The 115343-nt window shown below is 48.1% G+C and carries 108 protein-coding genes, 3 tRNA genes and 2 pseudogenes (1 of these 113 running past the window's edge); 56 read left to right on the plus strand and 57 right to left on the minus strand.

Going from position 1 to position 115343, the window contains the following annotated elements; all coding sequences use genetic code 11:
* Window positions 1-74 precede the first annotated feature (74 nt).
* Window positions 75-557: a hypothetical protein gene (locus KME11_12425; protein ID MBW4516015.1), complete on the minus strand. Its 483-nt coding sequence runs from the start codon at window positions 555-557 to the stop codon at window positions 75-77.
* A 131-nt stretch (window positions 558-688) separates the two neighbouring features.
* On the opposite strand from KME11_12425, the gene KME11_12430 reads away from it, so the two are divergent.
* From KME11_12430 to KME11_12450, 5 genes are read left to right on the plus strand one after another with little or no spacing between them, the layout of a single operon-like run.
* Window positions 689-871 (plus strand): hypothetical protein, encoded by a 183-nt coding sequence (locus KME11_12430; protein ID MBW4516016.1) that lies wholly within the window; start codon window positions 689-691, stop codon window positions 869-871.
* 45 nt (window positions 872-916) lie between these two features.
* Window positions 917-3118 (plus strand): M23 family metallopeptidase, encoded by a 2202-nt coding sequence (locus KME11_12435; protein MBW4516017.1) that lies wholly within the window; start codon window positions 917-919, stop codon window positions 3116-3118.
* Window positions 3119-3178: 60 nt separating this feature from the next.
* Window positions 3179-3352: a hypothetical protein gene (locus KME11_12440; protein ID MBW4516018.1), complete on the plus strand. Its 174-nt coding sequence runs from the start codon at window positions 3179-3181 to the stop codon at window positions 3350-3352.
* Window positions 3349-3738 (plus strand): RusA family crossover junction endodeoxyribonuclease, encoded by a 390-nt coding sequence (locus KME11_12445; GenBank protein MBW4516019.1) that lies wholly within the window; start codon window positions 3349-3351, stop codon window positions 3736-3738. The genes KME11_12440 and KME11_12445 overlap by 4 nt, the downstream gene beginning before the upstream one ends.
* Before the next feature lie 53 nt (window positions 3739-3791).
* The gene (locus tag KME11_12450; GenBank protein MBW4516020.1) at window positions 3792-4250 is read left to right on the plus strand and encodes a hypothetical protein; all 459 of its coding nucleotides are present in this window, start codon (window positions 3792-3794) and stop codon (window positions 4248-4250) included.
* Window positions 4251-4398: 148 nt separating this feature from the next.
* Here KME11_12450 and KME11_12455 read toward each other — a convergent pair whose 3' ends face one another.
* Window positions 4399-4797 carry a hypothetical protein gene (locus KME11_12455; GenBank protein ID MBW4516021.1) on the minus strand — a complete coding sequence of 133 codons (399 nt, stop codon included), beginning with the start codon at window positions 4795-4797 and terminating at the stop codon, window positions 4399-4401.
* Window positions 4798-5044: 247 nt separating this feature from the next.
* On the opposite strand from KME11_12455, the gene KME11_12460 reads away from it, so the two are divergent.
* Window positions 5045-5641: a site-specific integrase gene (locus KME11_12460; protein ID MBW4516022.1), complete on the plus strand. Its 597-nt coding sequence runs from the start codon at window positions 5045-5047 to the stop codon at window positions 5639-5641.
* A 152-nt stretch (window positions 5642-5793) separates the two neighbouring features.
* Here the strand turns inward: KME11_12460 and KME11_12465 are convergent, their stop codons facing one another.
* The 14 genes from KME11_12465 to KME11_12530 form a co-directional block, all read right to left on the minus strand.
* Complete coding sequence (locus tag KME11_12465) at window positions 5794-6075, minus strand: hypothetical protein (protein MBW4516023.1); 282 nt, start codon at window positions 6073-6075, stop codon at window positions 5794-5796.
* A 65-nt stretch (window positions 6076-6140) separates the two neighbouring features.
* A complete protein-coding gene (locus KME11_12470; GenBank protein MBW4516024.1) occupies window positions 6141-6443 on the minus strand; it encodes a hypothetical protein in 303 nt (100 codons plus the stop codon).
* Between the two features lie 11 nt (window positions 6444-6454).
* Window positions 6455-7174: a hypothetical protein gene (locus KME11_12475; protein ID MBW4516025.1), complete on the minus strand. Its 720-nt coding sequence runs from the start codon at window positions 7172-7174 to the stop codon at window positions 6455-6457.
* 68 nt (window positions 7175-7242) lie between these two features.
* Complete coding sequence (locus tag KME11_12480; protein MBW4516026.1) at window positions 7243-7428, minus strand: hypothetical protein; 186 nt, start codon at window positions 7426-7428, stop codon at window positions 7243-7245.
* 3 nt (window positions 7429-7431) lie between these two features.
* Window positions 7432-7704 (minus strand): hypothetical protein, encoded by a 273-nt coding sequence (locus KME11_12485; GenBank protein ID MBW4516027.1) that lies wholly within the window; start codon window positions 7702-7704, stop codon window positions 7432-7434.
* Window positions 7705-7981: 277 nt separating this feature from the next.
* Window positions 7982-9940 carry a hypothetical protein gene (locus KME11_12490; GenBank protein MBW4516028.1) on the minus strand — a complete coding sequence of 653 codons (1959 nt, stop codon included), beginning with the start codon at window positions 9938-9940 and terminating at the stop codon, window positions 7982-7984.
* Window positions 9919-10260 (minus strand): hypothetical protein, encoded by a 342-nt coding sequence (locus KME11_12495; GenBank protein ID MBW4516029.1) that lies wholly within the window; start codon window positions 10258-10260, stop codon window positions 9919-9921. Before KME11_12495 ends, KME11_12490 begins: the two co-directional genes overlap by 22 nt.
* Window positions 10261-10272: 12 nt before the next feature.
* Window positions 10273-10746, minus strand: coding sequence for a hypothetical protein (locus tag KME11_12500; GenBank protein MBW4516030.1), 474 nt, complete (start codon window positions 10744-10746; stop codon window positions 10273-10275).
* Between the two features lie 27 nt (window positions 10747-10773).
* Complete coding sequence (locus KME11_12505) at window positions 10774-11007, minus strand: hypothetical protein (protein MBW4516031.1); 234 nt, start codon at window positions 11005-11007, stop codon at window positions 10774-10776.
* Between the two features lie 96 nt (window positions 11008-11103).
* Complete coding sequence (locus KME11_12510; GenBank protein MBW4516032.1) at window positions 11104-11340, minus strand: hypothetical protein; 237 nt, start codon at window positions 11338-11340, stop codon at window positions 11104-11106.
* A gap of 91 nt (window positions 11341-11431) precedes the next feature.
* The gene (locus KME11_12515) at window positions 11432-11896 is read right to left on the minus strand and encodes a hypothetical protein (GenBank protein ID MBW4516033.1); all 465 of its coding nucleotides are present in this window, start codon (window positions 11894-11896) and stop codon (window positions 11432-11434) included.
* 7 nt (window positions 11897-11903) lie between these two features.
* A complete protein-coding gene (locus KME11_12520; protein MBW4516034.1) occupies window positions 11904-12107 on the minus strand; it encodes a hypothetical protein in 204 nt (67 codons plus the stop codon).
* Between the two features lie 233 nt (window positions 12108-12340).
* Complete coding sequence (locus KME11_12525; GenBank protein MBW4516035.1) at window positions 12341-12802, minus strand: hypothetical protein; 462 nt, start codon at window positions 12800-12802, stop codon at window positions 12341-12343.
* On the minus strand, window positions 12792-13127 hold the full coding sequence (locus KME11_12530; protein ID MBW4516036.1) for a hypothetical protein: 336 nt from the start codon (window positions 13125-13127) through the stop codon (window positions 12792-12794). The genes KME11_12525 and KME11_12530 overlap by 11 nt, the downstream gene beginning before the upstream one ends.
* A gap of 142 nt (window positions 13128-13269) precedes the next feature.
* Here KME11_12530 and KME11_12535 point away from each other — a divergent pair, with 142 nt between their 5' ends.
* From KME11_12535 to KME11_12570, 8 genes are all read left to right on the plus strand, one after another.
* The gene (locus KME11_12535) at window positions 13270-13659 is read left to right on the plus strand and encodes a hypothetical protein (GenBank protein MBW4516037.1); all 390 of its coding nucleotides are present in this window, start codon (window positions 13270-13272) and stop codon (window positions 13657-13659) included.
* A gap of 200 nt (window positions 13660-13859) precedes the next feature.
* Entirely contained in the window at window positions 13860-14015 is a 156-nt protein-coding gene (locus KME11_12540) for a ribbon-helix-helix domain-containing protein (GenBank protein MBW4516038.1), read from the plus strand.
* A 65-nt stretch (window positions 14016-14080) separates the two neighbouring features.
* On the plus strand, window positions 14081-14278 hold the full coding sequence (locus KME11_12545; protein MBW4516039.1) for a hypothetical protein: 198 nt from the start codon (window positions 14081-14083) through the stop codon (window positions 14276-14278).
* A 67-nt stretch (window positions 14279-14345) separates the two neighbouring features.
* Window positions 14346-15113 (plus strand): hypothetical protein, encoded by a 768-nt coding sequence (locus KME11_12550; GenBank protein ID MBW4516040.1) that lies wholly within the window; start codon window positions 14346-14348, stop codon window positions 15111-15113.
* Window positions 15114-15477: 364 nt separating this feature from the next.
* Window positions 15478-18195: a hypothetical protein gene (locus tag KME11_12555; GenBank protein MBW4516041.1), complete on the plus strand. Its 2718-nt coding sequence runs from the start codon at window positions 15478-15480 to the stop codon at window positions 18193-18195.
* Window positions 18192-18458, plus strand: a complete 267-nt coding sequence (locus KME11_12560; protein ID MBW4516042.1) for a DNA-binding protein — start codon at window positions 18192-18194, stop codon at window positions 18456-18458. The genes KME11_12555 and KME11_12560 overlap by 4 nt, the downstream gene beginning before the upstream one ends.
* 2 nt (window positions 18459-18460) lie before the next feature.
* A complete protein-coding gene (locus KME11_12565) occupies window positions 18461-19561 on the plus strand; it encodes a site-specific integrase (GenBank protein MBW4516043.1) in 1101 nt (366 codons plus the stop codon).
* Window positions 19562-20014: 453 nt separating this feature from the next.
* On the plus strand, window positions 20015-20578 hold the full coding sequence (locus KME11_12570) for a hypothetical protein (GenBank protein MBW4516044.1): 564 nt from the start codon (window positions 20015-20017) through the stop codon (window positions 20576-20578).
* 25 nt (window positions 20579-20603) lie between these two features.
* Here KME11_12570 and KME11_12575 read toward each other — a convergent pair whose 3' ends face one another.
* Entirely contained in the window at window positions 20604-21587 is a 984-nt protein-coding gene (locus tag KME11_12575) for a methyltransferase domain-containing protein (GenBank protein ID MBW4516045.1), read from the minus strand.
* Window positions 21588-21893: 306 nt separating this feature from the next.
* Between KME11_12575 and xrtO the strand changes: the two genes are divergently transcribed.
* Window positions 21894-23423, plus strand: a complete 1530-nt coding sequence (gene xrtO / locus KME11_12580; protein MBW4516046.1) for an exosortase O — start codon at window positions 21894-21896, stop codon at window positions 23421-23423.
* The gene (locus tag KME11_12585; GenBank protein ID MBW4516047.1) at window positions 23420-26101 is read left to right on the plus strand and encodes a TIGR02921 family PEP-CTERM protein; all 2682 of its coding nucleotides are present in this window, start codon (window positions 23420-23422) and stop codon (window positions 26099-26101) included. Before xrtO ends, KME11_12585 begins: the two co-directional genes overlap by 4 nt.
* Window positions 26102-26253: 152 nt before the next feature.
* Here the strand turns inward: KME11_12585 and KME11_12590 are convergent, their stop codons facing one another.
* From KME11_12590 to acnB, 4 genes are all read right to left on the minus strand, one after another.
* On the minus strand, window positions 26254-26463 hold the full coding sequence (locus KME11_12590; protein MBW4516048.1) for a hypothetical protein: 210 nt from the start codon (window positions 26461-26463) through the stop codon (window positions 26254-26256).
* The gene (locus tag KME11_12595) at window positions 26460-26651 is read right to left on the minus strand and encodes a hypothetical protein (GenBank protein MBW4516049.1); all 192 of its coding nucleotides are present in this window, start codon (window positions 26649-26651) and stop codon (window positions 26460-26462) included. Before KME11_12595 ends, KME11_12590 begins: the two co-directional genes overlap by 4 nt.
* Before the next feature lie 286 nt (window positions 26652-26937).
* On the minus strand, window positions 26938-29427 hold the full coding sequence (locus KME11_12600) for a TIR domain-containing protein (GenBank protein ID MBW4516050.1): 2490 nt from the start codon (window positions 29425-29427) through the stop codon (window positions 26938-26940).
* Window positions 29428-29609: 182 nt separating this feature from the next.
* The gene (gene acnB / locus KME11_12605) at window positions 29610-32210 is read right to left on the minus strand and encodes a bifunctional aconitate hydratase 2/2-methylisocitrate dehydratase (protein ID MBW4516051.1); all 2601 of its coding nucleotides are present in this window, start codon (window positions 32208-32210) and stop codon (window positions 29610-29612) included.
* A 353-nt stretch (window positions 32211-32563) separates the two neighbouring features.
* Here acnB and dxs point away from each other — a divergent pair, with 353 nt between their 5' ends.
* On the plus strand, window positions 32564-34468 hold the full coding sequence (dxs, locus tag KME11_12610) for a 1-deoxy-D-xylulose-5-phosphate synthase (GenBank protein ID MBW4516052.1): 1905 nt from the start codon (window positions 32564-32566) through the stop codon (window positions 34466-34468).
* Window positions 34469-34586: 118 nt separating this feature from the next.
* Window positions 34587-35300: a Uma2 family endonuclease gene (locus KME11_12615; GenBank protein MBW4516053.1), complete on the plus strand. Its 714-nt coding sequence runs from the start codon at window positions 34587-34589 to the stop codon at window positions 35298-35300.
* 24 nt (window positions 35301-35324) lie between these two features.
* Here the strand turns inward: KME11_12615 and KME11_12620 are convergent, their stop codons facing one another.
* From KME11_12620 to KME11_12635, 4 genes are all read right to left on the minus strand, one after another.
* Window positions 35325-36059: an ABC transporter permease gene (locus tag KME11_12620; GenBank protein MBW4516054.1), complete on the minus strand. Its 735-nt coding sequence runs from the start codon at window positions 36057-36059 to the stop codon at window positions 35325-35327.
* A gap of 65 nt (window positions 36060-36124) precedes the next feature.
* The gene (locus KME11_12625) at window positions 36125-37033 is read right to left on the minus strand and encodes an ABC transporter permease (protein ID MBW4516055.1); all 909 of its coding nucleotides are present in this window, start codon (window positions 37031-37033) and stop codon (window positions 36125-36127) included.
* An 18-nt stretch (window positions 37034-37051) separates the two neighbouring features.
* Entirely contained in the window at window positions 37052-38215 is a 1164-nt protein-coding gene (locus KME11_12630) for a spermidine/putrescine ABC transporter substrate-binding protein (protein MBW4516056.1), read from the minus strand.
* A gap of 111 nt (window positions 38216-38326) precedes the next feature.
* On the minus strand, window positions 38327-39466 hold the full coding sequence (locus KME11_12635) for an ABC transporter ATP-binding protein (GenBank protein MBW4516057.1): 1140 nt from the start codon (window positions 39464-39466) through the stop codon (window positions 38327-38329).
* Between the two features lie 366 nt (window positions 39467-39832).
* On the opposite strand from KME11_12635, the gene mrdA reads away from it, so the two are divergent.
* The 6 genes from mrdA to KME11_12665 all read left to right on the plus strand — a co-directional run bounded on the left by mrdA (window position 39833) and on the right by KME11_12665 (window position 46135).
* Window positions 39833-41659 carry a penicillin-binding protein 2 gene (gene mrdA / locus KME11_12640; GenBank protein ID MBW4516058.1) on the plus strand — a complete coding sequence of 609 codons (1827 nt, stop codon included), beginning with the start codon at window positions 39833-39835 and terminating at the stop codon, window positions 41657-41659.
* 223 nt (window positions 41660-41882) lie between these two features.
* Complete coding sequence (locus KME11_12645; GenBank protein ID MBW4516059.1) at window positions 41883-42335, plus strand: ferredoxin; 453 nt, start codon at window positions 41883-41885, stop codon at window positions 42333-42335.
* Window positions 42336-42640: 305 nt separating this feature from the next.
* A complete protein-coding gene (locus KME11_12650) occupies window positions 42641-43291 on the plus strand; it encodes a response regulator transcription factor (protein MBW4516060.1) in 651 nt (216 codons plus the stop codon).
* A 122-nt stretch (window positions 43292-43413) separates the two neighbouring features.
* Window positions 43414-44013: a DUF4129 domain-containing protein gene (locus KME11_12655; GenBank protein MBW4516061.1), complete on the plus strand. Its 600-nt coding sequence runs from the start codon at window positions 43414-43416 to the stop codon at window positions 44011-44013.
* Window positions 44010-45191 (plus strand): DUF4350 domain-containing protein, encoded by a 1182-nt coding sequence (locus tag KME11_12660; protein ID MBW4516062.1) that lies wholly within the window; start codon window positions 44010-44012, stop codon window positions 45189-45191. The genes KME11_12655 and KME11_12660 overlap by 4 nt, the downstream gene beginning before the upstream one ends.
* An 80-nt stretch (window positions 45192-45271) precedes the next feature.
* Window positions 45272-46135 (plus strand): MoxR family ATPase, encoded by an 864-nt coding sequence (locus KME11_12665; GenBank protein ID MBW4516063.1) that lies wholly within the window; start codon window positions 45272-45274, stop codon window positions 46133-46135.
* A gap of 17 nt (window positions 46136-46152) precedes the next feature.
* Here KME11_12665 and KME11_12670 read toward each other — a convergent pair whose 3' ends face one another.
* Together KME11_12670 and KME11_12675 are read right to left on the minus strand one after the other, a co-directional pair.
* On the minus strand, window positions 46153-46767 hold the full coding sequence (locus tag KME11_12670; protein MBW4516064.1) for a chorismate lyase: 615 nt from the start codon (window positions 46765-46767) through the stop codon (window positions 46153-46155).
* Window positions 46768-46890: 123 nt separating this feature from the next.
* Window positions 46891-46972 (minus strand) — tRNA-Leu (locus KME11_12675).
* Between the two features lie 267 nt (window positions 46973-47239).
* On the opposite strand from KME11_12675, the gene fbp reads away from it, so the two are divergent.
* The 3 genes from fbp (at window position 47240) to opcA (ending at window position 51314) form a co-directional block, all read left to right on the plus strand.
* Entirely contained in the window at window positions 47240-48283 is a 1044-nt protein-coding gene (gene fbp / locus KME11_12680; GenBank protein ID MBW4516065.1) for a class 1 fructose-bisphosphatase, read from the plus strand.
* A gap of 131 nt (window positions 48284-48414) precedes the next feature.
* Window positions 48415-49944 carry a glucose-6-phosphate dehydrogenase gene (locus KME11_12685; GenBank protein MBW4516066.1) on the plus strand — a complete coding sequence of 510 codons (1530 nt, stop codon included), beginning with the start codon at window positions 48415-48417 and terminating at the stop codon, window positions 49942-49944.
* A gap of 32 nt (window positions 49945-49976) precedes the next feature.
* On the plus strand, window positions 49977-51314 hold the full coding sequence (opcA, locus tag KME11_12690; GenBank protein MBW4516067.1) for a glucose-6-phosphate dehydrogenase assembly protein OpcA: 1338 nt from the start codon (window positions 49977-49979) through the stop codon (window positions 51312-51314).
* A 187-nt stretch (window positions 51315-51501) separates the two neighbouring features.
* On the opposite strand, the gene KME11_12695 is transcribed toward opcA, so the two are convergent.
* The 3 genes from KME11_12695 to KME11_12705 form a co-directional block, all read right to left on the minus strand.
* Window positions 51502-54678 (minus strand): alpha-mannosidase, encoded by a 3177-nt coding sequence (locus KME11_12695; protein MBW4516068.1) that lies wholly within the window; start codon window positions 54676-54678, stop codon window positions 51502-51504.
* Window positions 54679-54747: 69 nt separating this feature from the next.
* Window positions 54748-55737, minus strand: a complete 990-nt coding sequence (locus KME11_12700; GenBank protein ID MBW4516069.1) for an SDR family oxidoreductase — start codon at window positions 55735-55737, stop codon at window positions 54748-54750.
* Between the two features lie 83 nt (window positions 55738-55820).
* Complete coding sequence (locus KME11_12705) at window positions 55821-55925, minus strand: PetM family cytochrome b6-f complex subunit 7 (GenBank protein ID MBW4516070.1); 105 nt, start codon at window positions 55923-55925, stop codon at window positions 55821-55823.
* 74 nt (window positions 55926-55999) lie between these two features.
* On the opposite strand from KME11_12705, the gene pdxA reads away from it, so the two are divergent.
* Both pdxA and KME11_12715 read left to right on the plus strand, forming a co-directional pair.
* Entirely contained in the window at window positions 56000-57058 is a 1059-nt protein-coding gene (pdxA, locus tag KME11_12710) for a 4-hydroxythreonine-4-phosphate dehydrogenase PdxA (GenBank protein ID MBW4516071.1), read from the plus strand.
* Between the two features lie 369 nt (window positions 57059-57427).
* Window positions 57428-57649 (plus strand): DUF4327 family protein, encoded by a 222-nt coding sequence (locus KME11_12715; GenBank protein MBW4516072.1) that lies wholly within the window; start codon window positions 57428-57430, stop codon window positions 57647-57649.
* Window positions 57650-57732: 83 nt separating this feature from the next.
* Here the strand turns inward: KME11_12715 and KME11_12720 are convergent, their stop codons facing one another.
* The 3 genes from KME11_12720 to KME11_12730 are packed head-to-tail and all read right to left on the minus strand — an operon-like array spanning window position 57733 to window position 59520.
* Window positions 57733-58089, minus strand: coding sequence for a hypothetical protein (locus KME11_12720; GenBank protein MBW4516073.1), 357 nt, complete (start codon window positions 58087-58089; stop codon window positions 57733-57735).
* Window positions 58090-58124: 35 nt separating this feature from the next.
* Complete coding sequence (locus KME11_12725; GenBank protein ID MBW4516074.1) at window positions 58125-58469, minus strand: hypothetical protein; 345 nt, start codon at window positions 58467-58469, stop codon at window positions 58125-58127.
* 43 nt (window positions 58470-58512) lie between these two features.
* The gene (locus KME11_12730; GenBank protein MBW4516075.1) at window positions 58513-59520 is read right to left on the minus strand and encodes a DUF882 domain-containing protein; all 1008 of its coding nucleotides are present in this window, start codon (window positions 59518-59520) and stop codon (window positions 58513-58515) included.
* 216 nt (window positions 59521-59736) lie between these two features.
* Between KME11_12730 and KME11_12735 the strand changes: the two genes are divergently transcribed.
* A complete protein-coding gene (locus KME11_12735; GenBank protein MBW4516076.1) occupies window positions 59737-60663 on the plus strand; it encodes a cation diffusion facilitator family transporter in 927 nt (308 codons plus the stop codon).
* A 190-nt stretch (window positions 60664-60853) separates the two neighbouring features.
* Window positions 60854-63067: pseudogene (locus tag KME11_12740) on the plus strand (GUN4 domain-containing protein).
* Window positions 63068-63131: 64 nt separating this feature from the next.
* Here the strand turns inward: KME11_12740 and KME11_12745 are convergent.
* From KME11_12745 to KME11_12795, 11 genes are all read right to left on the minus strand, one after another.
* Complete coding sequence (locus KME11_12745; protein ID MBW4516077.1) at window positions 63132-63344, minus strand: hypothetical protein; 213 nt, start codon at window positions 63342-63344, stop codon at window positions 63132-63134.
* A gap of 2 nt (window positions 63345-63346) precedes the next feature.
* The gene (locus tag KME11_12750; protein ID MBW4516078.1) at window positions 63347-63721 is read right to left on the minus strand and encodes a GIY-YIG nuclease family protein; all 375 of its coding nucleotides are present in this window, start codon (window positions 63719-63721) and stop codon (window positions 63347-63349) included.
* A 21-nt stretch (window positions 63722-63742) separates the two neighbouring features.
* Entirely contained in the window at window positions 63743-64672 is a 930-nt protein-coding gene (argF, locus tag KME11_12755) for an ornithine carbamoyltransferase (protein ID MBW4516079.1), read from the minus strand.
* Window positions 64673-64770: 98 nt separating this feature from the next.
* A complete protein-coding gene (locus KME11_12760) occupies window positions 64771-66006 on the minus strand; it encodes an ATP phosphoribosyltransferase regulatory subunit (GenBank protein MBW4516080.1) in 1236 nt (411 codons plus the stop codon).
* Window positions 66006-66965, minus strand: a complete 960-nt coding sequence (locus KME11_12765) for a J domain-containing protein (GenBank protein ID MBW4516081.1) — start codon at window positions 66963-66965, stop codon at window positions 66006-66008. The genes KME11_12760 and KME11_12765 overlap by 1 nt, the downstream gene beginning before the upstream one ends.
* A gap of 92 nt (window positions 66966-67057) precedes the next feature.
* Window positions 67058-67873, minus strand: coding sequence for an inositol monophosphatase (locus tag KME11_12770; GenBank protein MBW4516082.1), 816 nt, complete (start codon window positions 67871-67873; stop codon window positions 67058-67060).
* An 18-nt stretch (window positions 67874-67891) separates the two neighbouring features.
* Window positions 67892-68260 (minus strand): 2Fe-2S iron-sulfur cluster binding domain-containing protein, encoded by a 369-nt coding sequence (locus tag KME11_12775; protein ID MBW4516083.1) that lies wholly within the window; start codon window positions 68258-68260, stop codon window positions 67892-67894.
* Between the two features lie 297 nt (window positions 68261-68557).
* A complete protein-coding gene (locus KME11_12780) occupies window positions 68558-68947 on the minus strand; it encodes a hypothetical protein (GenBank protein ID MBW4516084.1) in 390 nt (129 codons plus the stop codon).
* A 122-nt stretch (window positions 68948-69069) separates the two neighbouring features.
* Window positions 69070-69321 (minus strand): HigA family addiction module antidote protein, encoded by a 252-nt coding sequence (locus KME11_12785; protein MBW4516085.1) that lies wholly within the window; start codon window positions 69319-69321, stop codon window positions 69070-69072.
* Window positions 69318-71465 carry an NACHT domain-containing protein gene (locus KME11_12790; GenBank protein MBW4516086.1) on the minus strand — a complete coding sequence of 716 codons (2148 nt, stop codon included), beginning with the start codon at window positions 71463-71465 and terminating at the stop codon, window positions 69318-69320. The genes KME11_12785 and KME11_12790 overlap by 4 nt, the downstream gene beginning before the upstream one ends.
* 28 nt (window positions 71466-71493) lie before the next feature.
* Window positions 71494-71943, minus strand: a complete 450-nt coding sequence (locus KME11_12795; GenBank protein MBW4516087.1) for a hypothetical protein — start codon at window positions 71941-71943, stop codon at window positions 71494-71496.
* Between the two features lie 173 nt (window positions 71944-72116).
* Here KME11_12795 and KME11_12800 point away from each other — a divergent pair.
* Window positions 72117-72201, plus strand: a tRNA-Ser gene (locus KME11_12800).
* A gap of 332 nt (window positions 72202-72533) precedes the next feature.
* Here the strand turns inward: KME11_12800 and KME11_12805 are convergent.
* Window positions 72534-72818, minus strand: coding sequence for a hypothetical protein (locus tag KME11_12805; protein ID MBW4516088.1), 285 nt, complete (start codon window positions 72816-72818; stop codon window positions 72534-72536).
* Window positions 72819-73103: 285 nt separating this feature from the next.
* On the opposite strand from KME11_12805, the pseudogene KME11_12810 reads away from it, so the two are divergent.
* A pseudogene (locus KME11_12810) lies at window positions 73104-73985 on the plus strand (LysR family transcriptional regulator).
* On the opposite strand, the gene KME11_12815 reads toward KME11_12810, so the two are convergent.
* Window positions 73910-74611 (minus strand): phosphoribosylanthranilate isomerase, encoded by a 702-nt coding sequence (locus KME11_12815; GenBank protein ID MBW4516089.1) that lies wholly within the window; start codon window positions 74609-74611, stop codon window positions 73910-73912. The pseudogene KME11_12810 and the gene KME11_12815 overlap by 76 nt on opposite strands.
* A gap of 200 nt (window positions 74612-74811) precedes the next feature.
* On the opposite strand from KME11_12815, the gene psaK reads away from it, so the two are divergent.
* The 4 genes from psaK (at window position 74812) to KME11_12835 (ending at window position 79224) form a co-directional block, all read left to right on the plus strand.
* The gene (gene psaK, locus KME11_12820; GenBank protein MBW4516090.1) at window positions 74812-75078 is read left to right on the plus strand and encodes a photosystem I reaction center subunit PsaK; all 267 of its coding nucleotides are present in this window, start codon (window positions 74812-74814) and stop codon (window positions 75076-75078) included.
* A gap of 128 nt (window positions 75079-75206) precedes the next feature.
* A complete protein-coding gene (locus KME11_12825; GenBank protein MBW4516091.1) occupies window positions 75207-76238 on the plus strand; it encodes an isochorismatase in 1032 nt (343 codons plus the stop codon).
* 150 nt (window positions 76239-76388) lie between these two features.
* Window positions 76389-78449, plus strand: coding sequence for an acyl-CoA dehydrogenase family protein (locus tag KME11_12830; GenBank protein ID MBW4516092.1), 2061 nt, complete (start codon window positions 76389-76391; stop codon window positions 78447-78449).
* Between the two features lie 274 nt (window positions 78450-78723).
* Complete coding sequence (locus KME11_12835) at window positions 78724-79224, plus strand: hypothetical protein (protein MBW4516093.1); 501 nt, start codon at window positions 78724-78726, stop codon at window positions 79222-79224.
* Between the two features lie 126 nt (window positions 79225-79350).
* On the opposite strand, the gene KME11_12840 is transcribed toward KME11_12835, so the two are convergent.
* Window positions 79351-79833: a hypothetical protein gene (locus KME11_12840; protein MBW4516094.1), complete on the minus strand. Its 483-nt coding sequence runs from the start codon at window positions 79831-79833 to the stop codon at window positions 79351-79353.
* Between the two features lie 69 nt (window positions 79834-79902).
* Here KME11_12840 and KME11_12845 point away from each other — a divergent pair, with 69 nt between their 5' ends.
* The 3 genes from KME11_12845 to KME11_12855 all read left to right on the plus strand — a co-directional run bounded on the left by KME11_12845 (window position 79903) and on the right by KME11_12855 (window position 84050).
* Complete coding sequence (locus tag KME11_12845; protein ID MBW4516095.1) at window positions 79903-81117, plus strand: glycosyltransferase; 1215 nt, start codon at window positions 79903-79905, stop codon at window positions 81115-81117.
* Between the two features lie 12 nt (window positions 81118-81129).
* Window positions 81130-83343 carry an AAA family ATPase gene (locus KME11_12850; protein MBW4516096.1) on the plus strand — a complete coding sequence of 738 codons (2214 nt, stop codon included), beginning with the start codon at window positions 81130-81132 and terminating at the stop codon, window positions 83341-83343.
* Window positions 83344-83450: 107 nt separating this feature from the next.
* Window positions 83451-84050: a transglutaminase family protein gene (locus tag KME11_12855; GenBank protein ID MBW4516097.1), complete on the plus strand. Its 600-nt coding sequence runs from the start codon at window positions 83451-83453 to the stop codon at window positions 84048-84050.
* 126 nt (window positions 84051-84176) lie between these two features.
* On the opposite strand, the gene KME11_12860 is transcribed toward KME11_12855, so the two are convergent.
* From KME11_12860 to KME11_12875, 4 genes are all read right to left on the minus strand, one after another.
* A complete protein-coding gene (locus tag KME11_12860; protein ID MBW4516098.1) occupies window positions 84177-84830 on the minus strand; it encodes a pentapeptide repeat-containing protein in 654 nt (217 codons plus the stop codon).
* A 35-nt stretch (window positions 84831-84865) separates the two neighbouring features.
* Entirely contained in the window at window positions 84866-86299 is a 1434-nt protein-coding gene (locus KME11_12865; protein MBW4516099.1) for a metal-dependent phosphohydrolase, read from the minus strand.
* Between the two features lie 65 nt (window positions 86300-86364).
* Window positions 86365-87459, minus strand: coding sequence for an aminotransferase class I/II-fold pyridoxal phosphate-dependent enzyme (locus tag KME11_12870; protein MBW4516100.1), 1095 nt, complete (start codon window positions 87457-87459; stop codon window positions 86365-86367).
* A gap of 11 nt (window positions 87460-87470) precedes the next feature.
* Window positions 87471-89051 carry a B12-binding domain-containing radical SAM protein gene (locus tag KME11_12875; GenBank protein MBW4516101.1) on the minus strand — a complete coding sequence of 527 codons (1581 nt, stop codon included), beginning with the start codon at window positions 89049-89051 and terminating at the stop codon, window positions 87471-87473.
* Between the two features lie 248 nt (window positions 89052-89299).
* Here KME11_12875 and KME11_12880 point away from each other — a divergent pair, with 248 nt between their 5' ends.
* The 4 genes from KME11_12880 (at window position 89300) to KME11_12895 (ending at window position 93663) form a co-directional block, all read left to right on the plus strand.
* On the plus strand, window positions 89300-89617 hold the full coding sequence (locus KME11_12880) for a DUF1830 domain-containing protein (protein MBW4516102.1): 318 nt from the start codon (window positions 89300-89302) through the stop codon (window positions 89615-89617).
* Between the two features lie 293 nt (window positions 89618-89910).
* Window positions 89911-90384, plus strand: a complete 474-nt coding sequence (gene trmL / locus KME11_12885) for a tRNA (uridine(34)/cytosine(34)/5-carboxymethylaminomethyluridine(34)-2'-O)-methyltransferase TrmL (GenBank protein ID MBW4516103.1) — start codon at window positions 89911-89913, stop codon at window positions 90382-90384.
* A 932-nt stretch (window positions 90385-91316) separates the two neighbouring features.
* Window positions 91317-93461, plus strand: coding sequence for a peptidoglycan DD-metalloendopeptidase family protein (locus KME11_12890; GenBank protein MBW4516104.1), 2145 nt, complete (start codon window positions 91317-91319; stop codon window positions 93459-93461).
* 128 nt (window positions 93462-93589) lie between these two features.
* Window positions 93590-93663 (plus strand) — tRNA-Met (locus KME11_12895).
* A 160-nt stretch (window positions 93664-93823) separates the two neighbouring features.
* Here KME11_12895 and KME11_12900 read toward each other — a convergent pair.
* The 3 genes from KME11_12900 to KME11_12910 form a co-directional block, all read right to left on the minus strand.
* Entirely contained in the window at window positions 93824-94078 is a 255-nt protein-coding gene (locus tag KME11_12900; protein ID MBW4516105.1) for a hypothetical protein, read from the minus strand.
* 60 nt (window positions 94079-94138) lie between these two features.
* On the minus strand, window positions 94139-95791 hold the full coding sequence (locus tag KME11_12905; protein ID MBW4516106.1) for a DNA photolyase family protein: 1653 nt from the start codon (window positions 95789-95791) through the stop codon (window positions 94139-94141).
* A 182-nt stretch (window positions 95792-95973) separates the two neighbouring features.
* Complete coding sequence (locus tag KME11_12910) at window positions 95974-97728, minus strand: hypothetical protein (protein ID MBW4516107.1); 1755 nt, start codon at window positions 97726-97728, stop codon at window positions 95974-95976.
* Between the two features lie 646 nt (window positions 97729-98374).
* On the opposite strand from KME11_12910, the gene KME11_12915 reads away from it, so the two are divergent.
* The 7 genes from KME11_12915 to KME11_12945 all read left to right on the plus strand — a co-directional run bounded on the left by KME11_12915 (window position 98375) and on the right by KME11_12945 (window position 105505).
* Window positions 98375-98686, plus strand: a complete 312-nt coding sequence (locus KME11_12915; GenBank protein ID MBW4516108.1) for a lasso peptide biosynthesis PqqD family chaperone — start codon at window positions 98375-98377, stop codon at window positions 98684-98686.
* Window positions 98687-98705: 19 nt separating this feature from the next.
* A complete protein-coding gene (locus KME11_12920) occupies window positions 98706-99140 on the plus strand; it encodes a lasso peptide biosynthesis B2 protein (protein MBW4516109.1) in 435 nt (144 codons plus the stop codon).
* A complete protein-coding gene (locus KME11_12925) occupies window positions 99137-101089 on the plus strand; it encodes a lasso peptide isopeptide bond-forming cyclase (protein MBW4516110.1) in 1953 nt (650 codons plus the stop codon). Before KME11_12920 ends, KME11_12925 begins: the two co-directional genes overlap by 4 nt.
* A 180-nt stretch (window positions 101090-101269) precedes the next feature.
* Complete coding sequence (locus KME11_12930; protein MBW4516111.1) at window positions 101270-101416, plus strand: lasso RiPP family leader peptide-containing protein; 147 nt, start codon at window positions 101270-101272, stop codon at window positions 101414-101416.
* Window positions 101417-101495: 79 nt separating this feature from the next.
* Window positions 101496-102458 carry a hypothetical protein gene (locus KME11_12935; protein MBW4516112.1) on the plus strand — a complete coding sequence of 321 codons (963 nt, stop codon included), beginning with the start codon at window positions 101496-101498 and terminating at the stop codon, window positions 102456-102458.
* A 54-nt stretch (window positions 102459-102512) separates the two neighbouring features.
* Entirely contained in the window at window positions 102513-104360 is a 1848-nt protein-coding gene (locus KME11_12940; GenBank protein MBW4516113.1) for an ABC transporter ATP-binding protein/permease, read from the plus strand.
* Between the two features lie 20 nt (window positions 104361-104380).
* On the plus strand, window positions 104381-105505 hold the full coding sequence (locus KME11_12945) for a nucleotidyltransferase family protein (GenBank protein MBW4516114.1): 1125 nt from the start codon (window positions 104381-104383) through the stop codon (window positions 105503-105505).
* On the opposite strand, the gene KME11_12950 is transcribed toward KME11_12945, so the two are convergent.
* Together KME11_12950 and fusA are read right to left on the minus strand one after the other, a co-directional pair.
* On the minus strand, window positions 105502-105864 hold the full coding sequence (locus KME11_12950) for a hypothetical protein (GenBank protein ID MBW4516115.1): 363 nt from the start codon (window positions 105862-105864) through the stop codon (window positions 105502-105504). The two genes, KME11_12945 and KME11_12950, sit on opposite strands and share 4 nt — an antisense overlap.
* Window positions 105865-106033: 169 nt before the next feature.
* Window positions 106034-108127: an elongation factor G gene (fusA, locus tag KME11_12955; GenBank protein ID MBW4516116.1), complete on the minus strand. Its 2094-nt coding sequence runs from the start codon at window positions 108125-108127 to the stop codon at window positions 106034-106036.
* Window positions 108128-108498: 371 nt separating this feature from the next.
* On the opposite strand from fusA, the gene KME11_12960 reads away from it, so the two are divergent.
* Together KME11_12960 and pheT are read left to right on the plus strand one after the other, a co-directional pair.
* Window positions 108499-109932 carry a phenylalanine--tRNA ligase subunit alpha gene (locus tag KME11_12960; protein MBW4516117.1) on the plus strand — a complete coding sequence of 478 codons (1434 nt, stop codon included), beginning with the start codon at window positions 108499-108501 and terminating at the stop codon, window positions 109930-109932.
* A gap of 10 nt (window positions 109933-109942) precedes the next feature.
* On the plus strand, window positions 109943-111589 hold the full coding sequence (gene pheT / locus KME11_12965; protein ID MBW4516118.1) for a phenylalanine--tRNA ligase subunit beta: 1647 nt from the start codon (window positions 109943-109945) through the stop codon (window positions 111587-111589).
* Here pheT and KME11_12970 read toward each other — a convergent pair.
* Entirely contained in the window at window positions 111586-111882 is a 297-nt protein-coding gene (locus KME11_12970; protein ID MBW4516119.1) for a hypothetical protein, read from the minus strand. The two genes, pheT and KME11_12970, sit on opposite strands and share 4 nt — an antisense overlap.
* A gap of 244 nt (window positions 111883-112126) precedes the next feature.
* Here KME11_12970 and KME11_12975 point away from each other — a divergent pair, with 244 nt between their 5' ends.
* The 3 genes from KME11_12975 to KME11_12985 form a co-directional block, all read left to right on the plus strand.
* On the plus strand, window positions 112127-113407 hold the full coding sequence (locus tag KME11_12975; protein MBW4516120.1) for a Glu/Leu/Phe/Val dehydrogenase: 1281 nt from the start codon (window positions 112127-112129) through the stop codon (window positions 113405-113407).
* A 107-nt stretch (window positions 113408-113514) separates the two neighbouring features.
* Window positions 113515-113823, plus strand: a complete 309-nt coding sequence (locus KME11_12980; GenBank protein ID MBW4516121.1) for a hypothetical protein — start codon at window positions 113515-113517, stop codon at window positions 113821-113823.
* A protein-coding gene (locus tag KME11_12985) for a PAS domain S-box protein (protein MBW4516122.1) crosses the window boundary here: on the plus strand, window positions 113816-115343 show its 5' end (the start). The gene runs 2231 nt beyond the window's last position; the window shows 1528 of its 3759 coding nt (coding positions 1-1528); it begins with the start codon at window positions 113816-113818; its stop codon lies off the right edge, out of view. Before KME11_12980 ends, KME11_12985 begins: the two co-directional genes overlap by 8 nt.

The following is a 115343-nucleotide window of genomic DNA, read 5'->3' on the forward strand; positions in this document are numbered from 1 at the left end:
GTCCAGTAGTCAGATTGCTGGGATATGCTTTACTCATATTGCTTTCTCGGTGCTGCGTGCTTTCTATTCGCAGCTTACACTGAGAGAGCTTTTTTACCGACTAGCTGACTTTTCAAACATCCTCTAAGATCCCGGTTCAAGCTGGTGATTGCTCCAAGATAGCCTCGACTCCTTGCAATCTCGTAGGCTTCCCCCCTAGACAACCGCCGATCGCCCAATTCCTCCCCTTCAGATTGCTCTGCAACAGGCTTATTTTTGCTGTGGCGTTTGTTTCCTTGGGCTTTTGGCTGATGCTCTAGTATTGTCAGGGTTTCAAGCTTTCCCCTTAATTCCTCAACTTCCTGCCTAATGGGGGCTAATGCCTTCTCTATTTGGGAATTTATGTTGCTGGGTGTGGCGATCGGCTCTACGTCTAGACGCTCGTCTATACCACTGAGGTATTGGTCAATGAACTGTTTTAATAAGCTACTAGCGCTGGTATGCTGTTTTGCCGCTACGTCAACGAACTCTGACCAGCGATCGCCATTTATTTTGAAAGTAGCTAGTTTATGAGACATGAAAGTGGTATATACAGGGTATAGCCTAGTCTATACTCAATTTTTCGAGATCGGTTAAACTGTAGTGTAATATCGCAATTTTCTGAACACCCGCCTGCACCCCGCAAGCGGGTGTTTTACTAAACCCAACAATGCTTGACGAACTCGAACTGCAAATACTGAACACAACGCTACGGGCGATCGCGGATTCTAGCGACCCGACAGACCTAGAGTTATTCCAACTGCTCACAGCCGATCAAAAAGCTCAACTTTGGGCGGTGGTTCCAGTCGAGCTCCGCCGAAGCATTCACCAGTTGAAAGGGCGATCGGCATGAGCCTGGTGACTTTCAAGATTTTCGATTCACCTTAAAGGAGAATTTATGGTTCTAACTTTGCCAACTTACAACCCCACGATGGTCGTTAGCGACATCGCTCCTGGCGGCTTCGACCATCCAGCGGGAAAGGGTCTGATTCAATTCAATATCCGCATCCTCACCAGCAGAAATGAGGTCGTTATTGATTTCGGGGAATTCGAGGATCTGATCTCGTGGCGTAACACCATCAGCGTAGAAGGTGCATCAGGTTCATTTACCTTCAGAATGCGAGTAAGCCTGTGCAATGAAGAACTGCTTAAAAAAATCCATCCTGGCTTGGTTGTTGAGGCTTACTGCGCTCGTAACGATGATTCACTCAGGGGTGTAATTCGTGATCCGTCAGTCATCCGAAGCACGATCGCTGATGCAGTTCCAGGGAGGGTAATTAGAACCCCTGAAGATGGCGAAACATCGGTACAGGTTTACGATCCAACAACTGAACCGATATTCCCAACTAACCCAGACCCCGTAGAGGACGCTTATTTAGATAAAGCACCCTATCTGCTGCTGCGAGGGATTATCACCGATTACGGGCGATCAAGCGGTGATGGAGCTAGCTTCCTATTTGTCACAGGTGAAAGCTACGGCAAGCTGTACAAAGATGCTTTTGTCCTCACTGATCTTCATGCTCCCAGCCCGTTTACACAAGCCTTGGAAGTTCGCAAAGAAACTCAAATTGAGGACGGTGCAGCAATCATTTACTACCGATTGTTGCGTGACTGGGTAGAGCATTTCTGGGAAGAAGAAACAGGATGGGAAGCTCGAACCCGACCGATTCCCTATCCTCCTAACTACGTAGCGCGTATCAATAATGAGGGTTCTGTCTGGTCAAATCTTCAGTTCCTAAGTGTGGAAGGATTTTTTCACATGTTCGTAGACCACACTGGGGCGATCGTCTGGGAAAAGCTACCTTACTCAGGCAAAGATAGAGCGCTGATACCTGGGCGGGAATGGGAAGATTTGCCCATGTTGGCGATACCAAGCTGGAAGATCTTGAACTGGAGCGATCGCCTCTCAGAGCAGGGTGTGACCAATTACCTCCGCTGCTGCGCCACTCAACAAGCAAGCTCTGGCGGGCAGGAGCAGGCGGCAGAGGCGGGTTTTATTTACAACATGGGCAGTATTCGACAATATGGTGGGCCTAACAAGAGAGAGTTCTATTTCCCGATTGGCATTCAGGATATTGATAACTGGTACACATCCCCACCTAGAAGGGCGCAACAGGCGCAGAACAACACATTCTTAGACTACTGCGCGATCGAAGCTATCTATTGGTACGATCGCCCCATTCAACGAGTCGGTGTAACAGTGCGCGGTGAGGCAGCATGGCGGATTCATACTCGTGTCAACCTTAAAGAAGATTGGCATTGTCCTGATGCAGTTCCCGGTGAGTATTATGTGGTGTCAGTCACCCATCAGCTTGATATTGAGACTGGAGCATGGAGCTCTGACTTGGAGTTGTTGCGCGATCGCCGTCAGCGTTATCTCGGCATTGGCGTAGGTGCAACCCAGCAGATCGGGAACCTACTTCCGCCGTTGTCTGCGGGCGTGCAGGTCAACTCATTGGATTGGAGAATCGGAGACACGGTGACCAATAACGGCTTTAATTTTGTTTTTCCCGACGATCCAGATATTGAGGTAGACAACCAAGCAGAGCTATACCCTGATGAATACTGGTTTTACGATCGCACATCTAATAAAATCATCAACATCGGTGGTGATGCCCTGGCGTGGGCTAATGAAAACATCGCTCCTAAATTAGGGCAGAATGATCAAGCAATTACCATTCCTAACTCAACCTTGATCACGACTTATCCACCCGTCACAGAGGCGATCGCCCCTTATGGCGTGGTCGATTTAGGGAAAGAAGTATTTGGCGCAAATAATATTTATCAGTTCGCTATTGACCAGGCAGGCAACAGGTTTGTTAACGTTCCGGCTCCAGCATCGGGGCGGGTGGTGCGATCGGAATTCTTACAAGGCTTGGGTAACACGGTAGAGATTCAAGGCGCGGATGCCTTGAATTTTCAGTTGTCGTTACTAGATACGATTGCTGTTCGACCAGGGCAGCAGGTGAACCAAGGGCAAACGATCGGAACTCAGGGCGATAATTTGCGGTTACAGATTCTACAAAATGGCATCCCTGCTGATTCGAGCATTTCGGATACTCTAGCGGCTGACTATCTCAACTTTTTGCGCGGGAATTGATGCCCAGTCATTTGCAATAATTTTCAACGGTTTTTGATTTCTTAGGTTCTGCCCTAAAAAATGATGCTTAAGATTGGCGATCGCGTCACCACTACCAGCGGCAAAACAGGCGTGATCATTCCTTCAGAATGGCTGATGCCCGTTCATCACTTGGTGCATCTCGATGGCGGCTCAAAGCGGTGGATGCTGCGGAAAATTCTTCGACCTAAACAAATAATTAAAGCAACGGCATGACTCCCATTACTTTTAAGTTGTCTGGGGGGATTGTCCCCAAAGCGCGGGCGCGGGTAACTCGTCATGGGACGTTCATGCCGAAAAATTACCAGAATTGGAAGACAGCGGCGATCGTAGATTTTCGGCTTCAGTATGCGGCTCTGGGGCAGGTTGAGGCTTTAGAAGGGGTGAGCGTTGATATCCTTTTGTCAGGTAAGCATTCTCGCCGTGGCGACTTAGACAATATTAGTGGGGCAGTTTTGGATGCCTTGGTTCAGGGTGGCATCCTGCGTAATGACAATTTAATCTGTGTGCTGGCGCTTAGTATCCGGCTGGATTATGGCAAGGCTGAGCCAATAACTCAAATCAACATTGCTCCCATTCTCTGTACTACTGGCACTGGCTGAAACTCTCTAAAATAGAAGCATCACAAGCATTATCACGATCGCACAGGCACCCAATGGCACACAAACTTGATGAAGTCACACTTGCTAAGGTCAAAAAATCTTACGTTAATAATGAAGGCACATTGAGTCAATTAGCCCAACGGTTCGGGATAGGCGAACGGACTCTAAAGCGCTATTCATCTCAACAGAACTGGGAAGGTTTGAGGCTGGCGCGGGGAACTGTCGTTAGTGCTTCAGTGCGCGATCGCGTCTCGGCGGCTCCGGCTGAGTTCGATCCTGCTGAGCTATTGAGGACGGCGATCTTAGATTTGGCGGCATCTCTGCCAGAGTGCCAAGTCAAAAGTAAGGAAAGTGGCGCGGCTGCGATGTCGAGGTTGATAGAGTCCTGGCATCGGTTGAACCCACTAAGTATGAGCGAATTGGCTGATTTGGCGATCGCCACTCCCGGTTTTTCCCCAAAACAGTTTGCCGCTATACTCAGGCAACGATTGGAGCAGGACACCGCGGGTTAATTCGTCACTTGTAAAAACAACAAGTGAGGGTATTGAAGAACCCACCACGTAAAAACCATTCCCTACAAGCTTCTCAAGCGATTTAGAACTGTTTTCCCACCACTACCGAGATTACGTCAAATCGCTTGAATGCCCACCCTGAGCGCATTTATCCAACCGGAGAAGCAAACCGATCGCCCCCAATGTATCTCCACTGGGTTTCTTGCTCAAGCCATTTTTGAACGGGAATGTGATTCCAATCAGCCTGAAAAGCTGCGTTCGCAATGTTGAACCGCTGACAAAGTTGTGGCATGGTGAGTTCCTCGACGGCTGGGGCGATCGCTGTACCATTTCCCAATGAAATAACTAAATTCTCTAGTTGGTTCAGTCGGTCAGAAGTCAGGCGATCGCCAAACGATTCCCCACGTTCTAAAGACTGGATCAATTTTTCTAGTGACTTGACGATTGTCGGGGCATCGCCAGTCCTACAAAGTTCATTAAGCTGCCCGACAGATTCAGCAATCTCATTCCGAACTCGGATCATTTTGCTTAGTTGAGTCGTTCCCATTCTCTAAATCTCCTGCTTCATTTTCTTGGTGATAGCACTAGAGTAAATTATGAATTGCTTATCAATCGTTGTTTTGAAGGTGTTTTCACGATGTTTTTGCAGTTTGGGTGATATCACCAGCTTATGAGTTGCCCTTTTTTCGGGAACGGCGATCGCCCCTAACGAAGTGATGCGGGTTTTATGCCTCTACATGAATTATCTTCATTAATTCATGTAAAATATAGAGGTAGGCAAGCAGGTCCAACTCGTGAAGAAGTACGAAAAGAAGACAGACAGAATTACTAAGCCCGAAGGTAAGGCGGCGGTGATTGGCTCTGAGGATATGGAGAGATTGTTTAGTCATGAGGAGGGCTTTCAGTCCATCCGCGATCGGGCGCTCTTTGGAATCTGCCGTTTCACTGCTTGCCGAATCAATGAAGCTTGCCAGTTGCGCTCTGATGATGTGTTTATGCCCAGCGGCAAAGTGAAGAAGGAGATTATCTTTAGAGCCTCGACGACTAAGGGCGGGTATGGTGGCAAAGCTGTTAAGGTCTGCGATGAGTTGCGCCAACTGCTAGAAGAATATGGGCATCCCGGAAAAGTTCAGTTATTTCCTGGTCGGCATGGTTTAGGGCATATCAACCCTGTCTCTGCTTCCAATATCTTCAAGGAAGTCTGCGATCGCCTCGACTTGGATCACGTTTCCACACACAGCTTCAGACGGACATCGATCAACCGACTGAGAGAAGCTGGGTACAACCTAGAAGAAATTAAGACTGTCAGTGGGCACAAGTCCATGAGTGGGCTGGCGGCTTACCTTGAGGTCACAGACAAAGCTCGTACTGATATGGTTTCCTGCCTTTGAGTTCAGCCACAACAAAGCCCCGACCGATCGCCCAGATGTTGAGGGCTTGCGGCAGCAGTTTGAGCGCATCGAGTCAGTGTAATAAATAAGCCCGTCGATCGTGAGGTCGGCGGGCTGAACTGTTTTTAGGTAGTTCGGTGGGCTAAGGTTGATCAAGAGTCCGTGCGAAGTCTTTTAGAGGATTTAAAACTAGCATCTGAGGATTTGGCGTAAATATTTGCGTCCCCTTCCTCGTCGAGAGTCAAGATAAATACCTGCTCATAACTCTGAAGACCGTCTGGAGTTTTCAGAGTTATATTTCCATTGTTCAGAAGTTCTTCCCAGTAGGTTTGCGCGAGCGCATAAGAACTTCTCTCTTTTTCGTCATAGCAGGACACGATTAGCTGATTATCGAAAACTGCGAACAAAGGATTTTGATTTGCGGGAAGTGTCATGATTTTTTCTCTAATTTAGAAATTGTGCGGGGAAAGAGATGTTAGTTTCAGCGCGATCGCCATGCTTAAGCCGTTACTTTTTGCTCAGTCGGTTGACCCTGCCAGACCTGCAACAATGCAGTCTTACGTTTTGCCGATATGGATCTCATAGGGATTTGCACAAACTGTTCGGGGCGGCGATCGGTCATCCAGCAGTAGAGGCTGTCAGATGTGGGAATGAAGAATAGGCGGCTGTAAACCTCTTCCCCTCGAAACTTTGCATCAAACTCAATTCCCCAAACATCACTATCGGCAATGCTGTAGGATATGCGGCGCGGTGCGATTTTGGGCTGTGCCTGGCGTTTCTCGTAACGTTGTTGTTTAGTCATTGGTGAATTTTCTAACGGTTAAAAGCTTTATCAAACTGCTGCTGCTGTCCTCGATGGACTAGCTCAGTAAGTTTTAGCAATGCCCGATCGTCATATCGGCAGCGGTTCAACAGGATAGCAGTATCAACGGTTGGGGCAACCAACGAAACTGTTTCTCTAAGAAGCTCGCGGGCTTGGGGTGATTCATTTTCCCCTGCTATCCAACCCAGAGCCGCGCTGATAAACAGAGAAGCACTTGCCCAAAGATTCATATTTTCGTTGTCTGGGGAGAACTCTGACAGCGGATGCCACCAAGGCGATCGCTTTAAGCCCATCCCTTCTAATGTTTCGTTGCCTTCGCCCCACACCTCTATGTTTTCGTAGCCAGTGGCAGCGATGGCAGCGATCGCCACTTTAGACAGTCCCACGCCTTTATCTGAAACCCTCATGTGGTCTTCAATCCTTAGTCCTGTAGCGGTGAGCGTTTCAGCCATAATTTCAAAAGCTGAATCATTCATCAGGTGTTTAGTATCGGTGGGCAAGCTCTCTGAAACCTTCTCCCATATCCAGGGATGCTCCTGAAGTAATTCCCCTAACGCATCGTCAACAACTTCTTTGCTGTAACGCTCACTCATTTTGCGGATGCCTTGGGCGATCGCCCCTTCATCACGCCTGGTCACTGCTGGAGTTAGTCGTTTGATGACGACTTGAATCTGTAGCTGTTCGGCGGTCATGTCTTTAAATCCTTGCATGATTGTTTTCTCAAAATAGGGGCAATTGTTCACGGGCGATCAGTGCGATTGGTTCGGGTTTTAGTGGGTTATGTTGCCAGCGATTTAGGCGGCGCGGCTGGGTGGTGATTGTGCAAATCGGCGCGTCTTTGTGTACGTTGGGTGTCTCGTAGTTGGTAGAATTCCGCTTTGATTTGGCGCAATAGTTGGGCATGGTTTTGTCTTTGAGATGCTTCATAGTTGGCAATCCAGTTGTCTAAGGTTTGTTCGTTCATAAGTCACCAAACCAAAAATCTACAAAGCCAATGAGCTAGTTTTTGAGCAACATTTGGAAATTTCCCGAAGCGCTGAGTGCTAACTCTTTTACCGCCTCCTAAAAAGATATGGATGACCCAAATATGTAGCCAGTGCGGTAGGTTCATCCCATGCACTCGATACACCTCTTTGCCCAGCGCCTTGTAGGTGAAATGATGAAAGCTCCATCCCTTCCGAGGCTTCCATTTCTTTCGGGCACGTTGCAGCGAATTGTAGTAGGAATCTGAATGTTTCAAGGCGTTCCTCCTAATATTTTGAAGGTTTGTACTGAGTGAAAAAGATACGGTCAACAGCGGTCTGCAATAGCGGTCTGCACGTACAGCTAGGAGCAGTCAGCAGCAGTCAGCAGGTGCGGGTCTGCAAGCTTGCAGACTCTAGAGGGGCTGCAAGCAGTCAGCAGGTGCAGACCGTTTGATCCTTATGCCTTTGAGGTTGCAGACCGCTTTTGCAGACCGTCCAGAAAAATCGCACGTTTTCATGTCGAATCCTAAAAAATAGCTAGTTACTATTTTTCTAGCTGTGAAAGTAGAGGTGAAATTTCTGGGTATCGGTCAGCACCCATTCGCCAAGCCCATCCTCAACCAATTGCGACAAGTAAAACCGTGCGGCGATCGCATCTAGCTTTAGTCCTTTCGCCTTGAAGTAAGTCAATATTGACCGAACATCAATCACGCCATTCTCGAAGTATTTTGAGCCAGTTGTTTGCATCCAGTTTTGCAGCCTTGAATAAACATCAGGATCAAGCTCGATCGCCTCGTCCCCTGCCTCGTTTTCCGCCACCTTCTCGACTACTAAATCCGACAGTTTGAACCACTCAAACCCAGGCTTAATATCGACAGCTTTAAGCTGATTTAACTTGGCTAAGAACTTAGCGAAGCCCATTAGATCTGGGTAAGAAACCTTTAGCGACTCCGGCAAAGCTTCAAAGGTTTTGGCGACTGATAGCCAGCCTTCCTCATCTACTTGCAACTCGATTGCCCATTCGATAAACGGCTTCAGAGTCTCAGGTACAGACACAGGTTGCACTGTTTCAACGGCGGCGGGTTCATCGACATTTATGGAAATATCAGGCGTAGGACTGCTGTAAAGCTGAGTCATGCTCTGGTTGTGAGCCTCCCCGTTTAACCGTCCTGGATCATGTTTGTATGCCGTGGGCAGCAAAACAAACTCCCAATCGCCCTCAATGTTGGTGAGGGCGATCGCCTGTCCAGTCGGCTCAACCATCGGTCGAATCCTGACGAACTCAGCACTCAGCTTTTGCCGTTCGTCCTTGGAAAACAGCACTTGATTGTTCAGCACTTTACCGATTAAGGCGAACCCATCACCCTTTTCAACCTTGCGACCCAACACCGCGCAGACCAGGGATTGAGCCGTATCGCCATCAATGCCCAACATCCCCATCAGGTTGCCGTGAGCCGTTAGGATGCCTCTGATATTGCGCTCCCTGCCTTGAGTTGCAATGAACTTGAGGTTAGATTTAAGCGTCTCTTCAGGCTTGCGTCCGTATGCGTTGCCCTGACACTTGGCTTGCTCCAAACCGTTGTTAATTTCATCGCACAGCAGATACAGCGGGAACTCTTCATCTCGGTTTCCCAACATCTCTACGACGTTCCCGATCGCCTCAGCCGCAAACTTGTAATCCCGACCAGGCGCGGGGCTGGTGATGAATGACTGAGAACGCTCCAAGCCGCAAAAGTGACCCGTAGAACCCTTGAAGTCAACGCCGACAAAGACTTGCGCTCCATCATATTCCCGGTTAATAGCATGAATGACGTGCCGGATAAACGTTGTTTTGCCCACGCCACTAACGCCACTAACGAGCAAAGACTTATCATTCTGGGCTGCGGCTGCGGCAAGGTCAAGTTCTCTAAACTGGGTTGCAGATTTGCTAGTGGGTAGGGCGATTTTTCCCAACTCAGTGTCCTCACCTTCATCGTCTGGCAAGTCAGCAAAGGCTTCTTTCATTGCCTTCTCAGCACCCTGCATAAACTGTTGACCCGCTGACTGCTGACCTTTAGCAAACTCGGTAAGGTCATAGCGATCGGGGCGCACATGGAGCGGCAGTAGTTCGTAGTTTTGCTGTTGCAGTGCCAAGAATTGCGATTCTAATTCCATTGCCTGCGCCGAGCGGTAAGCTTCCCGGTTCAGATCTTTTCGGAACTCCCGGTCGTCCTCCGCTTCCTCGTCTTCTCCAGCCTGATTCAGCAGCCCTTGAGCCGCCAGCAGTGTTAAGGGAACCGAAGCTCCTTGCATAGCGATTTTTGCCTGATTCGGGGCTTGAATAAAGTATGGGGCAACGCCTAAGCTCATACCTGCTAGAGCCGCTAGAAGGGGATAGGGGCGTTTTCGGTGGAACGTTTGAGCGGCAAGGATTGCTAAAGCCGTTGCTAACTTTGCCGATCGTCTTGTTCGTCGTCCTAGTTCTTCGGAAATCTCCTGAACGGGAATATCTAAACCATTAACGAGTACCATGCCGCGCATCCTCCAAATAAGATTGCCGTCGCCCAAATTGCTAACCCGATCGTCTCTTGTGTCAAGTCGCCCATAGTTACCCGCTCACCACCATAAACTGCATCACTCATGCTGTTGAAGTGGTAGTGGGGGCTGTTGAGTTGAGAGCGATACAGCATCCACTTAAACGCCAAAATCACAGCTTTGATGATTAGCAGTAGGGCGATCGCCCCAATCATCCATCCCGTGATAGGAAACATTGCCGCTAGTCTTACAAGAAAACTAGCGGCAACCGAAGCGCTGAATCTTAGTAGAAACGCTGCTAGTTGCCGCTTAGTCATTGTTCTTATCTCCTATGCTTTTTGCTTAGAGCGTGAACCTTGAAGCATGGCGGCGGGTCGGCTGGCTGATTTGAGTTCAGCCTTTTGCTTCCAGTCATTAGCGCGTGTGACAAGATCCGTCTTGCGCTGTGCCTCATTGCCCATGATCTTGTCGAGGGCAATACCCAAGGCTTGAAGACTAACCCGCAACTCTGCCTCTGCCTTATTTTTGGAGATCTCGCGGCGGATGATTGCCTTTCGCAGATCAGCCAGCTTCTTGTAAAACTCTGCCTCCAGTTCTGCAACCTTTTGGGCGTAGGGCATGATCGAAAGCCCAGCGTTCAGAGATTCGATCCGCTGTTTCATTGCCTCAACTTCATCCTTTGCCGAGCCAGCATTGAAGCCTAGATAATCCCCGTGATCGAGGTTGTAGCCTTGGGGCATCTGTGCCATAGCTGCAAAACCTTGATTGCCATTACCATTAGTCTGATTCGATGTTTTAGACATTGTTCTTTGTAGTGATTGGACTGTGGATTAGATGTCGAACTCAACTGATGAAGCCGGAAGGATGCCCAGTAAGGCGTTCGTTTCGGCTTCATTGTGGGATTGCCCTTTCATGGCTTTGAGTGCCAGTTGTCGGGCTAGAGTCTGGGCTGATACTTCATCATTTCCTGCAAATACAAGCTCACTAACGTAACCATTGAAGTAGCTTTGATATTCGAGGTTGGATTCCTCTTCACCCGTGGCGTAATCGTTTTGGTATTGCATTAGTTCCTTAGTTAATGGGCGGCGGTGGAAGTGGTGGAAGTGGGGGTGGGCTGCATCCAAAAAGCCCGATCAACAGGAGCAAGGCGATCGCTCTTTTCATGGGTTCCCCCTCTTAGATTGGGCGATCGCCTCATATCCTTCCAGTGCCAGCCCTGCGAGAATTAGGCAGGGTGGAATCTTAAATAGTGCGGAGCCTCTAATTGACGGGGCAAAAAAGGAACCCAGCACCACCAAAATCGTGAGGACAGCACCAGCACCACTGACCCAGTACCCCGTCCGAGTCATAGCAGGCTCAGGTTTTGAAACGCGCTCTAGAATGCGCTGAATTAGCATTTACTTTCCTCCAAGATTTGATAGAACAAACTTGATAGCGGTGTTCTGTATAGATGGCTCTAAGCCAGTCTTAAAGCCAATTTCAAAGGCTTTAAGGTGGGTATAGCTGAGAACCGTTAGGACTCCCAAGAGGAACACCAGATTGAGAACCGTTTTGAACGGGTTGAACATAGACCTCCTTAGTTTGAAATGACGTAACTAGACCGCATAAAAACACAGTCATTAGACCGACAAAAGAAACCTTACAGACAATCCCAATCTGTTGACTAGCAAGGGCTTCACGGTATTCCTTTAAGTCACGGTCTTTAACTTTTCGCGCATAACCTGCGAGGTTGTTAATCGCTAATTGAGTCCTAGTTAAGAACTCGTGAGCATTGGGCGGCAAGTCGTTATAGATCGTCACATCCCCTACCCGATCGCTTAGATACTGGAAGTTGGCGGCAAGGGCATCCAGCTCCCCGATCGGTCGGGCGATCGGGGTGGGTTCCCGTGGCGCTGGTATCGGCGGCGGAATGCCCAACACCAGCGGCTTAGGTTTGCGTTTTGTTTTCTCCATCTCTCTCCTAGGCAACTGCCATCAGCCGCATGGTCAGCACTTCCACCAACTGCGGCTTAGTCATTCGGGAATAACTTGGAATGCGGCGCAACTTTGCAAGCTGTTTCAGTTGGCGGATCGTGTGGTCAATCAGCCGCTCATAAAGTGGCTCGGTGGGCAGTAGAGAGAAGGTCAAAGCAGGGGCAGACTTTGGGCGTTCTAGAGTTAGCATTGAAAAAGCTCCTTACTTGGTAGATTCGAGTGAAGTGGGCTGGTTGGGGGCGGTTCTTTCCAGGGAAGCCCCCATCTGATTTGAAACAAGTGAACCAATAATCAACAGGATTACGGTGTAGAAACCGTAAAACCAAACAGCATTCATCTTTTCCTCCTAATAGATTCAGTTGGCGCGATGCCAGAGACGATCAAAGGCTTGACTGTCGATGTCTCCAGCTTCATAGGCATCCATCAAGAAGCGGCGGATAGTTGGCGTTGGTTTCTGGCAGCGGCGATCTGTTTGCTCTTGGCTCCCGAAGCTTCTAGAAGAACTCGAAAGTCTCCCATTCCCTCGATCGCCCCAGAGAAGCAATGCGTCTCGGTAGGCTTTCCCGGCTCTGTTACTCCGCTCTCTTCCAAATACATCACCGTCAATTGGTCTACCAGTTGGGGATAGGCGGCGATCGCCTCGGCTTGCTGCCTTGCCTGAGTTTGGGCAGCACTGACAAGCGACTGAACCAAGTCAGATCCAGCATTAGCGGTTTCAATCACCCGTTCCCGTGCTGTGCCATGGGTGTCGGCTGTAACGATGCCCTTTTGCTCAGTGGCTTCAGTTGGCTGGTTGGGGCGATCGCCCTTTGCCTTCGGAGTGAAACCTTTGCCAGCGGTGGAGCCGTTAGCGGTTGCGTTTAATTTGTCGGTGTTAATAGCCATTAGTCGTTAGTTCCTTTTGAATGATTTGGGCAAATGTTTGAATCGTCTTGCCTCGCCTTAACCAAAAAATGAGACGGGCAAGAATGGTTAAGTCTTCTCTGGAGTAACAGCCGAACTCATCCGGTTCTATTCCAATCTGAGAGATCCACCGCCTCAAAGTGGAGGCTGGGACAATATCGCCTTTGTATTTAGCAAGGGTGATCTGAACTTCTCTGAAGGTGTACAGCGAAGTTTCTAGAACCTCCATTGAAGTCTGTAATACTTGCGCTGCTTGCACTTGGTGTCCCTCTGTGGTTCTAGTGTGGTGCTCTAGTGGTGCGCTCATGGTTGAGCCATCTCTGCACCACTGCAAAACATCTTAAGTAACTAATTTGGAACTGTCAACATTTTTAAGTAACTTAAATGGAACTAATTTTGTAAGTTATGGCATAATCGGCGTATTGAGTGCTGTCAGAGGTATCATTTGCATGAAGGAATTGAAGGATTTGGCGATCAAGGTGACAAAGCGAGTAAACATTTCGTTGAGTGACGGGCTTTATGCTGATCTGGAGGTTTGGGCAGATCAGGAGAAAAGCTCACCTACGGCATTAGCTGGGAGCATTGTCGAAGGTGCGGTTCGTTCAGCGAAACTAAATGGTGTGCTACGAACTAAGAACCCGATCGCTGATTACAGAAGTTTTGTTGGCTTGATTAAGCAGAATCTTTCCACACTTGTAGAGTCAGGAAAGTTTGAAGCAAATCGGCTTAAATATTTGATGGATGGCAACCTTCCAACAGAGGTTGAACTGCTTAGAATAGCTCTGTTGATCGGGGTGTCAGAGGACTATGTTCAAGCGCTTCCAGTGAAAGAGTCCTAGTGGCGATCGCAGCTTTGAGATTTCCTGATCTCACATCGGAATAACCTAAGTCACTTGTTGATCAACAAGTGAGAAGTTTCTGAGCGATCGCAGTGACAACACTAATTAGCACTAATTAGATACAAATTTGATTCAAATACCGCCACAGATGCTAAATTATCTCATCGTCAATAGACAAACGTACTAATGAGGTATTTCAAATGCCCAGAACAAGCCGCGCGATTAGCGTCCGAGTTCCACTGGAGACTATTGAAAAATTGAAGGAAGTTGCTCAAAAAACAGGCTCAACTCAGAATTCGATTCTCAGTAAAGCGATCGAATTGGTACTTGCATTGAGCGGGCAAGTCACGATTTAACAGGTGTGCGATCGGTATCTTGATCAGCTTCAGTTCTGAAAATTAAGTTAAGGAAGGCGATCGCCATGACAACACCAGAATCCCCGCTCGAATTGCTCATGCAGCAACCCCATGAGGTTAGGGTCAATGTGCTTTTGAACAAATATCTGATGCATCATCCCGGTGCACCTGAGAGGTTAAAGGCTTTGGTGCAGAGGGCGATCGTCTGTTCTCAACTAGAGGCAAAGACGAAAGTTTTGTGCTTTGTGATGACCTATGGCTAGAAGTCTTACTTGGCTGTGAAACAAGTAAGGGATAAGTAGAATTCAAAAAAGCAATGAGGACTAAGTGATGATTGCCACAAGTTTTATTCAAATCAGCCAAGAGTCTGCACCTAAATTAGCTGATTCCTTTGAGGAAGGACTATCGACTATCAATGATATCAATTTAGCCTTCGCAGAAGATATGACTTCTGATCAGCAAGACTGGTTTGATGCTGTAAGGCTGAATTTATCGAGGATTGTTGAAGTCCTTCGTTCGACTGGAACAGGAAATATTCCAGAGGGGGAAGAATGGAACACGGCAAGGCAATGGGCTGATATCTATCTCGCTCTTTTCTTGCTTATCGATCGTGGTTTTCAATATATCAAACCAGTTCTTAAGAAAAAATTATCGCCTGGAGCGGCTCTCAGCCCTAACCTTCTGATGGTCGAAATTATCAAAGGACATTCTCTATTCTGGGCAAATTGTTGCTGCGAGGGCAACTACACATTTTCGGTTGCTGCGACAAGGGACGCAATGCGAAAGCTCCGTAAGCTTGACTCCTTAGAAGCCCCCCAGCGGGAACGCGCGTACAAAAAAGTCAGTAAGTATGTGGGCGATCGTTTCGGCTCCGCCAACTTTGAGTTTTTTGCCCCTCATACTGTGTGCGTGATGATTTGCCGCCAGTCTGCGAAGAAGGATAAATCCTTAAAACCGTGGCTTGACCTTTATGACGGATTTATGGATGTTAAATCTAAAAAATTAATCAACGATCTCAGGGAGGGTAAAGCTCAAGGCTTTGGCTTTCGAGCAGGGATACGGCTAACTTCGGCTCCGGGCGGTAGCTATAAACCTTGAACCGAACTTAACAAAACTTCAAATCTACTTGAAAATTTGATTCTCATTTTTATCTGATTTCTAATGAGATCAGAATTCAAAAACGAAAACCGCCAACGCCGTCCCCCAAGACATAACGCTAACGGCTTTTCTTATCCACTTCATCATCAGCCCCAGTAATGGGTCTGGCTCAAATTGCTATGAAAATCATAACGCACCCAAAGCAGAAAAATCAAAGATTTGCTCTCATTAACTACCCCAAGTCTTGCTCCCAATGCCGATCGCGGCTAGTGGCTGAATACACGTTGCCGAGAAATCGATCGCACTGCGGTGGCGGTTTTTGCACCACTTGTGACAGATGGGTGGAGATCGGGGGGGTAGCACGATGACACACCCGCTAGAACCACACCTTGATAAATTTGAGCGAAGCTCCAAACCTGGAAAATTTAATTGCCCTGCTTGTGGAGGCAACAATTTGTCAGTCAACGCCACGACCTTTGCGCACGAGTGCTATGACAACGGCTGCACGGCTCGGCAAATCCTAGATGTGATTGCACCCCTCCAGCCGAACGATCGCCCGATGGTAAGTCGGCAGATCTTGAAGAAGGCAACGATTGAAGCTCCAATACCACAAGGTCTTTGCCTAGAAATTCCAAGGCTTGCTGATATTCCTAGCGATATCCCAAAGCCTTTTAAGCGCAAGGATCATAAGCATGGAGAAGTGCTAATCACGCGCTACCCTTACTCAAACTCTCAACATGCCGAAAGGAAGCAGTGGGATGACGCAACAAAACCTAAAGGTTATGACAAAGACTTCCACCCCTACCACCGAAAAGGCGATCAAGTTGTTTGTGGCAAGGGTACAGAGGCTTGGGGGGCTTACCGCCTTGAGGAAGCGATCGCAGCTTCCATAGCTTCAGGGAGCAAACTAATTCTGTCTCAAGAGGGCGAAACTTGTGTTGAGTTAGGGCGATCGCACTGCATTCCATCGTTTACCTTCCAAGGCGGCAGTTGGTCTGGGAGCGATGTCGCTGTCGTGGCGGCACGAATCAAGGCAGAGGGAATGGTCTGGGTTCATATTGAGGACAATGATGCTGCTGGGCAAACCAAGGCTCAAAAACTTAAAGAGAAATGCGCTGAAGCAAAAGTTCCTTTTATTGCGATCCCAATTACCTCTATCTGTCCCGAAGTTCCAGAGAAGGGAGATCTAAAGGAATGTCTTGAATTGGTAGATGTGGAAACGTTCGTTTCACTGCTTTCCAAAGCAATCCAAAGCGCGATCGCCATGCCTTCGCCCAATGCTAAGGCTGAGGTCGGCAGCGAACCGAGACAGGTAGGTGAGACGATCGCGCTACCTTCATTGAGTGCAGAGCCTTGTGATCCGTACCGTCTCACCGATGCGGCGGCAACTCTCGATCACCACCTGAACATTCATTTGTTTAAGCAAGGAACAGGAGCCTACATTGTCATGGAGGGAGCTTTTTTCTGGTGGAATAACAATTTGGGTGTATGGGAAAATCAGCCCGACGACATAATTAGGCGGTTGGTTGCAGATGAGTCTAAGAAGGTCTACGCTTCACGGATTGTAAAAAACGGTGATGGCTTTGAGGAGCGAAAAACGTTTAAATATGCGACACATCGGAACGTTACTAGCGCGATCGGATACAACCGAGATCAGCTAGCGATTTCTAACTCTGAACGAACTTACAATGAGTCGTTGATTAATTTTACAAACGGGGTTCTTGACGTTGGAACCGGGGAGTTTCGGGCAGAGCACCGAAGAAATGATTATCTGACTCATCAAATCCAATCCCAGTTCCAGCCTGGTTCTGAGTGCCCGGAAGCATTTTTAGAATTTGTTAAAACCTGCTATGGACTAGATCAACTCGACACTATTCAAGCAGTCGTTCGATATTACATTGACTTCACTTTGCCCTATGGCAAGTTCGTTCATTTGGCTGGAAAATCGGGGACGGGTAAAGGCGTTCTGCTGCGGTTCCTATCTGATTTGCATGGCAGCTTTGCGAAAGGGTTGGGTGAGGATTTCGAGGCTGTATCCAAAGCCGAAACTCGTCACCAATACCTGACAGGCACACGAATAGGAGCATTTCCCGATATCTCTTCAAGTATCGGCAAGCTTGGGGCATTTTACGAATTAGTAGACAATGGCTCCCTAACTGGTCGTCCACTGTTCTCGTCATCGGGTTATCAAAAAAGGTGGAACGTTCGCTTTTTGACAGCAAGTACCCAAGAAATTCAATTTGAGGATTCTAGCCGGGGATGGGAGCGGCGATGCTTCCCGCTTCAAACGCTCGATAGGCAAGGCGTTGAAAATCCCGATTTAGAGGCGGGTGTACAAGCCTGCATAGGCGAAGTAGTTTCTTGGGCGATGTCGATGGAGCGATCACGGGTTCAAGAAATTTTGTGGCAAACTACGCCACAAACCCAGGAGCTTAGAGATGCACAGGCGATCGCGTCGGATTCGGTTGCCTCGTTCATCGATTTTTGCCTTGCTCCTGATAACCAAGGCGTTCCGATTTCCAAGGCAATTCTTTATCGCCAATATGCCGCTTACTGTGCGGCTACTGGACTAAAACCGAAGGGATACATGAGGTTCTGTACAGTTATGAAAGCGTCTCTAGGCAATCGCTTTGAGACTGGCAGGAGTAGCAGAATCGTAGACGGGAGCAAAGTAAATGTTCCAGCTTGCTTCTCAGGATTTAAGCCTATCAATAGGCTTTTTACCCCTCGCAATGCTGGCAGCACGATCGAAAATTCGGAATACGATTGTAATCTGAAGCATCTATCAGAAGGAGGCTTGGGGCTGTTCCGCGAGGCGATCGCCCCCACGGTCAAGGAGGTTGAGCCAGAACAGGCGCTTGCTACCGCAGAACAGCCGGAATCAATAAAATGGCAGCCTAAGATCGGGGATAAAGCATGGATCTGGCAATCTGAAATCAATGCTTGGCAAAAAGGGGAGATAACTGCTTTACCTGATCGATCCAACAATCGCTGGATAGCCATGATCGAAAGCTCAGGAATCGAATGCAACGTTTACAATATTTCCCATTTATCTCGCTTTGAAACGGTAGCAACGGCATGATAAATTCGGATTCTATTAAAAACCCTAGGACAACTGCTGAGACTAAGACCCAGAAGCAGTGGTTTTTCACGTCTGATGCTGCAATCGAGCTTGATTTGCCTGCCGAAAAACTGAGAGAGTTGTACAGAAATGGAATGTTTCAGATGGGCTTTCATATTCGAGATGTTTCTGCTCCAAAATCGAAGCGTCCAACTCTGCAATTTCATGTGGAACGCTGTTCAAAGCAACTAGAAACCCCACCCGAAAAACGTAAGCAGTACTAGAAATGACATTAGAAGAAGTTAATGCACGTCTCAAGGCGGCAAAAATTGGCATATCCATTGAATGTAGAGGCGATCGCCTGTCGCTCCGTGGCACGCTCCCACCTAAAATTAAACTGGGAGAGACGAAAACCAAGCAAAGAACTATCCCTCTTAAGATTTACGCTAACCCCGCTGGGTTAAAACGGGCAGAGAAAGAAGCGCGGAAATTAGGGGGGCAACTAGGTTGTAAAGAGTTCAATTGGGACGATTGGGAAGATGAACCCGAACCTGATCAAGAAACGGTTTCAAGTTGGGTGGAACGCTTTGAGACAGATTATTTTAATAGGCGCTCACGCACTCCAAAATCAGAAACGACATGGCGTACAGATTACAGGCAACCGTTTAGCCAGTTGCCTTCTGATGCTTTGCTAACGGCTGAAACGTTGCGTCAGTCAATCCTTGAGACAGAACCCGACACACGCAACAGACAGCGGCGTTGTATGGCATTGGGGCTGTTAGCCAAGTTTGCGGGTCTAGAGCTAAATGCAACGGCTCTGAGAGGTGATTACTCACCGAAGCGCGTTAGTCCTCGTGACTTGCCCACCGATGCAGAGATCAGCCAGTGGCGCGATCGTATTCCTAACCTGCGCTGGCAGTATGCTTTCGGTCTGATGGCTTGCTATGGCTTACGCAACCATGAGCTATTCCACATTGACTTAGAGAAGCTGAAAACCAATCCAGTTCTAAGCCTGATTGATGATAAAGACGGCGGCGGAAAGACGGGCGCTAGGCGGGTATGGGCTTGCTATCCCGAATGGTGGGACAAGTGGCAGTTGTGGAACGTTGATCTATTGCCTCAAGTCACTGGGAAAACCAACTCAGACTTAGGCAGTCGAGTAACCATAGCGTTAAAACGATATGGGTTTTACAAGCCCTACAACTTACGCCACGCTTGGGCAGTGAGAACGCTTGAGTTTGATATCCCTGTGGAACTAGCAGCGCAACAGATGGGACATAGCCTCAAAGTCCACGACGAGTCCTACCACGCTTGGATCTCAGACGATGTGCATCAACGGGCATTTGATCGAGCTATGCAGCGTCCCGATCGCCCACTAGCGCCCTAAATTTGCACTAAATTAACCCGATTATTAAGCCTATTTCAATGCAGTTTGGTACATTTGTTCATCAGTAAAAGGCTTGTTTTATAAGGGTTTTAGCCTGTATCGCCCTGGTACAGGCGTTTTACTATGGTGGACTGAAAATCCTCGTGTCCGGAGTTCAAGTCTCCGTCCTGGCATTTAACCAAGGTAAGCAAAGACCCTAGTCGTAAGCGATTTGGGAATTTTTTCTTAACCAATCTACTCTTAAGCTTAACCAATCTACTCTTAAGGGCGATCGCTACTCTGATTTCTGCGCCATTCAAGCGTCAAAATGCAATGGTTTGATTCTAAGCTTACGGAGTATGGGATTCAATTCAAACTAGAGAAGGCAACGATCGCCCTCACCAAACTATTTATGCTGACTGCTACTGAGCTAAAGTTAATCTGAATAGCCCCCCACTCAGAAGTCTACAGAAGATGAACAACATTACTCATATCGGTTTAGCGCCTGAAAAAACGCCTTGGGCAATTCGCTGGCAGTCGATCGCCCAAAACCGCATCTGGCTCATGCTGTTGTTAGCCGCTGGTAGTGCTAGCAGTGTGGTTTATCCCCATCCGCCGCTGGTGGCATTTGGGGCGATTGCGGGAACGACTCTTACCCCTCAAAAAGCGCTGGGAGCCACAACGGTAATATGGCTAGTCAATCAAATTTTCGGCTATGGGTTACGTCAATATCCTCAAACCGTTGAATCTCTGGGTTGGGCGATCGCTATGGGCATCGGGGCGCTGCTGATTACTGGTTTTGCCTCACTCAGACCGCAGTTTAGTCAAGCCACGTTTAAAGGTCATTGTCTATGGGTGCTGGCGATCGCGGTGGCGGGATTTGTGATGTTTGAAGGAATTATCTTGTCATTGGGTTTTCTGCTCACAGGCAGCCATGTTTTCACCTGGGAGGTTTTAGGGAGTTTGTTCACCAAGGAAGTGATTTGGACTGTGGCTCTGACTGGTGTTTATGGTGCGATCGCCCGTCATAGCCGTTAGATCACCGACTGTAACGGTGAGGTTCTTACGCGAGAGTTTTGTGGCGATCGGACTCTGTTGAGGGGGCAAGTGCGTTAGCCCGGACAGCGCGGAACATGCCAAAGCGACAAAGACCTGCACCAAAAGCTAGCCGCATCAAAAGAAGAGTTGGGACTTCTCGTAAAGACTTAATAAAACCGGAAAAGCCGAACTTTACTAATCCTGTAGGTCGAATAATTCCTTGCCAAATAGAATCAATCCAAGACGGCAGGGTTTGTGGAGTCCAGTCTGCCGTCGTCACCAAACCTTCAACGAATCCCGTTTTTGCCAAAAGTTCAGAAAACCCTTCGATGCTAGAAAAAGCGGGATGCGACCACTGATCGAGCAGTTGCTGCATGACTGGGCGCTCCCAGAAATTAAGCGGAATTTGGCGATCGTCTCTCTGGTTCCAATCTGCCATGACCATAATGCCGCCGGGTTTGAGTACTCTCATCAATTCTTTAGCAAAAATGGCTTTATCTGGCATGTGAGGCCCCGCCTCAATTGACCAAACCACATCGAAGCTGGCATCTGGAAAAGAGAGCGCCATTGCGTCATCGACCTGAAACTGCGCATTGAGTTCTGGGGGCGTTAACTGCTGGGCACGACTCACCTGCTGAGGACTAATGGTCACGCCTGTGACTGCAAATCCGTAGTCCTCTGCCAAAATGCGGCTGCTCCCCCCGATGCCACAGCCCACATCCAAAACGGTGGCGTTACGGGGCAGTTGATCTAGCCCGCCCCAACGCACCATTTCATGAACAAAGTCAGCCTTTGCTGTTAAAAAATCTTTCGGTCGAGGTGGCGAACCATAGTGCCCCAAGTGGATGTGTTCACCCCAGTAAAATTCCAAAATACCGTCTTCTGTCCATTGGTCGTAGGAATTGGCAACGGAGTCAGAGGATTGATAGCGGCGGGCAGTTGCTAAGTAAAGGACAATGCCGACCGTCGGTAGGGCAAGGAGCAACCCAAGGGTGAGAAATAGATTCATTCAGAGCGATTGTTGAAAGAGGGGCTTATTCAATATATCAAACTGCATGGATGACCTCGATCGCTTTCAAAAGAACCTTAAACCTAACATGGGTTCCGAGGTCACAGAAATAGGATAAGCGAGAAAAACAGGCTGAGAAAAAGTTACCGAGTATTAAGTGACATGAGTATTGATGTGGCATTCTGGAATTTTAGAGGCTTTAATTGGAGTACCTAAGAAGGGTTCAGGGCGCATGAGTCAGAAGTGGCATAGAGCTAATTGGAATTACTTCACCGCCTGGTGAGCCTTACTAGGAGCACTTTAAACATGACAGAGAATCATTGGGTTCGCTGGAATGCCAGACCAGACTATGATCGCTGGCAAGGTATTTTAAGCACCTGCGCGATCGCTGGGAGTTGGCTGTATCTCAATCGCTCGGTGCTGGATTGGCTAGCACAGACCTTACAAGAAATTTCGGTATTTAATGGATTAATGCTAATAGCCGGAGGCTTACTCCTGCTGGGTTTAGGTATTTATTATCGCCAACAGATTCAATTTTCGGCACTGACCCTTCGGGCTTTACCATTGGCAATCATGCTGGGCTGCGGAATCGGGGCGATCGCTACTCGTTGGCTCATTGCCTTAGAACAATTGCCTGTTGTGCTATTTGTTTCAGGCACTTATGGCATGTTGGGCTTATTTCTTGCTCCTGTTACTTGGCGTAAAGGCTTACCTGTAGGCGTGGCGATCGCCTGTTTGTTTCCCTTTGGGGTGCAGTTTAGTACCGGGTTAGGTGCGCCAGCGCGGGTACTCACTGCCTATGTTGTGGAATTTGTTCTGAACCTCTGGCACGTACCCGCTATTTCTACCGAAGATATTATTTTGCTCGATACGGGCGTGGCATATGTTGATAGTCCTTGCAGCGGGCTGAAAAGTATGTGGACAGGAACGTTGTTTCTACTGGCTGCAACTTGGCTTGAGAATCGGGAAATGGGATTGCGTTGGCTTGTCGTCGGTGTGGCTAATTTAGGTTTTTTGGCGATCGCCAATACTGCTCGCATCATTACCCTCGTCGTTCTTACCCACGTTCTCCATCAGCCTGCTCTAGCTGAGATGCTCCATGTGCCTCTGGGGTTAATGGGTTTTGTGATCGCTAGTTTAACAACTTGGGGCTTGTTGCGCTGGGTTCCGCGGCAGCGAAGCATTACCGATTCCAAAAATGTTGATGCTGAGGAAAAGCAGTATCAGCAAAAGTCTCACTATTCTTCGCTTCAAGCCATGCTCATTCTCATGACCAGCCTTCTAGCACTGACGTTAATTCCTCACCCTCAACAAACCCCATCCTCCACAGTAGATTTGTCAAAACTTGAGTGGTCTACTTCAATCCAAACTCAGCCGATCGCGCTAAATCCTTACGAGCAAAAATTCTTTGCCAATTACCCAGGTGTCACCACTCAAAAACAACAGTTTAAATTCCAAAACTTAACGGGTTCTGTCGTATTGGTTGCCAGCCCCACGTGGCAAGCGCACCATGCACCGGAACTGTGCTTAACAGCGGTTGGATATCACATTGATCAAATGATAGGGAAAGCCTTAACGCCAGCCATAAGCGCACGCTGGTTAACCTTAAATGGCGGTCAGAAAACTTCAACTTACTGGTTTCAGTCTGCAACTCGAACCACTGATGATTTTTTTGTGAGGTTCTGGGGCGAGGTCTTTCGCAAAGATTCAACTTGGACACTGGTTTCTCTTGTATTTGACCAGTCTCACAGTGCCGATGAACCTTCAGTTCAGGCGTTTCTAACCCTAATACATCATGCATTGGCACAAATTCAACCCGTGGGAGAGCAATCATGAGTTCGGTATCTCTCATCCCTAGAAAGGGATTGACCATTCTATTCAACATCTTTTTCTGGATATTTAATGCTTCCCTGCTCCTTGTCATTTACATCGGCATTTTGCCCTTTTTAGGAATGGCGCTGATTAGTGACGCGGCGACCGGTCAAGTTCCCTTAAACTTCTTCATTCCTTTTTTTGGTCTGATAGGTGTTCCAACAGCCTGTACGATCGCGGGTTTTAAGTCCAACCAAAAACTTGCGTCCTTGTCTCTCTTCCAGTTATTTTATGGCGTAGAAGCACCGCTACTGTTGTGCTGTTTATTGCGGTTCTTTGTGCTGCGAGACTTAACGCCCGCCAGTTCTTTTTTGCTGGTTACAGGATTAGTCAGCACGATCGCCACAACTCATTGGCTTGTGAAAGGACGCGATCCTAAAGCGAAGGCAAGCCTTTGGCATTTAATCGGGCTAAGCTTGATACTTTTGCTATCGATTTATTTAGTAGCGATCGCTCTTTTCTTCGTCCCACCGTTCCTTCAATTTATTGCAAACTATTTACCGATTGTGCTCATTTACAGTCTGATCATGTTCCCGTTAACGCTGCTCCTAGCTGGACTAGGAAGCCTGCCGTTCGGAATGTTGTGGGTTTCTGGGCAAGGTTGGAGACAGACTTTTCGGGCTACCACTGTTAGATACGGCACCCAGAAAGTTACTGCGTTAGTGATCGGGCTAGCGATCGCCTGGATCATCATCTTAATGACTCTGCAACAACAGCCGCAAATCCAAGCTTTTGCACTCCTCGAGAACCCGCCTCAGAGTGAAGGCGATCGTCAAGCTCTGGTCCAAAAGTCAGGTGTGATTCGCAAAGGATTACTGAACGCCTACCTCAGCGCTTATCGCTATCCTCGGATCGCAGATACTTCTATTTATAATACCTACCGTCAAGACTTAAAGCTACCAGAAGAATCTGCCCAGGAAATTCAATCAGCCTATAACGTCCTAACTCATCCGTTTCAATATGGCGGCACTTACGAAGACCGGGAAAAAGCCGAAAAGCTATACGCCCAATTTTTTGACACTCCCATCATTCGGGGAGAAAGCGCCGTGATTCAACGCGCCCTAGCCTCAACCTTTAACCGAGGAGAAGCCAAGGCAGGTCTACTGGATGTCAATGAACGACGAGTGCACATTGCAGAACAGCAGGTTAACATCAAACCTCAAGGCGATTGGGCAGAAGTTGAACTTTACGAAGTGTACGAGAATCAAACCTTAGATCAAGAAGAAATTCTTTACTACTTTTCATTACCCGAAAGCGCGGTTGTCACTGGAATCTGGCTAGGCAATACAGCCAATCGTGCTGATAGTTTTCCCTTCCAAATTTCTACTAGAGGAGCAGCCCAGCAGGTCTATAACCAAGAAGTATCTCGTCGAGTCGATCCGGCACTACTCGAGCAAGTGGGATCACAAAATTATCGGTTGCGGGCATTTCCAATTCCAGCTTTTGGGAACGGCAAAATGCACCTGTGGATGACTTATAAGGTGATGAAGCAAGATACAGGCTGGATCATGCCAAAGTTGAACGAACGGCGGAACGTTTATTGGACAGATAAAACCCAGCGCAAAGTTAATGGCAACGCTGTTGCTAAGCAGGATCAGTGGCTGCCCACTGCTATCTCGGCAAACAATGCTCAACCTATAGCCCACCAATTTACGTTACCCAACGGCGGCAATGTTTTAGCGAAGCCTTTTGCTAAAGATCGCTACAGCCTTCCGCAAGGCGATCGCATTGCCGTGGTGCTAGACGGTTCGTACAGCATGAATTCCCACCGTCAGGAAGTTGAAAAAACTTTCCAATGGTTAAAAGCACAGATTCTTCCAAAAAATCAACTAGATCTATACCTGACGGCTAGCGCTCCGGCTCAACCAATTCAATGGAACGGCATGGACAGTTTTGATGCCGCCCAGGCAACTTTCTACGGCAGCTTAGAGCCTCGCCAAATGCTAGAACAGTTCCAAAAACTGCGAAACACAACGCCCTATGATGCCGTTCTGCTCATTACCGATCGCGGCAGCTACGAGTTGACAGAAAACAACAAAACCGCTTTATTGATGCCTGCTCCGCTCTGGCTCCTCCATCTAGACGGACTACAACCCGCTTACGATGATGCCACCCTGGAGGCAATTCAAAGCAGCGGCGGCAGCGTCTCTACTGATGTGCAAGAAATAATGCAGCGAATTGGGACGCAGCCTACTTTGGGCAACGGCACTTCGTTATTAAGCGTAGTAGACCACTATGCCTGGTTCCTCAGCAAAACGCCAGATTCATCTGCTGAAACCGATGAGGCGTTCGCCCCGATCGCGGCTCGTCAATGGGTCACCCAAGTCAGTCAGTCTATCAAGCCCGATCAGCTTCAAGAGCTAGACGCGGTACATACCCTGGCAAAACGCTATCAACTGGTCACACCTTACTCATCCATGATTGTGTTGGTGAATGATCAGCAGAAACAAGACTTGAAGAAGGCAGAAGCAGGGAGCGATCGCTTTAACCGAGAGGTCGAAGATCAGCAGTTGCCACAGCCCAGTACGTTTGGCGATATTTCGGCAGTGCCGGAGCCAGCAGAGTGGATGTTAATGGGAGTTGGAGCCCTACTGTTAGGGGTGGTTTATCGCCGTCAAAAGCAGCAAGCTTCAGGGTTGTAAATGATGGGTGAGGCGATTAATGTTTCTGCGCAAAATGCTCTAGCAATTCTCGGTGCAAAAATCGAGAGCGATCGCCTCTCATAACATAACAACCAAACCGATACACTTGCCGCGTAAACTTTTTAGCAGATCAGAACTCTGGATCGGTGCAGCTAATTTGCTTCAGTTTCGCCTGTCGCTTGCTGAATCTTCTGCTCTAAAACCTTTTCCCAATTGGGATCATCGGGATGAATGGTAATCATGCGTCCTGATGCTTTGGAGCGATCGATATAAACGTGAAAAGCATTGGTATCCTCTCGATGAACCAAAACATAATGACGTAATTCATCAAGATTCATGGATTCAAAATTGGCTTGTGTCATGGCTCGTACCTTCCAGTTGGCTTGATCTCGAAGTCGAGGCTGTCTCCGGCAAGCACATACAAGTTGCCAGTCCGCTCATCGATTCTAACGATTTCAATGGATCTATACTGCCATCCAGAGTAAATCACATTGGTGAGGCGGTAGCAGAGGCGATAAAGCCCCTGAGCTTGCTCATTATTGGGTTTCATTCTTGTGTAGCTTAACTGAGAGGATGTTTGAAAAGTCAAAATTGTGACCCGAACCGCCCCCTAAATCCCCCATTTTGGGGGACTTTTAAGCCACTTCTTGTTCAAAGTCCCCCAAAATGGGGGATTTAGGGGGCGAGTGTAAGAGGCTTTAATACTTTTCAAACATCCTCTGAGCTTACTGATAATAGCGGTTTGGAATCAACTTACGGCACTGATTCGATAACCTGAATTCTTGTCTTTAAAGTTCCGCGTTCCGCGTTCATCATTTCAAAACCCCATCCACTCCCTACTTCCTACTCCTTTCCGCAAAATGTTCTAGCAATTCCCGGTGCAAGAACCGATATCGCCCGCCCACCCGTTGCAGCAAACGGCGCTCGACGCAGTAGTTAAGGAAGCGCGCATAATGCCACGGGGCAGATTGGTTACTGGTAAGGATGAGGCGGAGGCAGAAGTGTTGGATAAAGGCAACGCCACCTAGGGTAAAACCTAGCACTATAGAAACCGCTAACCATTGGGGGATAAGGATAATGGACAAGTTTTGTAGAAGTGCTCCAGCAATCATGTGCCAATCTTTTCTTTTGCCAATTCCGTCAGCGATCGCTACAGGAAAAGACACAAGAATTACACCGCTTATATAGGAGAGCAGGATTATCCAAAGTGTGCTTTGGAGCGAGTTCCAAATGCCTTGGTTTGGGCGCAATCGTACCTCTAAGTCTTGCTTCATCCCGACAGTCATTCCAAAAATCAGTCCTATACTTACCCCAATCATCAACCCACTAACTAACCCAAAAAACACCTCCACAAACAGCAATGTAATGAGATGTGCAAAAGTTCGTTCTCCAGACAGTCCTATTATTAGGCTCAGAAACTGTCCAGCAAGCACCCCAAGAAGCAGCCCAAAAGGCAACCATTCTTTTAGACAGCGCACAATTTCTCGGCGTGCTTCGCGCGACATCCAAGTTCTAAAAACCCCTACGGTCTCAATCTCAGAAAACGCATTAATTAACCCAAAAGGTAGCCCAATCATCAGCCCGCCAGCTATCAGCCCACCAGTTAGCCTGTAGAGCAACCCAGCAGTTGGTGTAATAGCCAGCATAAAAGTCGGCACGCCAGTTATCCCAAAAATCAGCATAGAAGTTAAGCGATACTGCAACTTCTGATTCCTTGTATCCAACCACTCCGGCTGTATCCGCTCAAGCAACAATTCCGTCTGAAAACTCTTCTTTAACTTTCCCGCTAACCACTGCAAATAATGCTGTGTCTGCGCATACTTCGGCTCCGACTCTAGGGCTTTATACGCCCACTCCTTTCCCTTCGCCCCCCGCAGATTCCACTCTGCCTTTCGCATATCCCAACTCAACCGTCGCTCAATATATGCTTCCAATAACTCCGCCTTAGTACCAAACGATCGCCCCTCATAAGCCACCGCCGCAATGCTCAACAGCAATGGCACCCGCAAAATCCCCGGCTTCCCTGCCTCATCGTTTTCCAACATTGCCCCCATCTTCGGCTGCGTCTCTAACGCCTCCCAAAACTCCCTCTGCCCCACATTCAACAAATACCGCCGAATCTGCTCATCTCCCAACGGCTCCAAACTCACTGCTCCAGCAAGCTGCCCCAACGTTGCTCCTCCCTCGCGGTATTCCTCACCACGGCAACACACCACTAGATGCGGATAGGTAAACTGCGCCACCAATCGATTGATCGCAACAATACACTTCTGCTGACGCTCCAAGCCCAACTCATCCAGCCCATCCAGCAGCGGCAGCAACAGCTTATCTTTCAGCCACTGTTCGCTTTCTTTGGGCTGAATGTTAAACATCTCCTTAAGCTGCACCTTCAGCCAATCCCTAATTGGCTGTTTGTCATCCTTCCATGCCGAAAGCTCAAAAATAATCGGCAGCACTGTCCCTGGTGTAGCGATCGCCCCTGCCAAAAGCTCCTGCGCCAATCCCAACAGCGTCGTCGTCTTGCCCGCCCCCGGATCACCCAAAATTAAGAGTTTGCGCTGAGCTTGGCAAAACACCTTCAGCATGGGTTGAGCAGCCAAGTCGGTAATGCCATCCGGTGTTTCTAGTTTGCGGCGCGGTTTTAGGGGAGAGCGATCGACCTGTTGCGGTTGCTCCAACATTGCCAGCGGAATCAATACATCATCATTCAGAACATCGTCTAAACGCTGTTGCACTTCCGATCGCACCGCTTGCAGCAAATCCCGCTGGCGATCGCTCCATTTTTCAATTCTTTTAGGAAACGCCTCCCGAAACATCACCGCTAAATCAACGTCCTGCGTCTCTGGCTGCTCACCCGGAAACGGTACGCGCTGGACTGGCGGATCACTTCCAGGAAAATTTGGCTTTTGTTTGGGCTTTGCGCGTTCTTTCAGGGCTTCCAAAACCCTCAACTGTGCTGTTGCTTCATCTAACCCAAAAATGTCTACACGAGTGATTAAACTCAGCATCCCTCCTGGTTCACAAGGGCTAACCCGAACCGTTAATAAACTACGGTTTTCGCCTGTCGGATCTTTAGCAAACGCCGTTGTCCATTCCGATTGTGTATACGCCGCTTGCAAGTAGTGATCCGATAAAACAGCGATTGTTTTATGGCTCTGCTTTGCAGCTTTGTCCATTTCCAATACAAAGTTGCCCCCCGGTCGGAAATCCCAGGCATCAATAATAACTGAGTAGCCTGCTTCTTCTAGCGTCCAAGCCAACCATTCCGCCCAAGGGCGATCGCCCTGGTTGTAGCTAATGAAAAAATCTTTAGTCGATGGTAGCATTCAGCTTTCGGGGGTAAGGAAACACAGTCCTTAAGATCACCCTAATTTTAGGGATAGAGCAGGATTTTGCCAAGAATTCTACATCAGCCCCATTCCCAATCCTCACCCTTCAGCTTTAACGAGGTAAATGGTTATGGGCGATCGCCAAATCCAACACCACCTTTTCATACACCTGGTTCAACTTATGCCGTCCCTACAGGCATCCCCAATAAATCCTCAATCCTCGGCATCTCTTCTAGCGAAATCACCCGCCCCTCATCTTCAAATCCCGAAATTTCATTAAAGTTCAGGTAGCGATATAAATCTGCCGCAAACGGATCAATCTTCTCCGCCATCACCTCCAAATACTCCGCCACTGTGGGAATTCGTCCCAGCAGTGCACAAACTGCCGCCAGTTCAGCAGAACCCAGATAAACCTGAGCATCTTTGCCCATACGGTTGTTAAAATTGCGCGTTGACGTTGAAAAGACCGTCACGCCATCGGCGACCCGCGCCTGATTGCCCATACACAGCGAACATCCTGGCATTTCCGTTCGGGCACCCGTCGCCACAAAAATGTCATACATCCCCTCTTCGCGGAGTTGCTTTTCGTCCATTCGGGTTGGAGGCGCAATCCACAGTTTTGCCTTCGCCACGCCTGCCCCATCTAGCACCTTTGCCGCCGCCCGATAATGCCCAATGTTGGTCATGCAAGAGCCAATAAACACCTCATGAATCGGGTCGCCCGCACATTCCGACATCAGCTTAATGTTGTCAGGATCATTCGGAGCGGCAACGATCGGTTCCTTAATATCGTCCAAATTGACCTCAAGGATTGCCACATATTCCGCATCAGCATCAGCTTCTAGCAAAATTGGGTTTGCCAACCACTGCTCCATCTTGACTACGCGCCGCAGAATGGTACGGGCATCGCCATAGCCGCGCGCCGCCATATTTTTCAGCAACGCCACGTTAGAACGCAGATATTCCGCCACGGTTTCAGGACTAAGTTTGATGGTGCTGCCTGCACAAGAGCGCTCGGCAGTGGCATCGGTTAGTTCAAAGGCTTGCTCTAACTTCAGGTCGGGCAACCCTTCCATTTCCATAATTCGCCCAGAAAAGATGTTTTGCTTGTTCTGCTTTTCTACGGTTAGCAACCCTTTTTGAATAGCAACATAGGGAATGGCGTTGACCACATCTCGCAGGGTTACGCCGGGTTGCAACGATCCTGTAAATTTCACCTTTACCGATTCGGGCATATCCAAGGGCATTACGCCCAACGCCGCTGCAAACGCCACCAATCCAGAACCTGCCGGGAAGGAAATACCTAACGGAAACCGCGTATGGGAATCACCGCCTGTGCCGACGGTATCGGGGAGCAGCATTCGGTTGAGCCAAGAGTGAATAATGCCGTCACCAGGACGCAAGGAAACGCCGCCACGAGAATTGATAAAGTCGGGTAAATCCTGATGAGTCACCAGGTCTACAGGCTTGGGATATGCGGCTGTGTGGCAGAAGCTTTGCATGACTAAATCGGCGCTAAAGCCTAGACACGCTAGCTCTTTTAGCTCGTCACGGGTCATCGGGCCTGTCGTATCTTGGGAACCGACAGTCGTCATCAGCGGTTCGCAGGAAGTGCCGGGGCGTACACCGGGTAAACCGCAAGCTTTGCCTACCATTTTTTGCGCCAGGGTGAAGCCTTTGCCCGTATCGTTAGGCATGGAGGGACGACGGAATTCGGGACTGGGTTCTAAGCCGATTGCCGCGCGAATTTTGTCGGTGAGCGTCCGCCCAATCAGCAAGGGAATCCGTCCGCCTGCTTGGACTTCATCTAAAATCGTGTCGGGCTTGAGGGTAAATGTAGAAATGACCGTTCCCGCTTCGTTAGTGATTTCGCCCTTGTAAGGATAAATCGTAATCACCATACCTGTTTCCATGGTGCTGACATCGCACTCAATGGGCAAGGAGCCAGAATCTTCAGCGGTGTTGAAAAAGATCGGCGCAATATTGCCGCCGAGGATGAAGCCGCCCGATCGCTTATTCGGAACATGGGGAATATCATTGCCAATGTGCCACAGCACCGAGTTAATGGCTGATTTACGCGAAGATCCCGTTCCCACTACATCGCCCACGTAGGCTACGGGATGCCCTTTCTGTTTCAGATGGGCGATCGCCTCTAAAGATCCAGGCTGTTTCGTTTCCAACATCGCTAGAGCGTGGAGCGGAATATCAGGGCGCGTGGTTGCATGAGTTGCGGGCGAGAGATCATCAGTGTTAGTTTCTCCCGGCACTTTAAAGACAGTGACGTTAATGGCTTCTGCCAACTTAGGGCGAGTCGTAAACCATTCTGCCGCTGCCCAAGAATCGATGACCTGCTGAGCGTAGGAGTTCGTTTCTGCCAGTTCTTGCACATCATGAAAGGCATCGTAAACTAACAAAGTTTTGCTGAGGGCGGCAACGGCAGTCGGCGCGACTTCGTCAACCTGGAGCAAATCAATCAGAGCATGGACGTTATAGCCGCCCATCATAGTACCGAGAAGTTCGGTTGCGGCGGTGGGGGTGATCAGCGGGCTAGTGATTTCGCTTTTGGCGATCGCTGTCAGAAAACCAGCCTTCACATAAGCCGCTTGATCAACGCCTGGAGGAATGCGATCGGTCAACATTTCCATTAATGCCGCCTCTTCACCTGCCGGAGGATTTTTCAACAGATCACAGAGATCCGCAGCCTGTTCTGCACTAAGGGGCAACGGAGGAATTCCAAGGGCAGAGCGTTCTGCAACGTGTTGACGGTATTGTTCCAGCATAGTCTTCAGTTAATAGTCTTTGGTTAATGGATGCGGCTGTAGAGATGGAGATTGGGCGACCCTTGCGGTATCTGCGAAGCAGCACGCGCGCCACAGATCATATTTAACCGTATCGGGATACTTTTACAGTACCTCGTGAACACTTCTCTCGACAGGGCAACTGGTGGGGCGATCGGCATTTCCAGGAGTATGACAAAGGGGTATCAATCCCTAGACCCGCTCCGCTTCGATACATTTTTTCAAAAAGAATTGCAAATAATCACCGAAAACCTTAATAAAATCCGTCCCCTAGAAAGAATTACAGTGAAACAATAGAAGGTAGAACACTTTACATTTCGCAAGGTATCTTTCATATGCACCTGAGTGAAATCACCCATCCCAACCAATTGCATGGGCTATCGATGCAGCAGCTCAAGCAAATTGCGTTACAGATTCGTGAAAAACATTTAGAAACCGTAGCCGCTAGCGGCGGTCACCTGGGCCCTGGGCTGGGTGTTGTCGAACTAACCATAGCTCTCTATCAGACGCTCGACCTCGATCGCGATAAGGTGATCTGGGACGTAGGACATCAGGCGTATCCTCACAAACTCATCACTGGACGCTACGATCGCTTCTCCACACTTCGCCAAAAGGCAGGAGTAGCGGGTTATCTGAAACGCAGCGAGAGTCGGTTTGACCATTTTGGCGCGGGTCACGCCTCCACCAGCATTTCAGCCGCGCTGGGCATGGCATTGGCACGAGATGCTAAAGGCGAAAAGAACAAAGTTGTGGCGGTCATTGGCGATGGAGCATTAACTGGGGGCATGGCATTAGAAGCCATCAACCACGCGGGGCATTTACCCAAAACCAATCTGCTAGTAGTGCTCAACGATAACAATATGTCGATTTCGCCTAATGTCGGAGCAATTCCCCGCTATCTCAATAAAATGCGGCTCAGTCCGCCTGTGCAGTTCTTCAAAGATAATCTAGAGGAACAAATCAAGCATCTGCCCTTTGTAGGCGAGTCTTTAACGCCCGAACTTGCCCGTGTTAAAGAAGGCATGAAGCGGCTGGCAGTTCCTAAAGTGGGGGCAGTGTTTGAAGAATTGGGCTTCACCTACATGGGGCCTGTCGATGGGCATAACTTAGAGGAACTGATTACGACTTTCCAGCAGGCACACAAGCATCCGGGCCCTGTGCTGGTTCATGTGGCGACTGTGAAAGGAAAGGGATATGCGATCGCCGAAGCTGATCAAGTTAGCTACCACGCGCAAAATCCTTTTAACATTGCAACGGGCAAAGCTATTCCGGCTAGCAAGCCCAAACCTCCCAGCTATTCCAAAGTGTTCGCCCACACCTTAACCAAGCTGGCAGAAAACGATCCGCGCATCATCGCTATTACTGCTGCAATGGGTACGGGCACAGGCTTAGACAAGTTTCAAGCCAAGCTGCCCAATCAGTACATTGATGTGGGTATCGCTGAGCAGCACGCCATCACCATGGCAGCCGGGCTTGCCTGCGAGGGAATGCGCCCTGTTGCCACGATCTACTCTACTTTCTTGCAGCGAGCATACGACCAAATTGTTCACGATGTTTGCATTCAAAAGCTGCCTGTGTTCTTCTGCCTCGATCGCGCTGGCATTGTCGGGGCAGATGGTCCGACTCACCAGGGCGCATACGATATCGCCTATCTGCGATCGATTCCCAGCATTGTGCTGATGGCTCCTAAAGATGAGGCAGAGCTACAGAGAATGATCGTGACTGGAGTGAATTATACCGAGGGAGCGATCGCCATGCGCTATCCACGGGGCAACGGCTACGGCGTACCCCTCATGGAAGAAGGCTGGGAGCCGCTGCCCATTGGTGAAGCCGAAATCTTGCGACAAGGCGATGATGTCCTGATGTTGGGCTATGGCTCAATGGTCTATTCCACCATGCAAGCGGCAGAAATTCTGAGTGAGCATGGCATTGAAGCGACAGTGATCAATGCGCGGTTCGCCAAACCGTTGGATACTCAGCTATTTGCGCCGCTGGCTCAACAAATTGGGCGAGTCGTGACCCTAGAGGAAGGCTGTCTCATGGGTGGCTTTGGTTCAGCCGTTGCCGAAGCGCTACTAGACCTCAACGTCGTCGTGCCCATTACCCGCATTGGTATTCCCGATGTGTTGGTCGATCATGCTACGCCAGAAGAGTCGTTCATAGAGTTGGGTCTAACGCCTGCTCAAATTGCCGATCGAGTCTTGAAGTTGTTTAGCGCTCAGCCTGCATTGGTGCGCTAAGAAAAAGTTCGCCAAGAAAAAGTTGTTTGGGAGGGGTAGTTCTTGGGGCATCTCGAAGAGTGTGCCCCTCCCCAAAAAACCGCTAAGCTAGGGCTAAATCACCCCGGAGATATCAACCATGGTTTCTCAGATCCAAGACTCTACAGAGGTTATCTATTCTGATAGCGATGGGCAACCCATGGCGGACAATACCAAACAGTTCCGATGGATTGTGGTGATCAAAGAAAATTTAGAGTTGTTATTCGCCGATAACCCGGCAGTCTTTGTCGCGGGTGATCTGCTCTGGTATCCCATTGAGGGCAATAACAAAATTCGGACGGCACCCGATGCAATGGTTGTTTTTGGCAGACCCAAGGGTGACCGCGGCTCTTATCAGCAGTGGAAAGAGGATAATATCGCGCCTCAAGTTGTCTTTGAAATCCTTTCTCCTGGGAACACGCGCACCGAAATGGAGCGAAAGTTGCTGTTTTACGATCGCCATGGCGTACAAGAATATTATCTGTATGACCCTGATACCCACGAATTTCAGGGCTGGCTGCGAACAGAGGGATATTTAGATGCGATCGAGCCGATTGACCGTTGGACTAGTCCGCGCCTAAAGATTCGATTTGAGAGTTCCAGTGAGGAGCTAGAAATCTACCGTCCAGATGGGAAGCGATTTTTGGGCTATGTGGAAATTGCTCAACAATTAGAACAGGAGAAACAACGAGCCGATCGAGCAGAATCTGCCCTAGAAGACTCAGAAATAGCTCTGGAAGAGGAAAGGCGACGATCGTCCGCTCTGGCAGAGCGCCTGAGAGCCGTAGGAATTAACCCGGATGAGGCTATTTGACTAGAACAGGCGCGATCGACGGAGCTAACCTAGTTTTTTGCGATCGCCTTGGTTTCGCAAGTATTCAGCCGTAAATGCCAAAACACCCGAAAACAAGATTAATACAACGCTCAACGCATTAATATCTGGCTTAACCCCCGTCCGAACGCGGCTAAAGATTTCCATCGGTAGGGTGTTCGCTCCTGCGCCCGCCGTAAAACTAGAAATCAGCAGATCGTCCATACTCAGCACAAAGGCGAGCAGGCAGCCAGAGAGGATGGCAGGCATAAGTTCTGGTAGCAAAACCTTGATAAAAGCCTGAGTAGGAGTTGCTCCTAAATCGAGGGCAGCTTCTTCTAAAGAAGGATTTAAGCTAGATAGGCGCGTGGAAACCACTACGGCAATGTATGCCAAGCAAAACACGATATGGGCGGCAACAATTGTCCAAATACTGCGAGATAGCCCGACTGAAACCAGGAAAACTAGAGTGGCAACGGCGATCGCAATGTCAGGAATAATCAGTGGCAAATAAGACAGCCCCCGGTACAAGCTTTTGCCGGGAAACTTATATTTGAATAATCCTACCGCCATCATTGTGCCTAGCACAGCAGAAATGCTGACAGCAAAAACTCCTACAAATAAAGTGTCCCGCAATGAGGAAAGGAGGCGGCTATCTTGCAGCAAGCTGGCGTACCACCGCAGACTCAACCCTGTCCAACTGGCGCTAAAGCGAGACTCGTTAAAACTATAAATCGCCAAAATTAGTATGGGGACATACATGAAGGCAAACATCAGCAGCGTGAATAGAAACTGCCAGGAAATTTCCCGTTTGGGCGCTGTTGGGTTCACGTTAAGTTCGCTCCATCTCGATCGCCGTATTTAATTAAGAGAGCGATCGCCACACTTACGCCCAAGATTAAAATCATACTCAAGCTGGAGCCAAACCCCCAATTCAAAGTTGCCCCCAAAAACTGGTTGTAAATCAAGCGCGAAACCGTCATACTCGCCGCGCCGCCCAACAGTTCTGGCACCACAAAATCACCCAGGCTAGAAATGAATACCAGCAAGCAAGCCGCCGCAATTCCCGGCATCGTTTGAGGAACAGTGACCTTCCAAAAAGTCTGTTGGGGCGTGGCTCCTAAATCAGCAGAAGCTTCGAGCAATTGCTTATCTAATTTTTCTAAAGAGGCGTAGAGAATTAGCACCATGTAGGGCAAAAAACTGTACGTCATGCCAATGAAAACAGCGGGCGGACGATTGAGCAAATCTTGACCCGGTAGCCCGATCGCCCCCAATAGTGAATTTAACACTCCCGACGGTCTAAGAATGGCAATCCAGGCGTAGGCTCGAAGCAGCGAAGAAGTCCAAAGGGGCAAAACAAAAGCGACTAGCAACAGGTTACGCCAGCGTGCCGGAGCCATGACCGCAATCCAATACGCAACTGGAAAACCCAAAATTAGGCTAGAGAATGTGGCTCCAAAAGCAAACGAGAGCGATCGCCAAACTACTGGCAAATAAACTGCCTGAAAAATTTGCAGATAATTTCCTAGTCCATATCCGCCTGCCGCCTGCCCCAACCGAAACCCTGGAATTAGGCTGAGTTCTAAAATCAACAGCGTTGGCGCAACGAGCAACAGCAACAGCCACAAGCCAGGAGGAGCCAGTAATACCAGCGGCTCAATGAGCTTGGGAACACCATGCCGAAGTTTAGAAGGTTTAGCCAGGGGTGCAGAAGGTTGGGTAGAAGTTGCCATAGGAAAGTCATGAACAGATTAAGCGCTCGTTAGCTGAGTCCAATAGCGATCGAAGGTGTCAGAGGTTTTAGGGGCAACAGGAGCAATGCCTTCACACTGATCAATCGTGGCACTTGATGGAAAAAGATTCTGATTGCTCTTGATGGCTTTGGGCAGTTTGTCGAAAGCAATTTGGTTAGGCGTAGCAAACTTTAGACGTTCTACAACCTTGGCAGCAGTTTCAGCAGACAGCATATAGTTAATCCATTCATAGGCTCCCTCTACGTTTGGGGCAGTTTTGGGAATGGCGACGGTATCAGTCCATAGCGAAGAGCCAGTTTCGGGGATGACGTAGCGAAGGTTGGGCTGTTCGCGCATGAGCGTCAAGGCATCGGTAGAATACGCCATTGAAACCAGCACGTCACCGCTCGCGAGTTGCTCTTCCCAACCATTCGTAAGGAAAGCAGCGATCGCTGGCTTAAATTTCACCAATCTGTCGTATGCCTCCTTAATATGCTGAGGATTTTCGGTATTCAGCGAATGCCCCAAAGCTAGAAGCGTTGCCCCCATGACTTCGCGCACATCGTTAATTAACGTGACTCGGCGCGTCAAAGGATCTTGGCTATCCCACAAATCAGCCCAGCCCTTAATCGTACCTCCAAATTTCTCTGGGTCATAAGTTAACCCCGTCGTTCCCCATGCCACCGGAATACTGTGACTATTGCCCCGGTCATAGATCGGATTCTGCCACTTTTCCTGTAATCCCTCTAATCCTTTGAGCCGAGATTTATCTAAAGCAACCAGCATCTTTAGATCTGTCATCTGAGTCACCATGTAGTCAGTCGGATAAATAATGCTGTAGGCATTACCGCCCCCTGCCTGCATCTTGGCAAACATGGCTTCGTTAGAATCGTAAGTGTCGATCGTAACTTTTACTCCTGTCTTCGTCTCAAAATCTCTCAACAAACTATCATCGGTATAATTCACCCAGCCATAAATCTGTAGTGTTTTAGAGTTGCCTCCCGAAGCGCCACCACTCACCGTTGAGTCAGTTAGGTTGCGGGCACAATTAGACAGAACAACCCCCGAAACGGCTGCTGCCGAAGCTTGCAAAAACCGCCGTCGACTTGTAGAAGGTTGTCTTGCCGAAAAAGACTGAAGATCTAACGAGGGTCGGGAATTGTTAGGGTTCGTGGGAGGCATTGCACGCAGGGGTGTAAACAATAAGATGTAAGTGGCAATCAGGCAACTAAATCAAAGAGATCAATGATCCATAAGCCCAGTTTGCCCTAGTTTGGCGCTGCTGCCCGATCTCTAAACGCTAATTTCTTGTGTCGTGAGCGCCAAACAATCGGCGGCTGACCAGTAAACATGTACAGAGGTGTGCAAATCAATCCGGCTTTCGGGGCGATTTGGCTGCAACACCATTAAACTTTCGCCTGTCAATAGCTCTACGACGTAGTGGACATGGGTGCCTAGATACATAATATGTTTGAGCCGACCTTCGTAGCAATTCATTTGGTCACTCGGTTGGTTTGAGCCAACCTGAATTTTTTCAGGTCGAATGCTTACCACTACATCTCTAGAGTTAGAACCGTTCCAAGAGTCTTGGGGGCATACTGAAATTTTTAGCCCCTTGTTGGTCACAACCTGCAGCATGGCAGAGTAGGACTCATCAATTTTGCCTTGAAATAAATTGGTATCGCCAATGAAATCTGCAACAAAGGGAGTTAGGGGCGATTCATAAATTTCACTGGGCGTACCAATTTGTTCAACCCTACCGCCATTCATAACAGCGATGCGATCGGACAGACTTAATGCCTCTTCTTGATCGTGAGTCACCAGCACAAAGGTCACACCTAGCTTTTGGTGCAAGTTAGAAAGCTCAACCTGCATTTCCTTTCTAAGCTTCAGGTCGAGCGCCCCTAAAGGCTCATCGAGCAACACGACAGGAGGACGGTTGATCAATGCCCTGGCAAGCGCCACCCGCTGCTGTTGTCCGCCTGAAAGCTGGGCAGGAAAACGCCGACCGAAGGAATCCATCTTGACTAGGCTCAGTGCTTCACCCACCCGTTGTTGCACTTCTGCGTGGCTACATTTTTTGAGGCGCAGCCCAAAGGCAACGTTGTCCCAAACCGTGAGATGACCAAATAGGGCATAGCTTTGAAAGACGGTGTTGACGGGGCGCTGATGAGCAGGCACACCATTCATGGATTGTCCACAAATAAAGACTTCTCCACCAGTAGGTTCTTCAAAGCCTGCAATGAGGCGAAGAGTGGTCGTTTTGCCGCAGCCAGAAGGGCCCAGGATACTGAAGAATTCGCCTTTACGAATGTCGAGGTCGATGCCTCGAACAGCCGTCTCACCATTAAATACCTTAAAAACTTTACGAAGTTCTACATCGGGTTGAGTTTCAACTTCAAAGCTGCGGTTTTGCATCACGGTTTGAGACATTATTCACAAATTTCCTCATCTCTATAACTTTCAACCGTTCCCTTAATTTATCGGTAATTGTTGAAATGCGATCGTTGCATATAATTAGTGCAAATTGTGTTTGTTCTCAACATAGAGCCATCTTTTCTCGCTCTCATCTAATCTTCTAATGAAGAGATCTGAAAAGAGTTAATTGTCTCAGAATTTTTCTTCCTCCGGTTGAACTAGAAGAAGCCCCTAGAGTACAAAGCCTGGGAAGCAAAAAGTGTGGAGAAAGAGTTGCTTAAATTGTATCCAGCCCCTGGGACAATGTTTTAGGTAACCAACACGGTAAACTAATAGGAGAAACCTCCGCTACGCGCCCTATTGGTTCGCTCAATTGGTTTTATGGCTCTAACTCAAAATGCCCCGATCGCCCAGCAATCTAACTCACTTCGCACCGCTCGGACGGTTGGGCAGCAATACCAATCGCTATTGGTGATGATTCTGATTAGTGTGGCAATGGTGGGCGGTATTGGGAGCCGTTTGGCTTATTTACAAATTTTTCAGGGAGAGAGAAATCGACAGCTTGCCGATAATAATCGCATTCGGCTAATTCCTCGCCAGCCAGAGCGCGGCAAGATTTTAGACCGAAAGGGTAAAACGCTAGCGGGGAGCCGCTTGTCTTACTCGGTATTTCTGTGGCCTATCTCCAACTCGAAGGAAAATTGGCAAGAAATCTTGTCGAAGCTATCAGAAATTTTGAAGGTACCGATCGCCACCTTGCAAAAGCCTCTAGAGAAAGCAACCTATACCTCTCCAGAACTGGTACGGGTTGCCCGTGGCATCAGTCCAGCCCAAGTCACTGTTTTAGCTGAGCTAGGGCAAGAGCTTAAAGGCGTGCAAATTGAAGCTGAAGCAGTGCGCAACTATCCGGCTGGGGACTTAGCGGCACATGTTTTAGGCTACACCGGGGAACTGAGCGATCAAGACTTTGAGGCAAAAACAGGGCAGGGCTACCGCCTAGGCGATGTGATTGGTCAGATGGGAGTAGAGGCAGCGTTTGAATCGCAGTTGCGGGGAGAATGGGGCGGACAGCAAGTTGAGGTTGATGGTGGAGGCAGAGTTCTAGGCATTTTGGGCGAGAAAAAGGCGCGTGCTGGAAACGATGTGCAGTTGACCTTAGACTTGGACGTGCAGCGAGCCGCGGAAAGAGCGTTGGGCGATCGCACGGGTGCAATTGTTGCCCTCGACCCACGCAATGGCGCTATTCTGGCAATGGTCAGCCGTCCTGCCTTCGATCCCAACTTGTTTTCAACGAATATTAGTAACGCGCAGTGGCAGCAACTACAAAGCAAATCTTTTCCCTTTGTTAACCGGGCGCTGCAAGGCTATCCTCCGGCTAGTACCTTCAAAATTGTTACAACTACTGCCGCCATTGAATCCAAAAACTTTCCTTTGGATACCGTCCTACCTACTTTCCCCTATCTTGAAGTGGGTGGTATTCAGTTTTGGGATTGGAATCGGGCTGGGTTTGGTCCGCTCGATTTTCCAGGAGCAATGGCGCAGAGCAGCGATACTTTTTTCTATCAAACTGCTCGAAAAATGGGTGAGCTACCTTTAATTGAGTGGACAAAGAAATATGGCTTTGGGCAAAAAACAGGCATTGAGTTAGCACGAGAAGAATCTGCCGGACTAGTTCCAGACGAAGCCTGGAAGAAGGCAGAAGTAGGCGAGTCTTGGTATGCAGGTGACACAATTAATATGTCAATTGGGCAAGGCTTCATGCAGTCTTCGCCATTGCAGGTAGCGGTGATGTTTGCAGTGCCAGCCAATGGTGGGTACCGGGTTAAGCCCCATTTGCTCATGGATAACCAGGAAGCAAAGAAATGGCGATCGCCTCTCAACGTTAGCCCCGAAGTGATGCAAATCCTTCAAAAAGGATTGCGCCAAGTCATCACCGATGGCACCGGAAACGCCCTCAATCTTCCTAATTTACCGCCGATCTCTGGCAAGAGCGGCACTGCCGAAGACCCCCCCCGCGAATCTCATACCTGGTTTGGAGCCTACGCACCCTCTGACCAGCCAGAAATTGTGGTAGTGGCATTTGGCGAAAACTCTGGCGGCGGTGGCGGCTCTTTTGCGGCTCCTATGGTGCGGCAGGTCTTAGAAGCCTACTTCAATGGAACTCAGCCGACTGAGCCTGCCCAACCTGCTGCCATCAGTAGTGACTGAAACTAAGAGTACGCAACACTGTTAATTTGGCAAATAACTCTGCAAAGAAGGATATCTAGCAAAGAGAGCAAGGTGATGTATCCGAAAGCCCAGTCCTTGAAGGAGCAAATTAATAGAATCCGTACCGTTGCTTCATCATAATCACTAATTTTAGAATCAATTCTGTATAAACTAAGACACTAACTTTTTGGGATATTTATCTTTATTTAATTGTGATATTGCTGTGACTGATTCATTTCACGATTCATTAACAACTTGCTCACAGGCGTTGGGGCTACTTGAGATTCAGCGTCACGTTTTTATCTGCGCAGATCAAACCAATCCTAAGTGCTGTGATAAGGCTGATAGCATTGTGGCGTGGAATTACTTGAAGCAGCGGCTGAAGCAGCTTGGGCTTGACCAACCCACAGACGCGCGCTCCAAGACACCCGCAGGGGATCACTCCTCCTGTATTTTTCGGACTAAAGCAAACTGCCTACGCGTCTGCCAGCAGGGCCCAATTTTGGTTGTTTACCCAGATGGTGTGTGGTATCACAGTACTACGCCTGAAATCATTGAGCGAATTATTCAAGAGCATTTAATTGGCAATCAAATTGTCGAAGAGTATGCATTCTTAGTACATCCCTTGCCCGAGCCTAGTGGCTCCTTAGCAAGATTAGGTAACTCACTCACTTGAAATACAAGCAGCTTTTCAAGCAACAGCAACCTCCCAACCTGAAAATTTATTCAAGATACTGAGTGATTTGCGTTGAGGGTTTCTATTTATCATATATATTGAGTTGAAGTGCATTCTTTGATTTCAATACATGTGATTTCAAGGCACGATGATGTAAGTCATACATTTAGCCTTTTGTTGTTAGATAAATCATTTAGATTTAAGACGTTTTAGGCTAAGCCACGATAATTTCAGCGCGGTTTGAAAATACTAGGTATTATGTTGGCAAGTTTGCGATCGATTCTGAGTATGGCGAGTACCAAGGCATGAGCAAGGAAACTAGTGTGGGAGAGCACAAGCGTCTGCTATTAATTGACGACGACCCCAACTTAATCTTGTTGGTTAAGGATTACCTTGAGTTTCGGGGTTACGAAGTTGTCACAGCAGAGAATGGTCAGGAAGCCCTAGAGGTCTTGGATAAAGACACTCCAGACATGATCATTTGTGATGTGATGATGCCCCAAATGGATGGATACTCCCTCGTTGAGCATGTGAGGAAGAACCCCAGAACCAGTTGGATTCCGGTGCTTTTCCTTTCAGCAAAAGGACAGAGCCAAGACCGGGTGAAAGGGCTAAATACTGGGGCAGATGTTTATATGGTCAAGCCTTTTGAGCCAGAAGAACTTGTGGCTCAGGTAGAGTCCTCTTTAAAGCAAGCGTCTCGGCTCATTCAAAGACAGGACAAGGGTTCGGATTCTTCGCCTAAAATCCAGGTGCCGTTTGATGTAGAGCTAACTCCTACAGAGCTACGAGTAGTACAGTTCGTTGCCCGAGGCATGGCAAACCGTGAGATTGCCGAAGAGTTGAATGTGAGTCAACGCACGATCGAAAGCCACGTGAGTAACATGCTAGGTAAAACGGGTCTACACAACCGGACTGAGCTAGCCCGATGGGCGATCGAAAACAGCATGGCATAACATTTCTTTCAAAAGCTGTAGTTCCCCAATTCCATCAAGATTTGGGGAATTTTAGTATACAGGGCTTTTAAGCTATTTAATTCGCCATAATGAGCGCGAGGCAAATGATTTTGAGGTGAGTTGTGGCTTCAGGAACGTTTGAAAAAAGCAGTGCTGACTGGTGGATTCAGCAACAGCAACAGCAAGTAGGGGAATGGATAGAGTCCTTGTTCTCAGGAATTCGTTTAGGTAACTTAGGAAGCGAAGACTGGGCGCTACCAGAATGGTTTCTGCAAGGATTCTTTTGGACTGTGATTGTAGGAGTAGTGACGGGGTTAGGCTGGCAGTTGTATCAAGTCTTTAAGCCTTACATAATGGGTTATTTGAGGCAAGGAAAATCCCGATCGCCCTCCTTCTCTTCTCTAGTCAAACAATCAACCGCAGATTGGTTAGAGCGATCGCGCCATGCCCAAGAGCAGGGTAACTACCGCGAAGCCTGTCGATCGCTTTATATGGCATCGCTTCAGCACCTCAGCGATCGCAATCTGGTTCGCCAAGAAGGAAGCCGAACCGATGGTGAATACCTTAGCCTAATCTCGCAGATCGATCTGCCCCTAACTTGCACTCAACCTTATCAATTATTAATTCGCATTCATGAGCGACTGTGCTTCAGCGATGCTGCCATTTCAGCAGAAACGTTTGAGCGCTGCTGGCAAGCTTATCAGCAAATTCAAAGCCTATGAAGAAAGCTTTATGGGGGCGACAACTGTGGCTCTGGGCAATCCTGCTAATTCCATTGCTTGTAATACTTGTCTTTGCATCTTTGCGCGCTCCAGCGATGCAAGGCTCGACCTACAGCCGTGCGCCCAGTGGCTATGGAGCATGGTACGCCAGTCTTCAGCAGCAGGGAATTACGGTGAAGCGCTGGCAGCAACCGTTGGAAGAATTGATGAAATCGCCGTCTTTACCCAGGGGAGAAGAGGTAGTGCAGTATGGCAGTAAACATGATTCTTCAGGGAGAGTTTTATCTAGGCTAGGAGAAGCACCAGTTACGCTAGTGCGGATAGCCAACGGGCGAGAGAGGATTTCGCTGCCGATCGCCCATCAAAATTGGGTTAAGCAAGGAAATGTGGTGATATTGCTGGGAGTGCGATCGCCTGTAACCAATGCTCCCTTTAGCTCCAACCTTCCCAGTTCGGTCGGCGCAGTCAAAGTAGAGACGCGCCGCCGCCATACCCAAAAGACGGCTGAGCAAAATATTATACTCAAAGACGCGGCTGGAGCAGTGGTATGGGAGCAAGTGCTGGGACAGGGAAAGATTATTTCGGTCGCAACGCCTCATCTTGCCGCCAATGCCTATCAAAACGAGCCTGGGAACTTCAAGTTTTTAACGAAACTCGTCATTGCATCCGGCAATCCCATTTGGATTGATGAGTACTTCCATGGATTTCGAGATCAAAAGGCGATCGCTCAAGATAGATCAGGTAGCCTTGCTCGTTACTTAGCCCAAACCTCCTTGCCCGTCCTAGCTATGCAAGCGTTGATCATTCTCCTCGTTTTAATTTGGGAGAAAAATCAGCGGTTCGGTCTGCCCATCAAACTATTACCGCCCAAATTAGATAACAGCGAGGCATACATCCAGGCTTTGGCAGGCGTTTTGCAAAAAGCAAACTGTAGCGAATTCGTTTGGGAAACCGTTGGAAAAGCAGAGCGGGCTTACGTGCAGCGATCGCTTGGTTTAGGGATTGATCCGGTTGAACCCCAAGTCATGGTTGATGCCTGGGTTCAGCAAACCGGAAGACCCGCCGCCGAACTTGAAGACGTATTGAGCCAGCCTCATCAAAAGCGCCCAAATCGCCAAGAGTTGCTAACCTGGTTGGGAAAAGTGCAGACCCTTCATCGTCAACTTGGGAACCCGTGAACGACAACACCACCTTTACACAACTCGCCAAAGCCCTCAGCCAAATTGTGGTTGGGCAGCCGACCATTATTCAACAACTCATGGTTGCGTTCCTGGCAGGCGGACACGTCATTTTAGAGGGCGTTCCTGGCACCGGTAAAACCCTTACTGTTAAGGCTCTGGCTCAGTTGGTGCAAGCCGACTTTCGCCGTATTCAGCTTACTCCAGACGTGTTGCCCTCTGACATTTTGGGCACCAATATTTTTGACTTTAACACCCGCAACTTTACCCTTAAGCAAGGGCCCGTTTTCACAGAAATTCTACTAGCCGACGAAATTAATCGCACTCCACCCAAAACCCAAGCGGCGCTTTTAGAAGCTATGGAAGAACAGCAGGTCACTTTAGACGGCGAAAGTATGCGCTTGCCTGACTTGTTCTGGGTGATCGCTACTCAAAACTCCCTAGAGTTTGAAGGCACATACCCTCTACCCGAAGCACAACTTGATCGCTTCCTATTTAAATTAGTCGTAGAATATCCTGATGCCAAAGCCGAGCGGCAAATGTTGTTGAATTCCCAGACCAGCCTCCAAACGAAGCGACTGGACTTAGCAAACTTGAAGCCGATCGCCACCGTTCAACATGTGCTAGCAGCACGGCAAACTATTCGCTCAGTGCAGGTTTCAGACGCACTATTGGACTATTTACTCACATTAGTGCAGCGAACTCGGCAGCATCCTGACTTGGCGCTGGGCGCATCGCCGCGATCGGCAGTGGCTTGGTTGCAGGCAAGTAAGGCAAACGCTTGGCTATGCAACCGAGATTTTGTGACTCCAGATGATATTAAAGCGATCGCCCCACCCTTACTCCGCCATCGCTTAATCATGCGCCCAGAGGCACAGATGGACGGGTTAAAGGCAGATGAATTAATAGCTTCGTTACTGGGTCAAGTTCCCGTACCTCGGTAAATGATCGCCAGAATAGATCATCTTTTCTGGACTGTTTCGCCCAAATACTTCGATAGGCAAGGCGAAAATACTTCGTAAATCAACGTAATGGGTTGCTCGTTATGCCAAAACAAATAGTGTCGTCCCCAAAAAGGACCCGGTTCCCCAAAAGCAAGCTCTAATGCCGCAGAATGACCATAGTGAATGCCCTGGATATCGCGGTAAAGCTCAGTCCGCGATCGCGCCAAACTCGTCCAAATCGGCAGCGATCGATTCTCCAGATACTCATCCAAATGGCTTGCCTCCCACCATGAAGCCGCGTAGGTGAGCCGCTGCCCAGAAGCATTTCGCAGCCACACCTGGCGGCGCATCCAAGGATTAGGAACCACCTTCACGATCTCTGGTGCGCCCTCTGGGTCAGTGCCAATCACTGACATATCGATCACATCAACCTCAACGGGTTCGCCCGTTAAAAGCTGTAAGTTGCGAGTATGGGAACCATCGCCTAGCAGCAGCATTTGCCAGGTTGTTGCTAACTGCTGCTTGGGCAACCCACATTGCACCACCTCTTCTCCACCCTGCCAAATGGGTTGAAGCGCGTGCCAAGAAGCCGGAATAGAGAGACCTTTAGAGGTTTGAATAGTTGAAGTCAAGGTTAAAAAGAGAGTTACAAAACTTTATTTTCCTTCCTGCATCATAACGGATTGGAGTATTTCTGCTGGAGCAACCCGCGAAAAAGGGCTAGGGAAAACCTCCTAGCCCTTCAACGTTGGTAATGCGGATGGCGAGACTCGAACTCGCAAGGCTAAAGCCACACGCACCTCAAGCGTGCGCGTATACCAATTCCGCCACATCCGCAAGGTGTTAATGAACTACGTCTGAACCGTAGCTCGCTTTACAGTAGATAAGCATACTGCATAAGTTCCCTCTCTGCACAGCCAGTTTTCGCGCTCTATCTTCAGAAAAACAAAAGTTAAGCCCTGTTCTGAAAATGCATCCATAAGATAGAGGAGATAGAGGCATAAGCGTCTGACATACAAGCTGAATAAACTTGACAACCTGATAAGTAGTTATTCATCAAGACAGATCTTAGACTCTCTGAATCTACCTAACGGGAGGAAACCCATGACTGACATTGAGCAACCGTTAGACCTTACTCGTCAATATGCCCTCGATCGCGATTGCACCACCCTTTCGCGCCACGTTCTTCAGCAACTCCATAGTTTCTCAGCCGATGCGCAAGACCTGAGTGCGCTCATGAGCCGGATTGCCCTAGCCGGAAAGTTCATTGCTCGTCGCCTTAGCAGCGCTGGCTTAATTGAAGACGCGCTGGGCTTTACGGGGCAGGAGAACGTCCAGGGCGAAGCAGTCAAAAAGATGGATGTTTACACCAACCAGGTGTTTATCTCGGTGTTCGAGCAGAGTGGACTGGTCTGCCGCTTGGCTTCTGAGGAAATGGAGAAGCCTTACTACATTCCCGAAAACTGTCCTATAGGTCGCTATACGTTGCTTTATGATCCCTTAGACGGATCATCTAATGTGGATGTCAATCTGAACGTTGGCTCAATTTTTTCAATTCGGAAGCAAGAGGGCGAAGATTTGGGTGGGACTGCCCAAGATTTGCTTCAAGCAGGGCGCAAACAAGTTGGAGCAGGCTATATTCTCTACGGACCCAGCACGATACTGGTTTATTCAATTGGTACGGGCGTTCATGCTTTCATCCTAGACCCCAGTTTGGGCGAGTTTATTTTGGCGCAGGAAAACATTCAAATTCCTAACCACGGTCCTGTTTACAGTGTCAACGAAGGCAACTTCTGGCAATGGGACGAGCCGCTGCGAGACTATATCCGCTACGTTCATCGGCATGAGGGCTATACTGCCCGCTATGGGGGAGCGCTGGTGGGAGACTTCCACCGAATTTTATTCCAGGGCGGCGTTTTTCTCTATCCTGGAACTGTTAAACAGCCAGAAGGTAAGTTGCGATTATTATATGAGTCTGCACCCATGGCTTATTTGATTGAGCAAGCGGGTGGCAGAGCCACAACCGGAAGGCAAGAAATTATGGATGTGATTCCTGAAAAAATTCATGCCCGATCGCCCCTCATTATTGGCAGTCGAGAAGATGTGGCATTAGTTGAATCTTTTATTCATGAGCGCGACCGCGAATAACCTTAACCTTTAAGGAGTAAATTATCTCCTTATGAACATAGCCAGCTTATGCAGCTTATAAAAGACGAGCGATCGCATTGTCTTTTCCCTTAAAAAACTATCCCTATCCTTTCTACCGCCCCCTAAAGCCTATGGTTGCTCAACTCGAAAACCCACTGCGCGTTGGTTTACAACAAGATCGAATTCCCGAACCTCAAGTTCTGGTCATTTTTGGAGCCTCTGGAGACTTAACCCAGCGCAAGCTCATCCCAGCCATTTATCAAATGAAGCTAGAGCGGCGATTACCCCCCGAATTAACCATTGTCGGCGTTGCCCGACGAGAATGGGATCACGATTATTTTCGGGCACAAATGCGCGAAGGGATCGAAGACTACGGCGGCGGCTTGGGTCGGGAAGAAATTTGGCAGGATTTTGCAAAAGGCTTATTCTATTGCTCAGGTGATATTGATAACCCTGCGAGCTATCAAAAGCTCAAGGCTTTCCTGGGTGAGTTGGATGAACAACGAGGCACCAGAGGCAATCGATTATTTTACTTAGCGGTTGCACCTCGTTATTTTGCAGAAGCCATGCAGCAGCTTGGAGCCGCCAATATGCTGAGTGATCCCCGCAAACAGCGATTGGTGATTGAAAAACCCTTTGGCACCGATCTTCCTTCTGCACAAGCACTCAACCGCGTAGTGCGGCAGGTTTGCCCCGAAGAGCAAGTCTACCGAATCGATCATTATTTAGGGAAAGAAACGGTTCAAAATTTGCTGGTATTTCGCTTTGCCAATGCTATTTTTGAGCCGCTCTGGAATCGCCAGTTTGTCGATCACATCCAAATTACGGTCGCCGAAACCGTCGGGTTGGAAGGTCGGGCTGGCTATTACGAAACGGCTGGGGCGCTGCGAGACATGGTACAAAATCACCTGATGCAGCTTTTTTGCTTAACTGTGATGGAACCTCCCAACTCCTTAGATGCTGACAGCATTCGCAACGAAAAGGTAAAAGTGTTGCAAGCCACTCGGTTGGCAAACGTAGAAGACTTAGGGTTGTCTGCGATTCGAGGGCAGTACAGTACAGGCTGGATGGGCGGCAAATCAGTTCCCAGTTATCGGGAAGAAGAGGGGGCTGCACCCGGCTCTACCACTCCGACCTATGCGGCGCTGAAGCTCGTGATCGATAACTGGCGGTGGAAAGGCGTACCTATTTATTTGCGAACGGGCAAGCGGATGCCCAAGAAGGTTTCGGAGGTAGCAATTCAGTTTAAGGATGTGCCGTTTTTGATGTTTCAGTCGGCAACGAAGCAAGCAAACCCTAACGTGTTGGCAATGCGAATTCAGCCAGATGAAGGGATTTCAATGCGGTTTGAGGTGAAAACGCCAGGGAGTTCGCTGCGGACTCGTCCAGTAGATATGGATTTTCGATACGACTCGGCTTTTGGTCAAGCCAATACAGACGCTTATGCGCGGCTTCTGGTTGACTGTATGTTGAAAGATCAAACTCTCTTTACGCGAGGCGATGAAGTTGAGGCTTCTTGGCGGATTCTTGCGCCTTTGTTAGAGGTTTGGGATGCTCCGGCTCCTCCTGAAGCGGTTTCGCTTTATGAGGCGGGAACCTGGGGACCCGTGGAATCTGAATTATTGTTGAATCGGGATGGTCGCCGCTGGCGCAGGCTTTAGTTGCTCATTGTTTACTCATTTTTCTTTACCCTATGACTACTACACCGATTGTTGCACTGCAAAAACCGAAAGAAATTTCGTTGAGTGAAATTGAGACAGAGTTAAGCCAAATTTGGCATCTTCAGAATGGCGACAAGGATGAGGCAGGGGCTGTTAGAGCGGCGACGTTTAGCATGGTGGTTTACGAGCCGGAGGAGTTTCAACAGCTTTTGGCAATTTTAGGATTTTACAAGGGGGCGATCGACGGTATTTACAATTCCATGACCAAAGCTGCGGTCTATGAAGCCCAAAAAGCTTATGACCTAAGGCTCACCAGTCGCATTGATACAGAAACATTAGCTCGCTTACGGGAAGAGGTCAGCAAGCTTTCACCTGAGCAGAAAAAGATCTCGAATCCCAACATGCGGGGATTTGGGGTGAGTGATGTGATTGCAGTACAGAATCCTTGTCGGATTGTTAGCATTTGCCCTGTCTTAGGCGATGAAGAAGGGATAACCACGCAAGTATCGGTGTCTTGTCCCATGCCGTTGCAAAAGACAAGCACAAGTCTGATCTGCTGCGAGTACATTACCCTGCGGGGCAATAAAGCAGCACTGAACCAGATTGGAGAAGAAGTTGCTGCGCTAATGATTGCTGATTTGCCAAAGTTTGTGTGGTGGAAAGCGACCCCAAACCCAGAGCAAGATTTGTTCAAACAGATGGTAAATTCCTGCAATGGGATTATCTTAGATTCTTCTTACTTTAGTGATCCTGAATCTGAGTTTTTGAAGATTCATGAGCTAGTGGAAACGGGGACTTCGGTAGTAGATTTAAATTGGCACCGAATTTCGGCTTGGCAAGAATTGAGTGCAGAGGCATACGATCCACCGGAACGACGGGCTTCTTTAGAGGAGATTGATCAAATTGCGATCGACTATGAAAAAGGAAATGCGGCGCAGGCTTTGATGTATTTAGGTTGGATTGCCAGTCGGTTAGGGTGGGAACCTGTTTCTTATACCGAAGAGGGGGGCGACTATGAATTGCGCCATGTTCGGTTTACAGGTCGTCATGAGCGAGAGATTGTGGCTGAGCTAGCAGCAATTCCAACGGCAGATTCTGGAGAGATTACGGGGGATTTGATTGGGCTGCGAATGACTTCAACCAACCTAAATGCAGATTGCTGTACAATTCTTTGCTCTGAAACGACGGGTTGTATGCGAATGGAGGCTGGAGGAAGCGCACAGGCTTGTCGAACGGAGTTGGTAACAGCGATTAATGATCAGCGGGCTGAGTTGCTGTTAAGTCAGCAGTTGCAGCGCTGGGGTCAGGATGTTTTGTATGAGGAGAGTTTGGGAGTTGTGAATCATATTCTGCAAATTCGCAATCGGTAGGATTTTCTTTCTACCCTTGCCAGCCCAAGTCTCCACCCTTTAAGATTACACAAGTTTAAAGGGGTGGAGGCATTGTTTTTGGGATGCCGAGCCTTGAGGGGCTTCCCCTCAAACTCCCCAGCAGGGGACGGTTGCGTCCCCCACACCCCCTCCAAACGGGATAACGAACACTACGCCGGGATCTCGGTTAAAGCTGGGGGAGTAGAAATGTGGTGATTTTCCAGGGGAAGAGTTCGTCGGTTTTAGGGAGTGTTGGTGCTTCAAGCAAGTTTGCAAAGTCAGGATGTTTCAAATCAAGACGGTGAGAAAGTAGGTTCTCTGGATTATTCTGCCAGGTAAGTCTGATCGGTTCACCGTGGCATTCGTAGCAACGTAAAACCCATAGCTTAGGATCATCCTCGGATTGTTTGAATGCAGTAATGACTAGATTTTCATTGGGTAAGTCGAAGAATTGCCCGATCGCTGGTAGTTTCCCACCCAGTCCTGACAGCTTGACGACGCGCAAAAGTTGATTGAGTTCGTAGCCTTGGTGAACAGTTCGAGCCGATCGCCAGTCTCCTTCATGGGGATACAACGCATACGTAAATTCATGCTTTCCCTGATCAGCATGAGGATTGGGCCATTCTGCACCCCGCAAGAGCGTTAGGCGAATCTGATGAGGCTGGGCATCGTAGCCATACTTGCAGTCATTCAATAAACTAATTCCGTAAGCATCGTCTCCTAAATCTGCCCAACGTAACGCTGGAACTTCCCATTGAGCTTTCTGGCGATCGCTTTCCCTCTTCGTCGTCCGTTGAATGGCACCGAAAGGAATCTCGTAGGTGGCATAATCTGCTTCTACGTTTAGAGAGAAAGCAGCTTTAACTAAGACATGACGCTCTTGCCAATCTACTTCAGTTTTTATTCTCAAAATAGGCGAGTGATTTTGCAAAATATAGGCTTGTCGAAATAGCGATCGCCCAATTTTTCGTTCTACCCAAATCTGTTTTTCTAGGGCATTTTGCACCCCCAAATGAATCCCTACTAGCTCAACGGGTAATGGATGCTGAGCGTAGTTGGGATCAATATTCCAAGCATCCCAATATTGCCCTTCGTCGCGGAACGCCTGAAGTTCGTTACCTGCACCATTCAGGACTTCTCGTTGGTGCAATTTATCAAAAATGCTAGATAGATCGCCTGTAGTAGGGTCGATGGTAATCCGCAAAAATTTGTTTTCGAGGACAGAGCATTCTAAGTTCTGATCTGAAGGCAATTTGGCAGATGCAGGAGGGATTGGACAGAGCCAAAAACAACGGTAGCCCAGGGCGGGAATGGTTTCGGCTAGGAATGAGATCGATCGCCCATCTGGAGAGACTTGCATCTGGGGAAAACCCTCCAGGCTACAAACTTGCCAATTACCTGAAGGGCTAGAAACCTCGACAATTTGCGATCGCTCCCAGTTCAAAGCATTAAACACAGCGATCGCTTGAGCTTCAGGATGGGGTGGCTCAGGCAAATGAATTTGAGTGGCGATCGCTCCTAAAGCCTGATCTCTGATGTCCCCTCCCACATTTTCTGCTTCTAACCAATAGGCATCGGCATCTTCATAAACTTTTGGAATTGCCGAACCTGGTAAAATATCGTGAAATTGATTGAACAAAACCTTCTTCCAAGCCGATTCAATTTCAGCTTTAGGATAAGTTACACCTGTGAGTAAAGTAGCGATCGAAGCAAATAATTCTGCTTCATACAGCAACTCTTCACACCGCCGATTTCGTAGCTTTTGATCAGCGTGTGTAGTGTAACAACCTCGGTGAAATTCCAGGTAAAGATCTTCGTTCCAAACAGGTAATCCTGAATTAATTTGGGCTTCATTTTGGGCTTCATTCTGGATTTCACTTTGCTTTTCTATTGTTTCTAAAAAGTCCAGCACTGTCCCAAATTTCATTTCTGGGAAAAACGGCGATCGCTGCCATCTTTGCGCCACCTGCAACATGTCGCGGGTCGGACCACCCCCATGATCCCCCACGCCTGGAAGCCACAGCGATCGCTGAAACCCCGTTTTCGTCTCCCAATCAAAGGCATACTTCGCCATCTTAACGGGGTCAATCCCTTCGCCAATGGGCGCAGAATTGAGACTCAAGATTTGCGATCGATCCGCAGCTTCCCACCGAAATACCTCGTGGGGAAACTGGGTCGTATCATTCCAGCGCAGCTTTTGAGTCACAAAATAATCTACGCCACCCTGCTTCAAAATTTGGGGCAACTGCCAACAGAACCCAAAGCTATCGGGAAGCCAAGCGACTTTGCTGAGACTGCCAAACTTTTCCTGCACATAGCGCTGACCATAGAGCACCTGGCGCACCAGCGATTCGCCGCCAACCAAATTTAGCTCCGGCTCTAACCACAGACCCGCCACGACTTCCCAGCGACCTGCAGTAACTTGCCGTTGAATAGCGGCAAATAATTCTGGACGGTTTTCTTCAATCCAGGCATAAAGGGCAGGCGAGGTGTGGCAAAAGGTCAGTTCAGGAAAGTCTTGCTGAAGTTGAAGGACAGATTTGAATGTTCGTTCGGCGGCTTCCCAGGTTTCAGCAACGTCCCAAAGCCAAGCCAGGTCTAAGTGAGAATGCCCAACCAGTTGAATCGATCGCGTCTTAACCTTCTCACTTAAAGGCATGAGGCTTTGTCGTAGATGGGTCAGAGATTGATCAAAAGTGGAGCGATCGCCAACTTCTGCCCAGTTAATCTGAGCCACGTTCTCAGTCAATTCCTCTAACTGCTCTGGCAAAAACTGGGTTAGATATTCCTGCAAAACCGCTAACTCATCCGCCACAAAGCCGGGTTCTGGACAGGTATCGACCGACTGATCCGCCCGTTCATAAACGCAGAGAGACTTTACCAAAGCCCCCTCATCGTGCCCTGGGCTAACGAGATGGATTAAGACCGCGATCGCCTCTCCTGGCTGAACGGCTTTGCTTAAAACAACTCGCGCAGAATGATCAAACAGATCGCCCTCTTGAATCAGTTCGCCATTTACAAAAATCTGAGCCACTTCTGCCCACCAAGTCAGCGACAAACGCAGTTCCAACCCTTCTAAGGAATAGCCTTGAAGAGCAGAAGGGACAATGATTTCCTGCCCCAAGCAGATCGTTTGTTGACCTCTTGCCCACGCGATGTGGTCGCGGGTGTTGAGAGGCGCGACCCTTGCGGTATCTGCGAAGCAGCGCGCCCAATCTTCCCAACTTGCCTGCAATGCCTCAGCCGTCGATAAGTCTAAGAAGCACTGATGCCAGAGCGGCTGGATGCTAACCTGGGTTAAGCTCCGAAGGTGGGCGATCGCGGCTGCCAAAGAATGACCAGATGCCAAAGAATAACCAGACATAATCCATCAATAAAGGACACGATAAAACCCCCAGCATCTCTAGAATACTGGGGGCTTAGAGCCAATCTATCACTTTGCCGCTGACTTAAAAGGACTGCGCTTCTTCTTCGCCTTTTCTTTAACTTTTTCTTTCTCGTACTCCACTTCCCTCAGCTTCTTCATAATTCGGCTGAAGTACTCCTCCATGTAGCTTTCCAAAGTTGTCACTTCGCCCGGATCAACACCTAATACGGCGTAAGTTTCATCCATGGGTGCCGCTAAGGGCTTTCCAGAAGCAATCACTTCCGTAAATGCTAGCCGATCTGCCAAGTTCCAACCCCACTGAAAAAACCGGGCAATCCGCTGTACCGTTCGCAGCAAGCCAATCGGCATCCGAGTCACCTTGGCTTCTTTCCCGGAGAGCCGTTCGCAGAGGCGAATAATTTCGTATGCCCCCCAAGCCCTAGAGCCTACAACCGAAAAGCTGCGATTTGCTGCTTCAGGCACTTTTAATGCTTGAATGGCAAATCGAGAAATATCTTGAGTATCCATATAAGCGATCGGAGAGCTATCTCCCATCACCCACACGGCTTGCTTTTCCAAAATAGGAATAGCGTACTGTCCAATTAATCCTTGCAGAAAACCGCAAAGTTTTAAGACCGTGTAGTTCAAGCCAGATTCAGCCAAATACTGCTCTGTACAGCGCTTGATTTCCATCAAGGGCACGTTAGGATACTTCTCACAGTCTTGAATTGAGAAAAAGATAAACCGTTCAATTCCAGCTTTCTTAGCCGCTTGAATCAGATTGACTTTACCCTCCCAATCAACTTGTCTAATCGTCAGCGAGTCGGTGGCTCTTGAGGTTGAGGCATCCACGATCGCCGTCATTCCTTCTAAGGCAGGCGGTAGGCTCTCCGGCTTACACAGATCACCCTGCACAAGTTCAGCGCCCCATTCTCTAAGGAATGAGGCTCTTCTAAAACTTCTGACTAAACAACGAACCGTATAGCCTTCGTCTAGAGCGCGACGAACAACCTGCCTTCCTAAAGTACCTGTGGCACCGACGACTAATAAACTCATGAGAAGCTCTGTAACAGATTATTAACTTTATTAGTTTAATCCACAGAGTGATCAGTCATCCATATCTTCAATGAATAACCTAGTTATTCCTCTCCACCTTGAATCTTTAGCATGAGGAAACCAAGGCTCAAACCCACTAGAATTAAGACAAAGGACAAAATAACTGCGTTGTAAAATTCGGGACCCATAACCAGCGTTCCTCTTGTAAATAGATATTGCTAGGCTTAAACCTGTCAACATCTTAAATGAGTTTGGTTGTTCCATGAACGTGCTCTCCGAGATACCCGCAAGGGATAATCCTTCCTCTATCTACCCCCATCTCGCGATCGCCCTCGGCGATCCGGCTGGCATTGGCTCAGAAGTCGTTCTAAAAGCCCTAGCCGATCCTGCCCTTACCCAAAACTGCCAAATTACTCTGGTCGGCAGTCGATCGCTGCTACGCCAAACCTACGAGCAACTCGCTCCCACTTCAGTCATAATCGATCCCGATCGGCTCTCAATGATAGATGTGCCGATCGCCCCATCCAAAATCACTCAGATCACGCCCGGAGTGGGTAACGCTGCCACTGGAGCCGCCAGCTTTCAGTTTTTGGAAACCGCGATCGCCCATACGCTTGCGGGTGAATTCCAAGGGATCGTCACTGCCCCGATCGCTAAATCTGCCTGGAAAGCAGCGGGGCATCCTTACCCAGGGCAAACTGAGCTTTTGGCAGAGAAAGTAGGCATCGAACGCTTTGGAATGTTGTTTGTCGGACGATCGCCCCACACAGGCTGGACACTCCGCGCCTTGCTTGCTACGACCCACATTCCCTTACGACAAGTCCCTGATGCCTTGACCCCAGATCTGCTCACTCTCAAGCTTGACCTGTTAATCGATTGCCTCCAGCAATTTGGTATTGTTGCGCCGCGCATTGCGATCGCTGGACTTAACCCCCACAGCGGCGAACAGGGGCAACTCGGCACCGAAGAAATCGACTGGCTGATCCCCTGGATCAAAGACATGGGCGATCGCTATCCCACAATTCATCTAGACGGCCCGATCCCCCCTGACACAATGTGGGTTCGTCCAGCACAACACTGGTATTCTTCACAGCCTTCTCACTCTCAAGCTCATGACGCTTACCTGGCGCTATACCATGACCAGGGGCTAATTCCAGTCAAGCTGATGGCGTTCGACCGAGCGGTAAATACCACCATTGGCTTGCCCTTCGTACGAACTTCGCCAGATCATGGAACAGCGTTTGATATTGCAGGTCAGGGCATCGCTGATGCAACAAGTATGAAAGCTGCTATAGAACTGGCGATCGAGCTAACGCAGTAGTTTGCCGTCGGTTTAAGTCATTGAACCTAACTCATTTCAGTAGCTTTTCAACCGTAGCGTGGTCTCTAAGTCTAAAAAACAGTCGTCAATGCTTTATTTTATACCTGCTTAAAAAACTTAGAAAATCAGGCAACCCCGCTCACAAAGCCAACGATACACAAAATGCGTTCTTCGATTAATACAATAGGGCTTAACATATCGCGAACAGAGTGATACCATTGGGTAGATATTTCGTATATCTAGCTACAGATTTGCTCTTCAACGAAATTAAGCCTTTGGGTGCCCTCCGTGGGCAAGCTTAAACGACTTAGAACGCTTTTCTAATCGTGCATTGACTTTTCTAGAACTGAACAATTGAGGGTAAGGACTATGATTCAGGCTATTCAATATTCTGTTGAGCTCATTCAAGATGAAGCTCGGCAGCTTGTACAGAAAGGTGTAATTGGCTCTCAGCAGCCCATTTATGTGTTGTGTAAGTATATTCCTGCCCGCGAATGGGGTTTTGTGGAATGTGTCTTAGAAGAGAATGATTATCTTTTGAGAGATAGAATCGGTGATCTCATTGGTCGGGAAGACTGGAACAATGACTAAGAACTTCCTATAAAAATCGCAGCCTGTTGACAGGCTGCGAATAAAAACGTAAATCAAATTAAGGCAAATTAAGGCTGTGAGTATTATGCTCGCAGCCTTTCTAGTTCGGTACGAATGGCAGCAAGCTGGGCAGTCAGTTCTTGCAGGTCTTGTTGAATGGCAACGGTGCGAGAAGGCGTAGGCGCACTGGTTTCATAGGGGCTTGAGATGCCACTGGGTGACTGACTAAACATGCCATCGACAAAGCTACGAGCTTCTCTTTCGGTAACTTCGCCCTTAACGGCAAGCTCCTCAATGAGTTGATTGGGATCGCTCCGCAGCTTGGCAAAGTTTTCTTCTCGATTCTGGGAGTCTTGCAGCGATTCAATCATCAAGGCAGTCGCGCCAATAGTCACACGATATCCTTTTTGGAGGGTTTGAATCAGGGTGTCGGGGTTCATAGGAGGGGATTTAGCGAGGGGATATTAGGGAGCATTTAGCCGCATTGTTCTAGATATTGGTTAATATCTTCGATGATGCGGGTCAGTTCGGCTTCAGTGTTGATGCGAATGCGATCGTCGCGTAAGGTAATTAAAACTTTGGCAGCGAAAGGGGTAGACCAAATATTAGGATTACAGAAAATTTCTAGAAATACATCGCCAGTGTGCTGATATTCCATCGCTTTCTTGGGTACAGGTCTGCCGCCTGTGCCTGGAGTGGCAGGAGCTTTGAGGCTATCCATCAGAATGGCGATCGCCCCTTGCAGATCCCGTGCTGCTTGGGGGCTAAAGCTGAAAGAAACCGCACCCTCAGCCAAATTTAATCGAAGGGGTAAAGCCATAGTGTTTTAAGTATCATCTGTTCTCTCATTTATCCTACCAGTCTTAAAATCCCCAGGTTCGTTTAGGGCCCGCATCTAGATGCACAATATCTGATCTAGCTCCGGCATAGGTTCCAACGCCACCCTCCCACCAGGGCAAGAACTCAAAAGCAAGCTGCCGTCCGGTGTAGCCTTCTACCCAAAAATCTACGGCTTTTCCAGTCAAGTGCTGGCTATTAGACACACCACCCGCCTGAGAGTTAAAGGGCTCCGGACGATACCAGGAGGTGATATTGAAAGGTTTACCAATTTGATTCCGGGCGCGTTGAAGCTGCCTAGCCAACAAAATAATGCCATTCACCTCGTCTACCAATTGAGGAATCCTCTCACCGTTGCGGGTGGCTTCGCCCCAAGTGAGACTGCCGCCTGGAATAATCGGTTGATCGGTGAAAAAGACACTGGTATTGCCTGGAAGCCTGAAGCTAATTCCGCTGAAAGCAGGGCTTCTCCGCAGGGGATAAACAACTTTGCCATCATATAGAACCTGGGCGTGTTGATTGTATACGTACCAGGTATTCCAGCCATTAATGTAGTCTTCAGGTCGTTGCAGCGCGATTTTAATGTGATTGTTAAAACCTCCTTGAGCATTGGCAAAAGCGTAGGAGTGCAGCATCAGAACGCTGCCTCGCAGAACTCTCCGGCGACCCTTCTCGGGCAGCAAAATTGCGGGAACAGGCGTTCGCTTGAACTGAGTATCTTGAGTTACTTTCAGAAAAAGAATAGCGACTTGGTCTTCTTGGGGATAGACAACATTGCCCTCTGCTAGCACTTGAGCATGACGATTATAGATATACCAGGTGTTAATGCCGCGCACCCAATCGGCTGAATTTTTCAACGCCACCCTGATATGTCCATCAAAGTCCACACCCCCTTCTGCGTAGGCATAGGAGTCAATTTCAAAGATTTTGCCAACAGGAACTTCAAATTTTTCTTCGGCAGGCAATTCGATCGCCTGTAAAGGTTGCCGTTTGAACACGGTGTCATTGGTAATCTTTAAAATTTGAGTCACCATTTTCTAGAATCCTCGCTAGATTGACGGGTAGGGCTTGGGTATCTAGGCTTAACCTCACTCCGTTCAATCAATGGATTAGCCAATGGAACTGAGCAATCTTTATGGGTCTTAACCATTTCTTTCCAAGTGGGGAAGTAGGATTACCTAAAAGATACGCCAAGCGATCGCTTGCCCCATAGTCCCCCCAAGGGTGCTTGTATAGAGTCTACCAACGCCATGCAACATTCTCAGAAGATTGTCTCGAAGATTACGGACAACCGCCCCGCAGTTCAAAAGGTATTGATCATCACGTTGGTACTTAACTTATTTGTCATGGTGCTTAAAGCTGGTGTGGGCTACTGGACAGGCTCTCTCAGCCTCATGGCAGATGCCCTCCACAGTGTGACAGACAGCGCCAATAATGTGTTAGGGCTGGTCACCAGCCACCTGTCCTCGCCCGAGCCCGATCGCGATCATCCTTACGGGCATCAAAAATACGAGGCGCTGGGAGCATTGGGCATTGCTGCCTTCTTAGGAATTGCCTGCTTCACCATTTTTCAAGGAGCCGTCGAGCGGCTTTTTCAGGCAGGTGCCCCCGTCACCATTTCGCCGCCCGAACTCTGGTTGCTTCTAGTTGTTTTAGGGATCAACATCTTTGTTGCTTTTTATGAGCGCCACATGGGGCGAAAAGTCGGCAGTCCTATTTTAATTGCCGATGCTCAACATACGATGAGCGATATTTGGGTCACCATTAGCGTCATGGCAGGGCTGATTGGCATTTGGATTTGGGGATTTCAGTGGTTGGATGTGGCGCTGGCGTTTCCGGTGGCGGTGTTGGTATTTTGGAGTGGATGGACGGTTCTGAAGTCCAATTTGCCTTGGTTAGTCGATGAAATGGCGATCGCCCCGGAAGTGATTCAGCAAGAAGTCATACAGGTGCCAGGAGTCATTAACTGTCACAGCATTGCCTCTCGGGGCGTAGTCGGTCGGCAGGTATTTATCGAAATGCACCTTATTGTCGAAGCCCAGGATGTAGAAGCCGCCCACCAAATCACAGAAGCAGTAGAAGCACGGCTAGAAGAAAAATATAGCCCTGTGCGCGTCAATATTCATGTGGAGCCACCCGAATATAGTTCAGAAGAAATCAGCTATGAAACGCGGTAAAAGAGAAAAGCTATAGATCCAAACATTGCGATCGGTCACTGAAACAGGGATCGCAAATCTCGTTTACCGCATACTCTCCTATTTGGGCTGAATTTGAGCATGACTTCTTAACAAAAACCTTGATTTTTCTGAGCCAAAATCAATTCTTGACTGACAATAAGGAGAGGAGAGCCGATCCGAGAACTGACCCATGACTCAAGCCCCCAAATCTGAAGAGCCAAAGTCTCAGGATAAAGAAAAGCCTTCTTTTAACGACAGGCTGGCAGATATTGTCCTCAAGGTGGTTATGACGGGTGGCGTGACTGGGGGCAGTATTGGGGCGTTTTGGTCATTGTTTAAAGAGAGTGATGTGCCAAAGGCGATCGCTTCTGCCGTCATTGGACTGGGGATTTCCTATGGAGCTAGCTTGCTCAATCCATTGCATAAAGGCAACCAGCGGCGATTAGGACAAGCAGGAGAAGCGATTGATAAAGCAATCGATCGCACTACTGAACAAGTGGTTGCAAAAGCGAAAGGCGTTGAAGACCAATATTTTCAGTGTCAGGCTTGGGCTTGTCGGCGGCAGCGATCGGAAATTGCCCAGCATGATGGTATTTTTACACCTTTGTTAGAAGAAGTTTTTGTCCCCTTGACGTTAAACCGGAGTTCGATGCTGGCGGGGTTTGGAGTACCGGACGAACTTCAAAAAGACGAACCTGAAGAAGGTAGAGAAATTTGGGATTTGCTGAAAAAGGCAGATGAAGAAGCGACGTTTCGGCAAATTGTCATCCTGGCTTGGGGCGGCTATGGCAAAACGACCTTGATGCGGCACATTGCTTACACGTATTGCCTCAATCAGCAGCAAGAGAAACATGGCGTGAACAAAAGACGCACACCGTTTTTACTATTGCTAAGAAAATATCGGGATGTGATTGCGCAAGAAAATCCATTGAACTTGCCCGATCTGATCATGCAGCAGCATCTATTGAGTTTGCCAGAGGCTGAAGCACTCAAACTGCCGAGTCATTGGGCAAAAAATAAGCTGGAGCGTGGCGAAGCGTTGGTGATGTTGGATGGATTTGATGAGGTCGCAAAGTCTCAGCGTCCAGCGGTAGCGAGATGGGCGAATGATCAGATGCGGCGTTATGGAAAATCGATCTTTATTGTTACGTCGCGTCCTAAAGCTTATGACGAGCAGGATATGGGCGATCGTCTAGAGTTATCCACTCGTCTCTGGGTCAAAGATTTTAATGAACAGCAGTGCCGAGACTTTGTGCAGAAGTGGTATTACTGCCAAGAGCGTTATGCCAACGGCGGCGATGATACGCCCGATGTCCGACAACTTGCAGAGCAAGCCGCTGATGAACTGTTGGCACAAATCGAGGCACGGCAAGCGCTGAAGGATTTAGCCAAAAACCCGCTGTTGCTCAATATGATTGTGACGTTTCATCGTCGCTATCCGGGGGCAGAGCTACCGAAGCGGCGGGTGGAGTTGTATCGAGAAATTTGTTTGTTGCAGTTGCGAGACAGACCCGCTGCCCGCAAGCTAGAGACGCTATTGACTCAATGCGGGGCGCAGACTATTTTGCAAATGCTGGCGCTCTGGATGATGCAAGAAAAAAAAACAACAGTTGGATCGTGCGGTTCTACTGGAGCGAATTGCGGCTGACTTGCGACATCAACAGGAAACGGTGAAAGCCAAAGAATTCTTAGAGCAAGTGGTGCAGATTAGTGAACTGCTGGTGGAGCGAGAACCTGACGAATTTGAGTTTGCCCATCTGAGCTTGCAAGAGTATTTGGCGGCGGCTCAATTAGTGGAGCAAAAGCAGGAGAGTTTGCTGTACGAACATTTTGAGGAGGATTGGTGGAAGACGACGATTTTACTTTATGCGGCTCTGACGAATCCGACAGCACTGATTGAGAAAGCGGTGAGAAGAGGGGCGATCGATTTGGCTTTTTCTTGCCTACAGCAAACGACGAAAAAGATTAATGCTGAATTGAAGCAAACGATTAAAACTTTGCGCTGGGTCAAGTTGGAGGAGATGCTGAAGGCGCAGCAGTGGAAAGATGCAGATTTAGAAACTTATCGGCTGATGATTACGGCGGTCGGGAAAGACCATGGACAGTACTTTACGCGATCGGAACTGTTGAACTTTCCTTGTGATGAGCTAAGGGCGATCGATGGGCTATGGGTGAAATATAGCAACGGACACTTTGGGTTTAGTGTGCAGAAGCAGATTTACGTGGAGTGTGGTGGTCAGCTAGACGGCAATGACTCAAGCCTTGAGGTTTGGATGGAGTTCTGCGATCGCGTCGGCTGGATAAACAATGGCGAATGGATAAACTACTCAAGCCTATACCCCTCTCTTTCCTCTCTCCAAGGAATTTTTCCAGCGGCTTTGGGTCGGTTGATGGTGCTTGGTGAGTTGGGTTGGATGGGTTGTTTGTTTCTTCTTTCGCACAAAGACTTGTGAACTTTGGCATTTAGCTTAAGAGATCCCCTCAGGTTTACAATCCACAAAACTAAGTGCTTCTGGGTCTAAGGAAGCAGCGATCGCTGACTCCAGAACTGCCTCAATGGGATACTCAATCTCCGCTGCCCGCGCATAAAACGCCTCTCGAATATGTCGAGGCAACTTCTCTAAAAACGCCTGTGCAGTGGGTTGATCAAGGTGGCTAATTTGCTCTTCTGTGGATTGCATTATTAATCCCTCATCGAAATTTTGACATTGAACGGCGGTTCTGTAGCTCGAATCATCAGACTCTCTAGACTTAATGATAGCTGTGTCCACTGGGAGTAATCTAGCGGATAAACAGCGATCCTTACGTCGATTGGCTCATAGCCCTCTAGCCAACACCACACTAAAGCCTTATGTCCTCCCGTAAATCGTAATTTAGGATTCTGAGCTTTACCTAGGTAAAGCAACCCTTCCTCTCGATGTCGCACTGCATAAAGACTATGGCGGGTAGTAAGGTTCGTAAACTCTCTCCCGACTGGATAGCATTGCTCGAAAGGCGTTGAAATAAGAAATCCAAGAATTTTCCGGGCTTCTTGTTCTACCGATTTCCAATTACTCATGAAATGAATACAGCCTGTAGATCATGTGGCACTTGCCCCCAACACACTCGCCAGTAGAGCCTTCTGAGCATGAAGCCGATTTTCCGCCTGATCCCACACCAATGACTGTGAACCCTCCATCACTTCATCAGTAATTTCTTCGCCCCGATGCGCGGGCAAACAATGGAGCACGATCGCCTGCCCATCTGCACGGCTCAACAGGTGATTGTTCACCTGATAAGGCTGAAAAATGGGCAACCGTCCTTCTGCCAAATCTTCCTGCCCCATGCTTGCCCACACGTCGGTGTAAATCACATGTGCCCCTTTAACGGCTTCGATCGGATCCTGCATCACTAAAACCTGAGAGCCTCCCGCAATTTCTGTTGCTTGTTGGACGATCGCCGCATCAGGTTCGTAGCCTTTTGGAGCCGCAATCCGCACATTCATGTCTGCTAAAGCACAGCCCAACATCAGCGAATTCGCCATGTTGTTACCATCTCCCACATAGGTGAGCGTCAGCCCTTCCAGTTGTCCAAACTGCTCTTTCACTGTCTGAAGATCTGCCAGTACCTGACAAGGATGCTCTAGATCAGTTAGCGCATTAATCACAGGGATTTTGGCGTAGCTGGCAAAGGTTTCTAGCTCTTGCTGCTCGAAGGTACGAATGGCTAACACATCAAGATAGCGATCGAGCACCCGCGCCGTATCGATCGTGGGTTCGCCCCGTCCCACTTGGGTAACACTAGAATTCAGGTCAATTACCTGCCCGCCGAGTTGATACATCGCCACCGTAAAACTCACCCGTGTCCGAGTCGAAGCCTTTTGGAACAACAGCCCCAAAACCTTGTTGCAGCGAAGGTTCACTTTTCCTGCCTTCATTGCGGCAGCTAAGTCTAGAAGCCCTCGCAACTCGTCCACGCTGAGATCTGCCATGCTTAGCAAATCCCTTCCCTGCAATGACGCTACGCTCATCTTTGGTACTTGAATAAATGGATGGTAAAACAAATGGGTGGTAAAACCGTTTTAAGACACTAGCAGATCTAGGCAGATTGATGTAGCTATTGATATCGCTAATGAGCGACTTCTAAAGCTTCAACTTGAGCGACACCCGCCTCATTCACCCAGGCAATTTGCCGAATCCGACGGCGTTGGGCATAGGCAGCAACCGATTCTGACGATTCTCGGCTATCTAGCTCCATCTCGACACGGACTGTAGGGTCAGCATTACGCAATTGTTGGGCATGGGTAAAAGCGGCGGCATAGGCACGGGGCGTTGTTGGCACCACGAGCCAATCGCTGGCGGGCGTTTGGACGGGCAATTGTCCGGTAGGCAATAGAACCTGATGGAGTTCTTCAATGTTCAGCACAAATCCGATGCCGGGACAGGTTTCGCCTTGAGGATGGTAAAGCCCTAAAAGCTGGTCGTAGCGTCCCCCTTGCCCTAGCACTCGTTGTCCAAAGATGGTGCCACTCACCACTTCAAAAACAATGCCCGTATAGTAATCGAAGGTTTGAATGAGGCTGAGGTCGAGCACAAGCGCCATGCCACTTTGCCCTGCCCAGCTTGCCTGCCACAGTTCAATCAAGGCTTTAAGATTAGCCACGATCGCCCGTTGCCCCTCATCTAAATCTAGACTAGCGACCTGTTGCAGCACATCCGCAGGCTGTCCTCGCAGATCCATAATTAATAGCGCCCGATCGCGCAAGGCTGGCGGCAGCGGCAGAGTTTCTAAGGTAATGCGATCGAGCATAGCGATCGCTACCCGCACTTTCTCTCGTATATTTTCAGGAAAAGCCGAGAGCAGCGATCGGGTTAATTCTGCCTCGCCCAGCACTAAATAAGAATCTTCTAAACCCAAACTCGTCAGACAGTTCATCATCACTAGCAGCACCTCAGCATCAGCAGCCACACCGCTGCTGCCCAAGAGCTCTAAGCCCGCCTGATAAAACTCTTGCTGCCGAGTGTGGTCACCCTTCAGCGATCGCCGAAACACATTGGTATTGTAATAAAGCCGCTGAGGTCGGCTGACTCCTGCCATCCGCGTCACGGCTGCCCGGGCGATCGAAGCCGTCAATTCTGGACGTAGCCCCAGCGCTTCGCCCTCCCGATCTTGCAGTTGAATCACAGTAGATTGTTCAATTGCTCCGCCCGCCATCAAAGTATCCAGACGCTCCAGGGTAGAAGTAATAATGCGGTGATAACCCCAACTGTGGAAGACCTGCCGGAGACGATTCTCGATCCATCGTTTTTGCGCCACATCTAAGGGAAATAGATCCCTTGCTCCCACAGGAGATTGATAAACCATTATTTTTTCTTCCCGCCAAATAATCCAAATAGCCCGCCTTCGGGTTTCGGATCAACCTTACCGCTTTTCGGGGTTGCCTTTGGATCAACTTTTTCAGATTTTTTCCCAACCGTTATGGCAGCAGGCGCACTGCTGCCTTCAACTTTTTTCATGCCTGCCAGAGCCGCTTCATCTTTAGCATTTAACTCTAAGGCTTTTGTGAAATGAATCTTTGCCATCTTCGCTTGATTGGTTTTCAAATAAACTTCACCCAGACGGCTATGGCACTCACTATTTCTTGGGTCAATGCGCGTCGCATCCCGTAACTCTAAAATGACACGGGAATAATCTCGCTTTTTCTCGTACTCTTGGGCACGACGCAAATATGCCGCCACTAAGGTGTTTGTGCTTTGAGCCTTTGGAGAAGTGGCTGCTGCGATCGCGGCTTTCTCTGCATTTGGAGTTCCTACCGCTGCCTTTTTCCCTAAATTCAGTTCGCCTCGTCCCTCTTTTCGCATCAGGTAAACCAGATTCATCTCGCTGATTTGTCCCGTCAAATCCAATGTTTGACCCAAATGTTCATACTGACGCTCAGCCAAATTCTTTAAAGTGATGCGATAGAAATTATCAATATCGCTAGCCGCCGCCAGTTTTCGCGCGGGTTCGCTAATCAGGATCACGGTTTCTTGTTGCTTCAACGCCTGTTGTCCCTTAATTCGCAACAGCACACAGTACTCAGTGTAATTGCGTTCTTGAGAAAGCTTTTCGTATGCAGGATTGACCATTTTTGAGAGAAACTCAGCCGCTTGTTGGCGATCGCACTCCGCATCTTGAGCGCAGCTATCTGGGTGCAGCCGCCGCGCAATTTTAAGATATCCCTTGCGAATATCCTTCATATCCGCATCGACGGGAACGCCTAAAATTGCATGGTAATCGGTGAAGTCTAGATTAAATAATCCCTGTTCAATCTTCAAAGACATGCTAATCATCCCAGAAACTTACCCATAGAGGGTTCCCGCGAATGAACGTCCCATAACCCCAATAAGTAAGAAGTTAGAACAAGCTGGAAACTCTAATTCCACTCCACATTTAATGGCGTAGTTTTACCCAACTCTTGACTCAAAGCCTTATGAATTTGACCATTGGTGGCTAAAATTCGCCCCGAATCTATTGCAAAAGTGCTTTCATCATAAGCAGTCACTTTTCCTCCCGCCTCTTCAATAATGACAACCCCAGCCGCAATATCCCAGGGCGACAAGCCTCGCTCCCAGTAGCCATCTAGCCGTCCACAGGCGACATAAGCTAAATCGATCGCCGCTGATCCGCCTCGTCGCACGCCTTGAGTGAGATGAGTTAGGCGACAGAATTCGGCGTAGTTATTATCAGAGGTTTCGTGGCGATCGTAGGCAAACCCAGTCACCAGTAAGCTCCGCGACAGATCATTCGTTCGTGATACGCGAATGGGACGACGATTGCAAGTTGCGCCCAACCCCTTTGCTGCCCGAAATAACTCTTGGCGAGAAGGGTCAAAAATCACGCCGACTTGCGGTACGCCATCAATCAGCAAGCCAATGGACGTGGAATAAAAAGGATACTGGTGAGCAAAATTAGTTGTACCATCCAAAGGATCGATCGCCCACAGAAACTTACTCTCAGCCTCGCCTAACTTCCCCGACTCTTCCGCCAAAATGCCATGTTCAGGGAAGTGCCGCTGAATCACCGATAAAATTGCTACTTCAGCCCGTTTATCAGCTTCAGTCACTAAATCGCCGGGTCGTCCTTTTTCTTGGATATCTTCCAATTTGCCGAGGTAAGTCTGCAAAACTGCCCCTCCTGCAAGCGCCGCTTCAGTTGCAATATCTAAAAATGTTTGAAGAGATTGAGTCATAGGAAGAAGTGAATAGAATTAATCTTCATCGAGCGGTAAACCTTTGCGCACCCTGCCTTTGCCAAAGTATTGCCCAAACTGAAGTTCGTACACTTCATCTTCATCCTGGGTTTCGACTTCTAAATCCGATCGCGCATAGCTGACACAGAGCAGCGCATAGCCTTTTTCTCGAAGTTTGGGAGATAGTCCCATCGCTTCGGGTTGATAAATTTCGCCAGAAACGACGCGAACGGCGCAAGCGGTACAGGCTCCATTGCGGCAGGAAAAGGGTAGTTCAACGCCCTGGTTTTCGGTGAAGGCGAGGATGTAACGGTCTTCGGGAACCTGGACGGTATGGTGAGTATTAGTTTGGCGGTTGTAGATCCGCACGGTGTGAACGCGGGGCATAGGTAAGGGGCGATCCTTAGCGGGGATCTCGAAGAGGGCGCGGGACTGCACAAGGGTCATGATAGCGGGTATTGGCGATCGCTTCCGGCAAAGAACACTATTTTGCATCCCTTTTCATTTAATGGGGCTACAGGCTTCCACCACCGCGATTTGCTAAAGAACTCTTTAGTCAAAGGAGGAATATCAGCGGTGTCGATTTCTTCCTCTGTAAGCGAGTCAACTTTCTCCCAATTCGTCCTGGAGGAACTGTTCATATCATTCTCGTTCATTGAGGGAATACAAAGGGCAAATAACGACTCATGCCTCCACTGGTGCAATTAAGCCTCGTTTAACGGCTTCTGCAAGAGCGGTAGCTTTGCGAAGTAAGCCTTCCTGGTAGTTTTGCATGAGTGCTTCTAGTTCTAGATGTGCTTCTGGGGATAGGGTTCCAGCTTGCTGTTGATCAAGGAGATGACTGAGTTGAGTATCTTGCTCAGGCTCTAGTTGAAGTTCGGTAAGGGCAAGAAGTTGTTCGTGGGTGAGTTCTGTGACGGTGGGCAGAGTGTTGATATGGGCACTCAGAAGAGGGATGGTTTGGGCGATCGTGTCTGCTAAGACGCTAGCGATATCGCGGTTGGCTAGGCGGGCAAACTGCTCGGCACGTAGATAAATGTCATCGGGGATGTTAAGGGTGACTTGGGTAGTCATTAGTAATTTACGAAATAAACTATGGTTATTCTATCGTGTTCCCCATTTTTGCATCCCTTTTCAAGCCGCCTCAACTACGCAACATAGGGATTTATTTTCTCCAAATCACTTGCCTCTGCCTGCTAGGCATGGTATGGATCCCACCGCAATTGCAGCGTCATCCAGAAATCGGCAGACACCTCAAAAAATTTAGCTAGTCTCAGCGCCGTTCCCGGTGTCATGCCCCGTTTGCCCTTAACCAGTTCGTTTACCCGCTGATAAGGAACATGGAGTGCGTCAGCTAATTCCCGCTGGGTCAATCCCATTGAAATTAAAAACTCTTCTAGTAACATTTCTCCTGGATGAGTTGGAGATCTATGGGTTGGTATTCTCATAAAGGGTAATTTTTGGAGAAGGCAAAGTGGTCGAGCAGTTCGCGGTGAATGAAGCGATAGCGACCGCCGATGCGCTGGAGCAGGCGACGTTCAACGCAGTAGTTGAGGAAACGGGCATAGTTCCAAGGAATTTTGCGATCGTGGGTAAGCGTAAAGCGAAGGCTGAGGTGTTGGATACAGGCTAAGCCACCGCCAAACAAGCCAAAAATCAATGCACCTGCTATTCCTGGAATGATTGCCTGTAGCAATGATTTCTGAACAACTTCAGCAGTGACAAGTAAAGACTGTCTTGCCATGCCTGCTTTTAAAGCTTCTACAGGTAAAGTTATGGTTCCAGCCATCCACATCACAGCCAAGGGATAACTGAAGGTCGTGACCCAGGCGACATTATATAAAGATTTCCAAATACCTTGATTGGGGCGCGATCGCGTTTTCAAATCCTGTTTCATCCCGTTAAGTAGCCCACTAATCAGCCCAACTGTCAGCCCAAAAATTAACCCATAGATTAACCCAACTATTAAAACTATCAGAGACAAAATTAACCCAAAAATTAACCCAAAAATTAGCCATCCTCGCAAACTCCTTAGGATTTCTCGGCGCACTTTTTGAGACATCGAAATACGAAAGTTTTCAACAGGCTTAATATCATCTAGCCTACCAATCAGCCCAACTGTCAGCCCAAAAATTAGCCCAACTGTCAGCGAACCGAGCAGTCCACCAATCAGCCCACCAATCAGCAAACCGAGCAGTCCAACGGTCAGCCCACCAATCAGCAAACCTGTTAGCCCAAAAATCAGCCCAACACTCACCCGATACCCCCACCTCGATCGACCCTCATCCAACCAACTCGGCTGCATCTTTTCAATCAACAATTCCACCTGATTCCGCTCTTGCAACTGCCCCGCCAACCATCCCAACGATCGCCGCACATCACGCCAATCTGGTTCCCGCGCCAAAGTTTTGTATGCCCAATCTCGATTAGTAAATTCCTTACGAAGGCGATCGCTCTCCCGCACTTCTGGGCTTAATTGGCGATCGATATACCGCTCAAACAAATCCGCCTTCCCCTGCAACGGCTTCTGCGAGTCATACACCCGCGCCGCTAACCCAATAAACAACGGCACCCGCAATAATCCTGGCTCTTCCTCATCCTCAGAATTATCCTCATCTTCCTGACTGACCGCAGGTAACACAGGCTTCAGCAACCTCGCCATCTCCGGCACCGCCTGAATCTGTTGCCACAGTTCTAACTTGCCTACCTGCCCCAAATACTCCTGAATCTGCCCATCCGACAACGGCTGCAAACACACCGCACCCCGCAAATTACTCAGCTTCACCCCCGCTTGCATAAACTCCCGCACCCGACAACACACCACCAACTGTGGATAAGTCCGCGCAAACTCATTAATCTTTTCAGTACAAAGCTTCTGCCGCACCAGCCCCAACTCATCCAACCCATCCAGCAACGGCAGCAACACCTGCTTCTCTAGCCACGGCTCATAGATTTTGCGTTTGCGATCGCCCCCAAAATTCTCATACAACTGCGCCAATAACCAAGCCTCAATGCTCTGACTGTCATCCCGCCAAGTCGATAGCTCAAAAATAATCGGAATCACCGTCTTAGGCTGGGCGATTGCCTCTCCCACCAACTGTTCTGCCAACTTCAACAGCGTCGTCGTTTTCCCCGCCCCCGGCGTTCCCAAAATCAACAGCTTGCCCCGAATATCTTCCCTGGCATAGGTCGCCAAAATCGGCTGACGAGAATCGATCGCCTCTTCGTGTACCCCGTCAATGGTCAGGATTTTCTGTGCTTCCAATGCGGTGGATTGCGATCGCAGCTTTGCCACCAGTTCAGGTTCCTCCGCCAAATCCACATCTAGCAGCACATCCCCAAATAGCATTTGCTTCAAGCGGCTCTTAATCTCCGGTTGCTGTTGCTGCAAAATCCGCCCCGCCCGCTCCCAGTCAATTCCCGGTTGTTCCCGCGACTGACCAAATAGTGAAATGAACGATCGCTGAATCGTCAACTGAGCATGAGGCGAATTATTGAGAGCATTAACATCTCCCCCCGCCTGAGACTGCTGGAGATTGCTGTCCTTTAGTTCAGTACTTTCAATTCCCTGTCCTTGCAATGGATCAGTCATTGGCAGTCCTAATCAACACCTCTACTTATCACAGACTCAATAAAGTCGCTGCCGCACCTAGCCAAGGCGAAACTGCCTTAAACACCTCTGCCCCCGTTTGCCACAAACTCTTCCCTGCCTCAGTCGTCTCCTTCAGCGTCTTCATTGTCTCGCCTACTTGCTTCAGGTTCCTGCCCACCAGTTCTTTATCTGGTTTCTCCTTGCCCACTTCCCGCTTTGCCGACTTCAAATAATCCAGCATCTCTTCTTTTTGGTCTGCCGAGATATCTGTGGTGGCGATCGCCCCTCTCAACTGCTCCAGCAATGCCAGCACATCCTCTCCAGTCAGCCCTTGCTGCTGGGTCGCCATCTGTCCTGACTGGCTCTGGGTCAAATCGCGTCCAGCTTGACCTGCCTGCAACTGCCCTCCATTAACCGTGACATTGCTAATTGTTTGGGATTGAGCAGGTTGTTTTTTGCCAAAAAGCTTATCTAGCATTACGCTTCCTCCAATTACTCGGAATGATGGTCATATTCTATGCCAGATCAATGGTTAGAGCGGCGCATCCAGCTTTTCCAGCCGTTCTAAAAATAAGTTTGACTAAAACGCCCTAGAGTCTGCTACTATTACCAACTGGCGGCTTATTTAAGTTGTCACACAAAACACCACCTGGAGAGGTGGCCGAGTGGTTGAAGGCGCAGCACTGGAAATGCTGTTTAGGGCAACTTAACGAGGGTTCGAATCCCTCCCTCTCCGTTTTTTGTTAACTGCTAGTCTCTCGCCTTTGCGATCGCCTCTAAGGAATGACTTGGAGAAATTTTGAGAATGGTGAAGTATGCGCACAATAAAAACTTCAGGATGAGTGCAACTTAGAATTTTTCTAGGTGCATTCATCCTGAAGCGCTAATTAAGATTGCCAAATAGCTGTGTGCTGACGTTACAAAACTTGTAAGGTACAAAGCTTTATTTCGTTCTAATGTTCTGGTCAGCAGTTGTTAGCCATACCGTTATTTCTAAAGCCAAACAAACTACTTATCCAAGGACAAGGTTTTCAAGTCTCTATTCTTAGCAACGAAACTTGTTAGCTGTTAGTGGTAATAGCGCTGTTCAACCCAAACTCGCACATCTGCTTCAGTAGTAAAAGTTTCAGTCTTTCCAGTAATAGGGTCATACACGTGCCAGTATTCGTGACCGGAAGGACTAAATTTTAATTTGATCTGAGGATCGTTACCGCCACTAAGTTTTGCCACTAGGGCTTGAAGAACACGGCTAACTATCGACTCTTTCTTTTGTTTCTTGTTGACGCTTTCTAGATCCCAGTATTCTTTGAAGCTAATGGGATACTGTTCAGTAAACTTGGCGGTCGTTTTCATTTTCTTGCTCCTTTATCTCACCAAAAATTGAGTGGTTAGTTCTGTTCCGATCGCCCTACTTCTGGGTCATACTGCTCAATCTCAGCCGATGATCATGAACTCATCTCAAGTCGGTAAATGTCTATGTGTCTACTGTAGGCATTCCATCTCGGCAAATCAAAAGGTATCATGCATCCTAAGTATGAATAGAATTCATAGACATCACTAGCCTTCGCAATTCGGTGATCTGCGATACTCTTGGAACATCTTGGGGGGTGTCATGCTCATGACACGGGGGAGAAGGAAATGAACTTAGAAGAAGTGAAATTATCCCAATTACGGGCGCTTGTGGCAGTTGCAGCGCACAGTAATTTTAGCGAGGCGGCATCCACCCTGTCGATTTCACAGTCTGCCGTGAGCCATGCGATCGCCACCCTCGAAGCCCAGCTTGGAGTCGTTCTGCTCTACCGAGGGCGGCAAGGAGCAAGCCTCACGCCTGTAGGAGAGCGCATTCTGAAGCACGCCCAAGACATGCTGCGATCGCTAACCTTACTAGGCAAAGAAGCCGATCTATCAAAAGGGCTGCAAGGTGGGCAAGTCCGAATTGCGTCTTTTCGCAGCGTAGCAACTCATGTTTTGCCAGAAGTTATTTCTAAGTTTCGAGAGAACTATCCTGCGATCGCTGTCACTATTACCGAATACCGAGGAGATGAAGGGGTCGAGGAAGCCTTGCGAGATGGGCGATCGGATATTGCGTTTACCTGTCTGCCTCCCTCTCAAGAATTTGATTCTTGGGAACTCATGCAAGATGAGTATATCGTGCTGCTGCCACCCAAAGCTAAAGCACCAGCCGGGCGAATGACATGGAAACAATTGAAAAGCTACCCGCTGATCATGCCGCCTAAAAATGACTATTGTTCCACGACCATTCACAGTTATTTTGCAGAGGCGGGGCACGTCTTAAAATCGACCTATGAAATCGTTGAAGATTCAACCATTATCAGCATGGTAATGAAAGGACTAGGAATTACAATCATGGCGAAGCTGGCAGCTGAACCCTTGCCATTAGGGGTACAAGTGCGTGAATTACCCACAACGCTGACCCGTGTCATTCAAGTTGCCACTTTAGAATCGGCGCTCAATCCGCCGCCAGTGTACGCATTTTTAGACACGTTAAAACAACACTGGAGATTAACGAATAATCTTTCCACAGCGGCTAAATCTTTGTCTCCGGGCGCAATCTCAACCCCGCTAGAAAGATCGATGCCGTCGGGTTGAAGCTTTTGCAGCGCATCGATTACGTTATCTGGTGTAATGCCACCTGCCAGAATCCAAGGGCAACGAGGACGGAATTGCTTCAGGCTCTCCCAGTTGAGGGTTTTTCCCGTTCCACCCAACAGTCCAGGGTTAGTGACATTAGGATGGTAAGCATCAAGCAGCAGTGCATCGACGCAGTTTTCATAACTGCGGGTGTGTTCCAGCGTTTCGGCATTCCGCACCCGGAAAGCTTTGATGATTTCGATCGCAGGTAAAGCTGCCCGTAGCGCCTGACAAAACTGGGGAGATTCATTGCCGTGAAGTTGGGCGGCAGTCAACTGAGCGATCGCCACCACTTGCTCGATTTCCGCCACTGATGCATCGACAAACACGCCCACTCGATCGACCGTTTGTAACGTGGTAAGTCCTCGAATTTGTTCAGGAGCAACATAGCGAGGAGATTGTTTGACACAGATAAAGCCAAGGGCACTTGCGCCAAATTGGGCGATCGCTTGAGCCTGATCTGTCTGAGTAATACCGCAAATTTTAACACGCATGTTTTAGGCTTTGGCGAAGATATAAACAGTTAAATCTCAAATAAATCTCAAAATTTTGGAGGATAGGTAAAACAAACTTTCAATCGTTGAACTGTAATCTTTAAACTGTTAACTATTTAAACAAAACTCTATTCCTCGTCACACTGTCTCCGATAATCCTTATTAATTGATGCTGATATCGACATTAGGAGTATAAAACTTTGACGTACCTAACTTTACTAGCAGCCGTGCCTCATACGCCAGAATGGTCTTATAAAGTAGCGCTGGTGATGATTTCTTGCAATTTATTTGCGATCGCTGTTGGCTACTACGCCATCAAAAATCGCGGTGTTGGCCCTCAGCTTCCGGTGGCAGTACCCGCCATGTTCACCGGATTTGGCATTCCCGAACTATTAGCAACTGCCAGCTTTGGGCATGTGCTAGGGGCAGGGTTCATTCTAGGATTGGGGAATGCAGGCTTGCTGTAGCGCTGAAATAGCGATCGCCTTTACATCTCAAGGGTTTCGGATCAGTTGATCTGAAACCCTTATTTTTTAACGCTTGGCAGTCTTGAATTGTTTATGGTAAAATTTACCATAACAATCCAGAAAACACCATGCAAACCACAACTCACTTACCCACTCATTTTGATCCGGCAAAAGTTGGAGAAGTATGGCGAGTTCCTTATCAAGAACGGGCGATCGCTGCCCAAGAATGGGCAAAACAACACCGTATTCAGCCTGCAACAAGCGATTCTCAGCGGGTATGCTTATTGGCGATCGACGTACAAAATACCTTTTGCATTCCCGAACATGAGCTATTTGTAGGCGGCAGATCGGGCAGGGGCGCAGTTGATGATAATGTTCGCCTCTGTGAGTTCATCTATAGAAATTTGGCGGAAATTACTGAAATTGCATTAACGATGGATACGCATACCGCCACCCAAATCTTTCATCCAGTCTTCTGGGTCAACTCGGCAGGCGCACATCCTTCGCCCATGACCGTGATTACGCTAGAAGACGTGGAAAATGGGACATGGAACGTTAATCCTGCGGCGGTTCCTAGCATCATTCTAGGCAAAGATTCAGACGGACATCTAAATGGATATCAAGATCTGCAAACTTATGGACTTCACTATGTTCGGCGGCTTCATCAAAACGGTAAATTTCCGTTAACGATTTGGCCTTACCACTCTATTCTAGGAGGTATAGGTCATGCGATCGTTTCGGCGGTAGAAGAAGCCTGTTTTTTTCATACCTTAGCGCGTGGCAGTCAGACACACTTTGAACTAAAAGGGAGCAATCCCCTAACCGAAAATTATTCGGTGTTGCAGCCAGAAGTGATGAGTGATCAACAGGAACGGGCGATCGCCCACAAAAATACGGCTTTTCTACAAAAGCTCCTCAGCTTTGATCGCATTATTATCGCCGGACAAGCCAAAAGCCACTGTGTTGCTTGGACGATTGATGATCTGTTAAGCGAGATTCAGGCGACCGATCCAAGTCTGGCTCAAAAGGTTTATTTGTTAGAAGACTGTATGTCTCCTGTAGTCGTTCCGGGCATCGTCGATTTTACCGATCAGGCGATCGCCACATTTCAGCGGTTTGCCCATGCTGGAATGCAGGTAATTCGATCGACAGATTGGTAAGCAACCCCTTTCCTACAATTGCTGTTGAAGGGCAAGGGAAGGGCAATTGACAGAGGGCGATTAACAGGGGATTAAATCGCGAACAACGATTGATTTACAATGCATCCTGGGCATCCTCCTAAACACCAGTCGTAAGCGCAAGAACTCCCAATGAGCATTTTTTGGAAAAAGGTTTCTCTCAATCCACAAAATATTGAACAAACTGTAGAACGAGTCAACGCTTCAATTCGGCAGCCTGGTTTTACTGCTGCATTTACCGTTGACGTAGAGGGAGATGCACGGCTGGTAATTGTGGCAGAAGTAGAGCGACGATACCGCCAGTCCCAACCTGAGGAACAGGCAGAAACATGGGGCGATCGCCGTCAGTCGAATCTTGATGATCATGCTCCCGTTCATCAACCCCTTGATGTTGAAGATATTATTGCTGGCATTCGCTACTCGGTCGCAGAGCATCATGACTTACCTGTTTATGCCGTCTTGCTGCTGCGGGCAGGCATGATGCCCTTAATGCCTGATGGACGAGTCGATCGCGGCACCTGCCGAGAGAGTTATTTAGCAAGCACATTAGAGGCGATCGCCGAGTCTCGACTCATGATTAGTGAAACTAGCGGTAAAGATGACTTAGTGAATTGTCCCAAAAAAGAGGATGCCAACAAAAAAACTGAAGGTCATTTAGAACCCAACCAGAACGATGGCATAGCCGCGGATAGGAGTATAGAGACACTGCTACAGAAGCTGCGATCGCAAAGGAAGCAGTCTCAGAATAGAGACATTTCACCGCTGGTCATGAATTTGGCACAGCAGGGTTTATTAGGAATGCAAATTCCCCTGCAATATGGCGGGCTAGGGTTTGATCATTTCAGCACGCTGCGCGTTTTACAGCAGTTAGGCGCGATCGACATTTCTCTGGCACTCTTCATCAGTCTTCATAATGCGCTAGGGGTTTACCCAATCATGCATTATTCTTCTATAGCGACTCGTCGAGAACTTTTACCTCTTTTAGCCGCCGGACACGAGCTAGCAGCATTCGCCCTAATGGAAGAAGGCACAGATTCTTTCTCACCCACAATTGCCTCTAAAGCGATCGCTAACGGTCGGGGAGATTGGCAGCTTTGGGGCAAGAAAAAATGGAGCAGTCCTAACTCAAGCTGCATACCCGGAATCTTTAATATTTTTGTGCAACAAGTAGATGCTCAAGGCAATACCCAAGGCATCGCGGGTTTTGTAGTACGTGACAGTTTGCGCCAAGAACGGGCTGGAACCTTAGGCAACACTTTATTTCTAGAGGGTGATATCGTCAGTTCGGAGCAGCGGTTGAGCAAGGTTGGGGCAGGGATGGACATTGCCCAAAACGTTATGCAGCTACATCGGCTGAGTATTGCAGCAGTTTGTCTAGGCGGCATGAAACGGTGTGCGCAGATGACCTTACAAGCCACTCAGCACCTCACTGTTTCCGCCGACCAACCCTTCGACCATCCAGTGACGCTGATGGGCTTGAGTGAAACGACTCTAGCGATCGCTGCTGTTGAGTCATTGGTGAGTCACCTGGGCTTGCTGCTCGACCAGGGCTATCCCGTTCCCATGGAGGCATATTTAGCTTGTAAAACTTCGGCTCCAGAGTTCTTTTGGAAAAGTGCAGATAGCTTAGTGCAATTCTTAGGAGAACGCAGCGATGTCTTGGAAATTTTGCAAGATGCCAGATTGCTACGAATGGTTGAAGGATCAACAGAGACGCTCAACTCCCTGCTGGGAGAACAGGTCATTTATGATGGTGATGCTCTACACCAGTTTTTGTGCCATGAACTGCGCGCTCCCGACATCGCCGAAACTTTAAAGACGGCTGCTTTCCAAATTCACGATCGCTATACCCAATTTCCTGGACGCTTTACCCCGCCAGCTGCCAGCCAATGGGCAGACGGGGCAATTGGAGCGATCGCCACCTGGGCAATTCTGTGGGCGGCGGTTGGACGAGCATTAAATGCAACACCATCGCCACTCTTACAACAAACATTTAATTGGGCACAGCTTCAGTTTGAGCATCGATTATTTCAAGCGCTGATTCCAATGGCTAGCGAAGTCACCCTTTCAACAGCTGAAGAAATGATTGAAGCAGTGGCTCACTATGCAGACGCGATCGGTGAGATTGGCATTAATCAGGATTTAGATACGCCAACAAAACTACCGACAAATCATGAATCAGAACAGGGTTGATCCCAGATTACGGCAGCGGATCTCCCCATTCATTGAAGCTAGGTACCTGTCCGATCAAGACTTTTCCGACCATCGGATCGCTCTCATCCCATCTCAGCGTTTGGCTTAATCAGCGCTCTGTTGATTTAGACGGAGATTACAAATCATGACTTTGGTCAGAGGCAAAGATAAAAAGTGCGTTACTTGCAAAGAAATCGTTTAAGATGGACTGAAAATTACTTGAACTAAGTTATCCTCATTTCAAGTGTTGTCATTATCATCGAGAATAAAAACTATGCCTCCTAGGAAGAAACTTCCCATCTTAGCTGCTGAAATTTCCAAGAACTCCATTGAACAAGTTTCGCTATCTCTGCAAGACTTGCCTGAAAAACCAAAAGATTCCTACTCATTACGAGAAGCGATCGCCCTCATGCATTCTGCGATTACCACTGCTCTAAGCCGGGGTTACAAGCACGAGGAAATCTCCAAACTTCTCGCCAATGAAGGCATCAAGATCACCGCTTCTTCGCTCAGAAGATACCTTTCCATCACCAAACCCAAAGGCGAAGGGAAAGCAAAAGCGAAACGCCAACCCAGAACTCCAAAGGCTGTTAGTGAAACCACCGCAACCGAGCCTGCACCAACGCGCGGAAAGCCCGGTCGCAAGCCTAAAGCACTCTCAGGAGAAGAAGCTGCTACCCCAGCGCGGCGCGGTCCAAAGCCCTCCTCAGAACCGAAAACGACCACTCGGAGAAACGCTACAGCCACCACTACTCGCCGCCGCAAAGCAACTTAAAATAGTTGTCTGAAAGAACGTTGCCGAATACAACAGGTTTCGGAACGCTGTAGTCTTATATGGCTGTAATCTTCATGATTAGCCAGCGCCATGCGGGTGCTATGAGTATTCAGCAACGTTCATGCTCTATTTCACATCTGCTTTTTGTACAAACTTATCATCTATACCTAACGTTAACGCTAAGGGTTGTTGATTAGGCAGAGCTTTCACGACAGTGCGATACACATCGTAGTTAGTCGGGGCAGTAATCGTTTGTCCATCCGATTCGTAGGTAAGGGTATAGGCTGCATCCTTAAGCAATTCAGGCTGGCTGATTCGCTCTTGTGGTTTTTGTCGCGCTTCTATTTCATCAACCGTAGGGCGAGGCGGCAAGGCAGGGTACCAAAGTCCCCGATCATCGGGCCCTGTTACAGCTTCTCCTGGTCTTTCACCATTTTTATTAATCAGAGAAGTTGAAGCAAATTTTTCTCGGCGAATTTGGTTAGTCTTATCTGGATTAATGCTGTATTCAACTTGCCAAGTATAAGTCACTGTCGCCGTGGCTTCGTATTGAGTGGTTATTCTTCGATCGCAGCTCATTAGCCCTACAAGGCTGGCTAGAGTAATCATCGCGTGGCGAATTGGCTTATGCTGAGTTCTAAGAGAAGTCATAGGTGCGCGAGTTTAAAGGGTAGAGAAATGGATTTAAGCCTTTGCATGATTGTTAAAAACGAAGCGGATAAACTGCCCCGTTGTTTGTCTAGCGTCCAGGGGATGGTCAATGAAATGATCGTAGTCGATACTGGCTCGACCGATCAAACGACAAAAATTGCTCAGTCTTTTGGAGCACAAGTTTATCACTACTCTTGGAACAACAACTTTTCGGCAGCCCGCAATGAATCGTTAAGATATGCTCAAGGAGAATGGATCTTGGTGCTAGATGCAGACGAAGTTTTAAACCCAGAAAGCATTCCAGCCTTAAAGCAAGCAATGCAGCGCGACCAGGCATTGGTGATTAACTTAGTGCGCCAGGAAATTGGTGCAGTGCAATCGCCTTACTCTTTAATGTCTCGACTGTTCCGTAACCATTTCGGAATTCGTTTTTCTCGTCCTTATCATTCCATGGTAGATGATAGTGTGACGCGCTTGTTGCAACGCGAACCGACTTGGAAAATTATTAATCTGCCAGAGGTAGCAATCTTACATGATGGCTACGAGCCAGGCGCGATCGCCACCCGCAACAAGCTCCAACAAGCAAAAGCCACCATGGAGGGCTATCTAGCCACCCATCCGGAGGATGCCTACGTGTGCGCCAAACTGGGCGCTTTGTACAACGACATAGGCGAAGTTAAAAAGGGGATCGCGCTCCTAGAGCGAGGGTTAGAGATTATTGCTCATTCTGCTCAAGCAGCCGAAGAAAACGCTCCCGTGCTTTACGAATTACACTACCACCTGGGTATCGCCTACAGCCGATCGCAAAATTTAGTGAAAGCAGAAGGACATTACCGAACCGCGACACAGCAGCCTATTTTGAACCGTCTGAAGGTTGGCGCATACAATAACCTGGGGGGGCTGCTGAAAGCCAAAGGAGATTTGTCCGGTGCCCGGATGAACTACGAGATTGTTACCAAGGTTGATCCGACTTTGGCAATTGGACATTACAACCTGGGTATGACGTTTAAAGCAATGGGAATAATGCCTGATGCCATTGATCATTACCGCCAGGCGATCGCCCTCAACGCTACTTATGCTGAAGCCTACCAAAACCTGGGAGTAACGCTGCTAAAAGTAGGAGCGGTAAAAGAGAGTCTAGAGGCATTTGGACAAGCGATCGCCCTTTACGAACAACGCGATCCTCAAGAGGCGCTACGGTTACAGCAAGGACTGGTCGAGATGGGGCTGTTGAAAAAGTAAACCTCTGAAAAAATGAACCTGTTTGCCCATCATCATCAGCAAATGACCCAGGCTGAAGCGCCGCTTGCGGCTCGGATGCGTCCGCGTACCCTGGATGAATTTGTCGGGCAAGATGCCATCATTGGCGAAGGGCGGTTGCTGCGTCGGGCGATTCAAGCCGATCAGCTTTCATCATTGATTTTTTACGGCCCACCAGGAACCGGAAAGACGACGCTAGCACAAATTATTGCCAACACGACAAGAGCGCACTTTATTGCCATTAACGCAGTTTTGGCAGGCGTGAAGGAAATTCGGGACGCGATCGCCACTGCCCAAGATAAACGCGGAATGTTCAGTCAACGCACGATTTTATTTGTCGATGAAGTTCATCGCTTCAACAAAGCCCAGCAGGATGCGTTATTACCCTGGGTAGAAAACGGCACCGTGATTTTGATTGGCGCAACCACAGAAAATCCTTACTTTGAAGTCAATAAAGCGCTAGTGAGCCGATCGCGTATTTTTCAACTGAAGTCGCTGAATGAAACCGATCTGCGGCGTGTGGTAGAACAGGCGTTAGCAGATGGCGATCGCGGTTATGGCAAGCTCAATGTACAGCTTGAGATAGCAGCATTAGATCATTGGGTGAATGTTGCTAACGGTGATGCTAGAACCTTGCTGAATGCACTAGAGTTAGCCGTTGAGACGACTCCTGAGCAAGCAAGCATCATTCACATTACCCAGGCAGTTGCCGAAGAATCCATTCAGCAGCGGGCAGTCCTCTATGACAAAGAAGGCGACGTTCACTTTGATACCATTAGCGCCTTTATTAAAAGTCTGCGTGGCTCCGACCCAGATGCCGCCTTGTATTGGTTGGCACGGATGGTTTACGCAGGAGAAGATTTACGGTTTATTTTTCGACGGATGACGATTTTAGCAGGGGAAGATGTGGGCATGGCAGACCCTAATGCGATCGTTGTAGTGAATGCCTGTGCCCAAGCATTTGAACGGGTAGGAATGCCGGAGGGAAGATATCCTTTAGCACAAGCAGCAATTTACTTAGCAACGGCTCCTAAGTCAAATAGCGTCATGGGTTTTTTTGATGCGTTGGCAGCAGTAGAACAGGAACGAGAAGCCGAAGTACCCAATCATTTACGGGATGCGAATCGAGATAAACATAGCTTTGGGCATGGACAAGGATATCTTTATCCCCATGCTTATCGTGATCATTGGATAGAGCAACAGTATTTACCTAAAACGCTTCAAGGACAAGTTTTTTATCAGCCCTCTAAACAAGGTTATGAAAATAAAATTCAGGTACAAGTCTCACAGCGCCGAGAAGCACAGTTAGCCGCAGTGATTGAAGGTCTAGGAATAGCACTGCCAGAAGTATTGACCTTTAGCCCTGTCAATTCTGCTCAGGATCGATGGCTCCAACGATCGCTCAGCCAAGCCGGAGAGAAGCTGGCAGCCGTGCGCGATCGCCTTTTCATCCTCGCCCAACCACAGCGTCACCACGTCATTTTAGATGTGAATGCAGGTAGTGGATTCCTGACTTGGGAAGCGTTGCGCCAAGTTCCAGAAGGCGGTGTTTATGCAGTAGTTCAATCACCCGAAGATGTCGAAGCGCTCCGAGAACAATCTGCCGCTTTGCCGGAACTAGCTCGTCCTATTGTGCTGCAAACTTCTCTACTAGATTTGTCCACAATCTTAGCAGCACTTGATTCCCGTCTCCGCTTCGATCGCATGATTGGGCGTAATGCATTATTAGACGAACCAGATAAAGTCCAAGTGATTCAAGTTCTAATGGAGTTCTTACGTCCAGACGGAAGCTTAGTGTTGGCGGAAACCGTTCCTCGCCACACACAGCGGCTTTATGACTTAATTGATGCAAAGCAATTCAATACTAAGATCTACAAACGGTTGGTAAAGGCAGAAGAAGCCATTTATCAGAACGCTAAAGATGCAATGGTGAATTGGGATGAAGATGAGTTGCGATCGCTTTTCCAAAATGCAGGTTTAACATCTGAGGTTCAGTTAGAAACAACTCAGACCGATTTACACATTACGCCTGCCTTATTGGAACGCTGGTTTAATACAGGCAGCAATCGCCCCAGCTATGGCGATCATTTGGCAAGTACTTTAAATACGGCAGAGTTAAAAACCGTAGAAACTATCTTTCGCAGAATCTTAACGAATCAAATAGTGAGGTGGAAAGGGGCGATCGCTTTTTGTCGAGTTACATTATGAGTTGACCATCATTTAGCTGGCTCTATTACAGGCAGTGAAAGTAGAAGAGGTTTGAAATTACTGCTAAAGTGTTTCAAGCTAAGGTTGCAGTATCCGTATCGATTAATATGGAAGAGTACTTGAAGGTTAGTAAGGTCATCGACTGGCGGCATCCCAAAATTATGGAACGCGCCAAACAAATTGCATTGGGATTTGAGACCTCGATAGCGATCGCACAAGCGTGTTTTGAATGGACGCGAGACGAGATCTGTCACAGTTATGACTATCAAATGAATCCTATGACTTGCCGAGCTTCAGACGTTCTTCAACACAAAACAGGTTATTGCTATGCTAAGAGTCATTTACTGGCAGCACTTTTAAGGGCAAACCAGATTCCAGCAGGATTTTGTTACCAGCGGTTAAGTATTGATGACAAGGGTGCGCCATACAGTTTGCACGGTTTCAATGCCATTCATTTGCCTGAATTTGGTTGGTATCGGGTTGATGCGAGAGGTAATAAATCAGGAGTCAACGCTCAGTTCACTCCACCTCAAGAGCAGTTAGCATATAAGATTCAGTTTCCTGAAGAGGCAGATTTTCCAGTAATTCTTGCCGAACCACTTCAGATTGTTGTAGAAGCATTGCAAGCACAGACTAAATGGGATGAGATACTCCGTAACCTTCCAGATATTTCATTAAATTCAGCAAAGAGTCATAGTTTGGTGTGATCGGTATTGGGGCTATCCACATCCAATTACAGGTTAGGTGACTTCTGATTCTGTGGGTTAGGCATCTTGCCTGACATCAAATAGCCAAGATAACTATTCACCTTATTTAATCCACGATCTCCTTATTTAATCCACGATTTTCAGAACTTTTCCTTCTAAAAGCGTCCCTACCACACAGGCTCCGCTCCAATTCGCCCCAGCCCAACTTGCACCTTCTAAATCCGCACATAAGAGATTTGCGCCACTTAGATTTGCGCCTGCTAAATTGGCATCGCGTAGATCTGCTTCTTCTAAATTCGCATTACTTAAAATTGCACCTTGTAAATCTGCCTGCGCCAAATTGGTGCCGCTCAAGTTTGCTCCACTTAAATTAACCCCGCGCAAATCAGCCCCGCGCAAGTCTACACGCTGCAAATTTACGCCCATTAAATTTGCTCCACTCAAAAACGCACCTGCCATCGCAGTATTAGATAAGCGCGCCTGCATCAAATTTGCCCCGCGCAAGTTTGCCCCGCGTAAATCTGCTTCTGTTAAATCTGCCTGCATCAGATTGGCACCCAGCAGATTTGCTCTCAAATCAGTACCCGTCAACTGACAGCCTACTAAATTTGCCCCGTCCAGGTTTGCGCCTATTAGCTTAGCGGCGGCTAAGTTTGCCCCGCTCAAATTTGCCCCGCTCAAATTTACTTTGCTGAGGTCAGCATGGGAAAGATCCTCATCTTCTAGGTCGGCTCCAGCCAAATGCTTAAGCTTGCCAGCGCGAATAGTTGCAATGTCCATGGTTAATAGTGCGTTCAAGATTGGGCGTTCAAAGATTAAATAAGAGGGAGGTCTGCCATTGATTCTTCATAGCGCAGTAGCTCTTCTTCAGAGTGAGAATCGAGCATCCACATTCCGGCAGCAATTTTGGGCATGGCGATCGGTAAACTCATGCCTTGCTGTAAGCCTTTAACTAAAAGCGTTAGCACTTCAATCAGTTTTGGATCCCAACGATCGCTCGCTTCTGCCCGACAATCGGCTAAAGCTTGAGTGAGCAAAGTCTCGATCGCCTCCTCTGGAGAAGCTGCCCGATACCGAGCTACCCGCTGCTGAAAACAAGCCACCAATCCTAGAATTCTCGCTTCTACCGGAATCTCATCGCCTGAAAGTCCCGCAGGTTGACCAGAACCATCCCAGGCTTCGGTATGATGAGTCAAGATTGTGGCGATCGCCCGTAGTCTGCCCATTTTTCGCAACACCTGCACACCCGGAACCAAAGGACAACTCAACGGCATATCAGGCGATTCGACCTGCTGATAAATCGAAGTTCCAGCAGTCAACCGATTTTCAGCTTTGTCTAGCAGAGCGATCCGGTGCAGCAACCCTGCCAACCGCAACCGATGCAGTTGCCAAGACGGCAAATCTACCAACTGCCCCATTGCTTCCGCCAAACTTGCAACCTCAGCCGCCGCCATCGGATTGCTTAAGTCTGTTTGATCAATCAGTTGCGCCACCCGCAAAAATGCCTGTAGCTCGTTAGAAGTGAGGTTGTTATCAAGCGGCTCAAGGCGATGATTCAAATCTTGCTGATTCTCTTGCAGATAGTCTACGACGCGAGCTACAGTTCTGCCCAAATGATCAGCCGTGGGTTGATGGCACAATGCATTGTCTTGCTGAATCCGAGCGGCGATCGCTTCCCGGTGCGTGATTAATTGCTGACACAGTTCAGAATTATATTGACCGATATGGGCGATCGCCAATTCCACCGTTTCTAAAACCAGCCTTGGCTCAAACGTCCAAAACCCGTAGAACTTTCGTTCCAAGTCTTCTTGAGGAAAACCCGCAACTCCGTAATCTGCCTCAGTTAACTCCTGACACAACACCATTGCTGTATAATCAGGCGACAGAATGATCAGATGCCATTCCTGTGCCACCGGATCAGAGTCATCTAACGCCACCAACGCCACGTTTTCTTTTTGGCTGGTTGGATGTTCGGCAAAGCCTGCATCATCAGCTGCCATAATCACCACTTGGCTCGATCGCTCTGAAATACTGCGATAGCGATCGGCTTCTTGCAAATACCATTTTCCGCGCTGAAAAGCCGTAATCACCAGCGGCGAATAATCAGCTTCTAGAATGGCATCTTCGAGGGCGTGGCACAGTGCCACCAAAGTATTTTTGTAATAAACTCCAAAGTTCAAGGGACGCTTGTCCCCTTGTCCTAGCTCATGGGAAGCCTTGAGCTTCTGTAAAATTGAACCCTCTAACATCTTTGGTTTTGCTTTTAGTTTAACGGTGGTTTATAAAAACTGAAATTCTACCCCTCACTATATATTCAATAGCTTGAACGTGCAGGATGTAGATATTGATTCTGCTCAAAATTAGAACCAGAATTTAACGCTAAAAGAACAGATTTCACTTGCTCAGGCACTACCCGAACTTGCGCCTCTGTTACCATCAAATTGGTCACGGCTCTCAAAGATTCAACCCCGATCGCCAATACCCCCACGCCCTGTTCCATCAGCTTTTGAGCAACCGCCGCCGCAGATACTCCCGGCGTGTGAAACACCACAATATTAGTCTGTACCTCCTCTGGATTAATTTGAACTCCGGCAACTTGCTGCAATCCCTTTGCCAAAATTTGGGCATTAGCATGGTCTTCTTGTAAGCGCGATCGCTGATGCTGCACGCCATACAAAGCCCCTGCCGCAATAATTCCCGCCTGCCGCATTCCACCACCCAACATTTTGCGGAAACGTCGAGCGCGCTGCATTTGTGCCGCCGAACCCACTAGCGCCGAACCCACAGGTGCGCCCAACCCTTTAGAAAAACAAACGCTCACAGTATCGAACGGCTTAGCATACTCTGCTTCTGATATTCCAGTGGCAATACAGGCATTCCAAAAGCGAGCACCATCGAGATGCAGCTTCAGATCATGGACTTGGCAAAGGCTGGCGATCGCCTCAATTTCTGCCAGTGGAAAAACTCGTCCTCCGCTGCGATTATGAGTATTTTCTAAACAAACCAGTGTGGTTTTAGGAAAATGTGGATCGCTCGGACGCAGCACCTTCTGCAAATCCGTTGCCGTAAACACACCTTTATAACCTTGAATCAGCCGACACATGACACCAGACAATGCCGCCGGAGCGCCGCCCTCGTAATAATAGATGTGCGCCTCTGATTCCAAAATAATTTCGTCCCCTGGCTCAGTGTGCAGCCGCAGCGCTACCTGGTTCGTCATGGTGCCCGAAGGCATGTAGACCGCCGCTTCCTTACCCAAAAGCTCTGCCGTGTATTGTTCTAAGGCGTTCACTGTTGGATCATCGCCAAACACATCATCACCCACCTCAGCGATCGCCATTGCTTGACGCATTGCTGGAGTAGGTTTTGTAATCGTATCGCTGCGTAGATCAATCATTGAATCTGGCATGAAATCTGGCATTAGACTTTGACTAGCTCCTTTTTAGGTTCGACGGGTGCTGTCAACGCTTCCGCCAAATCAGCCCTGCCCAGCCGCGCCTCCAAAATATTCATCACCTCCCGCCCAAAATCATTCGGGTTCTGATTCCACGCCTGCAAGCAAACTTCACCAAAGAATGAACCCAGCGGCTCCGGATTCCACAGCACTTTCATAACGACCCAAGGCATGACGCTCATGGGGTTGTATCCCGGCTTCAAAATCTTATGCTTAAAGGCATACTCTTCTAAATGGGTGTGGGGCTGCAACCCAATGAAGAAGATGGCTGGCTCCACCTTGTCGGCTCCAAAGATCCGCTCTAGCTCCCGATGATAGGCAATGGTTTGACGAATCGTATCGAGCCGCTCATCAATCACATTAAAAGAATAATTGACTGAAACCACATCATTAAAGCCAGCCGCCTTCAAATCTCGACAGTTTTCCAGCACCGTCCGCAGGTTATAGCCCATCCGCATTTTGCGAACTAGCTCTTGAGAGCCGCTAGTAATGCCAATCTCAAAATAGTTCATTCCTGTTTTAACCATCAGGTCGCACAGTTCCGGGGTCAAATTATCCGCCCGAATATACGCCGCCCAATGGATGTCATCCATTCCTGCATCCAAAATCTTCTGCAACAGTTCGATCGCATCATCAATAAACCGCCGCGCCGGAATAAATTGAGCATCGGTAAACCAGAAGTTGCGCACACCGCGATCGTAAAGCTGACGCATTTCCTTCACCACTTCATCAGCAGGATTAATGCGTACCTGCTTTCCTTCCACTACTGTATAGATGCAATAACAGCAATTATGCGGACAGCCGCGCTTAGTTTGCACCCCCACATAAAAATCTTGCTCTTGCAGGTAGTACTGGAAATCCGACCAAATTGTAGAAATGTAGTCGTAATTACACGCAGATTTTTCTACGGGGGTAGGCTGCTCATGAATCAGGCGATCGCGAGGCGTAGATTTACCCACCACATAACACCGTTCCCCTGAAAAATCCTCTCCCCGCAGCAATTTTTCCAGCAGTGTCTCCCCTTCTCCCACCGAAAGGATTGCACCCTGGGGCAGCATCTTACCAATCTGCTCATAAAACACGCTCACCGCACCACCGCCCACAACTAACTGCGCTTGGGGGTTGTAACGCTGCGATCGCTTCAGCCCACGCTTAATCAGGCTCAAATTTTGCCAAAGCTCTGAGTAATAAGAGGTTGCCATCCGTATCCCCCCGATCGCCCCGCGCAGCTTGTGGAGCGGATTACGTGAATAATAAAGCTCAAACGCATTTTGTAATGGGTTGCCGCCTCGCCCTCCTACAGGTGCATAAATCTGAATATCGCGCCAGGAAAATACCAGTAGCGTCGGCTGAAATTCATCAATGCACTGATCCATGGCTGCCCCAAAGTCCAAGGGGGGAATGGTACCCAGATCAAAAATGCGCTGCTCTATCACTGGAAACAACTTATGAATATGATCTGCCAGATAAATTACCCCAATCGGAAAAATGGGGTTGCAGGGAAGGCGAACATAAAGAATGCGGTTATTCGTTGAGGTAGCAACCATCGGTCTAAAGCTCTGAGAGGTTTCTGAGACGTAGATTCATATAACTTTACGATACCACTGACGCCCTTGACCTGCATGGAACTTTCCTGGGATCTGCTTAGTAGACGCTCCTCCGTATCAAGCATCTTGAAAAAACACCGATAAAAGGTGGGTTGGTAGCTGTATTTACAGCTATGGGGATCGGGGAGTGTTAGGGTCTAGAGATATTCTAGTTTCTTCCTAATTCTTCCTCTAAGGAGACTCGAGCTATGGCTCAAATCATTGATCCGCTGCCCCCTGATGCTCAAGCTGCTCTCTGCTGCTACGTCAACGCGACCAGTAAGATTCAGATTGCTCGAATTACTAATATTCCCAACTGGTACTTTGAACGGGTGGTTTTTCCAGGACAACGGCTTGTCTTTGAGGCATTTCCCCAAGCCCTTCTAGAAATTCACAGCGGCATGATGAGTACTATTCTGGCAGATACTATTCCCTGCGATCGCCTTCATGTTGAGGTAGAGCTAGAAGGAGACTTACAGCTAGGCGAATCAGAAACTCCTCTCCTATCCGTAGCTGTCGAGTCATAACCGTTCTCAGATTGTATTTAACTTAAAAAATTCGTTTCAAATAATTTTGTTGCTTTCTTGACTCAGTGCCTTAAACCTGCCCTCTAGAACGAGGGACAAAATGAAATTTTTCCTAGTATCTTCCTTATACATCCCCCAATCAGGTGAATTGAGGGATTTTTTTTGGCTTTGTTAAAAAGTATTAGATATATATATACTCTCTCTTCTGGGTCATATCCTGCTTAAGCTTTTTGAACAGGTTAGTCCCTTAAAAAATACCGAATACTCTTCAAGAAACGTTAAAAGTTAGCAACATGTTGAATATTGTCTTAGTTAACCCACAGATCCCACCTAATACTGGTAGTATCGCTCGGACTTGTGCCGCTACTGGAACCCGGCTGCACTTGGTCGGGCCCTTAGGGTTTGAAATTAGCGATCGTCAACTTAAACGAGCAGGCTTAGACTATTGGCCCTACGTGGACTTACACTATCATCCTTCCTGGGAAGACTTTCAGAGCCATTACCAGCAGCAACAAGAGCACCAACCAGGACGTTGGATTGGATTCAGTACTTCAGGTAAATATAGCCATGTAGAGCTTCAGTTTCAACCTGATGATTGGCTCCTCTTTGGTTGTGAAACAAAAGGATTGCCTGGTGAAGTGTTGGCAGCTTGCGATCAAACTGTCCGTATTCCCATGACTCAAATTCATGTTCGCAGCCTTAATCTTTCGGTCAGCGTTGCCATTGGGCTCTTTGAAGCTCGTCGGCAGTTAGGTTACCTCTCGTAAAATATCAAACAAACTCTGTCTATAGATAGATGCCAGTTACAAAATTTTTTGCTCTGATATCTCAGTCACTTCTTTAGGTTTGTTTACGACTTAAAGCTCCCTATATCGATCCTTTTAGTACTTGATATCGATATATAAATCTGATTGTCGATTAATAGGAAACAGATTGAATCACTCTTCAGCGTCGTTAAAGCCGCTTGGATTCTTCACGTAAAAACTCAGATTTGCAGTCTTCTATACTACAAACCGCGATCGTTTTTCATAAGAAATTCATATACCCAGTATCCTTTCACCAACTTAAATTTTGGTTACCTGTCAGAGATGATCTGCCTCTATTTAGCTCATTCTTCAGATAATTTTTTCCTCTCCTTAAAAACAGTTCGTCATCCGTAAGATCAACCGTTTTCAACGAACTGATTAGCCTAATCAATTGAGGGTTTCAAACCAAAGTTAATATGAAAATATAATTCAAAAAATCTTAAACATCAAATTTTTTTCTCGGCCTATACCCGTTTCTAAGCAAGGCTTTCAAGGTTATTACAAACCTAATAAGGTTTCCTGAAACATGACCCTTTGCAATGTCTTTTTATAAAGAAATAGACTAGATGTAGGTATTACTTGGATGCCATTCAAATAGTAGTAGGGTAGACTGTGCCGTTGTAGACAAACTTACGATGCCAAATGAGAGAGTAGAACTGTCATTGCAGCACGAGTTTAATGTTTTAGCTTGTTCTACATAGTCAAGTGTTGAATTTTTTGGCAACTGGTGTAAGCTTGTCTAAGTCAAAAGACAGAGGTAATCTTACCTAGGTAATGCTTTTATCTCTATGACTCAGGTCTTACAATCAGTGTGACTTGAATCACGGAAGGCATTAGAACGAAGTACAGATTGCCAACACAGTTAAACGCTGCTCATTTAGGAGGTTTTTTCTTTGAAGCGAGCACATTTGCAGAGGGTCAAGCCTGTTGAATACTCTCCAAGTCAAGTTGAAGGTTCGGTAGAACAGCAAGAGCAAATGGTTAACGGCGTTAAGCGTAAAAAGCGCACTTCCGCAGCCATGATTGGATTAGCGCTCTCCATGGGTGCATCTAGCTTGCTCATTCCTCGTCAAAACGAAGGAGCGACGGCAGCCGAGCCAACCCCTACTGACACTGCAACACTTTCGCTAGTTCCCTCAGCATCTACTGCACCTGCAGCCACGATGACTGAGCACATAGTGGTTAAAGGTCAAACGCTTTGGCAATTGGCTCAGCGCTATCAAGTCAGCGTAGAAGCGATCGCAACTGCCAATTCTCTCAAAGCTAGCGACATCGTTAGAGTTGGGCAAGCTATCAAAATTCCAACCGCTGTTTCTGAAGTTGATGCGACTGAAGCACAACGATCTGTTGAGTTTTCTACCCTTCGCTCCCCTCAACGGGTTGCATCAGCAGACTTAAGTAGCCTTGCGGTCACCCCGACTCAACCTAGTGCCAAAGCTGAAACCTCTAAGGTTGAAGTTGCTCAAGTTCAACGTAACGTTAGCCTCGATCGGCTGAGACAGCAACAAGAGAAGCTGCGTCAGTCTTTAGCAGATCTCAAAACAAAGGATCAAGCTGCCAAAGCTGAAGGGATATCTTCTGGCGAAGCTGCTATATCAGAGACATCTACAATCGCCTCCAAGCCTTCATACACTAGAGACTATCAAAATCAACCTAGTGAAGCTGCTGATACTGTGACGCTTTCCAGTAGTGGCTCAAATCAACTAGCTGTCAGCAACTTATCTGCTCCTGATGGGCTACGTACTAATCAAGCTGTGACGGTTCCTCCCGAAGCAGGCCTGATTACACAGGTTCCTAGCCCTGCTTCGGCTGCTGCCCCGCTCGTTTCTGCTCCTGTTCAGGTTTCACAGCTTCGGGTTTCGCAGCCAACTGTGCGTCCCAACGTTCAACAGGTCGCAGCCAACCCCAAGCCTGAAATGGTTTCTTACCAAGTTAATCTTGGCGATACAGTTGCTCAGATCGCTAGCGCTCACAACATTTCCCCATCGACCTTAGTTCAAGCCAATCGCATTAGCGACCCAAATTTTATCTTCGTTGGGCAAATATTAAGAGTTCCGACTATTCAAGCCATGACCTCTGCCCCAGCGCCACGTGTTCGTCAGGCTGCACCTTCTCAGCAAGTTGCTACCCGTTTGAGTGTAGTGCCCAGCACGGTTACAGTGGCCAATCCCGCACCAGTTACTCAATCCAGCCCAAGTATTGGTGGTAGCCTAACCTCACCTTCACCATCAGGGCTTGATCCTCATGTTGAAACTCTTTTATCTGAAATCAAGGTTTTGAGAGAGCGGCATCGTACTGCTACTCCAGTTGCTACAGCCTCCAGCACTCCTATTCCTGAATCGGTGCAAGTTGCCGCGTCGAATTTACCGACACCTTCAGTTAGCACGCAGTTTAATCCAGGTGGACTCAATCCTGTTCAGGCTGCTCAACCTTCAAGGCGCACTGCCCGATCGCAGGTCATTCCCATTCAAGTTCCGGCGGCTGAAAGACCCCAAACATCTACATCAGCCCCACAGCCTCAGCAAGTTGCGGCTGCCCCAGCAGGAGCCGAGAGCTATGCTCCCCTGCTCCAGCCCGTCACCGGGAGGATGGTATCTCCTGACCTGCCGCCTCTTCAGGGCGAAGAGAGTTTCCTACCTGAAGGTGCACCCTCTTTTAATGGCTACCTCTGGCCTGCAAAAGGTCTGCTGACTTCTGGCTACGGCTGGCGCTGGGGCAGAATGCACGCTGGCATTGACATTGCTGCAGATGTGGGTACACCCATCTTTGCCGCTGCTGACGGAGTGATTGAGTACTCTGAGTGGAACTCAGGAGGCTACGGCAACTTAGTAGAAATTCGTCATCCAGATGGCAGTTTAACCCGCTATGCACACTTGAATAAAAGCCTTGTACGAGCAGGGCAGAAAGTGAAGCAAGGTGAGCAGATTGCAGAGATGGGTAGCACGGGGTATAGTACCGGGCCTCACTTACACTTTGAGGTGCGTACAGCAACGGATGGCGGGTCGGTTGATCCGATCGCTTATTTGCCGCAGAAGTAGAAAAGTTTTAGCTGGCATTGAATTAATTTTTGGTTCAATGCCAGCTAACCTAGAAGGCTGAAGTGTGGCGATCGCTACACCAATGTGATACCTTAATTAAGGTTGATTTCATCAGCGATAGTGTATTCGGCTCAGTAGCTCAGTTGGTTAGAGCAGGGGACTCATAAGCCCAAGGTCGCAGGTTCAAATCCCGCCTGAGCCATCAAAGCGTTGATCATTGATGTCTTGAAGGTTTTTTAGAAATCTTTGAGTTAAGGTTAGATTGCTGCGTGCATCTGCTATTGCTTTTTGGCATAATTTCTAGGTATTTGACCAGTTGCTTCTGCTCAAACCTGTGGTTAGAGGATTAGGCGTGACTGCCCTTAATTTGGCTCATTGTCACCCGAAGAAACCCGCTTATCATTGACCGAAATAATTTGATCGAGTCGAATAACGGTGTCATCTTCTAGCTTCACATAGTCGGCATGATTGGCAGCATAAATATCTGCAATTCGCCCTTCAACCTCGCTAGTGGTATTTGCCTCAGTATGATAAACAATCCGGCAGGTTTGGCGCAGCGTTGCGATCGCCTCCAGTTCATCTTGAAAATCGCAGCTGACGGGGGTGTAGGAGTCCATGGCAATTCCTGTGTTGTGAGTGTTTCTGGAAGACCGCTTTATAAGCGGTTTTCTTGCCCATTAAGATAGAAGATTCAACTGCATAAAGTCATCAGCCTTTGGAGCCTTTTTTCCAGACTGTCGAGGCTTGTGAGATTTAATATTGACATGGGCTACAAACCAGGTGCGCAAAGCATAGGATTGCTCAAGATCCAAATTATCTAAATTGAGCGGCGGTGGAAAAAGCTGAAGGTTTTGAGCCTTCGCCCAACCTACTTCGCTGCCGAACCTTTCTGCACCAAAAGGCATAAATGAACTCGGTAAATGAGCAAGATAGGGAACGACATTTTGTTGATGCAAAAATAACTGACGCTGTTGTTCTAATTGTTTAACTCGCTGCTGACGCGCCTGTTTGTAATTAAGGATGGGAGATGGATAATCCTTTAAAAGTAAAGAGGGAGGAAGTCCCAGATCTTCGGGGCTTAGGTGGGCTAATTCTGGAACCCAGCGCTTGATAAATAGACCTTCTGGATCACAGCGATCGACTGCTGTTTGTTCTGGGTTGTAAATTCTAGTCCAAGTTTTATCGACACAATGGGTCACGCCAGACTGCATTGCCCACTGATAATGATCAATTGGACAATCGCCATCCAACAGATGTCTCATAAAATGTAGCGCTCCGTACCGCCAATCCATTCTCAGAAGGTTGCTCAAGAAGCTGGAGTACATTGCCCGCACGCGAAAGTTAAGCTGCTGCCAGCCGCCTGTTGCCTGTAAACATCGAGCTGCTGCATCAATAATGGGAAAACCCGTTTGCCCCTGCTGCCAAGCTTGATAAAGAGTTTCGTCAAACTCCCATCCCTCTTGATCAAAAATACTGTAGAGCGATCGCACTTCTAACTGAGGCAAATAGCGAAACCGCTGAGCGAATCCACTCCCCCATCGCAGCCTCGAAATTAACTGCTGCCGACTCCGTTCTGCCTTGGCGCTCGTTAACGGGTGCTGCTCTGCTGTCTGAAAACATTCCCGAATTGAAATTGCCCCAAACTTAAGATAAGGACTCAGCCCAGTAGTTGCCTCTGCCCCCGGATACGAAAGCTGCCAATAATAGCGATCGACCTTTTCTGCAAAAAATTCATTCAGCAAACATCGCGCGGCTTGAGTGCCCCCAGTCGGTATCACCTTTGTATCAGCCACAAGTCCTAACTTTGCTAGGTCGGGCAAGGGTTCGCTGCTTACCTCTGAAGGAACAGAAATTTGGCTGGGGGTGGGAACTAGCTCTGCTCGCATATCTTTGTACCAAAGATCACGATATGCAGGATAAGGAAGTAAATCTGGCGTACTGGCGATCGCTTCAAACCACCGAATCTTCATTCCCTGTTCCAGTAACGCTTGATTCAAGCGAGCATCGCGCACCCGTCCATAAATCCGTTCATAGTCTATGTACGCATAGATGCCATCGGCTTGAGTTTCACGAATTAATTGGGGCAAAATTTCTACCGGATCACCGTAACGTAAAATCAAGCGTCCACCTTGCTGCCGTAAATCTTGGTCAACATGATGGAGGCAACTCAACATAAAAGCCACCCGAGCCGGAGCCGTTTCGGGGTGGTGCAGAAGAGCGCGATCGAACACAAACACTGGAACTACAGATCCCCTTAACGCGGCTCGATACAGAGGCGCATGATCAGACACTCGTAAATCTCGCCGGAACCAAACGATCGTACGACTCATGAAAAGATGCCTAAGTCAGCCTTCATGACATAGTGTAACAAGCTCTGCTTGACTGATATTGATCTAAAGGCACACGCTCAAAGGCGCAACAGATCACAAACTGTTCTGGAAATAATCGAAAAGTTTGCAGGCAAGATTCTAATGTAATATCGGTTTTATTGAGCAACCCTACAAGCAACCCGTTATGCCGCCCGTGCAAACTGTGCTTGCAACTGCATGTCTGCTAACTGCTTTGCCCGGTTCATCAGAGCATCTACAGGCATATTTCCAAACTCAGTGAGTTCAGTCGATTGGACTTTTCGCCGCTCTGTGGTTGCCATAACGCCAATTCCTAGGAGTGCACCCAAAATAGCTCCAATTCCCAGGTTCCTTTGCAGATTTGGAACCGTAGCAACAGGCTGCCCCGAGCGATCGCGCATGATATCAGGCGGCGCTGTCACTTTAAGCTCAATCTCTGGCTGCGCTTGCTTTTGCAATGCCTTCAAGTTGTTAAAATGCCGCTGTAATGCATCAGTTTCCAAATCTAGCTTTTGTCGGAGTTGATCATACTGACCCAGTAACCGAATCATCTGCGATCGCTGCTGCTCTAAATCTTGTTTTGCCAGCGTTAAGGTTGACTGCCGTGCCTGCATGATTTGGATAGAGTTCAGCGTTAGAATTGACTGCTGCAAAAGCTGTAAACTGACTGCATTTTGAAAAATAGGATTTCGGGTATTCGCTCCTGGGTTAGCCAAATACTGCGGTAACAGAGACTGGCTCTGCTGCAAAAGCTGATTCGTTACCCGCTGATGCTGAGCCTGGAGAGCTTGAATATCATTGCGATCGCCGCCGCCTAAGTTAGCAAACTGCTTGCCTAATTGTTGCTCTAGAGCTTGAAATTGAGTCAGCAACATGCGGTAGCGCGAGTCTTGGCTCAACAGTTGATTAGGAATTTCTACCGATGGCTGACCACCTGCCGCTTGACCCGCTGCTGTTTGAGGTGCCTCAACTGGTTTCAAAGCAAGCCGTTGGGAAAACTGAGTATAAATCTGCTGGGCTTCCGCTAACTTGCCTTGAAGTTGAAGTTCTTGTTTCGCTACATCGGCAGTACGAGTTTCTAACAGCTTTAACTGGACTTGTAAATTATCAACTCCATACTGCTGATGAAGCTGCTCAATCTCAGTTCTAAGGTTTTGAAGTCGAGCTTGTGATTGAGGAATCTGGTCTTCCACAGACTTCACACCTCTACAGGTGCTGCCCTGGCACTCCTGTCCATAGCTGATGTAAGACTGAGTTAATTGAGAGAGTACTGCCTGTACCCGTTGTGGATCAGCATCTCGATAGCGAACCAAAATTCGTCCACCCTCTGTGGTTAGAGCCAGGTTCTTTACTAAAGATTGGTAGCTAAGCTGCGGAAGTTGAAGTTGCTGAATCACCGGATCAATCAAGCGCGGACTAGTCAGGACATCAGTTGAAATGTCCGCAGTTGAAATATCCACCATAAGGCTAGGCGGAGAGATATTGGACTGGGCTTGCTGAACGGAATCATTGTATCGGTCAGTCGGTGCTATGGTCTGGGCTGCAAGCTCAACGGAGCCTTCGTAAACAGGAGCTTGACTTAGAACCTGGGTTAAAGCTCCTGCTGTAGCTGCGATCGCCAAGCCCACAGCTATAGCAGCCCGTTGCGGCGAAGAATCTGAGGCTGAATAAGCCGGTAGAGAAAGCGGCTGGGGTAAAGAAGGAGGTTGGGGCAACACCACAAGCTGAGGTTTAGGAATGCCAGAAGAATGAAGTGAGAGGGTAGAACTAGGAACACTGAAAGCTGTTCTCTTTCTCGACACAGGAGCCGCAGGAGAAAATGGCGACGTAACACTGTTGCCATCCGGTGAGGCATTCCTGTCATTTTGACAATATGGTAAAGCGAATAGCCTTGCTTCCATGGTTGCAATATCCTCCATTTAACCGGGTACAGCTTGGGTCGAATCAACCCGTACCTCACCCATGCACAACTAACAGCCGCTCATCAGGATGTTTTGAAGCAGTCTATATCTCAGCTTTACAATCCGGCAGCTGAGTATCAATTTTCAATAAAGCTTGTTCCAATTTAACTGAAAGACTCAGTAGATTTCAGTAGGTCTGGACTATTGGGGCACACTCAGCACAACTGTAAAAACCCTTACTGAGCTAAACATTTTTGCCGACTTTTATCAAGATGTCTATAAAAACTTTAAGGTTTAAATGTATTTACTGACTCGCTCAACAATTTATCCGGATTCAACATTGCCCCAACCGCAAAGGGAAGTGGTCAATGATTCTTGATACCTAAATTGAGCCAAAACTGGAAAATACGTGGATTTATAGCTCTTAGAAACTTTTTAGGACAGGGAAAATTCAAGGTTAGGCATTTGAGTAAATTTACTGGTTAGCTTGTATTAGGTTATTGACGACCACTTAGCACTCACGACTGCACTCGTGACCTCAGCCCATTCAATTCAACCGTACATTTCTATTACATGTCAACGCTAACCATATTATGCTCTAGCCTCACTCACAGCTAAAACCAGACAGGCTCTTGCAGCATTCAACCTTAAACAGGGGAAACCAATGACACCGTTAAAAACCAATTTGCCTGCACTCCACAACGTCGTTGCTGCCACGCAAGGTCAGATTTCTTCTAATCTTGCCGGAGAAGCAGTCATCCTCGATTTAACGTCAGGCATCTACTACGGCTTAAATGAGGTCGGAGCAAAAATTTGGCATCTTATTCAACAACCCTGCACGATTCAAGCAATTCAGCATAGTTTACTTCAAGAGTACGATGTTGAGTCCGAAATTTGTACTCAAGATCTTCTCCAACTTCTGCAAGAATTACAAGCCGCTGGATTGGTCAACATTAGCCATGAAACATCTGCATAGGCTCAAGAGTTTAGCTCAAATGTCGGGAAGCGATCGCCTTCACCTGCTCAACGCCTTTTTGCTGCTCTCATTAATTAGGCTAAGTTTATGGCTACTGCCCTTTCGGCTAGTGTTAAAGCTAGTTCAAAGGTTAAGCAATCCCTTGCAGATATCTCAAAAAGGCGGCTCACCAGTCTCACCTGACTACCCAATCAGCCACATTGTTTGGCGGGTGAATGTTAGCAGCCAGTACATGCCAGGAGGCGCAAAATGTCTTGCCCGTGCCCTAACAACCCAAGTGTTATTGCACCGACAAGGATATCTCCCGGATCTGCGCATTGGAGTCGCGAAAGCAGCAGCAGGGCAGTTAGAAGCCCATGCCTGGGTTGAGTATCAAGGTCGCGTCGTCATCGGTCAGTTAAAGGATCTCGCACGATATCTACCACTACCGTCTCTCGAAGGAGTCAAGTTATGAGTGGTATTTTGGGAATTTACAATCTTGATAATCAATCGGTAAAGCGTCAAGATTTAACACGAATGGCTGATATTTTAACCCATCGAGGTAGAGATGGGTCTGGAATTTGGCAGGAAGGGGCGATCGGGTTGGGGCATCGAATGCTATGGACAACACCAGAGTCGTTATTAGAACAATTGCCGCTTCAGAGTGACGGCTTAGTGCTGACCGCAGATGCACGAATTGATAATCGGGAGGAGTTAATTCAGTCACTAGAATTGAGAAACTTGCCTGTCGAAAAAATTACCGATAGCGATTTAATTCTTTCTGCATATCGACAATGGGGCGAAGATTGTGCGAAGTATTTGTTAGGAGATTTTGCATTCGCCATCTGGGATCAGAAAAATCAGCAATTGTTCTGCGCCCGTGACCATTTTGGAGTCAAGCCGTTTTACTACTACGCATCTAGCCAAACCTGGGTATTTGCATCTGAAATCAAGGCTCTGTTTGAAGTTGCAATAGTTCCTCAACATTTGAATGAAGAACGTGTTGCAGACTATCTTCTCACTCAATTCGACGATAAAGAAATTACATTTTATCAGGAAGTTTTGCGGCTTCCGCCTGCCCATTGTCTAACCGTTCGTTCAACGGGTGGTCAAGTCAATGCCTACTGGGCGCTCGACCCCGAACAGACCTTACAATTCGAGACTCCTGAGCAATATGCTCAAGAACTTCAAAGGATCTTTGCAGAAGCAGTTCGCTGTAGATTAAGAAGTGCTTTGCCAGTAGGGGCTATGTTGAGTGGAGGCTTAGATTCCTCTTCGATCGCTTGTATGGCAGGTCGTTTAATTGAGTCCGATCGCCATCTTTCTACGTTCTCAGCCATCTTTGATGATGTGCCTGAATGTGATGAACGCGCCTATATTAACCCTGTCCTTGAGCAAGGAAAATTTGATCCTCATTATGTGTACGGAGATCAGGTTAGTCCGCTGGTAGATATCGAACAAGTGCTTTGGCACCAAGATCAACCCCTTTTTGCCTACAACTTGTTTTTAAATTGGAGCCTCTACCGCGTTGCACAAGCTCACCATACTAGGGTTATCTTAGACGGATTTGATGGCGACAGCACCGTTTCCCATGGCACTAGCTATTTATTAGAACTTGCCCAAAGCTGTCTCTGGCTAAGGCTTTATCGAGAAATTCGAGGCCTGAACCAAAACTTTGATCAACAGTTTCGAGGAACATTTAAAACTTTGTTTTGGCGCTATGGCGTTCAACCCGTCATTGCAAAAATATTGCCCCTTCGGTTTCTGAAACGGGTTGGGAGGGCGATCGATCGCAAAATAAGTTCCTCCAAATTATCCAATACCTTATCCTGGACTCACGCAATCCATCCTAATTTTATTCAGCGCCTAAATCTAGAAGCCCGACGCAAAAATAAACCTATCCCGTTCCCCCAAAAATTATCACCCGCCAAAGCCGCACACTATTACAGCTTAGTTCGAGGTGTCATGCCTTACACCCTAGAAGTGCTAGATCATGCGGCAGCAGCATTTTCAATTGAACTTCGATTTCCTTTTTGGGATAAACGACTGGTTGAGTTTTGTCTGGCAATTCCACCTGAGCAAAAAATGGAACAAGGCTGGACAAGAATGATCATGCGTCGAGCCATGGCAGGAATTCTGCCTGATGCCGTGCAGTGGCGACGCGGTAAGGCAAACTTGGGTTCAAGCTTTACGTATGGTCTATTAACCTACGAAAGAGAACGACTAACAGAACTCTTTTTGAATACTTCTCAGGACAGTTCTACCTATCTCAATCAAACAAACTTACAACACTCCTGTGAACGTTTTATAAACAGTAATTCTCAGGAAAATGATATATCTAGCCTCTGGCAGGCATTGAGTTTATCTCTGTGGATGAAGGAAAAAGGATTTGGATGTAACGTTGCAGACGTAACGGAGGCGTGACAAGAACCGACTTAGATCATACATCTAGAACTCAAATGGCTATTCTGTCGGTTGAGAATTCAAAAACAACCGACAGCCCAGCTATTTTGGAATTACTTTTTATCGAAGATAGTTCCCAATGGCTGTATTGATGAACCCGACCAGGTTCTGTTAAGTCAACCTAAATTTAAGGAGAAAGTCATGTCTTCTAATCGTCTCTATGTCAAGCCTGAACTAACTGTTCATGGCAATGTTGAAACCATCACCCAACAGGGTGGCTTTAGCAACACAGATGTTCCTGCTGGTACTCCCGTAGGCCCCGCTGGTGTTGTAACAGTTGCTTCTTAGTAAGCGCTAACCTGTCGAGGCTTAAGCTTAGGCGAACAGCCTCGACAGACTTCTTTAGGTTCTTAAAATCTTCAGTTCTATGAAAATTAATCTACCCGATCGCGTCTTGGCTACAACATCCACCTCTAAAACAGCACCCGCTCAACCGTCGTTTTTTTATACGGCGTATGGCATTAATATTTGTTCTGATATTCTGTTGCCAGAATTAGTTGTGAGCGCTAACCCTCAGGTAGATGCGATCGTTCAGTTTGGGGTACTGTCTAGCCCACTCGATCATTCAAGTGCCCATAGTTTTCAAATGACTCCCGATGGCATGTATTTATTCTGGCAGGAGATCGGCACATTTTTAATTCGTAATGGTAAAGAAATTATCATCGATCCGCTCCCAGAAGCCGATGAAAGTCGGTTACGGTTGTTTATTTTAGGAGCAGCCATGGGTGTGCTGCTGCATCAACGGGGGCATTTTATTTTACATGCCAGCGCTGTTGCTATTCATGGAGCAGCGGTTGTATTTACAGGCGACAAAGGCTGGGGCAAATCTACGATCGCCGCTGCTCTTTGTCAGCGCGGGCATCGGCTTCTAGCAGATGATGTTGTAGCACTTACCGCCAGTGATTCAGAGCAGCAGGTTATCCCAGCCTTCCCTCAACTCAAACTATGGCTAGATGCTGTGACTTTTCTTGGAAATCATCCTGATGACTTTCCGCCCCTCGTTCCTCATTTAGATAAACGAGATTGTCGGCTGACTGAAGAATTCATTAATACCGTCGTTCCACTTCAGCACATTTTTGTACTCGGTCGGGGAGACAAAGTTGAAATTCAGCGAATGCCACCCCAAGAAGTTTTACTTTACTTAATGCGGAATTCTTACATTACTCGCTTTGGTGAAGAATTGCTAAAGAGCGATCGCGCTACTCATTTTTTGAAACTAACTCAACTCTCTCAACAAGTTGCTATTTGGCGGTTATTACGCCCTAACAATTTATCTCAACTCACAGAGACAGCCGAGTTCATAGAGGCACACATTGCGTTTAATTGCTAGATATTTTGTGCAATGTAATGAACGGTAAGAGATCATGATCAGGAGTGTTCTACAATGTTTGTCAATAATATTAAACGTTATGCTGCTCAGATCTCTTACTTTCCTAGAACATTTCGTCTAATCTGGTCTGCATCAAAGCATTGGACTATTATTTGGAGTGTCCTGCTCGTTATTCAAGGTATTTTACCCGCCGTTACTGTTTATTTGACTCGCACCTTGGTCAACCAATTGCTAGTAGCGGTGGGTTCAGGGGTTTCTTGGGAAAGCGTACAAGTGATTTTGCTTCCGGCAACACTCATGGCGATCGTCATCCTGATGACGGAAGTGCTGCAAGGCGTTAGCGAATGGGTGCGAACTGCTCAATCTGATCTCGTGCAAGATTATATTAGCGGACTGGTTCATCAGCAGTCGGTTCGCATTGACTACGGTTGCTACGAATCTTCTGACTACAATGATCGCCTTGAGCAAGCCCGTGAAGGAGCCACGACACGACCGCTTGCATTGTTGGAAAACGCAGGCAGTCTGGTTCAAAATATCATTACCCTGCTGGCAATGGCAGCGATTTTGCTCCCCTATGGTCAATGGTTGCCCATCCTTCTGTTTATTAGCGCCCTCCCTGCTTTTTATGTCGCCCTCCGGCTCAATATCCGACAGTACCAATGGTCGCAGCGGACAACGATCGATCGCCGCCGGTTGCACTACTACGATTCTCTACTAACAAATAGTTGGGTAGCCGCCGAACTGCGCCTCTTCAATTTTGGCTCTTTTTTTCAAACTGCCTATCAGCGTCTACGGCAACGGCTGCGTCGTGAAACCATGACCCTTCTACGCGACCAAACCCTAAGCCGCTTGATGGCAGGGGCGATCGCTTTGGTGATCGCGGCTGGAACCATGACCTGGATGGGTCGCCAAGTCCTGCTCGGTCTAGTCACGCTAGGTGATTTAGCACTTTTTTATCAGGCCTTTAACAAAGGGCAACTCATCATTAAATCGTTGCTAGGCAACCTGGGGCAAATCTACAAAAATAGCTTATTTATTAGTAATTTGTTTGAGTTTTTAGAACTTAGCCCTGAAATTACCGATCCGCCTCAGCCTCTCGCCGTTCCTTCCCCACTTAAAAAAAGCGTCACCTTTCGCCAAGTAACCTTTCAATATCCTGGCAGCCAAGACGCAACCCTGGAAGATTTTAATCTCACCATTCCATCTGGCAAGATTGTTGCCATTGTCGGCGACAACGGTGCAGGTAAAAGTACGCTCATTAAACTTCTCTGTCGTTTTTATGATCCTCAAGCTGGTGGCATTGAACTGGATGGGATTGACCTACGTTCATTTTCAGTCGCAGACCTGCGCAGTATGATCACAGTTCTGTTTCAAAATCCCATCCCCTACTACGTCACTGCCGCCGAAAGCTTAGCCCTGGGAGATTTATCCACAACGCCCAGCCCTGCTGAAATAGAACGAGCCGCCAAAGATGCAGGCATTCATGACAAAATTACGCGTTTACCTCAAGGCTATGGTTCCTTACTCGGAAAATGGTTCCCAGGGGGCAGCGATCTGAGCGGCGGTGAATGGCAACGCCTTGCCTTGGCACGAGCCTTTTTACGGCGGGCGCAGTTAATTATTTTAGATGAACCGACTAGCGCCATGGATCCTTGGGCTGAGTTTGATTGGTTAGAGCGGTTTCGGACTTTAGCCAATGGACGCACCGCGATCGTCATTACTCATCGCTTTACGTTAGCCATGCGGGCTGATGTAATTCATGTGATGCGTGCCGGAAAAATTGTGGAATCAGGAAACCATGATGAACTGCTTGCCCAAGACGGACTGTATGCCCAGTCTTGGAAAACTCAAATGCAAACTTCTTCGGTTGCACCCCAGCAGCCTATTGCAAAATTCACCTAACGCTGAACATTCACCCGATTATGAAAACCCTATCTCCCTCTCTTCGTCAGCCAAAAGCCAGTATTCGTCCCGAAAACGAACTCATGTTTTGCTGTGCGCGTGTTCAAGTTGAGCCGCAAACCTCTCAACGAATTCAAGCCCTTATTCAACAAAATCTCGACTGGCAAGCAGTGATTCAACTGGCTTATCGACATGGTGTCATGCCACTGCTGTATAAAAATCTCCATGCCATCTCCCCTCAAGCAATGCCTGGGGCAGATTTTGAACAATTACGCCATTTATTTAAAGCCAACACGCAACGCAGTTTACTGTTGGCGGGAGAACTCGTCAAAATTTTAACTCTGTTCAATCAGCATCAGATTGCAGCTGTGCCATACAAAGGGCCCGTTTTAGCCAATGCGGTATACGGGGGTGTAGCGTTTCGGCAATATTTTGACTTAGATATTGTAGTGCAGCAGCAAGACGTATTACCCGCTAAGTTACTGCTTATTGAACAGGGATATATCCCCAAAGATAAGATGAATGAACTAGAAGAAGAAGCGTTTTTACAATCACGAGATGAACATAACTACACCTTAATTCATACCGATAAAAGAATAGCAGTAGAACTTCACTGGCGAATTACACCGCGATCGACTTCAGTCATTGAACCTAAGCACTTTTGGGAACGGCTAGAACCTGATCTGTTTGCAGGCACTCAAATTGCCAATTTATCTCTTGAAGAATGGCTGCCTATTCTTTGTGTTCACGGTTCTCGCCATCGCTGGGAACGCTTAACTTGGCTATGCGATATTGCTGAAATTATGCGACTTCGCCCCGAGCTAGATTGGGATGCAGTCATAGCCCGATCGCAAATTCTGGTGTGTCAACGGATGTTATTTTTGGGTGTGCTGCTGGCTCACCGTTTGCTTGATGCGCCTCTACCGATCGCCATTTTACAAAGAATGCAGACCCATTCAGAAGTAGTGACACTGGTGAATAGCACCTACCAGCAGCTTTTATCCGAAACCAAAGTATCAGATCAATTTTTAGGCAAAACGATTTACCAAATCCGGGTCAGCGATCGCTTTCAGGAAAGGGCGATCTACCTGCAATCTTTTTTACAATGGCTGATTAATCCTGATAAAAGAGTTGTGCATCATTAAGAGCTTTGAATCGGTTGGCGGTGAAGGCAGCGATCGCACGAGCCTTCTGGATTAATGGCGCATCGCAGCAGTTCCGATCGGGCATTGTACAAACAGGTCACATCACCAATAACCCAATAGCCATTCACTAAGCTCATGTCTGCTGGAGCATCAAACTTTTGAACGTAGAGAGCAACTTTACTCATTTGGTAACGCCCTGCCTTGAGATGATAATGATGCCGCCGCTCTAAAACCAGGTACGTTTGACCCTCAAATTCTAAATAGCCTCCGGGCTGAAGGTTTCCCTGTAACGATAGGTGACCCAGAACCGAATGGGAATGGCTGAAAATAATTTCTGCGGATAGAGAACTTAGCTCCATAAGCGGATTAAGTATTCAACATTTTGAGAAAACCGAATCACGATATAAATAAAATCTAGTTCCCCTGCCCCTTTAGGGAAGGGGTTAGGGGTTAGGTTTCGCCAACGCAGATAGAGACCTCTCCCCAAACCCCTCTCCTAAAGGAAAGGGGTTTTGAGCAAGGTAGCTGTTAGGAGGCGGCGGCTGCCTGACGCTCTTTCGCTTCCTTAATCACCTCTTCAGCAATGTTGCTAGGACAAGGTGAATAGTGCGAGAACGACATTGAGAACTGTCCACGCCCAGAAGTCATGGTGCGCAAATCGCCAATGTAGCCAAACATTTCACTGAGCGGCACATCAGCTTTAATGCGCGCACCCGTTTGTCCAGTCTCTTGAGATTTCATCATGCCTCGGCGGCGGTTAAGGTCACCAATTACGTCGCCCATGTAGTCATCAGGGGTAAAAACATCGACGTTCATAATCGGTTCTAGAAGCTGCGGCCCAGCTTTAGGCATGGTTTGACGGTAAGCAGCTTTAGCAGCAATTTCAAAAGCGATCGCCGATGAGTCAACCGGGTGAAAGCCACCTTCTGTCAGCGTGAACTTCAAGTCCATGCAAGGAAATCCTGCCAACACGCCCTTATCAATACAACTCTCGAAGCCTTTTTGCACCGCCGGCCAGTATTCTCTAGGAACGCTGCCCCCCGTCACTTTCGACTCAAACAAGAAGCCTGTCCCCGGTTCACCCGGTTCCAAAATGTAGTTGATTTTAGCGTACTGACCGGAACCACCCGACTGCTTTTTGTGGACATAGCCATCTTCGAGGCGCTTCGTAATCGACTCGCGGTAAGCAACCTGCGGTTCGCCCACTTCCACCTCAACGCCGTGGGTGCGCTTGAGAATATCCACCTTAATATCCAGGTGCAACTCGCCCATGCCTTTCAGAATGGTTTCGCCGCTCTCCTCATCCGTCATCATGTGGAACGAGGGATCTTCCTGCACCATTTTGGTCAGCGCTGCGCCCATCTTTTCTTCGCCGCCTTTCACCTTCGGCTTCACCGAAATTGAAATCACGGGTTCTGGGAAAACCATGGGTTCTAGCGTTGCCGGATTTTTGGGATCACAAATGGTATGCCCGGTGCGAACGTTTTTCATACCCACGATCGCCACAATATCGCCCGCCTGTGCCGACTCAATTTCTTCGCGAGAGTTGGCGTGCATTTCTACCAAACGGCTGATTCGCTCGGTTTTGCCTGTAGCAGTGTTCAGCACCGTATCGCCTTTAGAAAGCGTGCCAGAGTAAAGGCGAGTAAAGGTCAATGCGCCAAAGCGATCGTCCATAATCTTAAATGCCAATGCCCGCAGCGGCTTCTCAGGATCAACAATGGCAAACGCCCCAGTTTCATTTCCTTCCAAATCCACCTCAGGCTGAGGGAGAACTTCCATAGGGTTAGGCAAATAATCCACAACGGCATCCAGCACCAACTGCACGCCCTTGTTTTTGAACGACGAACCGCAATAGGTCGGGAAAAACTTCAGGTCGCGAGTGCCCTTCCGAATACACCGCTTGATATCTTCCAGGCTAGGCTCTTCGCCTTCCAAATACTGTTCCATGACAGCATCATCTTGCTCAACCGCCATCTCGATCAGTTGTTCGCGGTAAGTTTCGACTATTTCAGCCATGTCAGCCGGAACATCGGTAATGGTGTATCCTAACGGATCGCCCGAATCATCCCAAATCCAGGCTTTCCGAGTCAGCAAATCGACCATGCCACTGAACTTTTCTTCAATGCCGATCGGCAATACCATGACCAACGGCTTCGCGGCTAGGATTTGATCAACCTGCTTGACGACGCGGTAAAAGTCAGCACCCGTGCGATCGAGCTTATTGATGTAAATCAAGCGCGCCACTTTAGAATCGTTGGCATAGCGCCAGTTCGTTTCAGACTGAGGCTCAACGCCGCCAGAGCCACAGAAAACCCCAACCCCACCATCCAGTACCTTCAGGGAGCGGTAAACTTCAATGGTGAAATCGACGTGACCGGGAGTATCAATAATGTTCAGTTGATGCTCGTTCCAAAAGCAGGTGGTGGCAGCCGACTGAATGGTGATGCCGCGCTCTTGCTCTTGCGCCATGAAGTCTGTTGTTGCTGCGCCCTCGTGAACCTCACCGATTTTGTGGATTTTTCCGGTTAGCTTCAAGATTCTTTCAGTGGTGGTGGTTTTGCCAGCATCAACGTGAGCGAAGATGCCGATATTTCGATAGCGAGTAAGATCTTTCATAATTGCTCTGTTAGATTAAATGCAACAAACTGTTGGCGACCACCTGCAAGTGTCACGTAGAGGAAATCTGCTCTCAAAGCTAGTCCAGACTAGATTTTAATTCCTCAGAACTAAAATTTTTGCTTTTAGCTTGGGCAGCATGACTACATTACTAATTGTAAAGTGTGGCAGGTATAAAGGTTAAAGTAGTCTAGAAGATTGGGTATCTTGGTCAGCCAAAATATTTTTTGACCGTCTAAAAACACGCATAAATCACTCCAAACTGTCCACGCTAAGCTGCCCACCCCTATCGTCATGATCCAAAGTGCCTAACTGATTCTAGCGAGAGAACGGCAAATGGTGTTAAGAGGATATTTGAAAAGTATGAGAATGCCATGCTGAACGTAGATAGAAATCAACTGACTGGCAAGCAACGTCAAGTTGTGCAGCTTTTACAACAGCAGTTGCAAATTCCTAGCTTGCAAGGCTTTTGTCAGCAGCACGACTTGGACTTTAATTTTGTTAAAGGTTTTTTGTTAGGTGGAACGCTAGATCGGTGGGTGCAAGTTCAAGCTTTACCCAACGAAACTTGGGTGCTAACTCCTAAGGGAGAAAGCGGCGAGGTGATGGGGTTTCCTTTAGCCGAAAAACTCTTGCAAGGGTGCAATCGACTGGAGCTACTCCAAACCCAACTAGGATATGCTTTTAGACTTCATTACGGGGCGCTGCGGAAAGAAAATGCCGTAGATATGGGAATGCACGCTGGCAGCAAGGTCGTTGAGATTCTCGATCGCACGGTTTTAGAAAACTTTCAGCAGCGACAGGCAGCCTTGCAAAATTTAACCCATGCCAACTCTAGCGATCGCCACTGGTTAGCCGAACAAGGTTTGATCACGCAGTCAGAAGAACTGGATTACGCGCTGGCGATCGCCCCCACCCTACAAGATTTAGTCATTAAGCCCCTCGTCACGAACCTCACCACAGACCTGTTAATTTCAGGCAAATGGCAAGACGTAGAACTCAAGCCCTACAACATCCACGACGATGTTCCTGACATTGCCTATGGTCGAGCTACGCTGCTGACTCAGTGCATCCAGCGAATTCGCAATATTTTTCTCGGCATGGGTTTTGATGAAATGTCAGGATGCATTGTCGAGTCGGCGTTCTGGAATTTTGACGTACTGTTTACGCCCCAAGACCACCCCGCCCGCGAAATCCAGGACACCTTTTACTTAGCCAATCCTGGCACGTTGCCGCTGCCCGATCGCCAGCTTGTTGAGCAAGTAAAACAAGTGCATGAACAAAGCTATGGCGATGAATGGACAGAAGCAGAGGCTAGTAAAGCGATCTTGCGGGCACACACCACCCCATCAACCGCTCGGCGTTTGTATCAAGCCCAGGGGCAAAACGGAAAATACTTTTCCATTGATAAAGTATTCAGAAACGAAAACGTCGATCGCACCCATCTAGCCGAATTTCACCAAATTGAAGGCGTAGTCATTGGCGAACTTTTGAGCGTTCGCACCCTGATTGGCTACCTGACTTACTTTTATGAACAGCTTGGCTTCCAGCAGCTTAAGTTTAAGCCGACCTACAATCCCTACACCGAGCCTTCGCTAGAAGTGTATGCCTACCACCCTCCCAGCCAAAAATATTTAGAGGTCGGCAACTCAGGCTTATTCCGCCCCGAAATGCTGGAGCCGTTGGGCTGTGGCGGCAAATCCACGATCGCTTGGGGATTAGGGCTAGAGCGAATCGCGATGATTTTGTACGACGTAGACAAGTTATCAAACCTCGTTGGCCCCGATATTAGCTTGCATTCTCCCTAAAAAAACTCCTATGCCCACAGTTTCGTTCTCTTTAGAATATTTACAGCGGTTAACCTTGATAACGCCAAAACAGCTTGAGCAACAGGCGTTTAACTATGGCTTGGAGGCAACGCTGCACCCCCATACCCTAGAGGTAGAAGTCACTGCCGATCGCCCCGACCTGTTGGCAGCAGAAGGATTTGCTCGTGCTGTCAATATCTACAATGGCAGTGTGCGCGCTGCTTCGCAGATACCGCCAGGGTCGCTCCCCGCAGCTTTAGAAGATTCTGGACGGATGGTTCAGGTTGATTCGTCAGTGCGATCGCTGCGTCCGTTTATTGGTGCATTAATTATTGAGCAAGTGGACTTAGGACAGGCAGGGTTAGATGCATTAATCCAATTTCAGGAAAAAATAACGCAAACCTTTGGGCGACATCGCAAAAAGATTGCAGTTGGGGTGTATGACTTATCTGCCATCACTGGAACCATTGAATACACCACTGCCCACAAAGATACTTTGTCATTTGTGCCGATCCATAGTGACTCTGCCCTCACCGCCAGAGAGATTTTGGCTGAGCATCCTACCGGAAAACTCTATGCCCACACGTTGCCCGAAGGTGATTTTGTACCGGTTCTACGCGATTCTACAGGTCAGGTTTTATCGATGCCGCCTATCATTAACGCCAATGGTGTCGGTAACGTCACGCCTGATGCGCACAGTTTGTTCATTGACGTGACTGGAACCAGTGCAAAAGCTGTTACCGAAGTTGTTAATATTCTGGCGCACAATTTCTTAGACTGCGGGGCACAAGTTAAAACTGTAACGATCGTCTCGGCAGACGGGCAAAGCATTACACCCGATTTACAGCCAAGGGCGATCGCTTTTTCTGCCCGTTTTCTCAACGAAATGGTCGGCACTAACATTGCCAAAAAAGATCTGCATACTTATCTTTCTCGTATGGGTTTAGAAACCACCGGAACCAACGTGATTCTGGTGCCTACCTATCGCACTGACATTTTTAGTCAGATCGATATTGCTGGAGATTTAATGGTCGCAGTAGGGTTAGAAAATCTTAAAGCCGACTTAGGCGTAATCCGGTTTCATACAGGCACCGCCGATCCGCTCAAAGAACTGAGTCATACCGTCGGAGATTGGGCGCAGCGCATGGGCTTAATGGAGGTCAAAAGCTTTATCTTGACCGACCCAGAAATGCTAACGTTATTTTCACCCCATGCCATCCAAACTGAAAACGCTAAGAGCCGCAGTTATAGCGCTGCCCGCACTACTTTACAAGCAGGGTTATTAGAGATCCTCTCGCGCAATATTAGCGCGCCCAAGCCTATTAATCTCTACGAAATTGGGGAAGTGCTGCACGGGTCAGACACCGGAGAAGTATACGAAACGCTGTACTGGAGTTTTGCTAGTCTCGATTCTAGGGCTTCTTTTACCACTGCAAAATCCTATATTCAAACCCTGCTAAAGGCGTTAGAAACCCCTTACGAGTTAGTGGCTTGCCAAGAGCCGCGCTACATTCCCCATCGAGCCGCAACAGTGCAGGTCAAGGGGCGCAGCATCGGGCATTTTGGTGAGATTAACCCCAATATTCTGGAGTATTTTTCCTTCCCCGAACCCGTTTGTTCGGGCGAGTTAGATTGTCGGTGGCTAAGCTTGATCTAGTCTTTAGCTGCCATGAGAGAAATAATCCAAACAATGACTCCCGCGTAGAGAATCTGAGACAGAAACAGGTCATTGTCTGGATCAGTCAACACTGCTGTCGTAGATTCAGGAATTCGATCGAGCACAGAGTCGGATGCAGATTGGGCAAAAGCCCGATCGCCCTGAGAGATATACAATGGATCGCCCCACCCAACGCCCAAAAGTAAGATAAGCTGTCCTAACAAAATCTGCTTCCAAGTGGTGCTTCCTAGCCGTCGAAAATACGCTTGAACATTACAAATACGGGTAAGCATTACGACTTCCTTCAAGTGGTAGATATTCAAGTGGTAGATATTGACCGATCGAATGCACACCCCGATAAGTCAGCCTTTCCAGACTCCGCAACCCTCGTAAATATACTGATACTATAGCGAAGACTTAGCTTGCTTGCTTTTTGTAACAGTTAAACCCAGTTTTTTAAATCTGTAGCTTTAAATACATTTCAATAGAGTAAAGACCGCTTCCCCCTGCCAACGATCGCGCCGATCGTGATGCCTTATGCTTTCTCTCCTTTCTGATGCGAACCAAAGACTCGAAAAAGCGCTTCGCTATGTCTCCATCCCAGAAGATGCGATCGAGCGCCTTAAGTTTCCCAAAGCTAGCCTCACCGTCTCGATTCCCGTACGAATGGACGATGGATCGTTAAAAGTATTTCAAGGCTACCGCGTTCGCTATGACGACAGCCGAGGGCCTACCAAAGGCGGCATTCGCTTCCATCCCAGCGTCAATTTAGATGAAGTACAGTCTCTCGCATTTTGGATGACCTTTAAGTGTGCAGCGCTCAATATTCCGTTTGGAGGCGCTAAGGGCGGCATTACCTTAAACCCTAAAGAGCTATCTCGGTTTGAACTAGAAAGTTTGAGCCGGGGATATATCAATGCGCTCGCCGACTTTATCGGTCCCGACATCGACATTCCTGCCCCCGACGTATACACCAACGCCATGATTATGGGCTGGATGATGGATCAGTACAGTATTATTCAACGCCAAATTATTCCGGGTGTGGTGACAGGCAAGCCTATCTCCATGGGAGGGAGTTTGGGCAGAGAAACCGCAACCGCCATGGGGGCTTTTTTTACGATTCAAACGCTTTTGCCAAAATTTGGACAGGCTCCCCAAGGAACGACTGTTGCGATTCAGGGCTTTGGCAACGCAGGGGCTGTATTAGCTGAACTGCTATTTAAGGCAGGCTACAAAGTTGTTGCGGTCAGCGACTCCCAAGGCGGTATCTATGCCCCCCAAGGACTGGATATTCCTAGCGTTCGGCAATCTAAAGATGCGACGCGCAGCATCAAAGCCATTTACTGCAAAGGGAGTGTTTGTAACTCGGTAGAACATTCTGTGATTACGAATGCAGAGTTGTTAGAACTAAAAGTTGATGTGCTGATTCCGGCTGCCCTAGAAAATCAAATTACGCCTGCCAACGCCCATTCAATTAAAGCGGCGTATATCTTTGAAGTTGCGAATGGTCCTGTCACTTCTGAAGCGGATTCAATTTTGGCAGAAAAAGGCATCCAGGTAATTCCCGATATTCTGGTGAATGCTGGAGGTGTGACAGTGAGTTACTTTGAATGGGTGCAAAATAAAAGCGGCTTCTATTGGAGTTTGGAAGAAGTTAACCAACGGCTGCAAGATAAAATGACGGAGGAAACTGAGTGGATTTGGGAAACTGCGCAAGATTTGGCGATCGATTTGCGTACCGCTGCCTACGTCCATGCCTTAAGTCGCTTGGCTGATTCAATCCGGGCTAGAGGAACGCGCGAGGACTATATCAAATAATTTGGCTTAGAGTATTTCTCTAGCTGTCATCCCTCTCAAGATAGATAGTCATTTCGACGGGGCTGATTGAAAATTGTTGAGAAGAAGGACTTTACAAACCGAGGGGTATGGCTTTTCATCAAGCTTGTGCTGATATAAGACAGCCTGCGATCGGTTCCCTGATTCGGAAACTCCGACAAACCTTGAAGCTGGCTCAAGAGGAATTTTCGGCTCAAATCTTTTCGGCTCAAATTGGAGTTACTTTCCTGATGATCGATCGTTGGGATGATGGACACGCCCTACCCTCGCCCCTAACGCTTAAGCAAATTGATAGCTTGCTGAAGCAGTCAAATCAGTCGCCAGATTTAGCCCTGCGTAAACTGAGTCAAGAACTGCAAGTAAAATATTTTTTGCAAAGGAAGAGCAAGAATGAGTGAGGAGCAAAAAGCAGTCTCTGAAACCAGTTTTGTCAGCAACGGCGAGATAGGAGCATTAATTCGATCGCTCGACTGGTCACAAACACCATTAGGAGCTACCGAAACCTGGTCGCAAAGCCTCAAAGACACCATACAAATTCTGTCTACAGAACTCGATCGGGCTAAGCATCAGCAGCAACAACCAGCGCCAGTAGCCCAGCAGAATGAAGCCCAGCAGAATGAAGCCCAGCAGAATGAAATAGATACCCTGCTGGCGAAAATTAGTAACGGATTTTATCATCTCGATCGCCATTGGTGTTTTACCGCTGTTAACGCTCGCCTCTGCGAAATTGTGGGAATGGAGCGTGAAGCAATCATCGGGCATAGTATTTGGGAATTGTTTGCTGATCTGGTCGATACCCAGTTTGATACCGAACTACGACGATCGCTGAACGAGCAAATTCCTACTCATTTCGAGTATTTTTACCAGCCTTGGAATCGCTGGTATGAACACTGGGTTTACCCTTCGTTGGATGGATTAACCATCTTTGGAGCCGACATTACTGCGCGGATGAGCGTTGAAGCAGAACTCCCCACTCAAAGCCAACTGCTCGAAACGGTCGTGAACTACTTGCCCAGTAGCGTGGCGATCGTCCGGGGACAGGATCTGACTTTTCAATTTGTTAAGCCCATGTACCAGGCGATCGCACCGGGCAAACAAATGGTGGGCAGAACGATCCAGGAAGTATGGCCCGAAACGCAGCCACTTTTTGCTGAGCGCTGCCGCCGCGTTTTAGAGACAGGCGAACCCTATTATGCTGTTGATGAAGTCTTCGACATGAGACGCGCAGACGGCGAGCCGCTTGAGACTGCCTCCTTCAACTGGTCAATGCACCCCATTATCCTACCCAGTGAAACCGAGCAGGGCATTTTAATCACAATTTGGGAGACGACTGACCACAAGCGGGTTGAGGAGGAATTGCGACAAAGCAACGATCGCTTTCATACCGCCATGCAAGCCGTCGAAGGCATAGTGTTTGAGTGGAACTTACAAACGCAAACGGTCTACCGATCAGAAGGATTGTTTCAGCTAATTGGAATTCGGGCAGAAGAAGCGTTGCCAACGGCAGAATGGTGGATGGAACGGCTACATCCTGATGATGTTAAACGAATGGAGCCAGAGCTTTCGGCAATTATGACAAGTGCCGATCGCTATGAGGGCGAATATCGCGTTCGTCATGAGGCGGGTCACTGGGTAGACGTATGGGAGCGAGGCTATTTGCAGCGCAATCCTCTGGGTGAAGTGATTAGAGTTGTCGGTTTTACAACGGATATTAGCGATCGCAAGCGAGCCGAAGCTGCCCTCCAAGAAAGTAAAATGCGGCTCGACTTTTCGTTAGAAGCGGCTCAGTTTGGGGACTGGGATCTAGACCTGAGAACTCACCAGGCTCATCGCTCTTTAAAGCACGATCAAATTTTTGGCTATGAGTCTCTTTTACCCGAATGGACTTATGAAATGTTTCTGGAACACGTGTTGCCAG

Origin of the sequence: Timaviella obliquedivisa GSE-PSE-MK23-08B, assembly GCA_019358855.1 — a bacterium.
Classification (GTDB): Bacteria; Cyanobacteriota; Cyanobacteriia; order Elainellales; family Elainellaceae; genus Timaviella; species Timaviella obliquedivisa.

Bases quoted from the DNA above. Each gene is read 5' to 3' on its own strand.
- KME11_12450 (MBW4516020.1), top strand. From the start codon at position 3,792: ATGGCACACAAACTTGATGAAGTCACACTTGCTAAGGTCAAAAAATCT.
- KME11_12930 (MBW4516111.1), top strand. From the start codon at position 101,270: ATGTCTTCTAATCGTCTCTATGTCAAGCCTGAACTAACTGTTCATGGC.
- KME11_12630 (MBW4516056.1), bottom strand. From the start codon at position 38,215: ATGCCTCCCACGAACCCTAACAATTCCCGACCCTCGTTAGATCTTCAG.
- KME11_12520 (MBW4516034.1), bottom strand. From the start codon at position 12,107: ATGCTAACTCTAGAACGCCCAAAGTCTGCCCCTGCTTTGACCTTCTCT.
- KME11_12865 (MBW4516099.1), bottom strand. From the start codon at position 86,299: ATGTTAGAGGGTTCAATTTTACAGAAGCTCAAGGCTTCCCATGAGCTA.
- KME11_12530 (MBW4516036.1), bottom strand. From the start codon at position 13,127: ATGAGCGCACCACTAGAGCACCACACTAGAACCACAGAGGGACACCAA.
- KME11_12785 (MBW4516085.1), bottom strand. From the start codon at position 69,321: ATGAGAATACCAACCCATAGATCTCCAACTCATCCAGGAGAAATGTTA.
- KME11_12745 (MBW4516077.1), bottom strand. From the start codon at position 63,344: ATGCAATCCACAGAAGAGCAAATTAGCCACCTTGATCAACCCACTGCA.
- KME11_12770 (MBW4516082.1), bottom strand. From the start codon at position 67,873: ATGACTCAATCTCTTCAAACATTTTTAGATATTGCAACTGAAGCGGCG.
- KME11_12665 (MBW4516063.1), top strand. From the start codon at position 45,272: ATGGTTGCGTTCCTGGCAGGCGGACACGTCATTTTAGAGGGCGTTCCT.
- KME11_12570 (MBW4516044.1), top strand. From the start codon at position 20,015: ATGAACAACATTACTCATATCGGTTTAGCGCCTGAAAAAACGCCTTGG.
- KME11_12845 (MBW4516095.1), top strand. From the start codon at position 79,903: ATGGATTTAAGCCTTTGCATGATTGTTAAAAACGAAGCGGATAAACTG.
- KME11_12540 (MBW4516038.1), top strand. From the start codon at position 13,860: ATGCCCAGAACAAGCCGCGCGATTAGCGTCCGAGTTCCACTGGAGACT.
- KME11_12780 (MBW4516084.1), bottom strand. From the start codon at position 68,947: ATGACTACCCAAGTCACCCTTAACATCCCCGATGACATTTATCTACGT.
- KME11_12470 (MBW4516024.1), bottom strand. From the start codon at position 6,443: ATGACTAAACAACAACGTTACGAGAAACGCCAGGCACAGCCCAAAATC.
- KME11_12870 (MBW4516100.1), bottom strand. From the start codon at position 87,459: ATGCCAGATTCAATGATTGATCTACGCAGCGATACGATTACAAAACCT.
- KME11_12505 (MBW4516031.1), bottom strand. From the start codon at position 11,007: ATGCAATACCAAAACGATTACGCCACGGGTGAAGAGGAATCCAACCTC.
- KME11_12595 (MBW4516049.1), bottom strand. From the start codon at position 26,651: ATGAAACCCAATAATGAGCAAGCTCAGGGGCTTTATCGCCTCTGCTAC.
- KME11_12720 (MBW4516073.1), bottom strand. From the start codon at position 58,089: ATGAACCCCGACACCCTGATTCAAACCCTCCAAAAAGGATATCGTGTG.
- KME11_12830 (MBW4516092.1), top strand. From the start codon at position 76,389: ATGAGCATTTTTTGGAAAAAGGTTTCTCTCAATCCACAAAATATTGAA.
- KME11_12650 (MBW4516060.1), top strand. From the start codon at position 42,641: ATGAGCAAGGAAACTAGTGTGGGAGAGCACAAGCGTCTGCTATTAATT.
- KME11_12905 (MBW4516106.1), bottom strand. From the start codon at position 95,791: ATGAGTCGTACGATCGTTTGGTTCCGGCGAGATTTACGAGTGTCTGAT.
- KME11_12825 (MBW4516091.1), top strand. From the start codon at position 75,207: ATGCAAACCACAACTCACTTACCCACTCATTTTGATCCGGCAAAAGTT.
- KME11_12900 (MBW4516105.1), bottom strand. From the start codon at position 94,078: ATGGACTCCTACACCCCCGTCAGCTGCGATTTTCAAGATGAACTGGAG.
- KME11_12945 (MBW4516114.1), top strand. From the start codon at position 104,381: ATGAAAACCCTATCTCCCTCTCTTCGTCAGCCAAAAGCCAGTATTCGT.
- KME11_12510 (MBW4516032.1), bottom strand. From the start codon at position 11,340: ATGCTAATTCAGCGCATTCTAGAGCGCGTTTCAAAACCTGAGCCTGCT.
- KME11_12435 (MBW4516017.1), top strand. From the start codon at position 917: ATGGTTCTAACTTTGCCAACTTACAACCCCACGATGGTCGTTAGCGAC.
- KME11_12545 (MBW4516039.1), top strand. From the start codon at position 14,081: ATGACAACACCAGAATCCCCGCTCGAATTGCTCATGCAGCAACCCCAT.
- KME11_12700 (MBW4516069.1), bottom strand. From the start codon at position 55,737: ATGAGTTTATTAGTCGTCGGTGCCACAGGTACTTTAGGAAGGCAGGTT.
- KME11_12815 (MBW4516089.1), bottom strand. From the start codon at position 74,611: ATGCGTGTTAAAATTTGCGGTATTACTCAGACAGATCAGGCTCAAGCG.
- KME11_12935 (MBW4516112.1), top strand. From the start codon at position 101,496: ATGAAAATTAATCTACCCGATCGCGTCTTGGCTACAACATCCACCTCT.
- KME11_12795 (MBW4516087.1), bottom strand. From the start codon at position 71,943: ATGCTAGATAAGCTTTTTGGCAAAAAACAACCTGCTCAATCCCAAACA.
- KME11_12875 (MBW4516101.1), bottom strand. From the start codon at position 89,051: ATGGTTGCTACCTCAACGAATAACCGCATTCTTTATGTTCGCCTTCCC.
- KME11_12775 (MBW4516083.1), bottom strand. From the start codon at position 68,260: ATGCCCCGCGTTCACACCGTGCGGATCTACAACCGCCAAACTAATACT.
- argF (MBW4516079.1), bottom strand. From the start codon at position 64,672: ATGAGCGTAGCGTCATTGCAGGGAAGGGATTTGCTAAGCATGGCAGAT.
- KME11_12950 (MBW4516115.1), bottom strand. From the start codon at position 105,864: ATGGAGCTAAGTTCTCTATCCGCAGAAATTATTTTCAGCCATTCCCAT.
- KME11_12850 (MBW4516096.1), top strand. From the start codon at position 81,130: ATGAACCTGTTTGCCCATCATCATCAGCAAATGACCCAGGCTGAAGCG.
- KME11_12575 (MBW4516045.1), bottom strand. From the start codon at position 21,587: ATGAATCTATTTCTCACCCTTGGGTTGCTCCTTGCCCTACCGACGGTC.
- acnB (MBW4516051.1), bottom strand. From the start codon at position 32,210: ATGCTGGAACAATACCGTCAACACGTTGCAGAACGCTCTGCCCTTGGA.
- KME11_12805 (MBW4516088.1), bottom strand. From the start codon at position 72,818: ATGAAAACGACCGCCAAGTTTACTGAACAGTATCCCATTAGCTTCAAA.
- KME11_12500 (MBW4516030.1), bottom strand. From the start codon at position 10,746: ATGTCTAAAACATCGAATCAGACTAATGGTAATGGCAATCAAGGTTTT.
- KME11_12620 (MBW4516054.1), bottom strand. From the start codon at position 36,059: ATGTATGTCCCCATACTAATTTTGGCGATTTATAGTTTTAACGAGTCT.
- KME11_12525 (MBW4516035.1), bottom strand. From the start codon at position 12,802: ATGGCTATTAACACCGACAAATTAAACGCAACCGCTAACGGCTCCACC.
- KME11_12535 (MBW4516037.1), top strand. From the start codon at position 13,270: ATGAAGGAATTGAAGGATTTGGCGATCAAGGTGACAAAGCGAGTAAAC.
- KME11_12715 (MBW4516072.1), top strand. From the start codon at position 57,428: ATGATTCAGGCTATTCAATATTCTGTTGAGCTCATTCAAGATGAAGCT.
- KME11_12425 (MBW4516015.1), bottom strand. From the start codon at position 557: ATGTCTCATAAACTAGCTACTTTCAAAATAAATGGCGATCGCTGGTCA.
- KME11_12590 (MBW4516048.1), bottom strand. From the start codon at position 26,463: ATGACACAAGCCAATTTTGAATCCATGAATCTTGATGAATTACGTCAT.
- KME11_12475 (MBW4516025.1), bottom strand. From the start codon at position 7,174: ATGCAAGGATTTAAAGACATGACCGCCGAACAGCTACAGATTCAAGTC.
- KME11_12760 (MBW4516080.1), bottom strand. From the start codon at position 66,006: ATGGTTTATCAATCTCCTGTGGGAGCAAGGGATCTATTTCCCTTAGAT.
- pdxA (MBW4516071.1), top strand. From the start codon at position 56,000: ATGAACGTGCTCTCCGAGATACCCGCAAGGGATAATCCTTCCTCTATC.
- KME11_12790 (MBW4516086.1), bottom strand. From the start codon at position 71,465: ATGACTGATCCATTGCAAGGACAGGGAATTGAAAGTACTGAACTAAAG.
- KME11_12695 (MBW4516068.1), bottom strand. From the start codon at position 54,678: ATGTCTGGTTATTCTTTGGCATCTGGTCATTCTTTGGCAGCCGCGATC.
- KME11_12880 (MBW4516102.1), top strand. From the start codon at position 89,300: ATGGCTCAAATCATTGATCCGCTGCCCCCTGATGCTCAAGCTGCTCTC.
- KME11_12980 (MBW4516121.1), top strand. From the start codon at position 113,515: ATGGCTTTTCATCAAGCTTGTGCTGATATAAGACAGCCTGCGATCGGT.
- trmL (MBW4516103.1), top strand. From the start codon at position 89,911: ATGTTGAATATTGTCTTAGTTAACCCACAGATCCCACCTAATACTGGT.
- KME11_12430 (MBW4516016.1), top strand. From the start codon at position 689: ATGCTTGACGAACTCGAACTGCAAATACTGAACACAACGCTACGGGCG.
- KME11_12660 (MBW4516062.1), top strand. From the start codon at position 44,010: ATGAAGAAAGCTTTATGGGGGCGACAACTGTGGCTCTGGGCAATCCTG.
- KME11_12685 (MBW4516066.1), top strand. From the start codon at position 48,415: ATGGTTGCTCAACTCGAAAACCCACTGCGCGTTGGTTTACAACAAGAT.
- KME11_12440 (MBW4516018.1), top strand. From the start codon at position 3,179: ATGATGCTTAAGATTGGCGATCGCGTCACCACTACCAGCGGCAAAACA.
- KME11_12765 (MBW4516081.1), bottom strand. From the start codon at position 66,965: ATGTCTTTGAAGATTGAACAGGGATTATTTAATCTAGACTTCACCGAT.
- fbp (MBW4516065.1), top strand. From the start codon at position 47,240: ATGACTGACATTGAGCAACCGTTAGACCTTACTCGTCAATATGCCCTC.
- KME11_12970 (MBW4516119.1), bottom strand. From the start codon at position 111,882: ATGCTTACCCGTATTTGTAATGTTCAAGCGTATTTTCGACGGCTAGGA.
- mrdA (MBW4516058.1), top strand. From the start codon at position 39,833: ATGGCTCTAACTCAAAATGCCCCGATCGCCCAGCAATCTAACTCACTT.
- KME11_12635 (MBW4516057.1), bottom strand. From the start codon at position 39,466: ATGTCTCAAACCGTGATGCAAAACCGCAGCTTTGAAGTTGAAACTCAA.
- KME11_12490 (MBW4516028.1), bottom strand. From the start codon at position 9,940: ATGGTACTCGTTAATGGTTTAGATATTCCCGTTCAGGAGATTTCCGAA.
- KME11_12960 (MBW4516117.1), top strand. From the start codon at position 108,499: ATGCTGAACGTAGATAGAAATCAACTGACTGGCAAGCAACGTCAAGTT.
- KME11_12915 (MBW4516108.1), top strand. From the start codon at position 98,375: ATGACACCGTTAAAAACCAATTTGCCTGCACTCCACAACGTCGTTGCT.
- KME11_12565 (MBW4516043.1), top strand. From the start codon at position 18,461: ATGACATTAGAAGAAGTTAATGCACGTCTCAAGGCGGCAAAAATTGGC.
- KME11_12725 (MBW4516074.1), bottom strand. From the start codon at position 58,469: ATGGCTTTACCCCTTCGATTAAATTTGGCTGAGGGTGCGGTTTCTTTC.
- KME11_12840 (MBW4516094.1), bottom strand. From the start codon at position 79,833: ATGATTACTCTAGCCAGCCTTGTAGGGCTAATGAGCTGCGATCGAAGA.
- KME11_12615 (MBW4516053.1), top strand. From the start codon at position 34,587: ATGGTTTCTCAGATCCAAGACTCTACAGAGGTTATCTATTCTGATAGC.
- KME11_12750 (MBW4516078.1), bottom strand. From the start codon at position 63,721: ATGAGTAATTGGAAATCGGTAGAACAAGAAGCCCGGAAAATTCTTGGA.
- KME11_12480 (MBW4516026.1), bottom strand. From the start codon at position 7,428: ATGAACGAACAAACCTTAGACAACTGGATTGCCAACTATGAAGCATCT.
- KME11_12555 (MBW4516041.1), top strand. From the start codon at position 15,478: ATGACACACCCGCTAGAACCACACCTTGATAAATTTGAGCGAAGCTCC.
- KME11_12625 (MBW4516055.1), bottom strand. From the start codon at position 37,033: ATGGCAACTTCTACCCAACCTTCTGCACCCCTGGCTAAACCTTCTAAA.
- KME11_12730 (MBW4516075.1), bottom strand. From the start codon at position 59,520: ATGGTGACTCAAATTTTAAAGATTACCAATGACACCGTGTTCAAACGG.
- KME11_12600 (MBW4516050.1), bottom strand. From the start codon at position 29,427: ATGCTACCATCGACTAAAGATTTTTTCATTAGCTACAACCAGGGCGAT.
- KME11_12925 (MBW4516110.1), top strand. From the start codon at position 99,137: ATGAGTGGTATTTTGGGAATTTACAATCTTGATAATCAATCGGTAAAG.
- KME11_12735 (MBW4516076.1), top strand. From the start codon at position 59,737: ATGCAACATTCTCAGAAGATTGTCTCGAAGATTACGGACAACCGCCCC.
- KME11_12455 (MBW4516021.1), bottom strand. From the start codon at position 4,797: ATGGGAACGACTCAACTAAGCAAAATGATCCGAGTTCGGAATGAGATT.
- opcA (MBW4516067.1), top strand. From the start codon at position 49,977: ATGACTACTACACCGATTGTTGCACTGCAAAAACCGAAAGAAATTTCG.
- KME11_12835 (MBW4516093.1), top strand. From the start codon at position 78,724: ATGCCTCCTAGGAAGAAACTTCCCATCTTAGCTGCTGAAATTTCCAAG.
- KME11_12560 (MBW4516042.1), top strand. From the start codon at position 18,192: ATGATAAATTCGGATTCTATTAAAAACCCTAGGACAACTGCTGAGACT.
- KME11_12705 (MBW4516070.1), bottom strand. From the start codon at position 55,925: ATGGGTCCCGAATTTTACAACGCAGTTATTTTGTCCTTTGTCTTAATT.
- KME11_12975 (MBW4516120.1), top strand. From the start codon at position 112,127: ATGCTTTCTCTCCTTTCTGATGCGAACCAAAGACTCGAAAAAGCGCTT.
- KME11_12445 (MBW4516019.1), top strand. From the start codon at position 3,349: ATGACTCCCATTACTTTTAAGTTGTCTGGGGGGATTGTCCCCAAAGCG.
- KME11_12855 (MBW4516097.1), top strand. From the start codon at position 83,451: ATGGAAGAGTACTTGAAGGTTAGTAAGGTCATCGACTGGCGGCATCCC.
- KME11_12920 (MBW4516109.1), top strand. From the start codon at position 98,706: ATGTCGGGAAGCGATCGCCTTCACCTGCTCAACGCCTTTTTGCTGCTC.
- xrtO (MBW4516046.1), top strand. From the start codon at position 21,894: ATGACAGAGAATCATTGGGTTCGCTGGAATGCCAGACCAGACTATGAT.
- KME11_12465 (MBW4516023.1), bottom strand. From the start codon at position 6,075: ATGACACTTCCCGCAAATCAAAATCCTTTGTTCGCAGTTTTCGATAAT.
- KME11_12585 (MBW4516047.1), top strand. From the start codon at position 23,420: ATGAGTTCGGTATCTCTCATCCCTAGAAAGGGATTGACCATTCTATTC.
- KME11_12940 (MBW4516113.1), top strand. From the start codon at position 102,513: ATGTTTGTCAATAATATTAAACGTTATGCTGCTCAGATCTCTTACTTT.
- dxs (MBW4516052.1), top strand. From the start codon at position 32,564: ATGCACCTGAGTGAAATCACCCATCCCAACCAATTGCATGGGCTATCG.
- KME11_12495 (MBW4516029.1), bottom strand. From the start codon at position 10,260: ATGACTAAGCGGCAACTAGCAGCGTTTCTACTAAGATTCAGCGCTTCG.
- KME11_12550 (MBW4516040.1), top strand. From the start codon at position 14,346: ATGATTGCCACAAGTTTTATTCAAATCAGCCAAGAGTCTGCACCTAAA.
- KME11_12515 (MBW4516033.1), bottom strand. From the start codon at position 11,896: ATGGAGAAAACAAAACGCAAACCTAAGCCGCTGGTGTTGGGCATTCCG.
- KME11_12910 (MBW4516107.1), bottom strand. From the start codon at position 97,728: ATGGAGGATATTGCAACCATGGAAGCAAGGCTATTCGCTTTACCATAT.
- pheT (MBW4516118.1), top strand. From the start codon at position 109,943: ATGCCCACAGTTTCGTTCTCTTTAGAATATTTACAGCGGTTAACCTTG.
- KME11_12860 (MBW4516098.1), bottom strand. From the start codon at position 84,830: ATGGACATTGCAACTATTCGCGCTGGCAAGCTTAAGCATTTGGCTGGA.